Source organism: Xylanibacter ruminicola (assembly GCF_900142525.1).
Taxonomy (GTDB): Bacteria; Bacteroidota; Bacteroidia; order Bacteroidales; family Bacteroidaceae; genus Prevotella; species Prevotella ruminicola_A.
In genome coordinates this window covers 173015-255243 of record NZ_FRBD01000002.1, presented here as the reverse complement: position 1 = coordinate 255243, position 82229 = coordinate 173015, and the positions used below count along the sequence as shown (strand labels likewise).

The window sequence follows — 82229 nt, the reverse complement described above, 5'->3', positions numbered from 1 at the left end:
CCGTTACCCCGCCAACAACCTAATCAGACGCATCCCCATCCTATACCGATAAATCTTTGATTCAACTTAGATGTCCGCATTGAATAACATAGAGTATTAATCCGACTTTCGCCGGGCTATCCTCTAGTATAGGGAAGGTTGGATACGCGTTACTCACCCGTGCGCCGGTCGCCATCATTAGTAGCAAGCTACCAATATGCTGCCCCTCGACTTGCATGTGTTAAGCCTGTAGCTAGCGTTCATCCTGAGCCAGGATCAAACTCTTCACTGTAAAAAATTTGTTTTGTTTCTAGCATTACTAGCATAGCTAGCACGACTAGTATATCTGTCTCAGAACGACTATCCAAATTCAAGAAATTAAACGGTTTGTTCAATTACCCAAGAGCATTTCTGCTCTCGCTTCTTGTACTACTTCTGTCTATGTAAATCTTTCAAAGAACTCTTTCTTTTTGTTGCTTGTCAGGTGGTGTTCCTGATTTGCGGGTGCAAAGGTACGGCTTTTTTTTGAACTACCAAAACTTTTCCCAAGAAATTTTCATTTTTCATGCATTTTTTATGCTGCTCTTGATAATCATCAATCACAAAAATAGATTCACCTTATTATATATTATATAGAACTAGCATAACTAGCATAACTAGTGTGACTAGTTTTCCATCTCCCTTCCATCTCCCTTGCTACTCCCTTCCATATCCCTTCCAACGTTAATTTGTAATAAAACGATTGCCGTTTGCAAAAAAATGCGTACCTTTGCACTTTATTAATATAGGTTTAAGTTAAAGTATGTCGACGATATTACATATTGAAACCAGTACGGATGTTTGTTCCGTTGCTGTTTCAGAGGATTCACATGTTATCTTCCAACAGGAGGATCACAGCGGACCAAACCACGCAGAGAGCCTGGGCACGATGGTTGACGAGGCTCTATCATTTACCGATAATCATGCCATCCCATTTGATGCTGTAGCAGTAAGCTGCGGTCCTGGTTCATATACTGGGCTGCGCATCGGTGTTTCGATGGCTAAAGGCATCTGCTATGGCAGAAATCTGAAACTGATAGCTGTTCCTACCTTGGAACTGCTCTGCGTACCCGTACTGCTAAGAGAGATCCCTGAGGAGGACGCCCTACTCTGTCCGATGCTCGACGCACGCCGAATGGAGGTATATGCCGGTATCTACGACCGTGCACTGAAGCCAGTCCGCGAGATTGGTGCCGACATCGTGACCGAAGAGACATACAAAGAGTATCTCGACAAGCGCCCCGTATACTTCTTCGGCAACGGCGCCAAGAAATGTATGGAGACCATCAATCACCCCAATGCCCACCTGATTGAGGGCATCGAACCATTGGCTAAATGGATGCAGCCGTTGGCTGAAAAACGATTGCTTAACAATCAGACAGAGGATGTGGCCTACTTCGTGCCATACTATCTGAAGGACTTTGTGGCAAAACTTCCCAAGAAACTATTATGATTATGGATATTAAAGGATTAGATTACAACACTCAGCGAGAGAAGCTTGTGATGTCGGAGTATGGACGTGAGATCCAGAAGATGATAGAGATAGCCTGCGAGCTGCCCACAAAAGAAGAAAGGTTGAACTGCGCACAGACTATCATCAAGCTGATGGAGACTAAGAACCCACAACTGAGAGAAAACGATGACTTTGAGCAGACTCTCTGGAACCATCTGTATCTGATGAGCCACAGAGAACTTGAGATAGACTGGCCTTACAACATCAGCGAGGCCGACAGCATCATGTCGAAGCCCAAACCTATGAATCTGCCAAAGGATGGTGTAAGACTGCGCCACTACGGCAGACTGATAGAAGAACTGTTTGAAAAGCTGAAGGCTATGCCTGACGGAGAGGAGCGTGACACTCTGGTGAGATATACTGCCAACCAGATGAAGCGCGACTTGGCTCAATACGGACATGGATACATGGATGACGAGCGCATAGCCGACGATCTGGCTCGCTTTACCGATGGCGCAATCCAGATTGACTTGAACACATTTAAGTTCGATAAGGTTACCGTTAACGAAGAGAAGAAGGGTAAGAAAAAGAAGTAACCACTATGGCATCATTTATCATAGAAGGCGGCCATCTGCTGCAAGGAACCATCACACCACAGGGCGCAAAGAACGAAGCTCTGCAGGTTATCTGTGCCTCTTTGTTGACAGAGGAAGAGGTCATCATTCGCAATATTCCGAATATCCGCGATGTAAACAACCTCATCCAGCTGCTGCGTGATATAGGTGTGAAAGTAGCAAAGAAGGAGGAACATACCTATTCGTTCCAAGCCGATGAGCTGAATCTCGACTATCTGGAGAGCGATGAGTTTGTACAGAAATGTGCAGCCCTGAGAGGTAGCGTATTGATGATCGGTCCGTTACTGGCCCGAATGGGTAAGGCCATCATCACCAAACCTGGCGGCGACAAGATTGGTCGCAGAAGACTGGACACCCACTTTCTTGGTTTTGAGAAACTAGGTGCGACATTCAACCGCGTAGAAGGTCGCGACGTATACGAGATTTCAGCAAAGAAGTTGAAGGGAACATATATGTTGCTCGACGAAGCATCGGTTACCGGAACTGCCAACATCATCATGGCAGCAGTTTTTGCCAAAGGCACCACAACAATCTATAATGCCGCATGTGAGCCCTATCTACAGCAACTGTGTAAGATGCTGAACAACATGGGTGCACATATCAGTGGTATCGCATCAAACCTGCTGACCATCGAAGGCGTTAACAGCCTGCACGGCACCGATCACCAGATTCTGCCTGACATGATTGAGGTGGGATCGTTTATCGGCATGGCAGCCATGTGCGGCGATGGTATCCGTATCAAGAACGTCAGCATAGAGAATCTGGGTATCATCCCCGATGCTTTCCGCCGACTGGGCGTAAAGATCAAGGTAGAAGGTGACGACCTGTGGGTTCCACGACAGAAACATTATGAGATACAGTCGTTTATCGACGGTACCATCATGACACTGGCCGATGCACCTTGGCCAGGCCTGACACCAGACCTACTGAGTGTGCTGATAGTAGTAGCTACACAGGCTCGCGGCTCAGTGCTATTCCACCAGAAGATGTTCGAGAGTCGCCTGTTCTTCGTAGATAAACTGATAGATATGGGTGCACAGATTATCCTTTGCGATCCACACCGTGCCGTGGTAGTAGGTCACGACCGTAAGATAACGCTGAGAGGCGGACGCATGTCGAGTCCTGACATCCGTGCCGGTATCGCCCTGCTGATAGCAGCCATGAGTGCAAATGGTATCAGTCGTATCGACAATATCGAACAGATAGACCGTGGCTACGAGGATATCGAAGCCCGTCTGAACGCCCTCGGTGCGAAAATAACCAGAAACTAGAGGGGAGAAGCTAGAGATATGATTAGGACTGAAAAAGTATATAAGATAGGTAAGCTGGGCAAAGCGCACGGTGTAAAGGGAGAGATTAGTTTTCTCTTCGACGACGATGTGTTTGATCGTACTGATGCCGACTATCTGATACTCGACATCGATGGCATACTCGTACCGTTCTTTATAGAGGAATACCGCTTCAAGACCGATGACAATGCGTTGATGAAGTTTGAAGGTATCGACACGCAGGAACGTGCCCGAGAACTGACAGGATGCGAGGTATACTTTCCCCGAGATATGGCAGAGAATGATGAGGACCAGTTATCATGGGCAGCTATCGTAGGTTTCGAGCTGATAGATGCGAACTCTGGTAAAAGTGCCGGCCGCATCGCCTCTGTCGATGATTCTACAATCAACATCCTCTTCGAACTGGAAGACGGCAAACTGATTCCTGCATCAGAAGAGTTGATTACTAACGTAGATACAAAAAAACAACAATTATTCATTAATCTGCCGGAAGGCATTTTAGAGTTATGAAGAAACAAATAGCGATTCTCGGCTCTACGGGGTCGATAGGAACTCAGGCACTCGAAGTTATCGAGGAACATTCAGACCTTTACGAGGTCTACTGCCTGACAGCTAATAATAAGGTAGAACTGCTGGCCGAGCAGGCTCATAAGTTTAAGCCCGCCGCCATTGTGATAGCCAACGAGGCTCGTTACGACGAGTTGAAGAGTCTGATGAGCGACATGCCCGATGTGAAGGTGTATGCCGGTGCTCAGGCACTGAACGAGATAGTAGAAGCAGGCCCCATCAACATGGTGCTGACAGCCATGGTTGGATTCGCAGGATTGAACCCCACCATCCACGCTATCAAGGCAGGAAAGACTATTTGTCTGGCCAATAAGGAGACGCTGGTTGTAGCTGGCGAGCTGATTCTACAATTGGCTCAGCAGTATCACACCCCCATCCTGCCTGTTGATAGCGAACACTCAGCCATCTTCCAGAGTCTGGTAGGTGAGGATCAGAATCCAATCGAAAAGATTCTGCTGACAGCCAGCGGCGGTCCATTCCGCTTGAAGTCGATGGAAGAGATTGCCCACGTGACCAAGGCCGACGCCCTGCGCCACCCAACATGGGATATGGGCGCCAAGATTACCATCGACTCAGCTTCGATGATGAACAAGGGCTTCGAGGTGATTGAGGCCAAATGGTTGTTCGGCGTCGACGCCAAGCAGATTCAGGTATTGGTTCACCCACAGAGTATTGTTCACAGTGCCGTTCAATTCCAGGATGGAAGCGTAAAAGCCCAGCTTGGTGTGCCCGATATGCGTCTGCCTATCCAGTATGCATTCACATTCCCACAGCGTCTGCATCTGAGTGGTGAGCGCCTCGACCTGTTCAAGGCACAGCATCTGGACTTCTTCGAGCCCGATCTGAATAAATTCCGCTGCCTGGCCATGGCTTATGAGGCATTAGACAGGGGTGGTAACATGCCATGTATCGTGAATGCAGCCAACGAGATAGTAAACCGTGGATTCCTGGAGGACAAGTGCGGATTCCTGCAGATGGGCGATATCATCGCCGAGACCATGCAGCGCGCCACCTTCGACAAGAATCCAAGCTACGAGACCTACATCGCTACCGATGCCGAGGCTCGCAGAATAGCTACAGAACTTATGTACAAATAATGGAACACGAAGAAAGGAAGAAACAAGGGGTTATACGCGAAAAAAACTTCGTACCTTCGTATCTTCGTGTTCAATAATATATTAAACACAATGGATATATTCCTGATAAGATTATTACAGTTTATGCTGGCCATTGGCCTGCTGGTGCTGCTCCATGAGGGTGGCCACTTCTTCTTTGCCAAGCTCTTTGGCATCCGCGTAGAGAAGTTCTACCTGTTCTTCGACCCAAGCATCTGGAAGTGGGACGGTAGTTTGTTTAAATTCAAGCCCAAGAACAGCGACACACAATACGGTGTGGGTTGGTTGCCACTGGGTGGTTACTGTAAGATTGCCGGAATGATCGACGAGAGTTTCGATACCGAGCAGATGAAACAGCCCGAACAACCTTGGGAGTTCCGTAGCAAACCAGCTTGGCAGCGCCTATTGGTGATGATTGGCGGTGTATTGGTAAACTTTCTGTTGGCCCTGTTCATCTACTCTATGATTCTGTTCTACTGGGGCGACACCTATATCCCCACCAAGAACATGACACTGGGTATGAAGTTCAACACCGAGGCTAAGCAGTACGGATTCAAAGATGGTGATATCCTGGTAGGAACCGAGAAAGGAGAGTTCAAGGACTTCAGTGCCGACATGTATCGCGACCTGAGCGAGGCTACCCGTGCCGACATCATCCGTGATGGCAAGGCGATGAGCATCTCACTGCCAGGCGACATCAACCTGCTGGGGATGCTGAAGGCCGAGCCATCGTTCGTTCGTCCACTCATTCCCGCAGTAGTAGATAGCGTGATGGCAGATTCGCCTGCCGCCAAGATTGGATTGCAGAAGGGTGACAAGATTGTAGGCATCAACGGCAAGCCTATTGACAGCTACAATGAGTTTACCGACCAGCTCGGCGTACTCGAGGATATGATGACCGATGCAAAGAGTCAGGCAGATAGTTTGAAGATTCGTACAGCTACTATCGTAGTTTCGAGGAGTGTGGAGAGTGGAGTGAGAAGTGAGGATACTCTTGCCGTTACTCTTACTCCAGAGCTGAAACTCGGTTTCTTTGTTCAGACCATTGCTGGTCTTTACGAGCCGGTGACCAAGGAATACGGATTCTTTGAGAGCTTCCCCGCAGGTATCGCCTACGGCTTGAACGTGCTGAAGGGTTATGTGGGTGATATGAAGTATGTATTCACTGCCGACGGTGCAAAATCTATCGGTGGTTTCGGAGCTATTGGAAGCCTCTTCCCACCTGTATGGGATTGGTATCTGTTCTGGAAGATGACCGCATTCCTCAGCATTATCCTCGCATTCATGAACATTCTGCCTATCCCAGCTCTTGACGGTGGCCACGTGTTGTTCCTGTTCTACGAGATGATTACTCGTCGCAAACCATCAGAGACATTTATGATACGCGCCGAATACGTTGGTTTCGGCTTGCTGATACTCCTCATGGTATTTGCCAACCTCAACGATATTCTTCGTTGGTTAGGATACATGTAATTTTTTAGGTGCGAAAAGTGACAAAGCATCACTTTTACACCTAACACTCTGATTACGAAAAAGATAGGAGAGTGATGCTTATAGCTTAAGCATCACTCTCCTTTTCTAGCCATCACTCATACCAAAACAACTTGTTTTGCTACATGAGTTGAGTAGTTTTCTTCGATGTATCAACCGATGGATCAAGGAACAAGCTATTGTTTTGGGGCTGAATGTTTTCGTTCTTCATCTTCAACTGCTGCTTTACCATTTTCACCCCAGCATTGCAAAGAATTACAGACAATGTATTGAAACCTTTTGTAGTGTTTGTGAAATTTGTAAGCGTACTCACATATACATTATCATTCTTAACAAATACTGGCAGTGATGCAGTACACTCATTCTCTGACCGCAACAAGCCTGCAGTTTTTAGTTCTTCCGGACGCAGATTCCAGCTCCGCCAATCAGTTCTACAGGCATTCAGTAGTATCTCGCCCTCGTTTACGAAATCGCCCTTCATGGTATACTGTGAAGCATCGGTCTTTTGAACCTCACAAAAATAGAAATCGGCGTTTTGTAATCCCGACATCCATGAATGGTTCGCTGGAAGGAAAGAAGATCGCGTTAACCTATCGAACTGGAGAGATAGAGCATGGCCATCTGGTGAAGACAGAATGTCTTGGAAACAACCAACAGTTTCAGGAGTGATTCCCCAAAGCCATATAGCATTAGCCTGCTTCATCTTCTTCAAGTTACTAATTGACGTTGGTTTACTAGCATCAATAACGACGAGAGCATTTTTAGGATTATGGGCATAAATAACTCCTTGAGCATCCAGTATCTGTTTAAGATAACTATCAGAATCACCAATAAAGTACACTTCCAAAGATGATTTAACTGGGACTGACTTGTGATGTACATAAGCCATTGTATCAACAGTGGCATAGGTAGACCATGCACTCACAGGATCTGCATTGGCGGCACGTATAGCATCATAGAGTGGCCAAGTATCGTAGAGGGGCAGATTGGGATCATAGCCAGGATTAAGAGTTGTACTGTAGGGTCCTATACGTTCAGGCTGAACACCTGGCATCCCTTCAACGTATGGGCCAAAGAAAACGCCATCGGCCAAAGTTGGCGAAGTAGAGACATCCCGTTTACCTAAAGATAAAGGTTTCAAAGCGTACCATACCATATTAAACACAGTACTATAGGAGGCTCCCATCATACGCATATCTTTTATCAGATGATAACATTCGGTAGCCAAGCCCTCCATACGACCTTCAGCACTTTCAAAAGCCTTCTGGCCATTACATTTTGCCACCTGTTCAGGAGTTCCATAATAGCACATGCCCGTTTCTCCGATTCCCCATGGCTTACCAATATTACGCCAATTCTTCATGGCATTATTATCGCCATAATGGCCTACTGTAACAGGTAACATACCATCACCATCGTCTTCTCCATCAGACGATATCCATGGACGAGTGGGATCTATCTCACGAACCATATCGCGCCACACGCCCCATTCTTTTTTCTGCCTCTGCAGCAAATCCGGACGTTTAAACACATAGAGAATAACAGGTTTATTTTCGTTTGAAATACTCCATCCGAATACACTGGGATAGTTTCTATCTCTCTGGATGAAACGTCGCAGATGATCACGAGAATGCTCAAAGAATAACTCCGAGTCCAACTTTGGGCCGCCATCACTGGCCCAATTTGCCGTTTCGTCAAGCACACAGATTCCCATTTCGTCGGCCATCTCCATATACAGACGGGGATAGACCTGTGCATGTAGTCGGACGGCATTGCCATTCATTCCTTTAATAGCTGTATACCAGGCCCACGCATAGCGACGGGTGAGCTGAGGTACGCCCATGAAATGCCAAGAGTCGCTTTTCAAAGAATAAGGCCGGCCATTCAGGCATAACTGCATACCATCAAATGTCCACTCACGCCAACCAAACCGCAGATATTTTATATCAAGCAGCTGTTTTCCTTGTTTCATTGTGAGTAAAAGCGCATATAAATTGGGCTGTTCCGGTGTCCAGGACCGCAGCGTTCCATCATCCACAGGTATCTGGATTGTCTGAGTTGTTTGACTGTTGGCATCGACGACAGCCACTGACGCACATGTCAACGTTTCTTGTCCAAGGCTCCAATTGGGAACAGGGGCATTATCCACATCCGTCCCCGCATGGTTCAGCCATTCACGCACCTGTCCGGACAGTTCTATCTTCGCACGCTTTGAGGTATGATTCTCCAGAGTTACCTCCAACTCCAACAGCCCTTTTGAGAGAAGAGGTTTTGCAAAGATATCTTTCACTAGCACCTTGGGGGTAGCCACCAGATATACATCCTGCCAGATGCCATTGATGACATTGCCCCACATCGAACCTGCAGGAATGATACGTCGTCCGACAGTCGATTCATCCTCAAACAACCACTGACTACGTACCCCAACAAGGATCTCTGCCTGCTGACCAGGTTCAACAATGTCAGTCACATCAAGGTCGAATGGCAAGAACAAATCAAAATTCCTTCCTACCTCCTTACCATTCACCAACACAACCGTTTCTCCAGCAACAGCCTCGAAATGTAGTGTAATCAGTTTGGACTGCCAGTTGGATGGCACCTCTACCACTTTACGCATCCATGCCATCTTTACCTGATTCCACGTTGATGGATAGGAAGGGTAATTACGATGGTCAGGTCCTTCCAAATCGCTATAGGCAAAATCATTGATGTTCCATGGAGAGGGTATCTTGATTCTTGTGGTCTCCCAGGCATTCTGCTGTGGCATGGGCAAAGCCGGTGCTTCGCCTTTACCATGTACGAACCCCGCTGGCAGGTCAACAGGTTGAAAATCCCAGTAGCCATTCAAACAGATGTCGTCCCTATAAGGTTTCTCATACCTGTTCACCCACCCTTCAGTAGGTGCAAAGGTGTGATGATAAACCAGTTTCTGTGATTTTGCCGGCAGCGCAAATAGCAGCACTGCTGATAACAGTTTCAGATATTTCATTTCGAATGATGCCTATTACTTAATTCGTTTTGTTTCTCTTTTTCCTTGAACAACAGTTGCTATTGTACCATCGTCATGATAGAAGAGGCGATCGGCACAAATACTGCGCAGATTACCCTGATGGGACAGTGTGCAACAATGATAGAACGCATACCATTGCCCTTTGAACTCTACCACAGAGCCATGAGAAGTATCACAGTCTGTGGGTTCCAAATACACCCCTTTATACTCCCATGGACCAAGGGGTGAGTGACTCATGCAATAACGTAAACGGTTTCTCTGTACACCATTCTCCACATAGTTATCAGCATAAGTAAGGTAATACCAGCCATTGTATTTATGTACATAAGGTGCTTCATGAAAATCGACTATCCCCTTCATTGGACTCATCTCCCCATCCAGTTCCACCATATTATCCTTTAACTTTCCCCCATAGCAATCCGGTCCCGTTCCACCGCCGTTATAGATATAGGCCTGGCCGTCGTCATCAACGAACACACAAGGATCAATGGCAGAAGGCGCCCCCTTGATATAGCCCACGACCTTAAACCCGCTGGCAGGTTTGTCACTAACAGCCACGCCAATCTTCCAGCTATGAAAGGTCTCGGTTTCGCTGGGGTGTGGAAAATAGAAATAGTATTTCCCATTCTTATAGGCACAGTCGGGTGCCCACATCCATCCTCCCTCCTTACGTCCCCAAGGCACCTGGCTTTGACGCAATATCTCACCATGGTCAATCCAATGTACCATATCATCTGTTGAGAACACATGATAAGCATCCATCAGATCACATCCGCGCGCAGGGTAGATATCATGTGAGGCATAAACATATAAGCGGCCATCAGCCCAGACATGAGCTGACGGGTCAGCCGTATAGATATGCGTGATGAAGGGATTAGCAGCCATCTGACGGCATGCCACTTGTTTTCCCGACATATCAACAGTTGTGCGCCTGCCATCATATGTAACCATCTGACTACCGGTCATGGCACGCCCATCGGCTAAAGGCTGTTCCGGAGTTACCACCACAACACGGAAGGTGCGCTGCTGTATCATACCCGGATACGCCCCGTTACGTTCACCTATCGTGAGCTGTTTTGCCTGGTCGTCCCAATGGAAGCGGATCTCGGAAGACTGACTCTGCTCATAGCCATAGCCGTCGAAGGCATCTTCATAGAGTGTAAAATCACCATCAGCCCCGGGATAGACTCTGATCTCCATATCATCCCACTTCTTCTCGGTGGCATACTGCACATCTGGTCCCCACGGCATGATGGAGCCAGCTTTGACATAAAGCGGGATGACGTGATAAGGCGCCTGTTTATACAGCCATTGTCCGCCTTTCAATGTCTCACCTGTCCAAAAATCCACCCAATCATTCCCTGAAGGGAGATAAACCTGCCGGCCATCTGCCTTATCAGATAGCATGGGCGCAACGAGGAAGCTTTGTCCGAACAGATATTCGTCAATGATCTCTGCTGCCTGGCTATCATGCGGGAAGTAAAGAGGCAAGGCACCCATTAACAACTCGCCTTTCGTGTTTAGCTGATGCACCTGGGAATAAAGCCAAGGCAGAAGGCGATAACGCAACCGGATGTATCGTAGGATATTATCATAGGTACCCTCGGCATCGCCTTCGGTACCATAGTTCCAGATCTCGCGTGGTGTATTCGTGCCATGGAAACGCAGCATCGGAGTAAAGGTGGAAAACTGTGTCCAACGCGCAAAGAGACGACGATAAGCCGGATTCTGACATCCCCCCTCAAAATCACGGACCCAGAATCCGCCCGTATCACTATTCCAGAGTGGGAAGCCACTGATAGATGCATTCAAGGCTGCAGGAATTTGATGAGCCAATGTCTGCCACGAGGCATCAATATCACCACTCCACACGAAGGCGCCTGTACGCTGCATACCTGCAAAAGCAGAACGGGTAAGCATGCTAACCCGCTTATGAGCTAGTGATGGGGTTTGACGATGATGATGATATACCCCCAATACCGTTGCCAAAGGAAAGGCGTTACGTAACGACCGCCATGTACGTCCTGCACCAGTCACAAAGTTCATATCGGCCTCACTGCCCGCATAATCCGGTTCGGTAGAGTCCAACCACAACGCATCAACCCCATGGCGCAACAACCCCTCGTAGATATGATGCCAATAATAACTACGAGCATAGCTATCGAAAGCATCATAGACACGTGACTCCACATCATTAGGGAACGACTTTCCTGGTAACAGCTTTCCTAAGGACTGCAGATGCTGATACTGTTCTGTAGCAGGACCATAGTCGGGCCACACAGAGACCAGCAATTTGGCATGAAGGGCATGTATTGAGTCTATCATCTGCTGATAGTTAGAAAAGGCAGGGTTTAGGAATTGTTGTGCATTCCAATGCTGATTGTCGCCCCAGTACTGCCAATCCTGTACGATGCCATCGACAGGAACACGAAGACTACGTAAGCGTTTCAGAGCATCAAGCAACTCACGGCTGCTGGTATAACGTTCCCTACTCTGCCACACACCGAGATTCCAAAGAGCAGGCATAGACACATGACCCGTCAGGTCGAAAAGTGCACGCTGGGCAGATGCAACATCATTGCCCACAAGCACATAATAGTCGATGGCACGCCCGATTGAGGTGAACGAGGTAGCACGTGTATCATCGTCGAAATCGGTAGGAGAATAGTTTTCCCAATACAGTGCATACCCTTTTGACGACAGAAACATCGGGATACAGATTTTCATATTCTCATTCACTAACCTTATGTGCTGACCACGCTGATTCAGAAGTCCATTTTGTATCTGCCCCAATCCATAAATCCGCTCATTTGGCGACAACGTGAATGATTGTTGGATAGTATAAGAATCAAACGGTCCGTCCTTACGCGGAGTAAAACTAGCCGATTGCTCGGTGATAAGAAGCTGACCATCCAACCGACTTATTCTTATATTACCTGAGCGCTGATGATAATCAACAACAACCTTGTTTGTGGTCATCAACAGATGCTGCTTACGCTCTTCACACTGGAACACAGAAAGTGGAGTGCCTTGCGCTAAAACCACAAGACTATCGGACTTGTATTGCACATCGGGCGATTTTGTGACATGTATAACACTATCGTTCAGGAACGATATATCAACATAATAGCCTCGATGATAAACTTTAATTCCATTTCGGTCATTTTTACACTTGGCTGTTGCAAAGCCTGCTAACAATAACTGTACCAATACAACTATAACAAACCTTCTCATACTTATTCAATAAATTGAGCTGATGGAGGAGCAGCATCTAATGAGGTTCCCCATGACTTATTTGGTTCTGGTCCCATCTGTAGTTCAAGTATTCCACCCTGCATAACCTGCTCGTGACTGATCCAGGGTTTATCCCATGGCTGACCATTGAACATAGCACTCTGAATATATTTATTCTGTACGGAGGCCCTGTGGGCACGAACCTCAAATACTTTGCCATTCGACAAAGAGAGAATGGCAGAAGGGAAGAGAGGAGAACCGATGTTATAAACAGGAAGTCCAGGAGTGACAGGATAGAGTCCTACTGACGAGAATACGACAAAAGCAGTCATACCACCACCATCCTCATCGCCAGGAACACCCATCAAGTCGTTACGATACCAAGTACGCAGACACTGACGGATACGTTTCTGAGTCATCCAAGGCTGTCCTGCGTAATTATACAAATAAGGAATATGGAATGAAGGTTCATTTGCCATCGAGAACATACCAATATTCCCAGTGTGGTCGGGGAACATGGCGTAGAATTCCGGTTTGCTCTTACCAAGAGGTTCTGCAAATGTCTGGTTCAGATTCTTTACAAACTGTTCGCGTCCACCCATCAACCTAACAAGGTCTTCCACATTATGAGGCACATCCCAACGATAAATCCAGCCATTATTCTCATCATAATACTGACGTGCTCCTGGGCCTCCGTCGTAACGATAGTCGAAAGGCGTAATAAACTCGCCCTCCTTATTCTTGGGATGGAAGAAACCCGTCTTGGGGTTATATAGCTTCTGATAATTCAAGCTCTGGGTTGCATACCTTTCTGCAATTTCCATCCATCGTTGCTTTTCCTTCTTTTTCGAATGATCAGCAATATGTTTGGCAATTTTGGAGAGTGCAAATGCATCATAGCTTGTACCTAGGGTGACAGCTACTGGCTGACGTTTCTCCCATCCATTCACATTGGGATCAATTTCGGGTTCATTAGGATTCAAAGCAGGAATATAACCATGTTCCTTATAGAAATGATCAATCCAACCAGCCTTTGCGCCCGACCATGGTGCAAGCGTTTTTTCTTCCAATGCTTTTTGCGAATAACGGAAAACCTTCTGTATATCTACCTTCAACCCCTTAGCCAGTGCATCGGCCATTGATGGTATTCCGTGATTAGAATTCATACGTCGGGAGTCACCATTCAATTCAGGAAAGGTAGGTAACCATTCCGTTCCCATCTGCTCGGCCATCAACAGGAAGGAATTAAGGATATGTTCCTCCTTGGTCTGATCTAACAATGTGCGTAAAGGATGAGCAGCCCTATAGGTATCCCATATCCAATCGTCATTGTAGAATGGTGTGCCGTAATCTTCATGAACTTTTCCATCGAAAGGGCTCCAATAACGGCCATCTTCGCTCATACAAACCGGACGTTCGAATGTACGATAATAAGAGGTATAGAATACAGCAAGGTTATTCTCGTCATCACTATTCACATTGATATGATTCAGTGTTCCATTCCATATCATCCGGCCATCAGCCGCTATACGACTAATATCATAGTCAGTAATCTCACGATAAAGATTTGCTTTGGCCTGTTCCTCACTAATAAAAGATATGCCGTAACGCAAATGTACTTTCTGAGTACCTCTAGGATAAGATAGTGCCACACCACTCGTTTTAGCCTTCGAAGGAAGGATAAAAGATTGCTTGGGATGTTCCTGCGATTCCAGATAAATATATACCCTTGTATTGTTACTTACACGTCCACCTACTCGTTGCCATCCCTTTATGACGTTCCCTACAGCACTAACTTCGCCATCATTAGTTGAGAGGATAATATTGGGAGTATCGGCAGCAGTAAAGTCTAACTCATACAAAGCCGATTGATGACTAACCGCAAAATGGGCTTTTATCTGATCATCGAGAGTAATATAAAATTCGTATGGGCGTATCGTCTCATTATCATAGGTATAATTCTTGGTTAATGACAAATCACTACCAGACTGCGGCAACAGATTAAATGCAGATTGTTCACGATGATTGGTCACAATAATTGGCAAACCTGTGACATATTCTGAAGTATAGTCGGCACGCGAGGGATACACCCTTAGCATACTGTTTGGCAGATGAATCGTTGGAAACGTAGGGACAAGCATGTGACTAATATTACCTATGTAAGGGTTTACATAGTCAACAGGTTCCTTCTGACGAACCATTGTTTCATGTTTCAACTTCTTTGAGGCTTCGCCTGCCAAACGCAGATAATGGTCGTTGTCTATACCCTCCTCCAATGCCACAAACTCAGAGCCTGGACAACCAACAGGTACACGGCTGGCTATTTTATAGATAGCAGTACCTTCATCAATCTCGTCGAACATGGCTACATAAATCATTTCTGCTCCACTCTGAATAGCATTATCTAGCTGTAGCTGGAAGAAGCGTCCTTTATTTCGGGGTATCTCAACAGCAGGCTTCTGTGGATAATGCATGTTATGCCATGAAAAGCCAGGATAACAAAGAGGGGCGTAATCCACCCCATGGGTTTTAGCCCAACTAAGGTCATCAAGTATATGTTGACGGTACCTGAGGTTATAGGCTGTCTCATCGTAACGCCCAACAAACCACGGCATGACAACATCGCACTGTTGAATCAAGTCATGAAGACGGGAATCATTCTCAGTATCTTCACATAGGCGGCGCCAATGAGTAGGCACACCAAGCATGATACTAAATCCAAGTTTCTTCAGTCCATTGATAATCGTCTGAGCCTCATCAATTCCATATTTTCGATGGTCATTAAAACCGACTCCCCATACAGCCACCAAAGGGCGACCATTGTGATAGAGATATGAAGGATTCTTGGAATGTTCCTTCAAAGAATGCTCTTCAGATAGTTCCTTAATGTCGCTGAGCAATAATAGTTCCTCACCAGGATTCATACCACTAAGATCATACATGATACAGATAGCGCGGTCATACTTATTGGCGGCGGTCATAGCCGAGGCTAATACACGATTAAAATGATGCTTCCCACTTTTGTTACGAATCTCAGCCACAAAACGCTGCATGAACACACCATCAAGACCATACTCCTGCATCCATCGGAAATGGGTATCAACAGAAGATGCATCATAAGGAGAATATAGTCGAGCTACAGAACCATCTTCGAATTTGAACGGTGAGGGATAAGTCTTTTCGTATTCCGACACATCAGGCCAGAAATCCACATTGGTGGAACCCGGACGGAAGCCATTCCGTCCTTGATAGTGATGCCACCCCCGGTTAGCGCCGTCATCAGGGGTGTTTTGCCACCCCTGATATCCGGCCATAACTAACCCACGATAAGAGTTATACATCTTACCGCCCCTATACTCCGCTGCTCTCGCAGAAGAGACACAGAAAAACATCAAAAAAACTACTAACTTTACTAACATAATAATATAGCGGGATCTAAATCACATTAATGCTGTTTAACAAGTTTGATTGTACCATTATCGTTATAGTACAAGCGATCTACGCAAATTGAACGCAAGTTGCCATGATTGGAAAGTGCCTGGTTATGATAAAACAAGAACCACTCTCCCTTATATTCTACGATAGAGCCATGGGTAGTGTCACATCCCGTTGGCAGCAACAGTATTCCTTTATAATCCCATGGACCTAATGGCGACTTGCTCATGGCATAATGCATACGGTTTGCACCGCGTCCATTTTCCGTATGATTATCAGCATAGGTTAGATAATACCACTCACCACGTTTATGAACCCATGTGGCTTCATGAAAGTCGGTCAAGCCTTCCATATCTCTCAATGGCTCTGCCAACTCTATCATATCATCCTTCATTTTAGCACCCATACAGCGACCACCGCCACCATAATAGAAATAAGGAGTACCATCAGTATCAACAAACACACAAGGATCGATCATTGCAAAGTGTTCGGTAATCTCCTTGATATAACCTACAGGCTCAAATCCCGAATCCGGTTTATCACTTACTGCTACACCTACCTGCCATGTATCATTCCAGTTACTACCACTAGGATGTGGGAAATAGAAGTAATACTTTCCATTCTTGTAGGCACAATCAGGAGCCCACATAAAACCTCCTTCAGGTCGCCCCCACGATACTTGGGAAGAGTTCAGTATCTCGCCATGGTCTTTCCAGTTGACCATATCATCGGTTGAAAAGACATGATACTGATCCATCAAGTCGCAACCACGTGGCGGATTAACGTCATGCGATGGATAGACATACAATCTACCATCCTTCCATACATGTGCCGAAGGGTCGGCTGTATACATATGAGTAACAAACGGATTAGCTGGCAGTTCACCAATCTTATCCTCCTTTGATTCGCGTGATGTGCTACAAGCAAGCAAACATGTTGTCATACCTGCAACCATAAAGATCTTTGCTGTATTATAAAGTTTCATATATGTAAAATTTATCGTGTTGGAATCTCTTTTGTCATTTTAATCTGTCCATTAAGCATCTTACGGCCTTCACCTGTTAACCACAGATAATAATCTGTTGGTTTGTCGTCATCTATTCCCTGGAAACAGATATTCAAAGAACTAGCCAGTTCACTCCACTGAATAGAAGAGCCTGTGCGCTGACTTGTAGAAACAGAATAACTGCCATTAGAACTATAATTCACATAATAATCTTCAGACGCTATATTACTAGGAACCTTGCTAACATTCAACTGCTTAAATATTGCAGTACCTTCATCCATCTCATCAAACATACCGACGTAGATAGCTTGTGTTCCGTTCTTGATATCATAGTAGAACTGATTCCAGAAGAACTTTCCACCAAATCGGAAGCCTGTGTTTGTATGGTCTGGAGAATCTTTACCATTATTCGGATGCATATTACGATCGCTTCCGCCAGGAAATATATGTTCTGCATAAACCACACGATGACCATCTGATGAATAGGTCTTGGCGGTTGCAATATCCTGTTTAATTCGAGTCTGCCAATCATTGTTTGTAAAGTTATCATGACCATAACGACCAACATACCATGGAATGAAAGCATCGCACTGCTTTATAAGTTTGATAAGCTCTGTATGCTCCGAACCGCCTACGCAATCATTGCCTCCTTGGCGCCAATATCCTGGGCAGCCTAGCATAATACTCCAGCCCTGAGCCTTTAACTCGTCAACATAAGTTTTAAGGAAAGACGGTTTAGGATGATTATCATCATTAAATCCAGCTCCCCAAAGAGCAAGCATCGGTTTACCATTTTCATAAAGGTAGTATTTCTGTTTTGAGCGGTCGTTCAGCTTATATTTATTCATCAGTTCTTGTGCATCATTAATCATGATTCTCATTTTTGCATCAGTTGTTATGCCACTCATATCATACATCACTGCAATGGCACGCTGGTACTCATTTGAAGCATTCATAGCATTATCAAGAACCACATCAAAATGATCCTTATGCCGAGAATCCATAATCTCACCAACAAAGCGCTGCATGAATGCACCATCAATGTTATATTGCTTCATCCATTTGAAATGAGTCATAACAGTCTGTCGATCATATGAACTAAACACCGTGGCATGAGTACCGTCAGGCATTACAAATGGAGAACTGTAACCCGTAAGATCTCCATCCCCAACAACATACTTGTTCTCATATTCAGACATGTCGGGCCAGAAATCAATACTGTTACGTAACACTCCTGGTCGGAATTGCTCATTTTCGCGATAATGATACCATCCTTCGTTAGGATATACAGTGGTTAAAGGCGACTTATCTCCTGGAGTTCCAAACCATCCTTGATAACCACACATAACCAACCCTACATACGTTTCGTAAGGTTCTCCTTCCTGATGAGCTTTAAAACCATCACCTAGGCTATTATATTCAGCGACAGGCTCTGTAGTACCAGGATTTGAGGGGGGGGCTGGTATCACGGCTGGTGGAATATAATCGTCATTGCCACCACCAGAACAAGCCATGATGGAGAGGCCAATAAAGGCCTCTACCACCAACATGCCACATAACTTAACTTTACACTTCATATTTTACTGAGGAATTGTTACTGATTTAATCTCCGAATAGTTCCAATGGTTATACTGATCGTTCATGTTAACACCCATACGAACCCAATAATTATAGCCACGCTTTACCGGCAAACGGAATTCATAGGTCAGATTGCCTTCACCAGTCTCCATATCGCCAATTGCACTCCAGCCTTTTCTGACATTGACACGCCACTGATCATTATAATAATAGCTCATGCACATGGAGGCACCGCAGGTTTCGTTATTACTCACGAAAGGACGTATTTCACGTACTTGTGGCATATCCATACCATTATACCCCTTTGGATATGGAGCATACAAGCGTCCACTTACTACTAATGTATCATAAGCCGATTCTGGACATTTCAAGAGTTCAGTTGCAAAATCCTTGACTTTAACATATGGAGTTACAATAAAATCTTGAGTAGCGTTGTTATTATTTCCAATCTGTACGCCACGGATCGTATCGACAGGGAACCAAGGACCATCTACAGGGCACATATCGTAGGTTCCTGCAAACAGTTTATTATTGACATAAGTACCGTCAGACTTGATATGTAGTCCTTGTTCTGCCGGGTTAGTGCTAAAGCTCTTCTCCCATATTTTAATATGGTTGTCGCCCACACATCCCACATATGGGAGTCCTGTTGTTGAGTCAATGATGTTGCCTCTTATAGATGCAGCAGGCTCATCAAAGTTATCAATCTCCATACAAGACACAAATCCAAACATAGTGATGCTGGCGATCAGGCCTAAATGTAACTTTTTCATATTCATCATTCGATTTATTTAGAATCCATCATTGCGTATAATCAAATCGTTCTTATTGATCTCATCATCGCCTATTTGTTTGTAATATTGCGAAGAATAGAACGTACGGCGATAAGAGTTCATAGTTGGTTCATCTGGTAAGAATATATATTTATCCTCATCGAGAACATAATAACAAGAAAGGCAATGAGCTATTGTGTTCTGGAACAAGTCATGATATACTCTCCATCGGCGAAGATCCCAATAGTGCTGGTTCTCAAAACATAACTCACGCACTCGCTCATCGCGGATGTATTGCAAATTCTCATCAACGTTATAAGAATAGGGATATTGCTCTGCATCTATCTCATTAACATTCTGAGCATCAGTCTTATACACATAAGGACGGGCGCCAGCACGGGCGTGCAACTCATTAATATGTGTAATAGCCTCCTGCTTCAGGCTTTCGTTACCACGCAGAGTTCCAAGTTCATAGGCTGCCTCAGCCCAATTACAGAGTACCTCACCATAACGCAAGACTTTCCAATTGGTAGAACTCTGATGCAACTCTTTACCACGACTAGTAGTTGTACCAACATACTTACGGACACCGATACCCATATAGTTCCAACCTTCGTCACCATGATTTGTTACCATGCCATAACGACCATTGATACGCATTCCGTTCAGCATCTCATTATCGCCACCTATGACACGATTCTCATTGGTAAAATCATTACTTCCTCCATAAGGACAACCATCAGCTTGGGTATGATCGCCATAAGTTTTAAAGATACCTGCCTGGAAATCCATCTTTTCACCTGAAACAGGCTCTGTCATCCCAGAGAAGAAGAAAGTTGCGCGAGCACGACCTTCCATCTCATCAGTATTCCATAACTCAGACGGATTATTAAAACGGATTGGTTTTCCATCCTCATCCACAATTGCAGGCATCTGGAATAACTTAGCAGACTCCCAACACCCTTGCAATGCACATCCAACACTCGACGACAGACCTGTACCAAGTGGCATTGTCATTGCATCCCAACTATGGAACAATCCAGTATTACGGTTTCCGCCTGCTTCGAGCGTTGTTACATTACCAAATCGCTTCATAAAGATATCCTCTTCGGTGTCATTGGTCAGTGCTTCGACAAAAGCAGTCTCAGCATCACCCGCCGTATGCAACTTAAAGCCAGCATCATGCAAGAACTTACAAGCATCGTAGGCATATTGATAAAATTCCTCTGCATATTCCTGTGGAATAATCATCAAACCAGCATTTACCGCAGGACCTGTAGTTCCTACCGTCCAACCATAATTTGCACTTGAGGCAGCATAAAGCATCACACGCGACATCAAGGCTGCTGCAGCATAGGCGGTTCCACGGGTTGTACGTTTTTTATCTGTACTACCATGCTCCATGGCATACTTTAAATCGCGATAAATGAACTTATATGTATCATACTCAGTGCTACGAGGCACCTTCAAACTGTCAGAATCAGCTTTTGGATCTTGAGGAGTACTAATAAGAGGTACACCGCCAAAACGTTTTACCAAACCAAAGTAATAGAAAGCACGGATAAAATAACCTTCGGATAACAAAGCTTCATAATCAGCTTCGGTGTAATTCTCACGATAGTTAGGGAATTCTGACAGGAAAGTATTAACATATCGTATTTCTGAATACGGCCAGTAATAACCCGCATCCATATTCTCACCTCGTCCATTACCCTCTAGACATACAGATGACGGACTATTCTTCTGACCTTCCCATGCGTTTCCCTCTTTTTTATAACCTTCGCCTTGATAATAATTAAAATCTTCTATTGGCAAAGAAACATAAACACGCGCGAAATACTGCTGCACACCTACCTCAGACTTAAACAACAGGTTTTCGGCCAAGATGCCCTTAGGCTCAAGTTCCAAATCATTACAAGCAGTTATCAGCGTGCTTACAAGTGCTATAAATAATAGATATTTAATAGTTTTCATATTCTTTTCTTTATTTAATTAGAACTTAAGCGTTGCACCAAAATTAAACGAGCGGTTTACAGGATAGTTATAGAACAAGATGCTTGTTTCGGTACCATTATTGGCTCCACCCTGATGACCGGGTCGCTCTGGATCCATATTCTTGATTCCGGTAATAGTCAGCAGATTATAGGCATTAGCATATACTCTCAAATCTTTTATGCCTACTTTTCCTAACCATTTCTTTGGGAGAGAATAACCAAGTTCCAAAGTTTTAAGACGAATGTAAGAGGTATTCTGTATTCCAGTTGTACCAATGTTGAAACTATGACCTGTTGCGGGATAATATCCAGACACCCATTCTGTATTAGGGTTCCATGGATCATCCGTCAGGTTCTTTGTATGCCAGCGATCCAGATAGATGTCAAGAGCAGCTCCACCATTAAACGGACATACTTCAGTAAATACCTCATCATACAAATTATAGATACCAGCTGATCCCTGCCAGTTCATCGAGAGGTCAATTCCACGCCAATCGGCTGACAATGAGATACCATAATTGAATACAGGAAGATTATAAGTAGCGACTGGATGATTATCATTTCCATCTACCACACCATCGCCATTCCAATCTTTATACCAATAATCTCCTGGTAGAGTTCCTGTACCATAATTAGTACCAATAGTAGTATGTTTCTGTATTTCTTCATAACTAGAAAAACGTCCGCCTTCTTCTATACTAAACCAAATATCCATATTTCGTCCGCTACGGTTCACATCATACCAGTTACTCATAGAATTACTTCCCTGATTGTTGGCACGCGTATCCCAACGATTCTTTGCTGCAGAAATCTGTCCCATAACCTGATAGCCCAGTTCACCGATACGATGACGATGATAGAGACTGATTTCCCAACCAAAAGTGATATCGCTGTTCATATTCTCCAGAGGCAAATCAGCACCGACTGTACCTGGAATTGTCCGGTTGGAACGGTCAAGAAGGCCACTTCTATTGCGCTTAAACACTTCAAAAGTTCCACCAAGGAGTCCATTCCAAAGCTCGAAATCAATACCTGCATTATATAGTTTTGACTTGTACCACGTCAAATCAGGGTTAGGTATCGCAGTTGGGGTGACACCTGTTGTCAACGTACCTTCTGTATAGTACCAACCATAATCATTATTTAGATTATATCCTACCACAGTTGGAGGATATGTTCCTGCAGCACCATCGTCTCCCATTTCGCCATACGACAAACGGAATTTCAAATTCGAAAGGAACGGAATAAGTTTCTTAACGAAACGTTCCTCGCTAGCACGCCAACCAATAAGTACTGACGGGAAGAATCCCCAACGTTTACCATCAGCCCAACGAGAAGAAGCGTCCTCACGGAAAGCGAACTCTGCAAGATACTTTCCTTGATAGTCATAGTTTAAGCGGCCCACCCATGCTCTACGAGTAATATCACCAATGCCAGAACTTGCTCCGGCCATACCATCAGTATCACCGGCAAACAGATACTCTGTTGCTAACAGCATATTGCGTTGGGCTGAAAAGTTGTCCCATGTATTATATTGCTCTTCATAAAGCAGCAAGGCATTAATTTTGTGATCGCCAAATGCACGATTGTAATTAAGCGACAACTGCAAATCTGTAGAATGACTGGGATCTGTCCAACGACGTACATATGATTTTCCAGAATTCTGCGGCAAAGAAACCAGATTGCCTGGTTCGTCCATACCTTTAGTAGGATCATTGAGTCGATAAAGATTATACTCCTTCTGATAATTATGGTTATCTGTTGTGTAATAATCATAGCTGTAAAACGCCTTGGCGCTCAGACCCTTTATATACTTAAAGTCGTATTGTAGAGTCATTGCTCCATTAAAATTATAGCGGCGCTCACGTCTGAAGCCTGAATAATCAGAATCAATCTCTGTCACAGGATTTGCTTCTTCTGTAAAATCAGGGTCTTTTGAAGGATAATCTGTATTACCATTTAAGTATGGACTAGCTGTTGGTCGATAAGTCCACGCTTTCTTGTATACACTCCAAATATCGGTATATGGCTGATTCTTCTCATCCTGATACCCACTTAGTGACACTATTGCTTTAAGACGGTCAGTAATGCGAGCATCAACATTTGAACGGAAGTTCCAACGATTGTAGTTCATCGAATGACTCTTGTAACTACCCATCTGTTTCATATAGCCTACATTAAAAAAATAGTCTATCTTCTGAGAACTACCATTCAAAGACACATTATACTGTTCCTGTGGTGAGGTGCTATCAAACATCTCTTTGGTCCAGTTTGTTCCAGATATACCATGGGATGTATAGTAGAACATATCTTTGTACGACTTCAAGCCATTGCCCAAACGCTGTGGATATGTATTATTACTTAAATTGTTATTGATTTTCTCGTTATAAAGCATAATATGTTCGGCTGCCGATGCTGTTTCTGGCAGATATAGGAATGACTGCAGGCCGTAGTTGGCAGAGAAAGTGATATCAAACTTACCATTCTTCATGCCTGTTCCATGTTTTGTAGTTACCAAGATGACACCATTCGCAGCACGTACACCATAGATGGCTGCTGAAGCATCCTTTAGTACCGACACATTTTCTATCTCGTTGGCATCCATACGCGAAAAATAAGATTGATCGCGAGGAATTCCATCAACAACGATAAGTGGGGCTCCCATACCACGAATATCTATCTTACTATTAAATTCGCCTGGTTGCGAGCTGGACTGAGTAACACGTATGCCAGGAATCTTACCTGCCAGCATATTAACAGTATTCTCGTTTTTAGTAACAGTCATTTCTTTATTACTTATAGAAGCTACGGCACCAGTCAGAGTAGCCTTTTTTTGAGTTCCATAACCTACTACGACTACATCATCGAGCAAATGACTATCTTCTTTAAGAGTTACCTTCAACTTATTCTGCGAGGCAGTAACTACGGCATCCAGATAACCAACAAAAGAAATATTCAGTTTATCTTTTGTTGAGGCCTGAATAGTAAAATGACCACTCATATCTGTTATAGTCGCCTTATCAGTTCCTCTTACACGTATTGTCGCACCAATAACAGGCTCACCAGCATTATCGGTCACAACACCTTGCACCTCACGTTGCTGTGACAATCCTGGTAATGCTGCAAGCATGCATATTATAATAAGAATATACTTTCTCATAATTATATGTAATTAGTGATTAAAAGGAGCAAGGAGCACCTTGCTCCATTCTCGTTGTTTAGCGTGAAGCAGGATCGATAACACCTTCGGCAGCACCACGACGATTAATAAAGAGGAATGCTATACCACCATCGCCATCACCGATGTATCGCTGACCATAAGCATATTCATAGGCAGCACGGGCATGAATACGAAGTCCCCAGCCTGGATATTGTTGACCTGTTGTCATAACTCCGCTCTCAGTAATATCTATACCAATAAGGTCATGCCAGTCTTCATAAGGAATCCAGTCCCATCCACTAATGATTTCACCATTACAATTACCTCCGAACTTCTCAATAAGAGCAGCTTCATCCTCAGGCTTATCGGCTATATTACGGCGATTTGATGAAGTTACTGCCGCACCACCAAGATACCAATAGACACCCTTTGAATACTTTGCATATTTCTTACCAAGATCACCCAAAGCAAGACGGGTGCCATCATGGAAGATAATATCACCCTCTTCCTTCATTTGAACAGAGTATTTACCCCACTGCTCATGCAAGAATGCCTGCGAGCCACCATGCTGCATCGGAACCTGACTATCGTCACCATCATATACAGCAGAGAAAGCTTTCTGTATATCCCAACTATTAGCGCCAGGTGCCCAATAGCCTGATCCATCTTCCGGACAGATTTCCATATGTTCTGATAGATTATTGAAACCACCCTTGAAGCTAACCTCCTTCAGTGGATCTATGAAAATCCAGTTAACCTTCATCTTCACGACACCATCAACCAAAATATTCACCATAAAGCCCTCTTCAAAGTCGCAACCGGGACGACCGGCCAAAGACCAAGAACCATCAGTAGCCAAACTATTCTTTAAAACTTCATTTGCATTACGGGCATTCTCATTTAATTGTTTCGAAGCGCCTGCCACCTCAAAAGTAGCACCAGCAGGTAGACCCGTGAAGAAATCAGCCATATTAAAGTCATCCACCAGATCAGCAGGAATTGTAGCATTCCAATGCCAAGTATCTGTACCCGCAGCCGATTGTGTAACCTCGCTCTTTTGAGCATCAACTACAGATGAAGCGAAGCCATAATCCTCAAGGGACTCTACCACGAAATTATTACTGTTTACTTTAATACGGAAATAGTTAGATATATATGTCTTACCATTCTGCATAATAACCATATTTACGGCATATGTCTTTCCTTCCTCAGCTCCAGTTGCCTGAACAGGAACCATTAACATTTCACCGGTAATACTGGCTCCATCAACAACCTTAAACAGTTCGCTATTTCCACGAGTTCTTAGTTCATGGGCCTCCTGTATATCAATCTGGGCATTATCAAGATTAGCCAATCTTGGGCTCATCTGGAACTGAACATTGATTGTGCTACCATCATATACTTCAATGCCATCTTCAAACTGAGGACTGTAAATCAGCTGACAAGCAGCTGCTGCCTTAGGAATTACATACTGTGTTCCGTTTACGGTAATAATAAAGTTGTTTTCATTCTCAGTCACCGTAACTTCAGATCCACTCTTTGATGGAGGGGTTGTAATAACCTTGCCATCACTCATAGTTAAAGTCCATGAACCATCAGCAGCTTGGGTTGCACTAATAACTGTAGCACCAACTGCTTCGTTAAAGTAACCTTCAATAGCCGTGATACGGGTCTCGAGGTCATCGTTGTCTTTACTACAGGCTGAAAAACTAACACCTGTTAGTATCATTGCTCCAGCAAGGAGCGCATTAAAAAATACTTTTCTCATAATCGATTTTTTGATTTAGTTAATGATAAATGTCGATTTCGGCGGCAAATTTAGTTATTATGTTCTTATGCAGCTCATTATATGGGTCGTTATAAATACATCACCCGCATCTGCCGAATACGTCAGAAGTACGTCAAAAATCACAACTACCTGATTATCAAGAGAATGAATTAATATACTCTATAAGATTTATTTCACGATCAAGATTAAATTTCTTTCGAATTCTATATCGCATCGTTTCTACTCCTCGTACAGAAATATTAAGGAGTGGCGCCATTTCCTTTGTCGAAAGATTCATTTTCAGATATGCACACATTAATCGTTCGCTACCTGACAGGTCTGGATGTTTTTGTGATAGTCTTTGCATAAAATTATTATTTACAAGATCAAATTGTTCTTCAAAACGCTTTAATAACTCGTCGCCTTCCATACTCGACTCTATACTATTGTTTATCATTAGCAATTCGCGCTTACTTTCTGCAGTATTTGTTTTAGATAGTTTCACAGCAACAGTGCGAATACTCTCTTTCAGTGCAAAAAGAGTCTCATTTTTTCTTGCGACACTGATTATCAGATTTGCAATCTCTTGGTTTTTATGTTTTAGCTCCAGATCTATTTTCTCCTTTTCCAATTGCACAATTTCCGTTTTCATTTCCTTGGTCTTTGCTTCTACAGCAAGACTCTGTTTATGCCAAATATAACGACGAATATATTTATAGGCAAAGAATGCGCAGCAGCATAATACGAACAAATAGATAATGTCAGCAATCCATGTGCGGTACCATGGTGGCAGAATTGTAAATGTAATACTATCAACCTTCGTATCACCAGTTGTTTCACATGCTCTTACTTCAAAAGTATAAGTTCCTTCATAAAGGTTGCTGTATTCCTTTGTTGTTGATGCACTGGGAGCCGACCACTCTCCGCCATTCAATCGATACTGGTATGAAACCGATTCGCTTATTGGCGATGTAATTGCGCTAAAGACAAAACGAACAGAATTCCCATCATATCCGATGATTGGATTTGACTTATGCTGAATAAAATTGGCTCGATAAACGACAGAGTCTTTGGGGGTGGTCAGTAACATCTGCTGGATAAGAGTACGCATAGATGGTTGGGGGATATCGGGCTTATATAATATAAAGCCCTCACTACTAGGAATGAGATTAACATACTTGTTAAGTTTCACGATATTACCAGAGGCATCCCATTTATCATACATATCTGCAGGTATCCCCATAAGGGAATCTGCCCATATCTTTCTTTCTGTATGATGATTAATAACTGTCCTATACGAACTATCAAGATTATAGACCTCAGCCGTATTCATATTTCTATTGTAAACTGTAAGCTGTTGTTTTCCAGTCTGTTTAAAATATCGTCCTGACTCATTTATCCCCTTTATCTGTCCCAGCGAACGCCATTGTCCATTATTATTCTCTAATATACATATTCCACTATATAGACCTACAAACATTCTATTACTAGTCCCAGTCTGAGCAACACATGACCAAGCTCCAATTACGTCTGTTATTTTTGTTGCTTTTTTACCATTAACGATAAATATTCCTTTGTCATGAAGACAAAATAGTTCATCATTATGACTATATAGATACCATGCAGGGCCACTTGGGCTTTCCACCTTTTCCAGGCTTAATACCTGACCATTCAGGACATGTTCAACAGAGGTAAAAAACAGACCGCGATCTGTACCAAGATACAAATTGTTTTGAAAGACTTGTGCACAATAACCAATTCCGTACGATAAACCTTTGCCATATAAGTGAGAATATGGTGCTTGAGTAACGATATAGTCAATTCCATAATCCATACCGGCCCAAAGATTACCTACGGCATCAAAATTAACGGAAAGGACAGTGTTGTTTTGTAAGCCATGAGTCTCATTATAGTTTCTGACTTCGCCCGTAGTCATATTCAGCAAGACAACTCCATTATGTATAGTTCCAAGCGCAACTAATTCATTATTTATTGCTGCACAACAAATCACACCCTCTTTCAATAATCTATCTGCGGCTGTTGGCATCGACGTAACCCTACGACCATCGTAATAGAACATACCATCATTTGATGTCGTCACAATCATGCCCTGTTTATATTTGAACATGGAGTTAATGCGCATATGATCCAAGGGAGCACCTCCTGTTATGGGAATAAGTCGTTCACCTGCAACCATACGTACACCATGATCGGTTGCGACATATATGACGCCATCAACAAGTATTGAGGCAAAGATCTTATCTTTCGATTCAATCATGTATGGTTCTTTATTGTGCATAATAAGAATATAATTGTCGCAACGCAGATATAGAACGCCACTCAACTCATATATTTCCCATACATTACCAATCTCACGAAATCTCTTATCAACAGAATCTGACAAGCAATGATACTGAAGTACTCCATTTTGGCCCACCTCAAAATAACCATATTCATTTTCGCCACCAACATATACTCTGTGCTGCTTCGGGAAAACAGCAACTCCCCTTACTTCAGAACGATTATTAAGCAAGTGCCGTTCCCAACTAATACCATCAAAAGATAACAGAGCACGTTCATTAGCGAAGAAAGTCCAATTATCATAGGTAGCAATACGCCATGTAGAATGTCCACTACCATAGTCATCCAGACCATAGTGCATAATAAATGGTACACCAGCCAATGCCTTTAAGCAAAGGCAAAACATACATACAGATACGGTTAAGAATCGTTGCATTTTAGTCTATAATTTAATTTTTCCGGTGCAAAGATACTAAAATACATTTAAATATGCTATAAGATTACCCATTTTTTTATTTTTTACAGATTTCACAGCAACAATACACTTACCCTTTCCTTCTACACGAATGGTTGCTCTCCCGTTAGCAGCCTGTATGCGACGAGAGCCAGTAGCGGTTCCCTGATTCTGATACATGTTGGCATCGCCGATGACTGAGAATTCAAGCCAATCCTTAGCATCAAGACAAGGTATGCCCTGCTTATCGCAGATCTGAGCTGTTACTAATCCATCGGCATAGCTTAAGTTTATTTGGGCAGGAGCCCCCCATTTTTCAGTTTGGTATTCACAAGTAATCTCATCGGTAAGACAGGCCGATACCGCACGGATATAGTTTGTGCCTTTTTTAAGTTTTACGTTCCAGTGGAACCCTTGGGCAGGATAATCTTTTATGTCTCGTTGTTTCTTACCATACGACTGACCATTGACAATTAACTCAACCTCGGTCTGATTGGAGTAAACAAGAATCTCCTTATCTTCATTCTCATCGCCCCAACGGATAGGCCATGTATGCCCATAGATATGAAGCACGGGCTTATTAGACCAATATGATTGGAATACATAATAACTCTCCTTGAGTGTTCCATCACGCTGACAAACACCCTTTTGATTTACATAAGGTATCGGATTATCCGGGCGCAGAGGCGTGCAAAAATCCTTGAATGTCCAGAAGGCCGAGCCGGTAAGATTGTCCATCTGTGCTTGTTCTTTCAGATGCCAATCGTAAAGGCGCACGATATAACTCTCCGACCAGTCGCCGTTACGGTCGGCCGATTCTATATCAAATCCACCTTCTGCATGACGGCCAGCGTGGCTATCGCCACCCCACTCTGCATGCAGTAAGCGAGGATAGCGCTTGATGTCAGTCTCAATCCTTGAACGGTAGTCAGTGAAGTGATGCGCATACCACCCCTCCCAGATCGACGGCGAATAAACATCAACAATATCTGAGCAGAATTCACATCGGCGGATAGATGTAACACGATAAGGATCGAGTTGGTGTGCCAGCTGGTGAAGTGAACCCATCAGACTTCTAACTCCTGCGGTATCTATCTTTGTAGAGAAATCGCCAGGCCAGTCGTTCTCATTTCCTAAGCCCCAAAGAATAACTGAAGGGTGATGCCGATGCTGGTTGATCATGTTAGTCAGCATTCGATGAGCCTGCTGCAGGTAGCGCTCACCGCCCACACCACCACGACACCAAGGAATCTCCTCCCAAACCAAGAGCCCCAAAGAATCGCAAAGTTGCAACACCAAATCACTCTGCTGATAATGGCCTAAGCGAATGAAGTTTGCCCCCATATCTTTTATCTGCTGCATCTCGCGCCGAATCATACTATCAGTCATTGCAGCCCCAACGCCTGCATGATCTTCATGACGGTGAGTACCATTCAACAACAGTCGTCTGCCATTAAGATAGAAAGGCCCATGTTCCTTGAATTCATATGTACGCAGACCGAAGCGTTTCTCCATACGCTGTTCGCCATAGGTGATACGAGCCGTATAGAGTTGTGGATGCTCAACATCCCAGAGCATCGGCTTCTTGATAGTGATGGGCTGACTATTATTGCCTTTGAAAACACATTTACCATTAGGAGCTATAATTTCTACATTTAATAGATGTGTCGGATCGATTGTTACTTTATTTCCCCAAACATCTATTCGCACATCATCTAGATAATCCTTTGGCATATACAGCAGGTTGACATGGCGATATAATCCACCATAGAGGCAGAAGTCCGATAAATCAGAAGGAATCATCTCTACATCACGACTATTATCGCAACGAACTGCGATGGGCAGTTTTCCATTACCAAAACGAGTGATATCAACCGTCCAACGATCATAGCCACCCACATGCGAACCAACCAGTGTGGTGTCGGCATATACGCGGGTCTTCTGTCCTGCGCCCTCAAACTCCAACAGCGTATGTCCACTGGGATAAGGATTATTGATGGTCAGAGTGGTGCGATACCAGGCTGGCCCCTGATAGTAGTTTACATCAGGATCTACACCGTCCTCGGCATTATAACAATGCGGCAATGACACATTCTGCCACAAAGGAACGCTTTCAGGCTTACCTTGCTGTACTGGTCGCAGCACCTCCCATACGTTAGCCATATCCTGACGAATGAACTGCCAATCATTATCTACACACGTTTTAACCTGTGCGGTGACAGGAATTGTCACAACACAGGTAAACAAAAAGAGCAGAGAAGATTTATTCAAATAACTCATAACTTTCGAATTTTCACGGCCGACAAACAACCTTTAGGAGCAAATGACATCAATAGATAGCCGTCGGTATTATTAACAATGTATCTACGACGAGTGGCAGAAAATGACTGCGAGAACGTCCAACTAGTTTCTATAGGCTTACCATTAACAACTATAGAAAACCCTCCTAATGATGAGGAAGTTTGTTCTTTTCTATCCAACAGATAGGCACTTGAAGTCTGTGGCTTGTGAATTTCTGCAGAAAGCAATTCTATTTCATATCTACCTTTTGGAACATCGAAACGATAGGCCTCCATCTCATCACGCATAGTCTGATATAATGGTCCATCAGCAGTTTGGCTGATTTCGTTCTGAGTCTGAATAGCCTTTCCGTCTATATATCCCCAGCTACCTTCAGTATACGGTTGATCAGGCAGCCATGTTACTCCAGACTTATCAGATTGATAATAGCAACTACTACCTAGATTAACAGCGATTTCACCTTCAGGTTGTTGATAGCTTACTGTTATCACATCTTCACAGGCAGCAGTAACTGCACGCAAAACATTCTTTCCATCAGCTAAGTCCACATCGAAAACTGCCACGCAATTATCTACTTTCTTTTTGCCTAACGGTTTGCCATTATGAATCAGTTCTACAACAGACTGATTAGAGTACACTTTTACATGCATCTTTCTATACATCGATACACGCTCAGCCCAATCACGGACGGCGATATGTACAACTGGCTTCTTAATCCAATTAGCCTGGAAGTAATAATATACATCCTTAGGCTGACGACTATTTGTTACTAGACCTTTATTATTGATGCGTGGCATCGACTCATCGCGATTAGCCGATGCAAAATCGATAAAGTTCCAATAAGCAGCACCGCTAACATAGGGTGTCTGCTCTATCACAGGCAGATAATGCTCCACATAACGCTGCTGGTATTCCATGGAGAAATCAAAGGCCGCATCGTTAGAAGGATTGTGCAGACGAAGATCACTACCCGCACCATACTCGCTGACAATGATAGGATGAGTAGGATGCTCACGATGCTGACGCTCCAGGAAACGCTCAAAATCCTTTAAATCAGAACCATACCAACCTTGATACAAGTTCCAGCCAATGACTTGTGGAATGTCACTCAAGCCACGTTTATTGTAATCGTTACTACCATGAAAAGCCATCACACTCATTCGAGTGGAATCCTCCTCATGCACAATCTTCTCTAACCTGCGAGCCAAATCCAGCGTACGCATAACTGCAGAATCGAGTGCAACATCTTTGTACTTACGCTGAGTCTGAAGCAAAATCTCGTTCATATAGCCCCAAAAAATCACAGAAGTGTGACTTTTATGTTGTCTGATCATCTCACGTAACTGACTCTCACAGTTCTTGGTAAAAACATCACCTGCTGGCACATAATCCACAACAGGAATTTCCTCCCATACCAACATACCCTGCCTATCGCACATTTCCAAAATAGCCTCATCCTGCGGATAATGAGCCAATCGAACAAAGTTCACCCCCATATCCTTCATCAACTTGAAGTCGCGACGGTGCTGATCATCATCAAGGGCAATGCCATATGGTTTCTGATCTTGATGGATACATACTCCATGAAGTTTGTATGGCTTACCATTCAACATGAATCCACGTTCAGCATCAAAAGCATACCAACGAACACCCACGTAGCGCTCTTGTCGGTCGAACTCACAGTTTCCTGTCCTACTCTCTAAGGTTGTTATTACCTTATATAAATAAGGTGATTCTGGCGACCACAACTTGGGGTTCTTGGGCAGTGACAAGACCAATCGGGTATTGTCATCAGCATTCTGCACCTGATGAGCCAATATGTTTCCTTCAGCATCCATCAACAAACTTCTTACCACACAACCTTCAGCATCTGCTACTCTACAGTCGACAGTTACACGGCATGTATCTGCTGTTACAGACACGCCATCAACCACATCAAAATGTTTTGATGCCTTTTCTATAAACCATACATCACGATAGATGCCACCCATAAATGTAAAATCTGCAGAAACGGGAGCAATAGTATCATCCGTATTAGACACCTTTATCTGTAATACGTTATTGCCTTCAAGCAGAAAAGGAGACAGGTCGAAAGCAAAAGCTGTATAACCACCCACATGCCGGCCAACCACCTTCCCATTCAGTAACACCTCGGTCCACTTAAATGCCGCATCTATCTTCAGCCATGTCTTACAGTCTTTCTTTTTCCACTTAAACTGTCGCTCATAAGTAAGACACCCCTTGAGGTAATCTTTCTTTGTATATGCATCGGCATTCCATGTATGCGGCAAATTGACTGGCTGGCCTTCAAACGTCCACCCATCATTGATTGTCATACTATTGTCACCCGTAAAAGGCTGCACAGCATCATCCACCATTTTAGAACGATGCAATGCCTCAAGGTAATAATAGTCAGCATAATTAATGGGAACATCTATCTCATCGTGGGCAGGATAGTTTCCTGTAGAATGGAGCAGAATAAAACCTTGTGCCGTTGTAGAAGGTGCCTGATAATGAGTCGCAAGCGATGATAGTATCTTATCAGCAATGCGTCGATATTCTTTTGACAACTCCACATCAGAGTAAGCAGCCAATTCGTAAAGTCCCGAAGCAAAGACAGCTGCAGCCGAAGCATCACGAGGCGCATTGGGAATAGCTGGATCGCGCATATCCCAATAAGGAATCAAGTCATCAGGCATATCTTTCTGTGAGAAGAAGAATTTTGCAATCTTCTGTGCTCGTTTCAGATAAGCCTCGTCGTGCGTATAGCGATAACACATGGTGAATCCATATAATCCCCAAGCCTGACCACGACTCCAAACCGACTCATCAAACAAGCCCTGATGGGTAATGCGTTTGATGACGGTCCCATCGTCGGGGTTATAATCTACCACATGATAAGAAGAGCCATCCTCACGGAAGTGATTGGCCAGCGTAGTATTGGCATGACTCACAGCCATCTGATAATACCGGTTATCGTTAGTCAGTCTCGATGCCTCAAATAGCAGTTCGAGATTAATCATATTATCAATGATAACAGCATATTTCCAACGGTCGGGTGTGCCCCAACTCCAACTGCGTATACACCCCACCTTTTCATTGAAACGTGTAGCAAGGCTTTGGGCCGACTGGACGATAACATCGCGATACGATTCATCACCTGTCAACTGCCAGCCTTTTCCAAAAGAGGTATACATCATGAAGCCAAGGTCGTGAGTACCAGTATGCCTCTTTACGTTCTCAATCATCCATGTATTTGATGCAGCCTGCTTACTCCAAAAAGGATCGTTAGTATATTGATACATCTGCCAGAGTTCACCAGGGAAGAATCCCGAGCACCAATCGTACATGCCGACTAACCGAAGTGAGCCATCCTTTTCTACACAGCGTGGCATGATTTTCGATTTATCCTTGGCAGCCTTCCTAGCTATCTCAGTGTTCTTTAATAAGCATCTTAACTGTGTATCGGCAGCTGCATAAGCATGATCAATGTTATCGGGATGATAATACAACAGGAAGAAGCGGTCGGAAAAGCGTTTGACCATATTCGTCTGCGCCTGTTTCAGATAATCGACTCGATTTGAATCGAGCAACCAAAGGCGATAAAGATCATACGACAACAGATTCTGCTTGTTTTCCCAATCGCTGATTTGCTGATATGGCCATGTTTCGACTTTCTTTCCAAGATAGTCAGCCAGGAAATCGGCAGCTTTCTCTAACAATGAGAGAGCGTCAGGATGCAATTCATAATGAGCTGAACGAGCAATCTGAAACACATCGATGATATGAGTCAGGTTATACTGGGAATAGCCAAAAGCAAGGGTGCGTCTCAGTTCACGGGGTTGTTTGCCATCGGGTTCTATCTGTGCTATCAAACGTTTATGATAGAACTCACCAAGAAATTGGTTCATAACCTTGGTATTACCTACATATTTGGCATAAGCAATAACCTGCACATCGTGTGCTGTTGAGTGGTTGTTCAATTGCTGTCCCTCTTCTATTCCCTGATCACTGGTAAGTATCCAATTCAGAAACTGCGAGAACCACAGTTTCAGCGCCTTGGAATCTTTGGAAGTAAACGATTTTGAATGCTCTAATAACTGTACAGCATCAAGCATTTCAACAAACGAGTATCCGTCGATAACGCCATAACAGCGACCTTTTCCACCGAACTTACCGGGAATTGTCTGAGCATAGTTCAGATTAGGGTTCATACGAGTGGCCTTATTGATGAACCAAACACGTAACTGTTCTACTGCTTTCTGGGCATAGCGTTCATCATTACTGAAGTACCACGCCAATGAAAGCGTTGTTACGTTATTGGCCATCTGTGCCAAACGAGGGCGATCAAACTCCTCCAACTCAGGATTCGACACACCATCACGTACGATATAAGGCAAGCCATCGGGCTCTGACGGATCAGGCCAATAGTAGCGCGACAGACTCATATAGTCATGCCTGTCGCCACTAACAGCCACTTTCTTTTTCATCATCACCGACACTGGTTCTGCCTGCATCAGCCAATCAGCCTCACGTGTCAGTTGGTGATATGCCGTAGCATAGGCAGGCTGTTCCAGGCAGGTTTTAACGTGAGCAAGGTGCGCGCCGTCCCAAAGGGACTGCGCACCTGCCTTCACTACTAATAATAAAACTAACTGTATGAATACAACTAACCTATATTTCATATATAACCAAAATATTACTTAATAGTAACTTTTACTTTGTAGTTCTGTGTAAAACAATGAACCTCGTACTGACTGTTGATATTGTTTGGCGTATAAATCACGCCGTCAGTCGAACCGTTCGAGATTCTCACCTTTCCATCGGCATCAACATCCTTAGGATCGTAGGTTGATACAGTGACATCACCCTTAGCCCCATTCAAAGCTTTGAAGTAGATGCTCTGTATCCGATGATTATCAGTAACATCACTTCCTGTGAGTTGCCACTTCATTGTAAATGCTCCCTTGGCATCTTGTTGCAGAGCATTGCCGTTGGCATCAACAATCTGGAAATCGGTTCCCAATGTCAGACTAGAATCCACATAATAGAAAGCCTCTGCATCGAAAGAGCGCGAGCCTGCGCACCAAAACTGAACAGGAATATCAAGCGTTTCACCTTGAGTTACAGTATAAGTCACACCATTGTTTAATCGGCCCCAATCCTGGAATCCGAAATAGAATACATTTTCTGTCTCTGGATTGTCATTGCCCCACGCATCATCGCTACATGAAGACATCGACATGACAAAGGTCACAATGCTAAGCATACAAGCTATCTGATAAATTATCTTTTTCATATGACGTTCTTTTTCAGTTGTTATTGTTTACCATCCTGGATTCTGAATTACGTTACCCTCTGAGGTCGCGATCTCATAAGTAGGAATGGGATAGAAATAGTCTCTTGCAGGATTGAATGAGCGAGTATCGGCCTCCTCAATCACATAGATGTCGGCCTGATCGCAAACCTTCTTTCCTTTATACATACCACCTTCTGTGGTCAATCGGCTCTGCAAGTCCTCACGCTGAGCACTGGTATCATCCTCGTTATACTTCAATCCGAGCATGGTAACTGGCAGTACCTTCTCTGCAATCTTCCAACGGATAATATCGTTGTAACGCAATCCCTCGTCTATAAACTCAACCAAGCGTTCACGACGTATCTCATCAAGGATATTCAAGCCATTCTGTTGGGCAAAACTATTTGTAAGTTTAGCAGTGAAACCGCTACGGGCGCGAACAGCATTCACAGTGAGATCCAACTTTTCATCGGTGATGCTTCCATTCAACTCATAAAGAGCCTCAGCGTATGAGAGCAGTACTTCAGCATAACGTATAACCATCTTATCAACAGTCTCGCGGCTATTTGTGGTCCATTCATCAAGCATAAAGCCCTTCTTCAAGCCATAGCCGTTGCCATGCTGATTATTAAATGGAGTATAACCACCCTTATAAGCCTCCTCGTCCTTATGATAGATAGTCATGGCCAGACGTGGGTCACGATTCTCAAACACATCATCATAATGTGTTTCCGGAATCATAGCCAGCGTACTCTTCTCACGAGGCAAGCCATCGGTATAGAGATACTGATCGATAGTTTGGCGCGTAATACTTACACCGTTCTCCATCTGACGTGAGTTACCGTGTGAGATAGTTGCACCTGCGCCATTTGGACCATAAACCTTCACAAATACATTCTCCTTATTCTGACGACCTTCGCCATCAAAATAGAACAACTTCTGATAATCGGGGTAAAGGGCATGCTTGCCACTATTGATGATACGCTCTGCTGCATCAACAGCTATCTTAAGATGAGCTTTGGAATCACTGCCCAAACCGTGATACCTAGAGAATGTGCCCTCATAGAGACCAATACGCATCATCAGAGCACGTGCAGCTGACTTTGACACACGTCCCCAATCGGCATCGCTGCTCACATTATCTATCTCTGGCAACCATTCCTCAGCAAAGCGCAAATCGCTATAACACTGTTGGATAACCTCTTCGCGTGGTGTACGAGCCATCATGATATCAGGATCGCTTGTAGAGTCAAAAGCTTTCAGTATTAAGGGAACATCGCCATATTTCTTCACAAGATCAAAGAAGTGGAAAGCACGGAAAAAGAAAGCCTCTGCCAACCAACGGTTCTTCTGAGCATCGGTAAGTGGTGCGTTTCCACCCTTGGTTATGATATTATTGCATACACCTATTTTATTATAAGGGTTCGACCAATCGCCTGATGTTGAAGGCAGACTCCAGTTACCACTGGATGTGCCATTAGCCGAGGTACCAATAATGTCATCAGCACGGCGATCATGATCGAAACCTGGCAGATCGACATATAGTTTATTGCAAGCACCACGAAGGTCGGTCTCGCTCTGCCAGAATGTATTATCGGCAAGTGTTGTTTCAGGAAGACGATCCAGTTCACATCCTGTAAACAGCATCAAACCACAGAAAGCTCCTGTAACATATATTGATTTTATGATATTCTTTCTCATAACTCTTAATTCTAAATTCTTATTTAATTACAGTGTCACATTCACGCCAAAGGCCCAAGTACGGAAGAAGGGATAGTAGTTACGGCCTACGTTGTTACCCGATTCTGGGTCGAACACCTTCAGTATGTCAGAGTGTTCCCACACATCATTACCACTGACATATACACGCAACTTCTGGATGAAACGGTTAGAGACAGGGACGGTATATCCCAGAGTAATGTTCTTGAGTCGCAGATAAGCAGCATTCTGTACCCACTTGTCTGATGGCTGGAAGTTGAACATATCGCCATTATAGTTGTAGAGACGTGGCCAGTAAGCATCCTGGTTATCCTCTGTCCAATAGTCGCGATGGATGGTCCAAGGCATCTGATAAGTACGTCCAAATGGGGCGATGGCCTCAGTATTAATCAGCAACTTACGTTTGCCAACGCCCTGGAACATCATTGAGAAGTCGAAGCCTTTCCACTGAGCAGAGAGGCTCATACCATAAAGATAGCGTCCATTTGAATTGCCAAGATATACAAGGTCGCCATGATTCTCCTTGGTTCCATCGCCAGCACCAACCTGATGCCCTATGTTACCATCCTTATCAGGCAATGTAAGGTAACGCACATCGCCGCCACCGACTTTACCATCGCTAAATGACTTGTAACCAGGATTAGCTTCCTTATACTGCTGATACTCCTCGCGACTGCTCCAATAACCATCGGTCTTGTAACCCCAAATGGTATTCAAGGCATAACCCTCAAGCAGACCTACTGTTCCCGCAGAGATGACATCGGCACCATCGTACTCCACCAGTTTGTTCTGTGAGTCAGAGATATTGAACGCAACCTGATAGCTGAAGTCACCAATACGGTCGTTCCACTTCACCTCGAACTCCCATCCCCAAGTCTTCAGCTTTCCTACATTCACCGCAGGTACACCAATACCAATGGTGTGAGGCAGTTGGAGGTTTGACAGCATATCGTTGTTATACTTCCAATAGTAGTCGAAAGAGGCATTCAGGCGACTATTGAGGAATCCGAGATCAATACCAACGTTAGTGGTCTCAATTGTTTCCCAAGTCTTATCCTTAGATGCCAACTGACTCTGATAATAAGATTTCTCACCCATATAAACAGTGCTCTGCGAGATGGTTGGGATGTAGTCGTAAAGACCCAAGATTGCACCATTACCAAGCTGTCCCCATGAAGCGCGCAATTTCAGATTGCTGACCCAGTCAAACTTAAACCAGTTTTCCTGACTGATACGCCATGCTGCAGACACAGAAGGGAATGCCTTCCAACGTTTCTCAGGAGCCAGACGTGAAGATCCATCATAACGGATATTGGCCTCAAACAGATAACGATCGGCATAGTTGTAGTTCAAGCGTCCGAAATAAGACATCATTGACCAAGGAGCGATGTTATCACTCAGCGAGGTATTGGTAGCCTCAGCTGCATCGTAATAGTTAAATGAGTAGAAATCGTTTGAGTTCATGTTCTTAGCTGTCGCAGAAAACTCATCCTTACGATAGTTCTCGTATGATGTACCAGCCAATAGTTTGATGTTGTGTTTCTTTATATCGAATTCGTAGTTTGCTGTTGCCTCAAACAGATCATGGTAATCATTATTCTTAATACGATACAGAGAGTTAGGATCGTTGTACGATTGACGTACATTATTGCCTGTCATACCATACCACACCAGATAGTGGCGCTCGGTTCTTCCTGTATAGTAACCTGCTCTGCGACTAGCACTCAGGTTCACACGCAGACCTTTCAACAGGTTCTTGATAGTCAGATCGCCTTTACCAACAAATGTTTCATAAAGAGTCTCTGACACACCGCCCTCCTTCATCACCTGAATAGGATTGAACTGCAGGTCGCCATTATAAGGATTGACATCATAGTTCACATCCTCAGTTGGATTATAAATAAGCTGACGAGCACGTGAACCATAAAGGTTATTCAGGATGTTACCAGCACCAGCAGATGGAGAGTTATTCTTCTTTGACTGATACTGCAAGTTTACGCCTACAGCTACATATTTATTAAGCTCAGCATTAATCTTAGCATGCAAGTTCACACGGGTATTATCATTCTTACCATATTTCAGCATACCATTCTTGTAGAAATAGTTACCAGAGATGAGGTAATTGATACTCTTAGTACCGCCTGAAACAGAGAGACTATGGTTTGTCTGATCAGAGTGATTGCGTGTTCCTTCGTCAACCCAGTTGGTGGCTGAGAACTCATCCCAACGACCATTGGTATTGTTAGGGCGATAATTAAAGTTACGATTGCCTACCCAACTTGATTGCTCTGGATTCCACTCGGGCTTTCCGCCCTGGTTAACACGTCCGATATTAATCCACTCCTGCTCTTCCCATGCGGGCAAGCGTTTTGGCATATTGCCAGGCAGGTTAGTGGCATAATATCCACTATAATTGATTCTTGGTTTACCTTCACCACCATTCTTTGTAGTTACCAGTACTACGCCAGCAGCAGCTCGGGCACCATAGATGGCACAAGCAGAAGCATCCTTCAACACAGAGATACTCTCTATGTCATCGGCATTCAGCAACGACAGATCGCCCTCGACACCATCAATTAATACTAGGGTAGAAGTAGAGTTGACAGATGAGAAACCACGAATACGCATGCCACTAGTTTCACTACCGGGCTCACCACTGCTACGCAGTACAGCTACACCAGGCAATTCACCCTGCATGGCATCCAGCACGTTACTTGATGGTTTTGCAGCCAGTTTCTCGCCATCGACAGCCGACACAGCTCCCGAGAGATTCACCTTCTTCTGTGTGCCATAGCCCACAACCACAATCTCACTCAGTGTCTTGTCGTCTTCGCTCATCAGAATCTCACCATGCGCCTTGGCTACCGGTAACGACTGACTCTTGTAACCGATAAACGAAAACTGGATGGTGGCACTGGCTTTTACACCCGACAGTGTAAAATGGCCATCGAAATCGGTAACGGTACCATTCGATGTTCCTTGCACCAGCACACTTACACCTATCATCGGCTCGTGCGTGCTCTTATCCAGCACGGTGCCTTTGATAGTCTGGGGGCTTTGTGCCCAAGCACCTACTCCCATGAGTAACAACATACAGCTCACCAGTAGCAGCTGTACGCTTCTTGTTGACAATGTTTTTTTTCTCATATAAAAACAGGTATTTAGTTTGATAATAAAAAAATTGATGGCGCAAAATTACGTCTTATCTGCACTCGCCACAAACTTTCGGCCACATCTTGATTACTACAAACCTGCAAAAGCACTACATCATCTGTTTCTCAGCAAAATCCTATTCAACTATGTATCAAGCTGTTACAAAAGTAAATCACTACATCAGCCCCCATCATTATTTTCTCACATATTATTGCACGATTCAATAATTATGCTTATCTTTGCCGAAAAATATGATAGGTATGATGAAATGGTTATTAGCACTCATTGCCTTCGTTGCAATACCAGTGATGGCCCAGACGCCTTGGCAGCGGGCTGTGGTTAACTATTCGCGCCAATCTTACCAGTCGGGCAACCAGAACTGGCAGATAGGTCAGAGTCCTGAAGGATGGATGTACTTTGCCAACAACAACGGTCTGCTGGAATACGATGGCACCAACTGGACCACCTACCCCCTACCGGGCAACACCAAGGTGCGTTCGGTGCTGCCTGTAGGCGACACCATCTATGTGGGTGCCTTAGGACAGTTCGGCCGCTTTGTGCGCAACGACAAGGGCAGGATGGTTTATCAGGAACTCTCAGGCCGACTGGGCGAGAAGGAGCAGATAAACATCTGGCACATACACCGCATAGGCCATGATGTGTATTTCCAGACCGATGGCACCTTCTTCATCAACGACTACAAGACCCGTATGGCCAGCCATCCTGGCATCCGCTATTCTAACGTTGTATATAACAGGCTCTATATCACCACCTCCAAGTCGGTATCTGTACTCGTAGGCAACCAGTTCATACCTCTGCCGGGCATCGACATCAGTCAAACATCTAATATTGTGGCCATCCTGCCCTGGCAGCAGCAACTCTTGTTTGTCACCAGTCATAAAGGACTGTTTCTCTATAGCAACAACAAACTGCAGCCGTTCAGTCTGACTGCCGACATCAGTAACATGCAACTGTCGTGTGCAGCACTGTCTGGCACGACCTTAGCACTGGGCACCCTGCAGGATGGTGTTATCCTGATCGACCTGAAGCAGCACAAGGTGGAGCGCATCTCTACCAACAACGGCCTGCAAAACAAAACCGTGCTCTCGGCCACCTTCGATGCCGACAAGAATCTATGGCTGGCACTCGACAATGGTCTCGACTGCGTTCAGCTATGGTCGCCACTCCGCTTTCTCAACAGTCGCCAGTCGCCTATTGGTAGCGGCAACTGTAGTATCACCTATCAAGGCAAGCTCTATTTCGGCACTAATCAAGGATTGTATGCCATGGATGGTAACCATATTAGTTTTATAGAAGGAACAGGTAGTCAGGTACTATGCCTGGATACCATTGGCGGACAGTTGTTCTGTGGAGGACGCCAATTCTTTATCAACATCAATGGCAATCGCATAACGAGATATAGTCATCGTGGCGTTTGGGGTGTTCGTGCATTAGGCAACCATCCCGACATCCTGATTACCAGTTCTTACTGGGGATTACGACTGATGCGGCCAACAACGCAAGGATGGCAGATGGCGGAAGAAGTGAAAGGTGGTGACATCTCTGCGAAGACATTCTATGTTGAAGACATGACAGATGCGATCTGGGTGGCCAACAAAGAGAAAGGGCTCTACCGCCTGACGTTGACAGACAACCTGATGGGCGTAAAGAGTAAGAAATGCTACAACTCAGTGGCATTACCCAAAGGAGATAACGTGTATATTGCCAAAGTTGACGGTGAGATGGTGATAGCCAGTAGACAGGGACTTTTCCGTTATGATGCAACGCATGACAAACTGGTTAAGCATACTGCATTGGAGAACAGACTGAGCGGTTCTGCAGCATACACCTATATCAATCAGAGTGACGATGGCAGCATCTGGTATGCATCAGAAGGTGCCATACACGTTAGCAAAGGGAACCATCTGCAAAGCTACCTGAATGACTGTCTGATGGAGGATTTCGAAAATGTCAGCTTCACCAATCGCATGCAGGCTATTATCGGCACTGAGGATGGATTTGCCATGCTCGAGAAACACCTGTCGCCCGATTCTATCCGAGTCATACAGCCTTATATCCGCAAGATCATCATTGGTAACAACACCGATACCCTCTATTATAAAGCAGAGAGTCCTGTTATCAGCTGGCGAAATAATTCATTGCATTTCGAGTTTAGTGCCAATAGTTACGATCCTACCCAGACCGTTAGATTCTGCTACTGGCTCGAAGGCTCTGGAGAGAAGGACTGGAGTCCTGCCACAAGACTCCACACGAAGGAATACACCAACATTCCTGAAGGAAGATACATCTTCCACGTAAAAGCCATAACGGCTGACGGCAGTATCGGAGGCGAGACCAGCTTTGCGTTTACCATTCTACCTCCATGGTATCGCACATGGTGGGCCTACACCTTATATATAATAGGTATTATAGCTATCATCTTTGTCATCTATCAGCGCATCAAACAGAGCCGTCAAAGACTTATCCGCCAGAAAGACAAGCAGATTGAGAATCTGGAAGAAGAAAAGCTACAGATAGAGCTGAGAGCACAACAAGACGAACTGGTACGTTCGCGAATGAACGTGGTTCGCAAAAACGAGATGCTACAAGAGATAAAGAAGACTGCGGTAAGCATCAACAACGGACTAAACGAGGAAAATCTGCCAACAATCAAACGACGCGTAGTCAGACTGATAGGGCAGATTGACACCAACATCGAGCACGATGACGATCTTGAAGCCTTCCGCAATTCGTTCGACAGCGTTCACCACAATTTCCTAAAGACCTTAGGCGAGCGTTATCCACAGCTATCACACAAGGAGAAAATGCTTTGTGCCTACATCCGTATGGATCTGATGTCAAAGGAGATTGCCCCACTTTTAAATATCTCCATCCGTGGAGTAGAGATAAGCCGTTATCGTATCCGACAGAAACTGGCCTTGTCACAAAAAGAGAATCTTACAGAGTTTCTACAATCACTTTGAGGCGTACTCATCTTGGCGATACCTCCAAACACCACCATATTCATAATCACCGTCAGAATGGGCTGTATCAGATACCACAGCGGACCAAGGATAGTCTGCTTATACTGCACCACGATATTACGCCTCACGAACAACTCTATCAGGTCGCGATAGCGCCAGATTTCTCCCAGATCGATATGCCACAACCTTTCATGCGGCCTGATCTTCATAGTCCAACATTGTTTTTGCTCTATTTCAGACATAACCAATCTCATTAATATTACAACGCTACATGGCTTCACTCCAAAGTCGGTGTTTCTACCCTTATGGCAACAGAACTGCTATTTTCGCAGTTTTACCAGATATTCTGTACCTTTTGTGGTGCGTTTTCGCTGAAGATTGGGTATATTCGACAGCGTTCTGCCGAAATGATTCAGGCTATTGAGCCTCAAATCGCTACCTGCGAGCTTCTTGATGTGGGCAAAAATGGCCGATGATGTGAGATATTTGCCGTCATTCTCATTAGTTGCAGGCTCAAAACAATCGTTGAAATACTGTTCTGCAGGCGTCAACTGCTGGAACTGACGATTCGACTCCAGTATCTGTTGTGTCTGCTCATCGTCAAAATAGTATGATTCATGATGATCGAGTGCATACAGAGCCTGCGCAAAAATCTGTTTGTAGTTGGGATTTCGCGATATGTCGATAGGCCCCGTCAACTCTATGCCCAAAAAGCGACGGCCTCCTGAAGGATCGGTCAGCACATCAGCCTGATTGGTAGCACCGATAAACGAGGCCATACGCGGGAATGGCTCCACATGTTTGCCGTAGGGGCGCTTCACCTTCACACAGGGCAGTGTGATGACGTTCTTCAGGAACCCCTGCTGTAGCTGCGGCGAAATCTGATTGAACTCATCCAGGTTGATCAACAGAAACTGACTCATGGCCTGCAACGTCTGACGTTTCTCGCTCACATCAAGCTGATTGGTGAAGCCCCACTGCAACTCCGGTGGCAACAGCGACTGGATGAAGGTGGACTTGTTCCAACCCTGTTTCGAAATCAGCAGCGGTGCTATCTGATTACCATAGCGGTCGTAGATGCTCGACTGCCACTGGCGCACCATGCCAAGAAACCAAGTATAAAACCAATCGGGCCAATACGGATTCTTAGTCGGCACTTTGCGGGCCAACTCGCGTATACGGTCCTTGCCATCCCATTTGCCTCGGCACTCGCTCAGGTAATCCCAAACGGGATTGTATTCCGGTATATATGATGAATGGATGTACCTCGAAACGTCCTTATCCCACACGTTAAGACCAGACAGACGACATTCGATAGCTATGCGATTCAACACGCGATCATCTACAGGAATATACGGATGTACCCAGGTGTGATTGGGGCGATACTCGGTGTAACCCATCACCGTGTTAAAACGGAACACATAGCGCGATGACAGATGGTCCATCATCTGTTGCTGTTCTTTGCGTATCTGCAGGGCAGTATCACCCGTTGCCTTTTTCTTTGCAGGTGCTTCTGCATATACCGTTCCTACGATGGTGCGGATATGGTCATCCTCCACTTCGGTCCACAGGTGTGAACGCATGTGGAGCACAGCCTCCTCGGCAGGGAAACCCAGTTGGCGCAGTCTGCGGGTAAGGGCTGTGAGATAAGCTTCATCGCGGTGCTTGTCGCCATCAAACCGGGTCCCCATCTCCTCCTGGATCTGTGCCGAGGCCGATCGATACAGATATTCGTAGTCGTTATACTTGTCGTAGTCGCTCTGTCGCTGTTCGGGCTGCTGAGGTTTTACTGTTGCCAGTTCTTCAAAAGCAGATACCTGTAGGGCTGTCGCTTTCAGGTTCAGCAACGGATTCTTGTCTATCGTCATGCGGAATGTCATCCTGGCCGATGCCTTCTGCTGAATAACCTGACCAGCAAACAGCCCGCCATACACTTTCATTGCGAACTTGTATCCAACTTCGCAAAGCTTATCTGTCTCTGCTTCCGATTCTGGCATTGGCTGGTCTTTTGGCGCTATGCGAACCAAGAGTTTTACTGTTTTGCCGCTACTGCCCGTAAAGGCTGCCAAGGTTGATGGCATACCCATCGCCAGCGCTTTAGCCTGCTCAACCTGTCCGTTATCCTCGAACGTTCCGAGGGTGAGTAGTATCAAACCGTTCCACATCCTGAATTCCAGATCGCCATTGGCATTCTTGGTTAGTTCGGATGTGGCACATACGCGTGGCATCAAGTGCATGTCCTTATATTTCCAGCCCAGTTTGGCTATCATAGGCAGTTGGCGCCTGAAAGTGGCTATCACCTCCTTGCCAATGTCTGTTTTCATACGGTCCATCAGCGTTTCGATGGTTCGGGTTGATACATGCTGAATGTTCTTTTTGTCTGTTCTGATAACTGTCGCTTTCATATTTATATTTTTTCCAAATGGTTTGTAATGGTCGTTCAGATAGTCTGTTGCAGTTGTTCCGAAGTCATCTACGAATCGTTCAGATATCATTTTACTACTATTACAACTTAGTTGTAAAACCGTTACAACGTAATCGTAATGCCGTTACAGTTAGTTTGTAATGGCATTACAAGCAGTTTGTAATAAAGTGTTCAGGTGAAGTCGTATTCCTCTTTAGTATGGCCAAACACCACTTCGTCGGTATACCCTGCCCGGCGGAAAATGCGGCGGATATCCTCCTGCTGCTTGGGTGAGAGCCATTTCTTGCCGTTCCGATACAGGTAGTAGGTGCCGTTACCTCCCAGATAGTCGGTTATACTGCGGCGCTTTTCAATAAACATGTTGGAGGCGCGTGGGTTATCCTTCACAACGAATCCGGTTGCAAGTGTTACCTTCTCGTCCTTACGATAGAATCGGCACTGGCCGTTCCTGAGTGCATTCGGATAGACAGCCGATCCGATCACCTTATCATCGGGCATCTCGAGTGCCGATTGGAATCGCAGACAGCTATCATGCATCGGGCACTGCGCATTGAAGCAATAAAGCCAGCTTGGAGATATCTGGCTTGAGTCATATTTCTTTGCCATATTTATTATTTAAATCTTAATGGTTTAACATTGCAAAGATACAAAATTTTAAACGCTTTTGCAAGCTTTTTACCAAGTTTTTTCGAGTATTTTCAGCTTTTTTTACCCATTTGGGCTTTGTTGCCATAAAACATTTTGTTGTTATCATAACCAACTGCCTGACAATCAAAAAGTAATGGCCGTGATAACAATAAAACAACAAAATCGGACTAAAATTAGTGATTTTGGGATATTATTTGTACCTTTGCACCCATGTTTACAGTCATGATGACATTGTTTGCTATTGTTATATTGGGATATGTAGCTGGCAAAATAGGATATCTGGGGGGTGACTTCGACAGACAATTGTCGAGACTGGTGATCAATATCACTTGCCCGGCACTGATTCTCTCGTCTGCGATGACGGGTGAATTGCCAGACAGGGAGTATATTCTGCCATTATTACTGATAAGCATCGTTACATATGCCGTACTTACAGGTGTGGCTTTCGTGCTTCCCCGCTTTCTCACCAAGGACAAGGCCGATGAGGGAGCAATCGGTTTTGCACTGATGTTTGGCAACGTGGGCTTTATGGGCTATCCCGTTGTAGCATCGATATTTGGACACGAAGCCGTGTTCTATGCTGCTGTATTGAATGTGGTAAATACTTTTGCAGTGTTTACCATAGGAGCAATACTTATTACGGGAAAAGGCGAAGTAGAAGAAAGACGAATTGAGAAAAAGATTCTCTACTCTACCCCAATGCTGTCGGCCTACCTCACGATGCTGATTGTAGCCCTGAGAATAGACGATATTCCCGCATTCATCAGTCAGCCACTCACCATGATTGGTAACATCACCGTACCTGCCGCCTTGCTGATTGTAGGTTCTTCTATGTCGAACCTATCACTGCGCTCGCTACTGGGCAACAGCACAGTATATGCCACAACAGCATTCAGATTAGTCATATTGCCGATCGGCATCTATTATATGTGCACAGCATTGGGATTTTCGAGTTTCGTGGTTAACATCAATACAGTAGTAATAGCCATGCCGGTAGCCACTTACGGCACCATTCTCTGCCTGAAGTACGGCAAGGACACAACGATGATTACTGAGGTCACCTTCATCACCACCCTCATCTCGATGCTCTCCATCCCATTATTGGTTTTATTCTTTCTATAAACAGATAGATACAGAAGATAAGCACATAGATAAGCAACACCTGAAGGACACTTGGGTGGAGGTTATCAATGCTTGCTCCTGGCATAGCTGTGATTCTGAGTAAAACGGCATTCAATAGTTGTACTATATATAATAATATGTACGCAAAGGAGGGAAACAGCAATACGACTATCGACAGCCATAGTATAACCATTGCTGCAGGAATCACAATGAAGTTTGTAAGCAGGAAATAGGTTGAGAATCGGCCGAAGTAGAAAGCTATCAACGGAGCAACGCCCAACTGCGCTGAACAACTTACCACCGCTAATCCCCAGATACGCTTTATCCATCGATGTTCCATAAGATACTCTGCTGGAAACACATCCTCGAACAAAGGAACAAACAATAATATAGCCAATACCGCCATAAACGACATCTGGAATCCAACATCAAAAAGCCACAATGGATTACACATCAGCATGACTATTGCCGTAAAGGCAAGGGCGTTTAACGACATCTTATCTCGATTACCAATAGAAAGGATTCCATAAACAGTTAACATCACTGCTGAACGAACCACACTGACAGACATTCCCACCAGGAAAACAAACGCCCAAACAGACAAGATGATCAGCAACTGCGATAATGCCGGCCAACGTCGAAGAGGCAAGAACAGCGAAAGCAACATATAAATAATGCCAAGGTGCAAACCACTAAGTGCCAACACATGCGAAGCGCCACTAACGGAATAAGTATCCTTAATATGGTGAGTCAAAGCCGACTTATCGCCAAGACACATTGCTGCCACCACAGCATAGGCATCGTCATCGATACCATTATCAGCAAAACGATTGAGCAACTTGCTACGCTGATTCAAGAAAAATGCTTTGGAACGGTCTATATACGATATGTTTTGTGAGTCATCAGGTATAGACATTTGACGCTGCATAAGATACATGCCCATTATAAGGAAACACAACAATATAGCGAACGATTGCAAATACTTATGCTTCCATAACAGCAGAGCAATGATCACAATTCCAGCCAAGACAGGCAACATGGGTATAGATAACGTAACGTATTTGGCAATGACGATACCAATAATCATACACGCCACTAACCTCAGCAAGGGAGCATTATCCAACAATCTGTTACGCATACCGAGATGCAAAAGTACAACTTATTTTCGTATTCTGAGAAAAAAACGTAATTAATTTGGCTTTTTGCACGTTTATTCGTAACTTTGTGGCCGAATAAAATAAAAAGGAGAATAATGGAAATGGTAAACATACCTATTTGGGCGTGGATATTGTTCTACATACTAGTGCTGATCATGTTACTTATCGACCTGAAGTCGTTTGGCAAGAAAGGTCAGCACGAGGTGGGCGTATCCGAGGCTCTGAAAATGACCGCCGTATGGATCGGCGTGTCGTTGGTCTTCTGCGGCGGCATCTATCTGTGGTATCCAGCTGACTCACATGAAAAGGCTATGGAGTTTCTGGCAGGCTACTTGATAGAGAAATCGCTATCTATGGACAATCTATTTGTATTCCTGATGCTATTCTCATTTTTCGGTGTAAAGAACAAATACCAACACGAGGTTCTGTTCTGGGGAATATTCGGAGCACTGGTTCTACGCAGTATATTTATATTCGCAGGAACAGCCATGATAGCCCAATTCGAATGGATACTTGGTTTGTTCGGACTGTTCCTTATTTACACAGGCATCAAGATGTTCAGCCATAAAGACGATGAACAGGTAGACCCATCAAAGAATATCTTTGTAAAGCTGTTTAAGAAGTTCTTCCCTGTGACTGACCAAATGCACGAGGACAAATTCTTTATCATAGAAAACGGGAAGCGCCTTGCAACACCTTTGTTTATCACCCTACTGGTGATAGAGACAACAGATGTGGCGTTTGCAGTAGACTCTATCCCTGCCGTTTTCTCAGTAAGCCGCGATCCGTTTATCGTGCTCACATCAAACATCTTTGCTATCCTCGGATTGCGAGCACTTTACTTTGCTCTTGCCGCTGTAGCTAAATATTTCACTTACCTGAAATATGGGCTAGGTATCATTTTAAGCTTTGTAGGCGTAAAAATGCTTCTAGCAATGAATGAATACGTGAATGCAGCAAGCGAACTCATAGGATTAAATATCAATATGCCACATATCGAAGTTCCCACAACATGGTCGTTGGCTATTATCTTCGGAGTGCTGGTCATGTCGATGTTACTTTCTGTATGGATTTCAAGAACTAAAACCAATTAATTATGGAGACCAGAAACTACACCAACGATGCGGTTGAGTTGCTGAAGGAACTGATTGCGATTCCTTCAGTAAGTAGAAACGAGACAAAGGCAGCCGACAAATTGGCAGAGCGCCTTAAGACATGGAATCTACCTTTCGGACGAGAAGGAAATAACATCTGGATAGGATGTCCTGATTGGGACAACAATCGTCCCACAGTGATGCTTAATGCCCATATTGATACTGTTAAACCCGTTAGTTCATGGACTCGCGATGCCTTTACCCCAACCCAAGAGGGCGACTTACTATACGGGCTTGGAGCAAATGATTGCGGTGGCGGCTTGGTTTCACTACTACAAACCTATCGTATCATGCTTCAACGTCCGCGCAACTATAACCTATTGTGGGTAGCCTCTGCCGAGGAAGAGGTATCAGGCGATAATGGATTGAGTAGAATATTACCACTATTGCCAAAGGTTGATGTAGCCATAGTAGGCGAGCCAACAGGCATGCAACCAGCCATAGCCGAAAAAGGCCTGATGGTTATCGACGGCTATGCCCACGGTAAGTCAGGGCACGCAGCCAGAAACGAGGGCGTGAATGCTATATACGAAGCACTTGATGATTTGGTATGGCTTCGCGACTATAAGTTCCGAAAGGTTAGTCCATTACTTGGTGCTACAAAGATGACTGTGACCGTGGTTGAAGGTGGTACCCAGCACAATGTTATACCAGACACATTACACTTTATTATAGATGTACGCACCAACGAATTCTATCAAAACGAATACCTGTTCAATTTCCTCTGCAAGAAAATGACCAAGTGCGAGCTCCGCGCTCGCTCTTTCCGACTGCATTCTTCGGCCATATCTCCAGAACATCCTCTTATTAAGAGATGTATAGAGAGAGGTATGCTGCCATTTGGCTCGCCCACGCTGAGCGATCAGGCCCTGATGTCATTCCCATCATTCAAACTGGGACCTGGCGAGTCAAGCCGTTCGCACTCAGCCAACGAGTTCATCAAGATCTCAGAGATAGAACAGGCCATCGATACCTATGTAGGATTGTTGGATGGATTGACACTTTAGCGTCTATCTGGCTTTGTTGCCAGAATTGACACTTCGTGTCTATCCTATCTGGCCAACCATCCTTCAGGATTTAGTTTTGCGCTACCATGGCGCAACTGGAACTGCATCATACCTTCGGCACCCACACGACCAAGCGTCTGTCGGGTGCTTACTTTTTGTCCACGACTCACGCTGACTGATGCCAGATCGCAGTATACAGACAGATAACTACCATGGCGAACAATGACAACCGTTGTGCCGGCATAGCTAAATACAGCACTCACCTCGCCATCAAAGATACAACGCACAGCAGCACCAGGCTGTCCCTTGATGTCAATGCCTTTCTTATCAAGCGTAACATGACCTTTTACATCAGTAACATGGTTCACACCAAAGTGATTCACAATACGATATGCGCCAGTGATAGGCATAGGCAGACGTCCACGATTACTCTCGAAGTTACCACTTAACTGGCGATCTTCTGACGAAACAGTATAGACACTCTCAGCCTTTTTTGCCTCAGCCACTTCTTTCTCATGGGCCTTTGCATCAGCTGCAGCTTTTCGTTCTGCAGCTAAACGGGCGTGCTCAGCCTCAGCGGCAGCACGTTCTGCAGCAGCCTTCTCTTCAGCATTCTTCTTGGCCGCAGCACGAGCCTCTGCTTTAGCTTTTTCTTCTTTGGCCTTAGCCTCGGCTATACGACGCTCATTCTCCTTGCGAGCAGCTTCGGCAGCGGCCTTCTTTCTGGCCAGTTCCTCAGCTTTACGCTTTGCTTCGGCTTCAGCCGCTTTACGTTTGGCTTCAGCTTCGGCACGTGCCTTAGCTCGTGCTATCTCTTGAGCAATCAGTCTGTCAATCTGAGCATTCAGCTCTGCATCACGTTTCTTCTGTTGTTCTATGATACTTTGGATTGTCTTCTGCTGTTTCTGCAGCGATGTCACCATCTTCTGCTGCTCTACCTGTTTCCCCTCAAGCGATCTGCGCTCCCGTTCATCCTTAACCAACAGGTCATTCTTCTGTTTCTTAGTGTCGGTAAGCTCATCATAAGCCTCGCCCACCTGAACTTTCATCGACTTTACAGCCTCAGCCTGATTCTGCTGATAAATAGCATACTCGCGCACGAATCTAAGTCGTCGATACATCTGCGACAAGTTCTTGGCACTGAAGATAAACATCAGCTGACTTTGCATATTGCGGTTTCGGTGCATATAACGCATCGACTTGATGAATCTCTGCTTACGCTCCGCAAGCTCACCCTCAAGATATTTCATGTGGACCTCAAGTGTATGGATATCGCCATCAAGACGATTGATATCATTTCGGATTGTATCAATAGACTTACGCTTATCCGCAATTTCGTTATTGATAATCAACAGATTCTGTAATCTTTTCTTAACATCACGCTCGTTAGCCTGAAGCTTACGTTGCTGTTCGGCTATCTGCTTGCGCACTCTTTGCTGCTCATCCTTAAGGCTATTAACAGTAACAGGCTGCTTGGTAGTGGCAGTATTCTTCGTAGTAACCTTTTTGGTGGCAGTTTTCTTTTTGGCAGTGGTAGTGGTACGCTTCTGAACAGACGTTTTTTTCGCCTGCTGTGCCATAGCAGGCGAAGAAAACGAGATGAGTGCAGCAAGCACCATCACGATATAATTACAACGAAATACTCTATTCATCATAGAGCCATGAATCGGCGGAGTATCTCATCCACTGTTACCTCACGATATTTGTTAGATACTTCTGTTCTAGCCTCCCACTCTGTATCAGAACCTAGGTAGTTCAAAGTAATGCCAAGCTTAACTTCCTTTTCTGGTGTGGTAAGTTTAATCATGTGTTTCTTAGGATACATCTTACGGCTGAACACTTCGAAATCAGAGTAGTCCCAATTAAGTTGGGTATTACCATTGAAACGATCCTTATATAGGATGTTGGCCATACGGATGATAGCAGTATTCTTACTAGCCAGCCAGCTGTAATCCATCTTTCCGTCCTCAAGGCTGATAATCATATCATCACCACTCTCGATGGTAGAGAAGTTAGGCGTATTGGTCTTATTCTTATCCAGAACCACTGCCTCACTACCCTGATTAGGCTTGAACAGTTCGTTCCAGAACAAAGCCTGAAGAGCTGCGAAGTTCAGTCCACTATTACGCAAGAAATCTATCTGACGATATGGTGCTTTCAGATACTGCTTATTAATACGGTCCATTATCAGCACATAATCTTTAGTGAACTCCAAACGCCCTGCTTCAACAAATCCGAAAGCCATCAGCTGAAGACGGATCACATCGTTTCGTCTCATCTTCAAGTTACCAGTAAGTGTCAACTTCTGTGGGCCAACCTCTACAGAGAATTTCACCTTCGAAGTAATGAACTTGGCCGTCTGCTGGTTATCACGCACTTGTTGCATGAAGTCAGCATCTTGAGGCTTAGCTGCCATAGACACATTTGTATCAACGACCTTCTTGTGCGATTTACACGACACAAGCATTAATGGCAATGCCAACACGGCAATTCTTACGATACTTTGTAGTTTCATTGTCGATCTATTTTTTGTTTTATTTTATCTGCATGTTCTTTGATAACAGAGTTATCCTGGTTCTCGTCCAGATTCTGTAAAGCCTGTTCTATATATATATGAGCCTCAGAATATCTGCCCAACATATATAGTATCCAGGCATATGTATCAAGATAGGTGGCATTCTTTGGCTCGGCTTTAATGGTCTTAAAACTCATCTGCTCTGCCTTATTAAGCTGCTCGCCTGCCTCACTAAGGAAATAGGCATAGTTATTTAAACAACCCATATTATCGTCTTTCCACTGAAGGCACGAGTCGTAAGCTTCGTACGACTCCTTTACCATACCTTTCTGATGCAAAATATCGCCCATCACCGCATAGAAGTCGGATACAATGGCGGGATCACTGTCCTCCTTGATAACATCGATACCATTCTTAAATGCCGAAAGAGCAGCATCCAGACTATCACGACGATAGAATGCTACGCCTTGATAATAATAGAAAGCCATCTCATCTGGGTTATACTGGCGTGCATCCTGACAGAGAGATATAACACGCTCCATATCATCAGCCTCCCAGGCGTATCCTATAAGCTGCAGGCGGGCCGACGAATTATCGGGAGCAATAGCAAGCGCTTTTTCCAACACCTTTCCAATACTATCCTTAGGCATTTTCTTGATGTTCATATACGACGCACACAGAATAGCCATATTCTCATCAGTCTGAGGTTGTTTTAATATCTTATCAAACAACTGTAACACCCTTGTACTATCGCCACCAGCATTCTCGCTTGCCGATATTTCTTGGCGCAACAGATGTATCTTCTCTTCCATAGTGGCATTCTTATTCAAAAGCACGCGCTCTGTAAGCGAGTCGGCTATTTCGCTATGGTTCAAAGCCTGATGATACGTACGAAGAGACATCAATACACGATTATTATCAGGTTCTTCCTTCAGAATTTTATTGTATACCTTGAGTGCCTTTTTCAACTGACCATTCATCATCAGCGTTTCACCATAGAGCGCCAGATAGTTAAAGTCGTTAGGATACTTCTCCGAAAGGGCCTTGATCTCCGCAATGGCCGCTTTCTTATTTCCCTGGCGGGTATAAATCTCACTCTTAGCCATCGAGAGCCGTTCACTCTTTCCATCAATGGCTTCGATTCTGTCCAACACCTTCACAGCATTATCAAGATCATCAACCTGTTGATACAACTGAAAAAGCATCTCCAACAAGTCTTCACGCTCCTTATCACGAGCATATATTTTTTCTACCACAGGTATGGCGGCTTCAAAATCCTGCTGGCGGATATACGCCTGAGCAAGAGTTTCCATATAGGTCTCGTTATCAGGATCAAGCGACGCTGCCTTCTTTATATATTCAAGACTTTTATCCGTATTCTTAAGTGCATTATAATATTGGCCCAAGAAATACCAAGCCTCAGGTGCATCTGGATTTATCTCTAAGCAATGACGTAAAAGATCAAAGGCCGCATCATTATTGCCTTTCTGTCGCTGGATCATTGCTTCGAGAAAGAACTCGTCATAAGTACGTTGTCCGTAACCAATGGTCACAGATAGCAACAATAACAATGACAGTCCTATTTTCTTCATTCCACTCATTATCATTTTACGCCTGTATGCCCATAGCCACCCTCGCCACGTTCAGTCTCATCGAGTACATCAACTGATATAAACTCGCCCTGCTCATGACGCGCTATCACCATCTGAGCAATGCGTTCACCATCCTCGACAACAAAATCCTCGTTAGAAAGATTGATAAGTACTACGCCAATCTCACCACGATAATCGGCATCGATGGTTCCCGGAGTATTAAGTACAGTGATTCCTTTTTTTAATGCCAATCCACTTCGAGGACGAACCTGTGCCTCGAAACCAACAGGCAAAGCAATATGTAATCCCGTTGGGATCAGCTTACGCTCCAATGGTTTCAGTATAATGGGGGCATCTATATTAGCTCTCAGATCCATACCTGCACTCTGCTCAGTGGCATACTGAGGCAGTGGCTGGTGACCTTTGTTTACAACTTTTATTTTCAGCATAATTTAAAATATATTTTAATCAATGTGCAAAGGTAGTGCTTTTAGCTTAGAAATCAGCCTTTCGAGGCCTAATTTTTTGATTTTTTCGTTAATTTCTGCGAAATGTGCACATACTGCGGGTATTTTTTATACCTTTGCACACAGATTATGATGAATTGGCAACAACTTATATCCAACAAGCGCCTTGGTCAGGAACATCGTCATCCAGAGCGCCACGATGACCGAACAGAGTTCAAACGCGACTATGATCGCCTTATTTTCTCTGCTCCATTCCGTCGTCTCCAAAATAAAACCCAGGTATTCCCGCTCCCAGGTAGCATTTTTGTGCATAACCGCCTGACTCATTCGCTCGAAGTGGCTAGTGTAGGTATGTCTTTGGGTAACGATGTAGCATCGTTGTTAATCAAAAAGCATCCAGAACTCAAAGACAGTCTTTTTCCGGAAATAGGTCAGATAGTAGCTACAGCATGTTTAGCTCACGATTTAGGCAATCCCCCGTTCGGTCATAGTGGCGAAAAAGCCATTCAGTCATTCTTCACTGAGGGGGCCGGAAACGATCTTCAACGACAGGTCAGTCCTATCTTTTGGAACGACATGATTCATTTCGAGGGCAACGCCAATGCCTTTCGCCTTCTCACCCATCAGTTCAAGGGCCGACGCCCAGGTGGTTTTGTAATGACTTATTCAACCCTTGCCAGCATCGTAAAATACCCTTTCTCTTCGAGCGCATCCAGCAAGAAGGGCAAGTTCGGATTCTTTGATTCCGAAAAGGCATATTATCGTCGTATAGCCAATGAATTAGGTATTCCATGCAAATCGGAGGCTGGCGAGCCATTGCGTTATGCGCGTCATCCGCTAGTATATCTTGTTGAGGCAGCCGATGACATCTGTTACGAGATTATGGACATTGAGGATGCGCACAAACTTAAAATTATTTCACACGAAGAAACCATGCAACTTCTACTTGCATTCTTCGACGAAACCACACAGAAAAGCATCCTTAAACGCATAGAAGACGAGGGTGTAAATGACAATAACGAGAAGATTGTTTATCTGCGTGCCTGCGCAATAGGCAAGCTCGAGAACGAATGTGTTCACGTATTTGTAGATTATGAAGACGAGATTCTTAATGGTGAGTTCCAAGGCAGTCTTATTGACCACATTAGCGATTTACCACAGAAGGCATACAAGAATTGTTGTGCACTTTCGGTAGAGCGCATTTACAAGAGCCGCCCCGTACTTGACGTAGAACTATCTGGTTATCAGATTATTCAGACACTCATGGAGAAATTTATCAACGCGGCAACTCACCCAGAACGTTTTTACTCAAAGCACCTTATTAGTCGCGTATCAAGTCAATACGACATTGATGCTCCCGATCTTGAGACTCGTATCATGGCGATTATCGATTATATCAGTGGCATGACCGATGTATACGCTCTTGATGTCTACCAGAAGATCAATGGTATCTCCTTACCAATTGTATAAATTGAAAATAAATATTAATTTATTTTGCATTTCTATTAGTTATTTGTACCTTTGCAGCCGAAATGAAGAAATTATATATTGAAACGTATGGCTGCCAGATGAACGTGGCAGATTCTGAAGTAGTAGCATCGGTAATGCAGATGGCTGGTTACGAGACCACCGAGACTCTTGATGAGGCCGATGCAGTTTTCCTTAATACCTGTTCAGTTCGCGACAATGCCGAACAGAAGATTTTCCACCGTTTAGATGCTTTGGATGCAGAGCGCCGCAAGGGTCATAACATGATACTTGGCGTGCTTGGCTGTATGGCCGAGCGTGCCCAGCAGGACTTGCTCGACAATCACCACTGCGACCTCGTGGCTGGTCCTGATGCCTATCTCTCACTGCCTGACCTAATTGCTCAGGCCGAGTTAGGTCATAAAGCGATGAACACAGAGCTTTCTACCACCGAAACGTATAAAGATGTAGTTCCACAACGTATTGGCATTGGTCATAAGATTGGCGGATTTGTTAGTATCATGCGTGGCTGCAACAACTTCTGCCACTATTGCATCGTACCCTACACCCGTGGTCGTGAGCGCAGCCGCGATGTTGAGAGCATCTTACGTGAAGTGCGCGATTTGCGCGACAAGGGATACAAAGAGGTTACCTTGCTGGGACAGAATGTTAACAGCTATAAGCTAGATGGTCTAGATAATCTAGAAGTTCTAGATTTCCCTGCACTTCTGCGCAGGGTTGCTGAGGAAGTTCCCACCATGCGTGTGCGCTTTACCACCTCGCACCCAAAGGACATGAGCGATGAGACTCTGCGTGTTATTGCCGAGATGCCAAATGTATGTAAGCATATCCACCTGCCCGTTCAGAGCGGTAGCGACAGAATTCTCAAACTGATGAACCGCAAGTACACCCGCGAGTGGTACATGGATCGCGTAAACGCCATCCGCCGCATCATTCCTGATTGCGGACTCTCTACAGATATCTTTGTGGGTTACCATTCAGAGACCGAAGAGGATCACCAGCTGTCGCTCTCACTGATGCGCGAGGTTGGCTACGACTCTGCATTTATGTTCAAATACTCTGAGCGTCCAGGCACTTATGCATCGAAACATCTGCCGGATGATGTGCCTGAGGAGGAGAAGATCCGTCGTCTTAACGAACTCATCGCTCTGCAGACAGAGATGTCGGCCATCCAGAACAAGAAGGATGAGGGCAAGGAATTCGATGTACTCATTGAGGGATTCTCAAAACGCTCTCGCGAACAGCTTTGCGGTCGCACCGAGCAAAATAAGATGGTGGTATTCCCTAAAGCAGGCCACCATATTGGCGAAACTGTGCGTGTAAAGATTACAGGTTCTACCAGCGCAACCTTATTAGGAGAAGCCTTATGAAAGAATTCCTAAACGTGCTGAGGCGATTTGTTCCGCCATATAAGAAATATCTGGTGCTGTCAGTAGTGTTTAACATCCTGTCGGCAGTACTCAATATTTTCTCTTTTGCAGCGCTTATCCCTATTCTTCAGATATTGTTCCAAACCAGCGACGCTGAGACAGCCACCTCACTTATGGCGTGGGATTGGTCCAACATACAGGCAGTACTGATGAATAACATGAACTACTATGTCAACGGACTTATAGCAGATTGGGGACAGACCACAACACTGTTGTTTATCGGTTTATTCCTTGCTGTCACAACTTTCTTGAAGACCGGTGCATATTTTCTTTCTGCGGCCACTATCATACCTATTCGTACAGGTGTGGTGCGCGATATCCGCAATCAGGTATATCATAAGATAACCTCACTTCCTCTGGGTTTCTTCTCTGAAGAGCGCAAGGGTGACATTATTGCTCGCATGAGTGGCGATGTTCAGGAAATTGAGAATTCAATTATGGCATCACTCGAGATGCTGTTTAAGAATCCTATTCTTATCATCTCTTATTTTGCTGCGCTCATCTTTATCTCATGGCAACTCACACTCTTCACACTCATCATCGTACCTGTCATGGGATGGTTTATGGGGTATGTAGGTCGCAAGTTGAAACAGGATTCTATTAAAGCGCAGTCACTATGGAGCGACACCATGAGTCAGGTAGAAGAGACACTTGGAGGACTACGTATTATCAAGGCTTTTTGTGCCGAAAAGAAGATGAACAACAGGTTCGACAACATTAACACGGCATATCGCAACGATATTATGCGTGTTAACATACGCCAATCTTCTGCTCACCCCATGTCTGAGTTCCTTGGCACTATCCTTATTGTTATAGTTCTGTGGTTTGGTGGTGTATTAGTGCTCAATAACCACACACTCTCCGGACCTATCTTTATCTATTACATGGTGATGCTCTATTCGATCATCAATCCACTCAAGGATTTTTCGAAAGCCGGATACAACATTCCAAAGGGACTTGCTTCTATGGAGCGTGTAGACAAAATTCTGATGGCAGAAAACACCATTAAGGAGCCAGAGACACCCAAGCATATTTCAAGTTTCGAACATCAGATAGAGTTCCGCCACGTATCGTTCAAGTATGGCGAGCAGTGGGTTCTTAAGGATATCAACCTCACCATTCCAAAAGGCAAAACTATAGCACTCGTAGGTCAGAGCGGTAGTGGAAAATCTACTATGGTCGACCTTATTCCCCGCTACTACGATGTTCAGGAGGGCGAGGTACTCATCGATGGCATCAACGTCAAGGATCTTGGTATCCATGACCTTCGTCAGCTTATAGGCAATGTAAATCAGGAGGCGATACTGTTTAACGATTCCTTCCGCAACAACATCTCGTTTGGTGTTGACAATGCCACACAACAGCAGATTGAAGAGGCAGCAAAGATAGCCAATGCCTACGAGTTCATCATGGCATCAGAGAGTGGTTTCGACACCAACATCGGCGACCGCGGAGGCCGACTCTCCGGAGGTCAGCGCCAACGTGTATCTATAGCCCGAGCCATTCTTAAGAATCCACCGATATTGATTCTCGACGAGGCCACATCGGCACTCGACACAGAAAGCGAGCGTCTGGTTCAGGATGCATTGGAGCGACTGATGAAGACCCGTACCACCGTGGCTATCGCCCACCGTCTTTCTACCATCAAGAATGCCGATGAGATTTGCGTGCTCCACGATGGAAAGATTGTAGAGCGCGGCACCCACGAGGAGCTTTTGTCATTCGACGGATATTATAAGAAGCTACATGAAATGCAGAGTTAAGTTTCTGGTACAGACATACCTGTGGACCGTCATCGTGTTCGTCATGGCAAAGGTGGCTTTCATGCTCTTCTGCCGCGAGGGACATGAGTTTGCCTTTGGCGACATGTTCCAGGTAGTATGGCACGGCCTATCTCTTGATTTGTCTACGGCCCTCTATTTTTTCATTGTACCATTCTTGCTTAGCATCGTAAGTATCTGGTATTGGGCCAAATGGCTCACACAATTGCTACGCGGTTATTTTCTGTTCATCTCACTGGTGTTCGCCTTGGCCTTCGTGGCCGACACCAGCCTCTATCCCTTCTGGGGCTTCAAGCTCGATGCCTCGTGCCTGCAGTATCTTGAGTCTCCCAACGAGATGGCAGCCAGTGTATCTGCCATCTACATGATTATCCGCTTCCTTGCATTTGCAGTAACCACCATTGTTATCTATGGCGGATATAGAAATATTGCGCCACCCCAGCACCGCACCGCCACACCACCGAAATACGTATCTCTTATTCTTCACCTCATAGCGATTCCTGTCATCATCATCGGTATCCGCGGTGGCCTTGACGAATCGGCTACTAATATTGGACAGGTATATTTCTCGCAGAACCAGTTTCTGAACCATTCTGCCGTTAACCCTGTGTTCAATTTCCTCGACTCGATAGACAGTCTTGACAGCAGCAATATCAGCTACGATTTCATGAGCGATGAAGCATGCGAGAAGATAACGAGCGAACTTTTCAATACAGAGAGTATCGATGTCGACACACTGCTCAACACACCCACACCTAACATCATCGTTATTCTGATGGAGAGTTGTGGCGGACAGTTCACAGAGCTTAGCGGACGTAGTGACATCACTCCTCATCTTAATCGCCTGACCAACGAAGGAATCTACTTCACCAACTGCTACGCCAACTCGTGGCGTACCGACCGCGGCACGCTATGCACCTATAGCGGCTATCCCTCGTTCCCCACAATTTCAGTCATGAAACTCCCCGCCAAGAGTCGTTCCCTGCCCTGTCTGGCACGCTCTCTTCGCGATACCAAAGGCTACGCCACCCACTATCTCTATGGTGGCGACATTAACTTCACCAACATGCGCAGTTACCTTATCGGTGGCGGCTTTGAGCAGCTAACATGGAAAGCCGACTATTCTGCAGCAGACCAGAAAACCGCCGAGTGGGGTGTGCGCGACGATATCACCTTCGGCACCCTATTCGATATGGCCACATCTATGTCTCAGCCATATCTCATAGGTTACTCAACGCTTAGCAGCCACGAGCCGTGGGATGTACCCATCCATCAGTTTGACGATGAGGTTCTCAATGCCTTCTACTATCTGGACCAGTGCATTGGCGATTTCATAGCCAAACTACGTAACAGTAAAGCCTGGCAGAACACCTTGGTTATTATGCTGCCCGATCATGGCATCATCTATAAGGAATACGACGAGTTGCACCCTCTGCGCAATCACATACCTATGATATGGGTGGGCGGTGCCGTCAAGGCGCCTCGCCGCGTGGAAACAATCTGTAATCAGACCGATCTCCCAGCCACATTGTTGGGGCAGTTGGGCATTTCTCATACCGACTACACCTACAGTCGCGATGTGCTTAGCCGCAGCTACACGCATCCGCTGGCCATACATACATACAATAATGGATTCTCGCTGGTAGACAGCACCGGCTTTACGGTATTTGATCTTAACACCATGCAAACCGTTAAGGGCAATGGTGATATCAACTTGGGTAAAGCCATACTCCAGTCAGCATCCAAAGACCTCAATGCACGATGAAACAATTATTAAACAAATCCTTCGCCCCTGCTGTAGCATTAGCATGGAACCTGATACTGGTATATCTGGTATACATGATGGCCCGATTAGAGTATTATGCCGAGAACGCCAGCTATTTTGACTTTACACTCGAGATATTCCAAGGCGGATTGATGTTTGATACGTCAGCAATTCTCTACACCAATGCCCTCTATATCCTGCTGATGCTTATTCCCTGGCACAGAAAGGAGAATACTTCTTATCATCGTTTCTGCAAGTGGCTCTACATCATTGTAAACAGCATCACCCTTACCATCAATCTGGCCGATTCTGTTTACTTTAAATATACCATGCGTCGCACCACCAGTTCGGTGTTCAGCGAATTTTCCAATGAGAACAATCTGGGCAGCATCATAGGCAGAGAATTCCTAACCCATTGGTATCTGGTATTGCTTTTCGCCTTGATAGTATTCGCGCTTTGGAAGCTTTATGCCATGCCAAGCCTCAACTACCGCACAATCTTATACAAATGGAAATACAACGTGATTTGTCTCATATCGCTTCTCATAACAATTCCGTTCTGTGTAGCAGGCATGCGTGGAGGCTTTGCCACGGCAGTACGCCCCATCACAATATCAAATGCCAATCAATACGCCAAGCGCCCCATTGATGCAGCATTGGTACTCAACACCCCCTTTGCACTCCTCAGGACCTATGATACCAATGTATTCGTAGTGCCCGATTACTTCGACAACGAGGCAGAGTTAGAAGCCACCTACTCCCCCATTCACAACGGCTCTCTATCGTCCACGCCATCACCACTTACCACGAAGAAAAACGTAGTTATTCTGATTGTCGAGAGTTTCGGTCGAGAGTATATCGGGGCTCTGAATCGCGACCTTGACGGTGGCAGCTATAAGGGTTACACCCCTTGTGTAGATTCGCTCATTGCCCATAGCACCACATTCCGCTATAGCTATTGCAATGGCCGTAAGAGTATTGATGGTATGCCTTCTATACTCTCCAGCATCCCCATGTTCATCGAGCCGTTCATATTAACACCGGCCTCCATGAACCAGCTCAGCGGTATTGCCTCAATCCTTTCAGACGAAGGTTACGCCACAGCCTTTTTCCATGGCGCCCAACGTGGTTCCATGGGTTTCCAGGCTTTTTCGCGCGCTACAGGTTTCAAAGAATATTATGGTCGCGAAGACTATAATGACGACCCTCGTTTTGGTGGCGACAAGGATTTCGACGGCACATGGGCCATCTGGGACGAGCCTTTCCTGCAGTACTACGCTACTAAGATGTCGGAGATGAAGCAGCCCTTTATGACAGCCCTGTTCACCGCCAGTAGCCATCATCCCTATGTAGTACCAGAAAAGTACAAGGATGTATATCCTGAAGAAGGCATCATTATTCACAAGTGTATACGCTATACCGATATGGCCATAGGCAAGTTCTTCAAGAAAGCCAGCAAGGAGCCTTGGTTCAATAACACGATTTTCGTCCTGACGAGTGATCATACCAATCTATCCGATCACGCATACTACCAGACCGACCTTGGTGGTTTCTGCTCGCCCATCATCATCTACGAGCCGGGAAATCCCGAAAGAAAGCCTGAGATACAGGACAAGATTGCCCAACAGATTGACATACTCCCCACAATCATGGGTATGCTCAACTACCAGAAGCCCTACTTCGGCTTCGGTATCGACCTGCTGAACACACCTGCTGAAGATACTTGGGCTGTAAATTACCTCAACGGCATCTATCAATACGTAAAGCACGGCCATGTGCTGCAGTTCGACGGCACCAGAACTACAGGCATGTATTCCCTTTCCGACTCACTGATGCAGCACAACCTTACAGGCCGCTTGCCTCAGCAGCAGTCTATGGAACGCGAGCTCAAGGCTATCATCCAGCAGTATATGTACCGTATGGTAAACGACAAGCTACAGCCTTAGCTTTCTCAATAAATGTGACGGAACAGATAGTCGAAATGTTTGAAAGAACTGTCGTTCAGTTCTGCTTCAGCATCCTCTATCCAATATAATGGTGTGTCGCGATACATGGCGGCCACCAGCGAGAAGGTGCTGGGCGCCCCAATCAAGTAATCGCAGTGTGAAAGCAGGCAGAGGTCTTCTGCTGGGTTTCCATCAGGAAATTCCACATGACATGCCTTTAGATTATCCCTATAAAAGTCGCGCTGCAGTTTGGGGTCATTACCGCAAATAAATACGTTTACCTTTTCATTGGCATGCATCGCTGCAAAACGTTTTATAACTTCCACATATTGTTCGTCTGAATAAAAGAACCTTCCACCATAGAATCTGGCATAGTCCCCTCTGCGTATGTGTACACCAAGGTTTATCCCCTGTTGGGTACCGATTATACCTTCAACATGCTGTTCTACCTTATTGTCAAAGGCAAACAGATCCAGAATTTCCTCCTTATATTTCAGGAACAGATCATGCCAGTTAGCATACCATCCGCCCACAAACACCATCTTCCTATCCAACATCACTTGTTCCTCGTTACTATAATCAGCCCCCTCCTCATCAAACCGAACGGTTGGTATCAGTTTCCACTTGGCAGCATACTTCGCAAAGAGATATGTCAGGAAGTTATGATAACGAGTATGACATATATGAAACCACGGGTATTTATAGGCAAAGCGCATTGACATGGTCTTACGGCCATGCTCACGCCCCCAGGCATACACATGCCCGTACTGCAGGATATTGTTGGCCATCCGGCCCTTATCGTGAACAAAAATCATCTTTAATCTTCCAATATTTGTATTACTTTGCCATCAACCACCTTGAAACGACGGTTAAACTCCTCGCGGGTACGCTTCCAGCGATTGTGGCTCCAGAGCCATAGTTCAGGCTGACGACGGATATTTGCCTCCAGCATCTGATAATAGATATCAGTAGCCTCAAATTCTTTCAGTTGTTCCGGCTTACGGGTAATCAACTTGAATTCTGCCTCATAATGTCCCCTCTTCTTTTGGGTTAACTCAAGATATAGGATAGCCTGATGATTCTTGATGGCTATACGCTCTGTACCAGTCATCACGGGTGTATCGTGGTTCAGGAACCAGCACCAATGGTGAATGTTGTTCCAATGCGGCACCTGATCGCCAATATAACCTATAATGGTCAACTGGTTCTTCTTTTTGTATTCAATGGTCTTACGCAGAATATCAACAAGTGCAATACACTCCGCCCCCCAACGCTGTCGCTGACGAAGCAGTATCTTATCAATAATCGGATTTTCGAGTGCATGATACAGCTGCCCACAATGCATCTTATCCGAGATCCTGAACGGTAACGAAGTAACCCACTCCCAGTTGAAAGTATGGCCAAGATAAAGAGCTATAGATTGTTCATCAGCAACACATTGTTCAATTATTTCTGTACCCTTGAACACCATTCTCTTGCGTATCTCTTTGTCACTCATCGTCATGCTCTTCAACAACTCAACAAAGTAATCACACAAGCGATGATAGAATTTGCTTTCAATCTCGCGCAGTTCTTTCTCACTCTTTTCCGGGAATGACTCTGTCAGATTCTTGCGCACCACTTTTACGCGATAGCCTAACATCTTATATAGAATCAAATAGATAAAATCGCTGAAAAGATAAAGTACCCAGAACGGCAGCAGCGAGAACAGATACCAAATGGCAAATACTATATAATACATCATATCATGAACGTTTCATTAAAGGTGTTTCACAAAATCATTAGCTTTCTGATACTCCTGCGGATTGCCTATGTCAATCCACGTACCATTAAGCGGATAACGGATAACATTCTTTCCCTCTGCTATCAGTTTTTCTATCAGATCCGTGGCATGGAACACAGTATCGGCAGGAATCTCGTCGAGGGCACGACGTTTAATCATATAAATGCCGGCATTGGCATAATAGTTATACTTGGGTTTCTCTATCAATCCCTTAATATTCCGTCCTTCCAACTTAAAGATACCATAGGGGATAGCCACGTTATAAGGAATGGCAGCTACCGACATTTCTGCATCATGCTGTTGCAGATGGAGGTAAAAGTCCTCATAGTCAATGTTTGTAAACAAATCGCTGTTCATCACCAGCACTGTGTCGTTATAGAACTCCTTGACGTACTGAACACTTCCTATCGTTCCAAGGAACTGTGGTTCCCTGACACAGTTTATTTTCACATCGCCATAAGGTTCAGCAAAATGTTCTTCCAACTGTTCCGCCAGATAATTAACCGTCACAGAAATATGAGAGATACCGTATGATATCAGCCTGTCAACATTATGATCAATGATTGCCTTGTCGCCGACTGGCAGAAGCGGTTTCGGAGTTTTCTCTGTAAGCGGACGCAGACGCTCACCCTTACCGCCCGCCATGATGACCGCATCCACAGGAAGTCGTGTTCTGTATTTCTCCAGATTGATAATATCTACTATATGATGCGCCTCATCAAGAATAGGTACTAACTGCATCTTCAAGTTCCTTTGGCGTCGGATCTCATTGACATTTGTAATATCCTCCTGACGCATATACAGGAATTTCCGATGCATCACTTTCTCAGCCTTATCAGATACCGATGCACCTGCAATGAGGGCTCTGCGCGAGTCGCCGTCGGTGAGTGTACCCACCATACGCTGCTGGTTGTCTACCACAAAAAGTACCAGTGGTTCAGGCACCTTAAACGAATTGATACGCGCCAGTGCTTCAAGTAGAGTTACTTCCTGAGAAATGATATGATTGGATTCCATACTTACAACATCTTAAAAGGAATTACGATTGTACATCAGCAATACGCACACTTGATGGGATATTAACCACACGGTCGGCAAAGAAAATGGTATTTTCCAACTTGTCATGCTGACAATGCTCAAACATAGGGAGTCGCGACATCAATTCCCATATAGGACGAGTCATAACACCATGATCGTTAGTCTCCTGAAGGAAATTCTGCTGGGCCTCGTGATCTTTCAGAATCACCGCGTTCAGCCAATAGTTAGAGAAACAATGTTCGGGCTCGGTAAAGAATTGAACATCTTCAATATGCTTAAAGAACTCAGCATAGGCAGTAGCAGTAGAACGTTTGTCGGCAATGTATTCATCCAAATGCTCCAGCTGTGCACATCCGAGTGCAGCATTAATATTCGGCATACGGTAATTATAGCCGATATGGTCGTGACGGAACTCCCAACGATGAGGTATCTTAGCCTGGGTTGTGAGGTGTTTGGCCAATGCGGCCAACTCCTCATCATTGAACAGTAACATACCGCCGCCACCTGTAGTGATAGTCTTATTACCATTAAAGCTGAGTACACCCACCTTACCAAACAATCCTGTATGCTTTCCTTTATACTTACTGCCGATACTCTCAGCGGCATCTTCTACCAGTTCAAGAGACCACTCCTCGCAAATAGCAGCAAGTTCTTCTATACGCACAGGATGACCGAAGGTATGCATAGGAACACAGGCTTTTACCCTACGACCGGTTTTCTTATTATAGCACTGGCCGTTTCTTACCTCTCCGTATTCTGCCAACCAGGCCTTGACAGCATCAGGCGACAAGCCCATGGTATGTTTGTCTACATCGATAAACACGGGATGCGCCCCGATATAGCTGATGGCATTACACGTAGCAATAAAGGTGAGAGCCTGTGTCAGCACCTCGTCCTCTCTCTCCACACCAGCAAGCATCATGGCCATGTGCAATGCATTCGTACCGCTGACACACACAACGGCACGTTTGGCGCCGGTATAAACAGCCATGTCATTCTCGAAGCGGTCCACAAATTTGCCGACACTACTCACAAATGTGGTGTCAATGCACATATTGAGGTATTTCTTTTCATTACCAATAAACTTAGGCACACTCAGCGGCACATTGTCCTGCCCATAAAGTTCTTTGATAAAGTTTACTATATTCTGATACATATACTTAAACTAATTACATTTTCTGATCAAGATTCTTTCCTTTCTCTTCATGCTCGAAGGTTGGAATAAACTCACGTATAGCATCAACAACCTGCTCCTTGGTAAAGTCGGGATTCATGAAGATAGCCTCTAACTTACTGAAGAAGGAGTCAACCTCCTGCATATCATGACGGGTTGTCTGTTCTATCACCCCAAGAGTCTGGAAACGCTGCATATCTATCTTCTCGCCGGGAACATAAAATTCCTCGTATGCCTTTTCTCCCGTCGTATCCGAATTAAAATAAACGGCAGGATACTTCTGCAATCCCACTTCACCGTCAGAGGAGTTCTGATTCAGATTAGCAGCCTTTGCCTTAGCCTCCTCGTCGGTCAGACACAAATCCTTATCCATGCCATTAACCGAAATGAAATCATCGCAGATGGCAGAGAAGGTAAGCATCTGGTCTTCTCTCAGTTTGGGAAAGAACACTTCCCCCTTCTTTCCCAAAATACAGGCCAACATACATATCTGACCACTCTCCTCAGGCGACACGAAGTAGCGTTTCACATCCGATGGTGCTGCCAGCGGCTGACGCTTCTGCAAGCGATGCAACCAGCCGTCGGGCAATGAGCCGTTGCTGAATGCCACATTCGCAAAGCGGGCTGTTGTCACCTTGAAATATTGGTTATATGCCATCACCAGATCTTCCATGATACGTTTTGAAGCACCCATAATATTGACAGGATTGGCAGCTTTGTCGGTACTAACACAGAAGAAGTGCCTGGGCGGATAAACCTTCAACAGGTCCATCAGGCGTTTAGCCTTGATGTCGTTATTCTCTATCAGTGCCTGCACACTATAGCGGTCTTTCTCAGAACGCACATGCTTGTGTGCAGAGAAATTGGCCACAATATCAAAGCCCTTTTCTTCTTTGAAGATATGCTCGAAAATGGGGTCAGCGAAGTTAAGTGTATAGCAACGGAACTCATCAGGGACATAAAGTCCATATGTACTGCGCACATCACGCACTAGTTCAGCCAGACCATTCTCATTCAGATCGACAACTACTACGCTTTTAGGCTCGAAACGCAAAACAGCCTTAATAAAACTGGACCCAATGGACCCTGCGCCACCTATGACACATATTTTTTTTCCTTTGATCTCTTTAAGAAGAACTTCTTTGTTTGTCTCGATATCACTGACAAACATACTGGCTGGACGTTTCGTTACGTAGTCCGCTATAAATTGATCCAAATTGAACATTTTTTCAATATATTTTGCTCATCCGTTTATAAAAACTCTCATAATTAAGATGGTCGTCAAAGTCATATTTAGCTTGAGCACCTAAAGACTTACGCAATTCCTTATCATCAAGAAGTTTTCTCAGTGCATCAGCCAAAGCATCCGGTTTGCCAGGTGGCACCAGCAGGCCATTCTTTCCATCAACAATATATTCACGCTGGCCTCCATTGTTGGTAGCTACGATAGGATGCCCAAACGACATATGCTCTTGAGCTGCCAGCGAACAACCTTCTGCTACGACAGATGGCAGCACCCCAATATCACCACCAGCCACGTAAGACATTACAGAATCAACAAAGCCTGCCATAATCACAGTATCCTCTAACTGATACTTCTGTATTAGCATTCTCAGGGTGTTGGTATATTCTTCACTACCACCTCCCACTAACACTAATCTAAACTTTTCGTTTTTAAGAAGTGCTGCAGCCTCTATCAGAACATGCTGTCCCTTTTCCGGATCCAGCCTTCCATGACACAGTATAATAGCTTCATCATCAGCTATGCCATATTCGTTTCTGAGGTCTTTAGCTTTCAGATCATCAGGAACAATAATGGCATTAAATATGACTTGCAGCTTGCCACGATTAATAGGAGGACTGGTACTCAAGAACTCATCCATAGCCAATTGAGAGTCAAAAACTATACAGTCCAACTGGCTGTAAAGCCATCTATATATAACTGACGTCTTTCCCTTACGTGTTAGGTTTCGGCACATCACCAAACGAATATCCTTCCTTCTTGCTATCACGCGAGCATAAGCAGCAGTAAATGCCTCTTTAAAATTGTGTACGTGGATAGCACTTATATCACTACTCTTTAAAAGTTTTGCCATAATCCATGCACTCTTCATATCAAGCACTCCACGCAATGGCATTTTGTGTATGGGAACATTCAGACCTTTGAAGTGCTCCACCATCGATTCCAAGGGAATACAGCACAACTCTACATCTATGCCGTCTTTAAGTTGGCGACGGCTCAAATCGAGCACTGTCTGTTCGCCACCACCCCAGGCCTTATTAGAGATTGTATGGATTATCTTCATATAATACCTATTAAATACCTTATTAAAACTGAAATTCTGTTTGCAAAAGTAACAAATTATTGCAAATTCCACAAATAATAGAGCATTTATTTTGCCAATTCGCCTATTTTTGCTACCTTTGACCCGCAAAACAAAGCTAAGTATCATATGGCGAATTACGATATAGAGACACTCCACCAACATATATTGCAGATTCTTCTTACTGTAGACAAAGTGTGTCGTGAGCATAATATCAGGTATTACTGCTGGGCAGGCACCATGCTTGGCGCTATTCGTCACAAGGGTTTTATTCCTTGGGATGACGATATGGACATCTGTATGCCTCGCCCTGACTATGATCGTTTTTTGAAACATTCTCACGAGTGGCTACCAAAGCCCCTTGAGGCTCTTAGTATCGAGACTAGCCCAACTTACCCTGGTAGTTTTGCCAAGATTGTAGATAGCAGTACCACCCTTATAGAACGTGGTCATAGCGACTACGTGGCAGGCATCTATATCGATGTATTTCCCATTGATGGTGCTCCCAAGTCAAAGATCGCACGCCGATTGGCAGTAACACGCTATAAACTTTGCGACAAGTTGCTATATTTCCTTCATCGCGATCCGTACAAGCATGGACATGGTCCAAGCTCTTGGCCAGTGCTCCTCATCCAAAAGCTCTTTACCCACGAGTGGGCGCGCAAGCAGCTACTCGCAGCCAACCTTGCCTATGACTATGAGACATCAGACTATGTTCTTGATTACGATGATGGTATAAGTGGCGTAATGCCCAAGCATATTCTTGGCACTCCACAGCCATTTGATTTCGATGGACATCAGGTTATGGGCGTAGAACATTACGATGAGTATCTGCGCAATAAGTATGGCGATTACATGGTAGTACCACCCCACGACAACCAGCGTCAGCATAATTTCTTCTACTTAGATTATAATCTTCCTTATCGCGATTACAAGGACAAACGCTCATTCGTTAGTCACGATAGCGCTTCTCAATGATTTTTGATATCAGAACGAACTGATACACAGCAGCCATCATAGCTCGTATAAGTCCTCGTGTACCCATACGGTAACTACCGTCCATAAAGTACTTTTTAAAGAATCGCCAGATAGGGCGCCAAATCAGTGCTCCCACTCCGTAATTTCTACCTCTTTTCTTCTCAACTTCGTTGTCTGTATACTGGTTCATCTTGGCCATATACTCATACATGGTCTCGTCCATCAAGTGTAGCATACAGGCATTGTCATAGCCTTTCAACTTTTCTACGCGCCCCTGAATAATGGGGATAGAATGTATGTATGGAGGCCATTCTGCACCATCCTTTATAAAGAATCGCAAAATGTATTCTGGATGAAAATCCCTTATATACATTCCCATAAACATATTCCTGCGTTGGATAAAGAAACCTGCCGGGCAGTTTGGCTCGTTTATTTTCTTGTAGAGAATACTTTTAAGTTCTGGAGTAATGATTTCATCTGCATCAACAACTAATACCCATTTGTTCTGGGCACTTTGCACTGCAAAGTTCCTGGCAGGTTCAACAATGTTATAATTCTTCTTGGCAAATGTAACAATCTTGCAGCCATACTTGCGTGCAATATCAAGTGTGTTGTCTGTGCTCTCCATGTCACACACAACTATCTCGTCAAAATCCCTGACAGCCTCAAGCACTTGCTCCAAGTGTTGTTCAGCATTATAAGTATTGATGACTACAGAAATCTTTTGTTCCATCACATCTCAGTTCTTTTGGCATCAATGCCGTAGCACGTTCAAAATCTTCAGGTGTATCCAATTCGTACGAGAACAAATCGGTAGTGTCTACAACCTTAAATGTATACCCTTGAGGGATCAATCGCTCAAAAGCTCGCTCGTAGAATATGTCTATCAGTCCCTCGTCAAGTATCATCTTGCGTAGTTCCTGATATAGTGCCTCGGTATATTCGGCAGTCATTTTCTCGATACCCACGCTTTCGCCTATGGCATCTGCCACGCGGCATGTCTTGCTGATCTCTGTTATACTACCTTTGCTGTCCACAACAATCTTCATTTCCTCCTCGCCAAGTTCGTGGCGTTGCATGGCTAATGCCGAAACCTCCTGACAGGCTACACGGTTCACAGCCTCAGGATCGCAAAGGATATCGCTATCCATCAGCAGAACTTCCTGCCCGTGCAGTTCCTGCATAGCCATCCATAGAGAGAAGATGTTATTGTTATGCTCGTAATCTGTATTATGCAGATAGTGGACAGTAGACTGTGAATAGTGGCCAGTTATGAAATCCCTTATCATCTCGCCGCGGTAGCCAGTCACTACCAGCAGTTCCTTGGCACCAGCCTTCAGCATCGCATCAACAATGCGCTGCAGCAGTGTTTTGCCAGCCACCTCAAGCAGGCATTTGGGCCTTGTATCTGTAAGCGGTCTCAGCCTTTTGGCCATCCCCGCCGCCAATATCACACCAATCATAACTATCTGTTATCAACTACGTTCAGTATTGTATCAACCACCTTCTGTGTCTGCTCTTTGCGACCCAGTGTAATGCGCACACACTGCTCCAAACCCTTGTCAGTCATGAACTTGATCTTGTAGTTCTCGTCGGCCAGTGCTTTCTGTAGTGGTTCCTTGATCTCGGCAGGGTACTTTATCAGAATAAAGTTGGCCACGCTCTTATACACCTTGAATCCAGGCTTTCCGTCAAGTGCCTTCTTATACAGCAGTCGTCCCCACTCCATGTCATCAGCAACATGGCGGTAGTGTTCATCGCTGTCAAGTGCAGCCAGTGCCACTGCCTCCGAGAAGCGATTGTAACCTAAGTACTTGTTGATGTAGCTCACAAAGTGGTCGTGACCAGCCCCAATGAATCCGAAACCACAGCGCAGTCCTGGCAGTCCGTAGAACTTCGACAGTGTGCGCGAAATAATCAGGTTCTTATATTTGTTCACCAACGGAGCGATATAGTCAGTGTCGCTGGTAATAAAGCTTGCATAGGCCTCGTCTATCAGCACCATTGTGTCGTCAGGAATATTCTCCATGATACGACCAATCTCCTCCGGAGTCAGGCTGTTACCGGTTGGGTTGTTGGGCGATGCCAGCAGCAGCATTCTTGGATGTATACGGTTGGTGTATTCTATCACCTCGTCTACATCGTATGCAAATGTATCCTCCTGCTCATGCAGTGGGTACATCTCGAATGTGCCATAGCACTCACTGGCCACCTTATTATAGTACCACCATGAGTACTCTGGTATCAATATTTTCTTATTGTCACCCTTCATCAGGTAGTAGTGTATGGCGTTCTTCAGTATATCCTCACCGCCATACGCCAACAGCACCTGCTCCTCAGGCACATTATATATCTCGCTCAGTTTAACTGAAATCACGCTTTTTTTACCCTCATCATATATGCGGGTATAGAAACACAACAACTTTGGATCGAAGTTTTTGATGGCATCGATCACTTTCTGACTCGGTTCGAAATTAAACTCGTTCCTGTCTAGGAAATTCATTTTTTTATCCATAATAGTCTTTCTTTGGGGTGCAAAGTTACAAAAAAATAGCGAAATGAATATAGAAAATAAATAAATATTAGTACCTTTGCGGCGTATTTAGATTATTTATGTTAAGAAAAGAGACTTTTGGCGAGGTATGCAGGTTCGGCATTGTAGGTGTTTTGGCTGTGGCTATACACTATGGTGTGTATTGGCTGCTACAACGCTGGATTAACCTGAATGTAGCCTATACCATTGGCTATATTGTCAGTTTCATAGCTAACTATTACCTCTCGGCCCATTTCACTTTTCGCGAGCAGACTTCAGCCCGTAACGGAGCAGGCTTTGCAGGTGCTCACATATTCAATTACTTCCTGCAGTTAGGGTTGTTTAACCTCTTCCTGTGGGTTGGTCTCCATCGTCTGGTGGCCCCGTTTGCTGTACTGGCTATCGCCGTGCCCACCAATTTCGTTATTGTCCGTTTTGTCTTCAAGCATTTCTCCCGCAATCATGAGTAGTCAGCATCCCATCATAGGTTTCGATGCCAAGCGCATCGTTCGCAACGGCACGGGACTCGGTTCCTACGGCCGCACCCTTGTCAACGACCTGGCCTGTTTCCCCATTACCCTCCGTCTCTACGCCCCCGACAAGGGCCGCGACGACCTGAGGAATCAGATTGTGCAGTCAAAGCGTATCTCCCTCCACACGCCACACGCCTCACTCCTCGGCAAATCCTATTGGCGCTCTCACGGAATCGTCAGCCAATTGGTTAACGACGGGGTACAGCTCTACCACGGGCTTTCAGGCGAGCTTCCTTTTGGCATCCGCAAGCGTGGCATCAAGACCGTTGTAACCATCCACGACCTGATTTTCCTGCGCCACCCCGAGTTCTACAACCCGATTGATGTCAAGCTCTACACCTGGAAGTTCCGCCAAACCCTCCGCGAGGCCGACCATATCATCGCCATCAGCGAGTGTACCAAGCGCGATATCCTGGAATACGGAGGACCCGATGTTTCTGAGGATAAAATCACGCTGATTTATCAGTCGTGCTCGCCACGATTCAATATCTCACCTACAACATCCACTTCACGTTATATATTAAGTGTAGGATCAATAGAAGCCCGTAAAAACACCCTATTAGCAGTAAAATCATTACCACATTTGCCATCCGACGTTTCGCTGGTACTCGTAGGCCGACATACAAAATATACTGATGAAATTCTCGCTTATGCCAAGGAGCATCAATTGGAACATCGCGTAAAAATAATGCATGGCGTTCCTGACACCGACCTTCCTGCCCTTTATGCAGGAGCCGAGGTTTTTGTCTATCCCAGTGTTTACGAGGGTTTTGGCATCCCCATCATTGAGGCCATCAGCTGCGGTTTGCCTGTTGTTGCTTGCACAGGTTCTTGCCTTGAAGAGGCTGGTGGACCAGACAGTCTTTATGTTGCCCCTAACGATGCTCTTGGCATGGCCGATGCCATCCGTCGCAGTCTCAAAGGAGCCGATGGCAGAGAAGAGCGCATCAAGCGTAGTATGGAGTACATCCGTCGTTTCAGCGGCAACGATGTTGCAGGGCAGGTAGTCGAAGTCTACAAAAAGCTTTTAGACAAAGATTAAATTTTCCATCTTATTTGTATATCAAGATCAGTTTGACTCGACTGGTCAATCTGTTGATATCCACTACTTATTTGGTTACGATCATTATAAGCTGTAACACCTAGTTTTGCAGTCAGCATAAGGTTTCTGCCTACATTGGCTCTTAACATCAGCCAATAGCGCATACCCTCACCATAAAATTGCTGCATTGAATAGGTATAAAGAGGTCCGTTCTCATACAGATACACCCTACTATTGTAACTATCAGTTTTGAAATAGCCCACTCCGGCATTCAGTCGCAGCCAATGGTAGGTATATGCCACATTCTCGCTTAGCATCACACCAAATTCCTTCCCCTCTACAGCACAATAGCCACCATCAAGTTGCGTTCTGGCACTAAACTTCGGCCATGTATACTCCACACTCAGTCGTGTACGATGCGTCTGTTCTTTCGTTTTCAGTCTGTAGCGCGCCATCAGTTTCCACTTCTCCTTGGTGTGTACACATTGTATCAGATTATCAAACGAGTACGATGCAACCGTTTCTCTATACATGGGCCAAGGATGGTAGGCATAATCGGTATAAGCCGATAGTTGCCATGCGGGCGATGGCTGCCACGATAATCCCAGATAGACTCCGCTTTCGTTCTGGACTCTACCACCATCGCTAAAGCTCTGTGCGTCGAGCGATGCATATTGGTAAGCATAAAAGCGCTGTAGCAAAATAAAATTGATATTACTACCCGTAGTCATACTTAACGTATTAATTGTAGAGATATGTCCTTTGCTGTCGGTAGCAGCTTCGCCATTCAGCACCCAGTGTCTTCCCCTGTAGCCATAGTCAAGACTGGCATTCATAAAGTCAGTTCCTTCAGGCTTGTACATGTTGTAAATTTGTTTCTTGTCCGGGGTCAGTCTGCGGTCCAGATGGTTATAGAGTGCATTCAGTGCCAGATGCATTCTGCCTGCATCATATCGTAGTGTTCCACCCGTTTTCAATACGTGCAAGTTGTGTTTCTTCGCCATCTCCGTTTCAGTACGATGATAACCCGTTGTGATGATGGTGCGGGCACTCCCGTCGTTATTCAGCGTTGCATCCATCGGAGCGTACGACACGAATGCCGTTGTCCGTATGCCTCGTCCTAAATTGACGGTAGCACCCGCCCCCTGTAGATAACCTTCCGATCTTGAAGAATGCGCTCGCAGTCCAATGGTGTTCCGGCCCAAGTTCTGTAGCATTGCAATCTTACCCAATCCAAAGCTATTATTCATCACCATGCCCATACCCATCGATACTCTGAAGTTTCCCAGCACCAGAGTTTCTAACCGTCCCATTTTCTTCAGTTGTAGATATGGAGAATAGTAGTCGTAGCCATACTTATTCTTGTCAGCAAAGAAAGGCTCACCAGCATCTTTCGAGGCCACAATCCCCAATTTCATCTGATCGCTACGTTCCATCTGATATCTGAACCAGTGGCGATATCTGTCGCCCAGATATCCATCCTTATCGCCCTTTCGCTCATAAAATGGCACGCGTCCGTTTGCTATCAATTCATGTTTGATACGCGGCGTCTGCTTCGGTCCTTCGCCCACATAGACAAAGCATTCCAGCAGTTTCCGCATTTGTGGTCCTATCTCAGGAATCATCTGTAGCTCAGCTATCGATTTCATCTCTCCATAACGATACATATATTCCATCAGAGCCTCAACCTGTTGTGTAGATAAAAATGGTAGTTGTTCTAGTTCCTCGCGTGTTGTCTTATTAATGTTTATGGGGTGCTGTTCCAGTTCGCAAAGCAGGTCGTAGTTCAGCTGCCATTCCTCGCTTGCCATATCCTCCGCCGTCATCACCTGGTTCAGATACCGCTCCCAACTATGCGCCTCCTGCCCCTCCTGCGCATGTAACACGAGCACAGCTAAGCACATATAGATGATTAATCTAATTCTTATATTATCCATAGAAACAATTCGTTTTCGACCTGCAAAGATAAGGTATTTATATGAAATAAATGCAAAAAGGCAGATAAAAAAAGATGTATTATGAAAAATAAGCACTACCTTTGCACCCGAAATGAAGAAAGGGCTTGTAATATCTATCGCATTTTCTCTGTGTTCGTTTGCTGCTCAGGCGCAGGAAGAGGAACAGAGGATGACCGCTGAGCAGGTGCTGGCGGAGATGGACTCGCCTACATTTGTGCCTACTGTAAAAGTGGGGAAGGTGCTGCATGAAGGCGATAGCATACAATATATGGAGATGAACAACGTGTATGTTTATCCGCAGCTGACTTTTAAAAATAAACGACAGGCCCAGAGCTACATGCGACTGGTACAAAACGTAAAGAAAGTACTGCCTATAGCCAAAGAGGCAAGGATGATGCTGATAGAGACCACAGAATACCTAGAGACATTGCCGAACGACAAGGAAAAGGCAGAACACATGAAGCGTGTGGAGGCAGATATCTTCAAGACGTACAAGCCAAAAATGAAGAAACTGACATATAGTCAGGGAAAGCTACTGATAAAACTGATAGACCGCGAATGCCACTCAAGCAGCTACGAGATGATTAAGGCCTTTATGGGACCGATAAGAGCTGGATTCTGGCAAGTGTTTGCATGGGGATTCGGCGCATCGCTGAAGAAAGAGTACGATGCGCAAGGTGTAGACCGACTGACAGAACGCGTGGTACTTATGGTAGAGAGTGGACAGATTTAAAATAGTTTAATATTTCAGAATGCAAATTTAGTGATTTATTTTGTAATTTGAATAAATTTGCTTAACTTTGCACTCGAAAAATTGTTATTTGTGTGGAAAAATCTGAGTTTACTCTTTTAAATAAGATAGATACACCTGAAGATTTGAGAAAACTAAAGGTGGAAGATTTGCCAGCGGTTTGCGATGAACTGCGACGCGACATCATAGAAGAAGTAGCAGTGAACCCTGGACACTTGGCCTCAAGCCTTGGCGTTGCCGAAATTACGGTAGCCCTACATTATGTATATAATACCCCGGAAGACCGAATTGTATGGGACGTAGGACATCAGGCCTACGGACACAAGATACTGACAGGCAGAAAAAAACAATTCTGCACGAACAGAAAGCTTGGAGGTATCAAGCCATTCCCATCACCGCAAGAAAGCGAGTATGATACATTTGCCTGCGGACATGCCAGCAACTCTGTTTCGGCAGCACTTGGTATGGCCGTAGCTGCCGAGCTGGAAGGTAAGCATAACCGACACGTGGTGGCAGTGATAGGCGACGGTGCATTGAGCGGCGGACTGGCCTTTGAAGGTCTGAACAACGTATCATCAAGTCCGAACAACCTGCTGATTATATTGAACGACAACGACATGTCGATAGACCGCAGCGTGGGCGGCATGCAGCAGTATCTGCTGAATCTGGCCACCAACGAGCACTACAACGCGTTGAAGTTTAAAGCAGCCCGATGGATGAACCGTCATGGCATGATGAACGATGACCGCAAGAAGGGACTCATCCGACTGAGCAACGCCATGAAGAGCGCCATATCTCACCAGCAGAACATCTTCGATGGCATGAATATCAAATACTTTGGTCCTTTTGATGGTCATAACGTCAAAGAGCTGGTAAGAATACTGAGTCAACTAAAGGAAATGACAGGCCCAAAGCTGTTGCATCTGCACACGCAGAAAGGTCACGGATATGCACCTGCCGAAAAAGACGTAACCACATGGCACGCACCTGGAAAATTCAATCCCGACACAGGTGAGCGCATAGTAGACAATGACCCTACAAAACCACAGAAATATCAGGATGTATTCGGACATACACTACTGGAGCTAGCACAACAAAACCCAAAGATTGTGGGCGTAACACCTGCCATGCCTAGCGGATGCTCTATGAACATCATGATGAAGGAGATGCCCGAAAGGACGTTCGACGTGGGTATTGCCGAGGGACACGCTGTGACATTCTGTGGAGGTATGGCCAAAGACGGACTGATACCATTCTGCAACATATACAGTGCATTCGCACAGAGAGCATTCGATAACATCATACACGATGTAGCACTGCTCAATCTAAACGTAATATTCTGCTTTGACCGCGCTGGATTGGTGGGCGAAGACGGTGCTACACACCACGGAGCATTTGATTTGGCCGCTTTGCGCCCAGTGCCCAACCTCACGATATGTTCGCCTCTTGATGAACATGAATTGCGCCGACTGATGTACACCGCGCAACTGCCCGACAAGGGACCATTCGTGATACGTTATCCACGAGGCGGCGGTGAGTTGCAAGACTGGAGATGTCCGCTAGAAGAGATCAAAGTGGGTACAGGTCGTAAGCTGCACGATGGTAAGGACGTGGCTGTGCTGAGCATCGGACCGATAGGCAACAACGTAACGCGTTGTATCGCAGAAATGGGCGATACAGCCAGCGTAGCCCATTATGATATGCGATTCCTAAAGCCCATCGACGAGGACATTCTTGATGAAGTGGGACGCAACTTCAAACGCGTGATTACTGTCGAGAACGGCGTGATAAAAGGTGGATTGGGCTCGGCCGTACTAGAGTGGATGAACGACCACGGATATACACCAAGAGTGCAGAGACTGGGACTGCCCGACAGCTTTGTGGAGCACGGAACAGTGAAAGAGCTGATGCACATTGTGGGAATAGACGAGGAAGGCATTAAGAAAGCTATACTAGAAGCATGAAGATAATAATAGTAGGTGCAGGCGCCGTTGGTACTCACCTGTCGAAACTCCTGTCGAGAGAGCATCAAGATTGCGTGCTGATAGATGCCGACGATGAACGTCTGGCTAAGATGAGCGAGTATGACGTGATGACGTATTGCGCATCGCCAACAAGTATCAAAGCGCTGAAAGAGGCAGGTGTTCAGAACGCCGACCTGTTTGTGGGTGTAACTCCCGAAGAGAGTACCAACATTAATGCATGCATATTGGCTCACGCATTAGGAGCCAAGAAAACCGTAGCACGAATAGACAACTACGAGTATCTGGCCCCTGGTCTGCAACAGTTCTTCAAGAATCTGGGACTAGACTCGCTGATATATCCCGAGGTGTTGGCAGCCATCGACATTAACAACGGATTGAAAATGTCGTGGGTACGTCAACGCTGGGACGTACACGACGGAGCCCTTATTCTGTTAGGTATCAAGCTGAGAGAACAAGCCGAGATACTGAACCAACCGTTGAAGGACCTATGCGGCCCTGACGACCCATATCACATAGTAGCCATCAAGCGCGGTGGAGATACCATCATCCCTAGCGGTATGGATGAGCTGAGAGTTAACGACCTGGCCTACTTCATGACCACCAAGGAGTATATCCCCTACATACGTAAGATAGTTGGCAAAGAGCACTATACCGACGTAAAGAACGTGATCATGATGGGAGGAGGAAAAACCACAGTCAGAGCAGCACTGACAGCACCCGACTATATGAACGTGAAGATTATTGAGAAGGATGCCAAACGATGTGAGCGACTGAACGAACTGTTGGAGAACAAAGACACCATGGTCATTCATGGTGATGGACGCGACTTGGGACTGCTGGAGGAAGAAGGAATAAGAAATACCCAGGCTTTTGTAGCACTGACGGAAAATGCCGAG

54 protein-coding genes and 1 rRNA gene (1 of these 55 cut by a window edge) are annotated in these 82229 nt (G+C 45.0%); 21 read left to right on the top strand and 34 right to left on the bottom strand.

The features are described 5' to 3' along the window. A 16S ribosomal RNA gene (locus BUB86_RS02160) occupies nt 1-271 on the bottom strand; the annotation flags it as partial. Between the two features lie 510 nt (nt 272-781). Between BUB86_RS02160 and tsaB the strand changes: the two genes are divergently transcribed. The 6 genes from tsaB (at nt 782) to rseP (ending at nt 6550) form a co-directional block, all read left to right on the top strand. After that, nucleotides 782-1471 carry a tRNA (adenosine(37)-N6)-threonylcarbamoyltransferase complex dimerization subunit type 1 TsaB gene (tsaB, locus tag BUB86_RS02155; RefSeq protein WP_073204583.1) on the top strand — a complete coding sequence of 230 codons (690 nt, stop codon included), beginning with the start codon at nt 782-784 and terminating at the stop codon, nt 1469-1471. Between the two features lie 2 nt (nt 1472-1473). Next, on the top strand, nt 1474-2067 hold the full coding sequence (locus BUB86_RS02150) for a DUF4290 domain-containing protein (protein ID WP_073204645.1): 594 nt from the start codon (nt 1474-1476) through the stop codon (nt 2065-2067). 5 nt (nt 2068-2072) lie between these two features. Further along, the gene (murA, locus tag BUB86_RS02145; RefSeq protein ID WP_073204580.1) at nt 2073-3377 is read left to right on the top strand and encodes a UDP-N-acetylglucosamine 1-carboxyvinyltransferase; all 1305 of its coding nucleotides are present in this window, start codon (nt 2073-2075) and stop codon (nt 3375-3377) included. 18 nt (nt 3378-3395) lie between these two features. Continuing rightward, entirely contained in the window at nt 3396-3905 is a 510-nt protein-coding gene (gene rimM, locus BUB86_RS02140; RefSeq protein WP_073204577.1) for a ribosome maturation factor RimM, read from the top strand. Continuing rightward, nucleotides 3902-5059 (top strand): 1-deoxy-D-xylulose-5-phosphate reductoisomerase, encoded by a 1158-nt coding sequence (locus BUB86_RS02135; RefSeq protein ID WP_073204574.1) that lies wholly within the window; start codon nt 3902-3904, stop codon nt 5057-5059. Before rimM ends, BUB86_RS02135 begins: the two co-directional genes overlap by 4 nt. Before the next feature lie 90 nt (nt 5060-5149). Then, on the top strand, nt 5150-6550 hold the full coding sequence (gene rseP, locus BUB86_RS02130; RefSeq protein WP_073204571.1) for an RIP metalloprotease RseP: 1401 nt from the start codon (nt 5150-5152) through the stop codon (nt 6548-6550). Nucleotides 6551-6689: 139 nt separating this feature from the next. Here rseP and BUB86_RS02125 read toward each other — a convergent pair whose 3' ends face one another. The 15 genes from BUB86_RS02125 to BUB86_RS02050 all read right to left on the bottom strand — a co-directional run bounded on the left by BUB86_RS02125 (nt 6690) and on the right by BUB86_RS02050 (nt 41747). Continuing rightward, complete coding sequence (locus BUB86_RS02125) at nt 6690-9557, bottom strand: glycoside hydrolase family 2 protein (protein WP_073204568.1); 2868 nt, start codon at nt 9555-9557, stop codon at nt 6690-6692. 15 nt (nt 9558-9572) lie between these two features. Beyond that, on the bottom strand, nt 9573-12812 hold the full coding sequence (locus BUB86_RS02120; RefSeq protein ID WP_073204566.1) for a TIM-barrel domain-containing protein: 3240 nt from the start codon (nt 12810-12812) through the stop codon (nt 9573-9575). Between the two features lie 2 nt (nt 12813-12814). Then, nucleotides 12815-15013, bottom strand: a complete 2199-nt coding sequence (locus BUB86_RS02115; protein WP_073204641.1) for a GH92 family glycosyl hydrolase — start codon at nt 15011-15013, stop codon at nt 12815-12817. A gap of 1244 nt (nt 15014-16257) precedes the next feature. Continuing rightward, nucleotides 16258-17190, bottom strand: coding sequence for a family 43 glycosylhydrolase (locus BUB86_RS02110; RefSeq protein WP_254795068.1), 933 nt, complete (start codon nt 17188-17190; stop codon nt 16258-16260). Between the two features lie 53 nt (nt 17191-17243). Then, nucleotides 17244-18830: a glycoside hydrolase family 71/99-like protein gene (locus tag BUB86_RS02105; protein WP_073204560.1), complete on the bottom strand. Its 1587-nt coding sequence runs from the start codon at nt 18828-18830 to the stop codon at nt 17244-17246. Nucleotides 18831-18833: 3 nt separating this feature from the next. Continuing rightward, nucleotides 18834-19604, bottom strand: coding sequence for a DUF3823 domain-containing protein (locus BUB86_RS02100; protein WP_073204638.1), 771 nt, complete (start codon nt 19602-19604; stop codon nt 18834-18836). An 18-nt stretch (nt 19605-19622) separates the two neighbouring features. After that, complete coding sequence (locus BUB86_RS02095) at nt 19623-21578, bottom strand: RagB/SusD family nutrient uptake outer membrane protein (protein ID WP_073204556.1); 1956 nt, start codon at nt 21576-21578, stop codon at nt 19623-19625. Nucleotides 21579-21596: 18 nt separating this feature from the next. After that, nucleotides 21597-24758, bottom strand: coding sequence for a SusC/RagA family TonB-linked outer membrane protein (locus tag BUB86_RS02090; RefSeq protein WP_073204554.1), 3162 nt, complete (start codon nt 24756-24758; stop codon nt 21597-21599). Nucleotides 24759-24816: 58 nt separating this feature from the next. Next, nucleotides 24817-26526, bottom strand: coding sequence for a hypothetical protein (locus BUB86_RS02085; protein ID WP_139261306.1), 1710 nt, complete (start codon nt 26524-26526; stop codon nt 24817-24819). A 157-nt stretch (nt 26527-26683) separates the two neighbouring features. After that, nucleotides 26684-29263 (bottom strand): triple tyrosine motif-containing protein, encoded by a 2580-nt coding sequence (locus BUB86_RS02080; protein ID WP_073204548.1) that lies wholly within the window; start codon nt 29261-29263, stop codon nt 26684-26686. A gap of 36 nt (nt 29264-29299) precedes the next feature. Continuing rightward, nucleotides 29300-31561, bottom strand: a complete 2262-nt coding sequence (locus BUB86_RS02075; protein WP_073204545.1) for a glycoside hydrolase family 2 TIM barrel-domain containing protein — start codon at nt 31559-31561, stop codon at nt 29300-29302. Next, entirely contained in the window at nt 31558-36267 is a 4710-nt protein-coding gene (locus BUB86_RS18205) for an alginate lyase family protein (RefSeq protein WP_081373037.1), read from the bottom strand. The genes BUB86_RS02075 and BUB86_RS18205 overlap by 4 nt, the downstream gene beginning before the upstream one ends. Nucleotides 36268-36281: 14 nt before the next feature. Next, nucleotides 36282-36881, bottom strand: a complete 600-nt coding sequence (locus BUB86_RS02060; RefSeq protein WP_139261304.1) for a hypothetical protein — start codon at nt 36879-36881, stop codon at nt 36282-36284. 27 nt (nt 36882-36908) lie between these two features. After that, on the bottom strand, nt 36909-38582 hold the full coding sequence (locus tag BUB86_RS02055) for a RagB/SusD family nutrient uptake outer membrane protein (protein WP_175549379.1): 1674 nt from the start codon (nt 38580-38582) through the stop codon (nt 36909-36911). 27 nt (nt 38583-38609) lie between these two features. Next, nucleotides 38610-41747 carry a SusC/RagA family TonB-linked outer membrane protein gene (locus tag BUB86_RS02050; protein WP_073204539.1) on the bottom strand — a complete coding sequence of 1046 codons (3138 nt, stop codon included), beginning with the start codon at nt 41745-41747 and terminating at the stop codon, nt 38610-38612. 266 nt (nt 41748-42013) lie between these two features. Between BUB86_RS02050 and BUB86_RS02045 the strand changes: the two genes are divergently transcribed. Continuing rightward, nucleotides 42014-44737, top strand: a complete 2724-nt coding sequence (locus tag BUB86_RS02045; protein WP_175549378.1) for a LuxR C-terminal-related transcriptional regulator — start codon at nt 42014-42016, stop codon at nt 44735-44737. Here the strand turns inward: BUB86_RS02045 and BUB86_RS17120 are convergent. From BUB86_RS17120 to BUB86_RS02035, 3 genes are all read right to left on the bottom strand, one after another. Further along, a complete protein-coding gene (locus BUB86_RS17120) occupies nt 44668-44946 on the bottom strand; it encodes a hypothetical protein (RefSeq protein ID WP_139261302.1) in 279 nt (92 codons plus the stop codon). The two genes, BUB86_RS02045 and BUB86_RS17120, sit on opposite strands and share 70 nt — an antisense overlap. Before the next feature lie 111 nt (nt 44947-45057). Further along, nucleotides 45058-47142, bottom strand: a complete 2085-nt coding sequence (locus tag BUB86_RS02040; protein ID WP_175549377.1) for a VapE domain-containing protein — start codon at nt 47140-47142, stop codon at nt 45058-45060. A 191-nt stretch (nt 47143-47333) separates the two neighbouring features. Next, nucleotides 47334-47768, bottom strand: coding sequence for a DUF6078 family protein (locus tag BUB86_RS02035; RefSeq protein ID WP_073204530.1), 435 nt, complete (start codon nt 47766-47768; stop codon nt 47334-47336). A gap of 264 nt (nt 47769-48032) precedes the next feature. Between BUB86_RS02035 and BUB86_RS02030 the strand changes: the two genes are divergently transcribed. Beyond that, nucleotides 48033-48932: an AEC family transporter gene (locus BUB86_RS02030; RefSeq protein ID WP_254795067.1), complete on the top strand. Its 900-nt coding sequence runs from the start codon at nt 48033-48035 to the stop codon at nt 48930-48932. Here the strand turns inward: BUB86_RS02030 and BUB86_RS02025 are convergent. Next, nucleotides 48886-50070, bottom strand: a complete 1185-nt coding sequence (locus BUB86_RS02025) for a ComEC/Rec2 family competence protein (RefSeq protein ID WP_073204525.1) — start codon at nt 50068-50070, stop codon at nt 48886-48888. The genes BUB86_RS02030 and BUB86_RS02025 overlap by 47 nt on opposite strands. A gap of 114 nt (nt 50071-50184) precedes the next feature. Here BUB86_RS02025 and BUB86_RS02020 point away from each other — a divergent pair, with 114 nt between their 5' ends. Both BUB86_RS02020 and BUB86_RS02015 read left to right on the top strand, forming a co-directional pair. Next, entirely contained in the window at nt 50185-51183 is a 999-nt protein-coding gene (locus BUB86_RS02020) for a TerC family protein (RefSeq protein WP_073204522.1), read from the top strand. Between the two features lie 2 nt (nt 51184-51185). Beyond that, complete coding sequence (locus BUB86_RS02015; RefSeq protein ID WP_073204519.1) at nt 51186-52250, top strand: M20 family metallo-hydrolase; 1065 nt, start codon at nt 51186-51188, stop codon at nt 52248-52250. 44 nt (nt 52251-52294) lie between these two features. On the opposite strand, the gene BUB86_RS02010 is transcribed toward BUB86_RS02015, so the two are convergent. From BUB86_RS02010 to dut, 4 genes are read right to left on the bottom strand one after another with little or no spacing between them, the layout of a single operon-like run. Further along, on the bottom strand, nt 52295-53902 hold the full coding sequence (locus BUB86_RS02010; RefSeq protein WP_081373043.1) for a peptidoglycan DD-metalloendopeptidase family protein: 1608 nt from the start codon (nt 53900-53902) through the stop codon (nt 52295-52297). After that, nucleotides 53902-54765 (bottom strand): DUF4292 domain-containing protein, encoded by an 864-nt coding sequence (locus tag BUB86_RS02005; RefSeq protein ID WP_073204512.1) that lies wholly within the window; start codon nt 54763-54765, stop codon nt 53902-53904. Before BUB86_RS02005 ends, BUB86_RS02010 begins: the two co-directional genes overlap by 1 nt. Continuing rightward, a complete protein-coding gene (locus BUB86_RS02000) occupies nt 54762-56357 on the bottom strand; it encodes a tetratricopeptide repeat protein (RefSeq protein WP_073204627.1) in 1596 nt (531 codons plus the stop codon). The genes BUB86_RS02005 and BUB86_RS02000 overlap by 4 nt, the downstream gene beginning before the upstream one ends. A gap of 11 nt (nt 56358-56368) precedes the next feature. Further along, nucleotides 56369-56806, bottom strand: a complete 438-nt coding sequence (gene dut / locus BUB86_RS01995) for a dUTP diphosphatase (protein WP_073204511.1) — start codon at nt 56804-56806, stop codon at nt 56369-56371. A gap of 150 nt (nt 56807-56956) precedes the next feature. On the opposite strand from dut, the gene dgt reads away from it, so the two are divergent. From dgt to BUB86_RS01970, 5 genes are all read left to right on the top strand, one after another. Beyond that, on the top strand, nt 56957-58294 hold the full coding sequence (gene dgt / locus BUB86_RS01990; protein ID WP_073204625.1) for a dGTP triphosphohydrolase: 1338 nt from the start codon (nt 56957-56959) through the stop codon (nt 58292-58294). A 62-nt stretch (nt 58295-58356) separates the two neighbouring features. Continuing rightward, on the top strand, nt 58357-59682 hold the full coding sequence (gene miaB, locus BUB86_RS01985) for a tRNA (N6-isopentenyl adenosine(37)-C2)-methylthiotransferase MiaB (protein WP_073204508.1): 1326 nt from the start codon (nt 58357-58359) through the stop codon (nt 59680-59682). After that, nucleotides 59679-61505, top strand: coding sequence for an ABC transporter ATP-binding protein (locus tag BUB86_RS01980; protein ID WP_073204505.1), 1827 nt, complete (start codon nt 59679-59681; stop codon nt 61503-61505). The genes miaB and BUB86_RS01980 overlap by 4 nt, the downstream gene beginning before the upstream one ends. After that, nucleotides 61489-63288 (top strand): LTA synthase family protein, encoded by a 1800-nt coding sequence (locus BUB86_RS01975; protein WP_073204503.1) that lies wholly within the window; start codon nt 61489-61491, stop codon nt 63286-63288. Before BUB86_RS01980 ends, BUB86_RS01975 begins: the two co-directional genes overlap by 17 nt. Further along, nucleotides 63285-65234, top strand: coding sequence for an LTA synthase family protein (locus BUB86_RS01970; RefSeq protein WP_073204500.1), 1950 nt, complete (start codon nt 63285-63287; stop codon nt 65232-65234). Before BUB86_RS01975 ends, BUB86_RS01970 begins: the two co-directional genes overlap by 4 nt. 5 nt (nt 65235-65239) lie before the next feature. On the opposite strand, the gene BUB86_RS01965 is transcribed toward BUB86_RS01970, so the two are convergent. From BUB86_RS01965 to BUB86_RS01940, 6 genes are read right to left on the bottom strand one after another with little or no spacing between them, the layout of a single operon-like run. Further along, nucleotides 65240-66049, bottom strand: coding sequence for an alpha-1,2-fucosyltransferase (locus tag BUB86_RS01965; RefSeq protein WP_073204499.1), 810 nt, complete (start codon nt 66047-66049; stop codon nt 65240-65242). Nucleotides 66050-66051: 2 nt separating this feature from the next. Next, nucleotides 66052-66978: a lysophospholipid acyltransferase family protein gene (locus tag BUB86_RS01960; protein ID WP_317041750.1), complete on the bottom strand. Its 927-nt coding sequence runs from the start codon at nt 66976-66978 to the stop codon at nt 66052-66054. 15 nt (nt 66979-66993) lie between these two features. Next, the gene (locus tag BUB86_RS01955; RefSeq protein ID WP_073204496.1) at nt 66994-68034 is read right to left on the bottom strand and encodes a nucleotidyltransferase family protein; all 1041 of its coding nucleotides are present in this window, start codon (nt 68032-68034) and stop codon (nt 66994-66996) included. 22 nt (nt 68035-68056) lie between these two features. Then, nucleotides 68057-69211 (bottom strand): LegC family aminotransferase, encoded by a 1155-nt coding sequence (locus BUB86_RS01950; protein ID WP_073204493.1) that lies wholly within the window; start codon nt 69209-69211, stop codon nt 68057-68059. A gap of 13 nt (nt 69212-69224) precedes the next feature. After that, nucleotides 69225-70454 carry a polysaccharide biosynthesis protein gene (locus tag BUB86_RS01945; RefSeq protein ID WP_073204489.1) on the bottom strand — a complete coding sequence of 410 codons (1230 nt, stop codon included), beginning with the start codon at nt 70452-70454 and terminating at the stop codon, nt 69225-69227. A 4-nt stretch (nt 70455-70458) separates the two neighbouring features. Then, nucleotides 70459-71535, bottom strand: coding sequence for a glycosyltransferase family 4 protein (locus tag BUB86_RS01940; RefSeq protein WP_175549376.1), 1077 nt, complete (start codon nt 71533-71535; stop codon nt 70459-70461). 147 nt (nt 71536-71682) lie between these two features. Between BUB86_RS01940 and BUB86_RS01935 the strand changes: the two genes are divergently transcribed. After that, nucleotides 71683-72531, top strand: a complete 849-nt coding sequence (locus BUB86_RS01935; RefSeq protein WP_073204482.1) for a phosphorylcholine transferase LicD — start codon at nt 71683-71685, stop codon at nt 72529-72531. Here the strand turns inward: BUB86_RS01935 and BUB86_RS01930 are convergent. From BUB86_RS01930 to BUB86_RS01920, 3 genes are read right to left on the bottom strand one after another with little or no spacing between them, the layout of a single operon-like run. Further along, on the bottom strand, nt 72506-73264 hold the full coding sequence (locus tag BUB86_RS01930; RefSeq protein ID WP_073204621.1) for a glycosyltransferase family 2 protein: 759 nt from the start codon (nt 73262-73264) through the stop codon (nt 72506-72508). The two genes, BUB86_RS01935 and BUB86_RS01930, sit on opposite strands and share 26 nt — an antisense overlap. Next, nucleotides 73227-73994 carry an NTP transferase domain-containing protein gene (locus BUB86_RS01925; RefSeq protein WP_073204479.1) on the bottom strand — a complete coding sequence of 256 codons (768 nt, stop codon included), beginning with the start codon at nt 73992-73994 and terminating at the stop codon, nt 73227-73229. Before BUB86_RS01925 ends, BUB86_RS01930 begins: the two co-directional genes overlap by 38 nt. A 2-nt stretch (nt 73995-73996) precedes the next feature. Further along, complete coding sequence (locus tag BUB86_RS01920; RefSeq protein ID WP_073204477.1) at nt 73997-75046, bottom strand: pyridoxal phosphate-dependent aminotransferase; 1050 nt, start codon at nt 75044-75046, stop codon at nt 73997-73999. A gap of 98 nt (nt 75047-75144) precedes the next feature. Between BUB86_RS01920 and BUB86_RS01915 the strand changes: the two genes are divergently transcribed. Together BUB86_RS01915 and BUB86_RS01910 are read left to right on the top strand one after the other, a co-directional pair. After that, nucleotides 75145-75534, top strand: coding sequence for a GtrA family protein (locus tag BUB86_RS01915; RefSeq protein WP_073204474.1), 390 nt, complete (start codon nt 75145-75147; stop codon nt 75532-75534). Next, nucleotides 75527-76639, top strand: a complete 1113-nt coding sequence (locus BUB86_RS01910) for a glycosyltransferase family 4 protein (RefSeq protein WP_073204471.1) — start codon at nt 75527-75529, stop codon at nt 76637-76639. Before BUB86_RS01915 ends, BUB86_RS01910 begins: the two co-directional genes overlap by 8 nt. On the opposite strand, the gene BUB86_RS01905 is transcribed toward BUB86_RS01910, so the two are convergent. After that, nucleotides 76636-78576 carry a ComEA family DNA-binding protein gene (locus tag BUB86_RS01905; protein WP_081373035.1) on the bottom strand — a complete coding sequence of 647 codons (1941 nt, stop codon included), beginning with the start codon at nt 78574-78576 and terminating at the stop codon, nt 76636-76638. The two genes, BUB86_RS01910 and BUB86_RS01905, sit on opposite strands and share 4 nt — an antisense overlap. A gap of 112 nt (nt 78577-78688) precedes the next feature. On the opposite strand from BUB86_RS01905, the gene BUB86_RS01900 reads away from it, so the two are divergent. The 3 genes from BUB86_RS01900 to trkA all read left to right on the top strand — a co-directional run. Further along, on the top strand, nt 78689-79330 hold the full coding sequence (locus tag BUB86_RS01900; RefSeq protein WP_073204467.1) for a DUF4294 domain-containing protein: 642 nt from the start codon (nt 78689-78691) through the stop codon (nt 79328-79330). Nucleotides 79331-79422: 92 nt separating this feature from the next. Next, entirely contained in the window at nt 79423-81312 is a 1890-nt protein-coding gene (gene dxs, locus BUB86_RS01895) for a 1-deoxy-D-xylulose-5-phosphate synthase (protein ID WP_073204465.1), read from the top strand. Continuing rightward, on the top strand, nt 81309-82229 hold the 5' portion of the coding sequence (gene trkA / locus BUB86_RS01890; protein WP_073204462.1) for a Trk system potassium transporter TrkA. It continues 435 nt past the right edge of the window; 921 of the gene's 1356 nt are visible here — the first part of the coding sequence; its start codon is at nt 81309-81311; its stop codon lies off the right edge, out of view. Before dxs ends, trkA begins: the two co-directional genes overlap by 4 nt.

Excerpts from the sequence above, each read along its gene's own strand:
- BUB86_RS02015 (WP_073204519.1), top strand. The coding sequence starts at position 51,186 with ATGGAGACCAGAAACTACACCAACGATGCGGTTGAGTTGCTGAAGGAA.
- miaB (WP_073204508.1), top strand. The coding sequence starts at position 58,357 with ATGAAGAAATTATATATTGAAACGTATGGCTGCCAGATGAACGTGGCA.
- BUB86_RS01900 (WP_073204467.1), top strand. The coding sequence starts at position 78,689 with ATGAAGAAAGGGCTTGTAATATCTATCGCATTTTCTCTGTGTTCGTTT.
- rimM (WP_073204577.1), top strand. The coding sequence starts at position 3,396 with ATGATTAGGACTGAAAAAGTATATAAGATAGGTAAGCTGGGCAAAGCG.
- BUB86_RS02010 (WP_081373043.1), bottom strand. The coding sequence starts at position 53,902 with ATGAATAGAGTATTTCGTTGTAATTATATCGTGATGGTGCTTGCTGCA.
- BUB86_RS01945 (WP_073204489.1), bottom strand. The coding sequence starts at position 70,454 with ATGTTCAATTTGGATCAATTTATAGCGGACTACGTAACGAAACGTCCA.
- BUB86_RS02120 (WP_073204566.1), bottom strand. The coding sequence starts at position 12,812 with ATGAGAAGGTTTGTTATAGTTGTATTGGTACAGTTATTGTTAGCAGGC.
- BUB86_RS02005 (WP_073204512.1), bottom strand. The coding sequence starts at position 54,765 with ATGAAACTACAAAGTATCGTAAGAATTGCCGTGTTGGCATTGCCATTA.
- BUB86_RS01955 (WP_073204496.1), bottom strand. The coding sequence starts at position 68,034 with ATGGAATCCAATCATATCATTTCTCAGGAAGTAACTCTACTTGAAGCA.
- murA (WP_073204580.1), top strand. The coding sequence starts at position 2,073 with ATGGCATCATTTATCATAGAAGGCGGCCATCTGCTGCAAGGAACCATC.
- BUB86_RS01915 (WP_073204474.1), top strand. The coding sequence starts at position 75,145 with ATGTTAAGAAAAGAGACTTTTGGCGAGGTATGCAGGTTCGGCATTGTA.
- BUB86_RS01960 (WP_317041750.1), bottom strand. The coding sequence starts at position 66,978 with ATGATGTATTATATAGTATTTGCCATTTGGTATCTGTTCTCGCTGCTG.
- BUB86_RS02075 (WP_073204545.1), bottom strand. The coding sequence starts at position 31,561 with ATGAGTTATTTGAATAAATCTTCTCTGCTCTTTTTGTTTACCTGTGTT.
- dut (WP_073204511.1), bottom strand. The coding sequence starts at position 56,806 with ATGCTGAAAATAAAAGTTGTAAACAAAGGTCACCAGCCACTGCCTCAG.
- BUB86_RS01970 (WP_073204500.1), top strand. The coding sequence starts at position 63,285 with ATGAAACAATTATTAAACAAATCCTTCGCCCCTGCTGTAGCATTAGCA.
- BUB86_RS01920 (WP_073204477.1), bottom strand. The coding sequence starts at position 75,046 with ATGGATAAAAAAATGAATTTCCTAGACAGGAACGAGTTTAATTTCGAA.
- BUB86_RS02100 (WP_073204638.1), bottom strand. The coding sequence starts at position 19,604 with ATGAAAAAGTTACATTTAGGCCTGATCGCCAGCATCACTATGTTTGGA.
- BUB86_RS02020 (WP_073204522.1), top strand. The coding sequence starts at position 50,185 with ATGGAAATGGTAAACATACCTATTTGGGCGTGGATATTGTTCTACATA.
- BUB86_RS02040 (WP_175549377.1), bottom strand. The coding sequence starts at position 47,142 with ATGAAAGCGACAGTTATCAGAACAGACAAAAAGAACATTCAGCATGTA.
- BUB86_RS02060 (WP_139261304.1), bottom strand. The coding sequence starts at position 36,881 with ATGAAAAAGATAATTTATCAGATAGCTTGTATGCTTAGCATTGTGACC.
- BUB86_RS02035 (WP_073204530.1), bottom strand. The coding sequence starts at position 47,768 with ATGGCAAAGAAATATGACTCAAGCCAGATATCTCCAAGCTGGCTTTAT.
- BUB86_RS02080 (WP_073204548.1), bottom strand. The coding sequence starts at position 29,263 with ATGCAACGATTCTTAACCGTATCTGTATGTATGTTTTGCCTTTGCTTA.
- BUB86_RS02115 (WP_073204641.1), bottom strand. The coding sequence starts at position 15,013 with ATGGTTCGTCAGAAGGAACCTGTTGACTATGTAAACCCTTACATAGGT.
- BUB86_RS02055 (WP_175549379.1), bottom strand. The coding sequence starts at position 38,582 with ATGAGAAAGAATATCATAAAATCAATATATGTTACAGGAGCTTTCTGT.
- BUB86_RS01940 (WP_175549376.1), bottom strand. The coding sequence starts at position 71,535 with ATGAAGATAATCCATACAATCTCTAATAAGGCCTGGGGTGGTGGCGAA.
- BUB86_RS17120 (WP_139261302.1), bottom strand. The coding sequence starts at position 44,946 with ATGAAGATCAGGCCGCATGAAAGGTTGTGGCATATCGATCTGGGAGAA.
- BUB86_RS01925 (WP_073204479.1), bottom strand. The coding sequence starts at position 73,994 with ATGATTGGTGTGATATTGGCGGCGGGGATGGCCAAAAGGCTGAGACCG.
- BUB86_RS02125 (WP_073204568.1), bottom strand. The coding sequence starts at position 9,557 with ATGAAATATCTGAAACTGTTATCAGCAGTGCTGCTATTTGCGCTGCCG.
- BUB86_RS02030 (WP_254795067.1), top strand. The coding sequence starts at position 48,033 with ATGATGACATTGTTTGCTATTGTTATATTGGGATATGTAGCTGGCAAA.
- BUB86_RS02050 (WP_073204539.1), bottom strand. The coding sequence starts at position 41,747 with ATGAGAAAAAAAACATTGTCAACAAGAAGCGTACAGCTGCTACTGGTG.
- BUB86_RS01910 (WP_073204471.1), top strand. The coding sequence starts at position 75,527 with ATGAGTAGTCAGCATCCCATCATAGGTTTCGATGCCAAGCGCATCGTT.
- BUB86_RS02105 (WP_073204560.1), bottom strand. The coding sequence starts at position 18,830 with ATGAAGTGTAAAGTTAAGTTATGTGGCATGTTGGTGGTAGAGGCCTTT.
- BUB86_RS01980 (WP_073204505.1), top strand. The coding sequence starts at position 59,679 with ATGAAAGAATTCCTAAACGTGCTGAGGCGATTTGTTCCGCCATATAAG.
- rseP (WP_073204571.1), top strand. The coding sequence starts at position 5,150 with ATGGATATATTCCTGATAAGATTATTACAGTTTATGCTGGCCATTGGC.
- BUB86_RS02110 (WP_254795068.1), bottom strand. The coding sequence starts at position 17,190 with ATGACAACATGTTTGCTTGCTTGTAGCACATCACGCGAATCAAAGGAG.
- BUB86_RS02045 (WP_175549378.1), top strand. The coding sequence starts at position 42,014 with ATGATGAAATGGTTATTAGCACTCATTGCCTTCGTTGCAATACCAGTG.
- BUB86_RS02150 (WP_073204645.1), top strand. The coding sequence starts at position 1,474 with ATGGATATTAAAGGATTAGATTACAACACTCAGCGAGAGAAGCTTGTG.
- BUB86_RS01950 (WP_073204493.1), bottom strand. The coding sequence starts at position 69,211 with ATGTATCAGAATATAGTAAACTTTATCAAAGAACTTTATGGGCAGGAC.
- BUB86_RS02085 (WP_139261306.1), bottom strand. The coding sequence starts at position 26,526 with ATGAGAAAAGTATTTTTTAATGCGCTCCTTGCTGGAGCAATGATACTA.
- BUB86_RS02090 (WP_073204554.1), bottom strand. The coding sequence starts at position 24,758 with ATGAGAAAGTATATTCTTATTATAATATGCATGCTTGCAGCATTACCA.
- BUB86_RS18205 (WP_081373037.1), bottom strand. The coding sequence starts at position 36,267 with ATGAAATATAGGTTAGTTGTATTCATACAGTTAGTTTTATTATTAGTA.
- BUB86_RS02095 (WP_073204556.1), bottom strand. The coding sequence starts at position 21,578 with ATGAAAACTATTAAATATCTATTATTTATAGCACTTGTAAGCACGCTG.
- BUB86_RS02135 (WP_073204574.1), top strand. The coding sequence starts at position 3,902 with ATGAAGAAACAAATAGCGATTCTCGGCTCTACGGGGTCGATAGGAACT.
- BUB86_RS01935 (WP_073204482.1), top strand. The coding sequence starts at position 71,683 with ATGGCGAATTACGATATAGAGACACTCCACCAACATATATTGCAGATT.
- BUB86_RS01930 (WP_073204621.1), bottom strand. The coding sequence starts at position 73,264 with ATGGAACAAAAGATTTCTGTAGTCATCAATACTTATAATGCTGAACAA.
- BUB86_RS02000 (WP_073204627.1), bottom strand. The coding sequence starts at position 56,357 with ATGAAGAAAATAGGACTGTCATTGTTATTGTTGCTATCTGTGACCATT.
- BUB86_RS02025 (WP_073204525.1), bottom strand. The coding sequence starts at position 50,070 with ATGCGTAACAGATTGTTGGATAATGCTCCCTTGCTGAGGTTAGTGGCG.
- dgt (WP_073204625.1), top strand. The coding sequence starts at position 56,957 with ATGAATTGGCAACAACTTATATCCAACAAGCGCCTTGGTCAGGAACAT.
- tsaB (WP_073204583.1), top strand. The coding sequence starts at position 782 with ATGTCGACGATATTACATATTGAAACCAGTACGGATGTTTGTTCCGTT.
- BUB86_RS01905 (WP_081373035.1), bottom strand. The coding sequence starts at position 78,576 with ATGGATAATATAAGAATTAGATTAATCATCTATATGTGCTTAGCTGTG.
- BUB86_RS01975 (WP_073204503.1), top strand. The coding sequence starts at position 61,489 with ATGAAATGCAGAGTTAAGTTTCTGGTACAGACATACCTGTGGACCGTC.
- BUB86_RS01965 (WP_073204499.1), bottom strand. The coding sequence starts at position 66,049 with ATGATTTTTGTTCACGATAAGGGCCGGATGGCCAACAATATCCTGCAG.